Here is a 112,892-nt window from a genome sequence, read left to right on the forward strand (position 1 = left end):
TGTCGGCGGCCTCGTAGAACTTCGACCAGGTGGTAGGCGCGTCCAGGCCGGCTTTCTTGAACAGGTCCGTCCGGTACCACAGCGTGCCGTTGTTGGACGAGGTCGGGATCTGGTACAGCTTGTCGCCGCCGCCCGCGGCCTTGCTGCTTTCCAGCAGGTTCTGGCTCAGCTCGCCGTTCAGGGAGCTCTTCGCCAGGCGGCCGTCCAGCGGCTCCAGCGCGCCCTGGACGGCGACCTCGGCGAGCATCGCGGTGCCGACGCCGCCGACGTCCGGCAGGCCGCCGCCCTGGATGGCGGTGTCGTACTTGGACTGGGCGCTCGCGGCGGGGATGCCGACGTAGTTGACCTTGATGTCCGGGTTCTTCTTCTCGAAGTCGGCGATGATCTGCTTCCAGATGTCGGTCCGGACACCGCCGTTGTTGTCCCAGAAGGTGATCTCGCCCTTGCCGGAGCCCTCGTTGCCCTTGTCCCCCGCGCTGCCGCTGCCGTCGTCGCCGCAGGCGGTGGCGGTCAGGGCGAGCACGGAGCCCAGGGCGACGGCGACGGCCGCGCGCCTGCTTCTGCGGATGCTGCTCTTCATTGGTCGGCTCTCTTCTGCTGGATCCAACGGAGACACGAAGTTGCGGGGGGTCGCGGCGGGAACCGCTCAACGACCAGCCAAGTCCGGCTGGACGGTCGGGTCCGGGCGGACGCCGGGCGTCACTGACTCACTGTCTTGCGGACCAGTGCTGCCGCCTCGTTGCGGCTCAGGCGGCCGTCGGCGACGACGGTGATGATGCGCCGTACGACGGTCTCGGCGGGCGCGATCGGGAGGCGGTCGGTGTGGGCCAGGGACGAGCCCACACCCGGGTATTCGGCGGTGCGTACGAACCACGGGTCGCGGCGGGTGGTGTCCGTGGCGCCGGCGAAGACCAGGGTCCAGGTGGTGCCCGCTAGGGCCGGCCAGTCGGCGCGGGTGGCATGCACCTCAGCCTCACCCTCGCGGTCGGCGGTGAAGACGTGCGGCGTGTCGTACTCCTTGCGGGCGCGCCAGAAGAAGCCGCCGTACGCCGCGTCGGGGCGTCCGTTGGTGGCCGGGCTGCCGATCGACAGCGGCCTGTCGGTGACGTTCGTGAGCGAGAACGTGAAGTCCAACGCCCAGGCGGTGTCGGTGAGTTCGGTGGCGGCGACCGTGCGGCACTCGCGCAGCAGCTCGCCGCCTGACGCCACCCAGCGCAGTTCCTCCACGAATCCGTCGGGGTCGCGCAGCTGGAAGGCGGTGTGGCGCTGGGCGCCGTGGTTGTCCAGCTCGGTCGGGCCCCGGTCGCGTACGTAGGTCCGCCCGCCCCAGAAGTTGTGCCCCTCGACATCGGGAACGGCGACACCGACGCCGAGGTGGTGGGTGTGGTCGGCGGGGCTCAGCTCGGTGACCGCCGTGCCCGCCAGGGTGGTGACGGGGTGCAGATAGGGGCGCGGTGAGAGCCGGGCCGGCAGTTCAGGCCGGGTGACGTAGCGGCCGACCGGGCGGCCGGCGACGCGCAGGACGGGCGAGTCGATGGTCGTCATCACATGCTCACCTCTTTCGGTGGGGCCCAGGTGGCGCCGAGCTCGGAGTAGAGGGAGAGGGTGTCGGCGGCGGCTGCCACGAGTCCGTCGATGCCGGGAACGACCCTGCGGCCCTCGTCGGGGACCAGGTGCCAGGCCCCGGCCGGCAGCGGAGCCGGGTCGGGGGCCTGCCGAATCGCTTCGACGACCCTCATGAAGGCGCCGGTTGCGTCCGGGGTGACCAGGAGGTCGGCGCCGTCGGTGAGGTGGTCGACGAGGTTCTCCAGCAGGTCGGTGCGGCCGTACTCGTACTCCTCGGGGCCGTGGTCGGCGCGCTGGAGCAGGACGCGGTCCTGCTTGTACCAGTAGGTGATCCGGCCGCGGGTGCCGTGCACGACGACATACGGCTCGTCGTCCCGCTCGGCGCACAGGGTCGCGGCGACGGTGACCTTGCGGCCCGGTGCGGTGGTGATGCGGACGCAGGAGGTGTCGTCGGAATCGATGTCGTTGGCGCGCAGCAGCTCGAGCTCGATGCCGGTGACGTCCTCGGCGTGTGGGGTGCCGTTGACGGCCAGTGCGGTGGCCACGGCGTGTGCGAGGGGGTTGGTGAGCACGCCGTCGATGACGTCGACACCGTTCAGGCGCCGTTTGCCCGCCCAGGGCGCCCGCCGGTAGTAGGCCTCGGGGCGCACCCAGGCACCGGCACCGCCGACCCCGACGAGCTCGCCGACGGCGTTCTCGGCGACCATCCCGAGGATGCCGGGGACGGCGTGCGAGCCCAGCGACTGGAAGCCGATCTGGCAGACCACGCCCGCCTCGGCGACCCCGTCGGCCATCCGCCGGAACTCGGCGTACGACGGCGCGGGCGGCTTCTCCAGCAGCAGATGTACGCCCCTGCGGGCGGCCGTGAGCGCCAGGTCGGTGTGGGTGGGGATCGGGGTGCAGATCACGGCGATCCGGGCGCCGGTGGAGTCGAGGAGCGCGCCGAAGTCGGCGGACTGCTCGGGCGTGCCGAGGCCCTCCGGTATCTCGTCCGCGGTCAGCGGGGTCAGCTCGCAGATGCCTGCCAGCCGTACGATCCCCTTGTCCTGGAGCCGGCGGATGTTGTCCAGGTGCCAGCGGCCGTGGCCGCGCGCGCCCGCCAGGACGATGTCTACGGTGCTCATGAGATCCTCCCGGCGCCCGCGCCGTGCGCCACCTCTCGGTCGGCCGCCTCGGCGCTGTCGATCTTTGTGTGCAGGGTAGGCGGCCGGCTGACCTCGGCCGTGAGGTCGCGCTCGCTGCCCGAGTCGTAGACGTTGTAGATCGCCAGGAGGTCCACCGGGTGGCCGTTGAAGAGGATGCCGGCCAGGCCGGCGCGGTCGGTGGCGGTGCAGACGCGGGCGTCGTCGGCGGCCGACCCGCCGGTCGTGCCGCTGCCGTGGGCGGCCCAGCCGTCGTCGGCGGGGAGGGTGTCGCGGCTGGTGTCGCGGGCCGATTCGGCGTGTGCCGGTATGCACAGCGCGCCCAACCGGGCAGCCCCGAAGGCGAGGTGACGGGCTCTCATCCCTTCACCGCCCCCGCACTGAACCCCGTGATCAGCCACTTCTGGATGAAGGCGAAGACGATCACGACGGGTACGGCCGCGATGATGCCGCCCGCGGCGAGCGCGCCGAGGTCGACGCTGTCCGCGCTCATCAGGGTGTTGAGGCCGACGGGGATGGTCTGCTTGCTCTGGTCGCTCAGGAACATCAGGGCGAACAGGAAGTGGTTCCAGGCGTGCACGAAGGCGAAGGAGCCGACGGCGATCAACCCGGGCCGCAGCAGCGGCAGTACGACGATACGGAAGGCGGTGAACCGGTTGCAGCCGTCGACCCAGGCGGCCTCTTCGAGCGAGTACGGCACGTTCCGGATGAAGCCGCTGATCAGGATCATCGACAGCGGCAGCTGGAAGACGGTCTCGGCGATGATGACGCTCACGAGTGAGTTGATCATCCGCAGGTTGGCGAAGATCTCGAAGAGCGGAACGAGGAGCAGCGCGCCCGGCACGAACTGCGTGCAGAGCAGGGCCAGCATGAACGCCTTCTTGATCTTGAAGTTGAACCGGGCGAGGGCGTAGCCGCCGGCCAGGGCGACGAGGGTCGTCATCACCAGGGTCGCGATGCCGACGAGCACGCTGTTCTGGAAGTAGGTGCCGAAGGCCCGCTCGTTCCAGACCTTCTCGAAGTGGTCGAAGGTCATCGGCCACGGCACGAGGGAGGTCGAGCCGGCCGGGCGGAGAGCGAAGAGCAGGATCCAGTAGAAGGGGATCAGGGTGAAGAGGAGGTAGATCGACAGGGGGACGTAGATCTGCCGGCGGGGGACCTCGTCCCAGGCGCGGCGCTTCTTCCTCGGCCGGGCGGGCTGGGCGGCCACGCGCTCCGGCGCGGGTGCGATCTCGGTGATCACTTCTCCTCACCTCCGAACTTGCTCAGGCGCAGATAGACGATCGAGAAGAAGAGCAGAATCACGAACGCCACCGTGGTCAGGGCCGATGCGTAGCCGAAGTTGTGGGCGTCCACGCTGGTGTTGGCGATGTAGAGCGGGAGGGTCGTGGTCTCGCCGGCCGGTCCGCCGCCGGTGAGGGTGTAGAGCAGGTCGACGTTGTTGAACTCCCACACCGCGCGCAGCAGCGTCGACAGCACGATCGCGTCCTTCAGATGGGGCAGCGTGATGTGCCAGAACTGCTTGACGCGGCTCGCGCCGTCGACCTCGGCGGCCTCGTAGAGGTCCTTCGAGACGGACTGCAGGTCGGCGAGGATGAGGATCGCGAAGAAGGGGACACCGCGCCACAGGTCGGCGACTATCGCCGCGGGGAAGACGGTCGAGGTGTCCGAGAGCCAGCTGGTGCCGTACGAGCCGATGCCCATGTCCGCGAGGTAACGGGTGATGCCCGTCTGGGAGTTGTAGAGCAGCACCCAGATCGCCGAGGTCAGCACACCGGACACGGCCCACGGCGAGAAGACGAGCGCCCGGCCCACCGCCCGCCCCACGAAGGTCTGGTTGACGATGAGGGCGAGTGCGAGACCGAACAGCAGTTGCAGGCCCACTTCTACGACGACCCACTTGGCGCTGAAGGTCAGCGTGTCCCAGAACTGGGTGTCCTTGGTGAAGATCTGGACGAAGTTGTCGAAGCCCGCGTAGCCGTTCCGCCACGGCTTGGTGGGGTTGAAGTTCTGCAGGCTGTAGTAGAAGACGCTGATCACCGGGTAGGCGATGAAGCCCAGCATGAGCAGGGCCGCCGGGGCGATCAGCAGATACGGCAGCCTGCGCGGCGTGGCGGAGGCACGGCGCCGCCGGGGTGGCGCGGGCGGGTTCGCCACGGCTGCGGCTTGGGCCATGACAGGTCTCCGTTCTCGGTACGGCTGCCTTGCGGGGCAAGCGCTTTCTCGGTGCGCATGGGGTGCCGCTTGCGGCTGGACTGCGAGTGCGGGCTTGCGGTGGCATGTCGCGCCCGCGCGGCGGAGCCGCATATCGATACGGCCCCGCGCCCCTGACGGGGCGCTTCAGCTTGCGTAGGGGTCTGGGACCTTGCCTGGGCCGGCCAGGAACCTGAAGTCGCAGCCGGTGTCTGCCTGGGTGATCTGGTCGTTGTAGAGGGCGCCGTAGCCGCGTTCACAGCGGGTGGGCGGGGGTGTCCAGGCCGCCTTGCGCTGCTCCAGCTCCTCGTCGTCCACGTGGAGATGGAGGGTGCGTGCCTCGACGTCGAGGGTGATGAGGTCGCCGGTGCCGACGAGGGCGAGCGGGCCGCCGACGTACGACTCGGGGGCGATGTGCAGTGCGCAGGCGCCGTAACTCGTGCCGCTCATCCGGGCGTCGGAGATACGGACCATGTCCCGTACGCCCTGCTTGAGCAGGTGGTCCGGGATCGGCAGCATGCCGTACTCGGGCATGCCGGGGCCGCCCTTGGGGCCGGCGTTGCGCAGCACCAGCACGCTGTCGGCGGTGATGTTCAACTCCGGGTCGTTGATGGTGCGTTGCATGGTCTTGTAGTCGTCGAAGACGACCGCGGGGCCGGTGTGCTTGAGCAGGTGGCTCTCGGCGGCGATGTGCTTGATGACGGCGCCGTCGGGGCAGAGGTTTCCGCGCAGGACGGCGACTCCTCCCTCGGCGGCGACCGGGTTCTCGCGGGTGCGGATGACGTCGTCGTCGTGGACGACGGCGCCCTCGATCTGCTCGCCCAGAGTGCCGTTGACCGTCGGGCGGTCCAGGTGCAGCAGGTCGGTGATCCGCGAGAGGAAGGCGGGCAGGCCGCCGGCGAAGTAGAAGTCCTCCATGAGGTACGTCTGTCCGCCGGGACGGACGTTGGCCAGCACCGGCACGGTCCGCGCGATGCGGTCGAAGTCGTCCAGGGTGAGGGGCACTTGGCAGCGGCCCGCCATCGCGATCAGGTGGATGACCGCATTGGTGGAGCCGCCGAGCCCGAGCACCGTGGTGACGGCGTCCTCGAAGGCCTCGCGGGTGAGGATCCCGGACGGCTTGAGCCCGGTCCAGGCGAGGTCCACGGCGCGGCGCCCGGAGGCGGCGGCCATCCGCTCGTGCCCGGAGTCGACGGCCGGGATCGAGGAGGCGCCCGGCAGCGTCATGCCGAGGGCTTCCGCGGCCGCGGTCATCGTGGAGGCGGTCCCCATGGTCATGCAGTGACCGGGGGAACGCGCCAACCCGCCCTGCAGCTCCCGCAGTTCGCAGTCCGTGAGGTTTCCCGCGCGGTGCTCGTCCCAGTACTTCCACATGTCGGTGCCGGAGCCGAGGGTCTCACCGCGCCAGTGCCCCGGCAGCATCGGTCCGGCGGGCACGAAGATCGACGGTACGTCGGCCGAGGCCGCGCCCATGAGCAGCGCCGGGGTCGACTTGTCGCAGCCCCCGAGCAGCACCGCCGCGTCCACCGGATACGACCGCAGCAGCTCCTCCGTCTCCATCGCGAGCAGGTTGCGGTAGAGCATGGGGGTCGGCTTCTGGTAGGTCTCCGAGAGCGTGGCGACCGGGAACTCCAGCGGGAAGCCCCCCGCCTGCCACACGCCCCGCTTGACCGCCTCGGCCCGCTCACGCAGATGGACGTGGCAGGGGTTGATGTCCGACCAGGTGTTGAGCACGGCGATCACCGGGCGGCCCCGGTACTCCTCCGCCTCGTAACCCAGCTGGCGCATCCGGGCGTTGTGCGACCAGGTGCGCAGCTGGCCCTCGGTGCCGTACCACTGGTGGCTTCTGAGGTCCTCGGGACGCATTCTGTCGGTCATATCGACCATCCGGCGGCTATGGCGGCGACCTCGGCGCGCTCGTCCTCGGAAAGGGTGCTGCTCGGCGGGCGGACGTCGCGGCGGCACAGGCCGAGGGAGGCGAGGGCCTCCTTGACGACGGTGACGTTGTTGGCGGAGCCGTTCGCCGCGCGGAGTTCCTCGAAGCGGCGGATCTGCTCCCAGACCTTCATGGCGCCCGGGTAGTCGCCGGACCGAAGCGCTTCGATCATGTTCAGCGAGACGGACGGGGCGACGTTCACGAGTCCGGAGGTGAAGCCGGTGGCGCCCGCGGAGAAGTACGAGGGCGCGTAGGGCTCGGCGAGACCGGCGACCCACACGAAGCGGTCGAGCCCCGCGTCCCGTGCGAAGGCGGCGAACTTGGCGGCGTCGGGGACGGCGTACTTGACGCCGATGACGTTCGGGCAGGTGTCGGCGAGTTCGGCGAGACGGGCGCCGGCCAGCTGGGCGTTGCGGATGTAGGGGACGACACCCAGCTCGGGGACGGTCTCGGCGATGGCGCGGTGGTAGTCGACCCAGCCGCCCTGGGAGACATACGGATGGACGGGCTGATGGACCATCACCATCTGGGCGCCCTGCTCACGGGCGTGCCGGGCGGCGGCGACGGCGGTGGGCACGTCGTGGCCGACGCCGACGAGGATCGCGGCGCGGTCGCCGGTCTCCTCGATGGTCAACTCGGTGACGAGACGGCGCTCTTCGGGGGAGAGCGCGTAGAACTCGCCGGTGTTTCCGTTGGGGGTGAGGATGCCGATTCCGCCCTCGAGCAGCCGACGCAGCAGGGCCCGGTGGGCGTCCTGGTCGACGGTGCCGTCCTCGGCGAACGGAGTCACCGGGATCGCCACCACGTCGGCCAGGGCCGCCCGTTGGGTCTCGAACGTCACGCTGCTCATCCGGTACCTTCCTGGTTCGCTGCCTGGTTCGCTGCCTGGTTCGCTGCCTGGTCCGTGACCTGGTCGGTTGCCTGGGGGAAGGCTCGCTCGACGAAGGACGCGATATGGGCGTGCAGGGCGCGGGCCGCGCCGTCGGCGTCGCCCGCCAGGGCGAGCCGCAGGATCTCCCGGTGCTCGCCGGCCTCCCGCTCCCAGGAGGGCGAGGCCGCCCAGGCCACCGCGGAGACGAGGGCCGCCTGGTCGCGGACCTCGTCGAGCATGCGGCCGAGCAGCGGGTTGCCGCAGGGCAGATACAGGGCGCGGTGGAACTCCCGGTTGGCGAGGGACCGTTCGGCGGTGTCGGTGGCGTCGTCGGCACTGGTCAGCGCCGTGCGTGCGGCGTCGAGGGAGGCCCCTCGCCGCACCGCCCGCCGGAGCGCCTCGGGCTCCAGCAGCAGCCGCACGTCGTAGACCTCGCGCGCCATGTCCGCGTCCACCATGCGCACCGTCACGCCCTTGTACTGGCTCATCACGACGAGCCCGGTACCGGCGAGCGTCTTGAGCGCCTCACGCACGGGGGTCTTGGACACCCCGAACTGTGCGGCGAGCTCGGTCTCGACCAGGGCCTGGCCCGGCGTCAACTGCCCGGTGAGGATGCGGTGTTTGATCGCGTCCAGCACGTACTGCGTGCGGGACGGGATCGGCATGGGCACAGAGGTCATGCGCGCCTCTCGGAAGTCACGTATCAGATCTCGGGTATCTGATCTCGCGTATCGCGTCTCATATATGACGTACGAAGTACGACGCGTTGAAGGTAGGAGGGGGCGCATGTCTCGTCAATGCTTCTGACAAAGGAAGTTGGGGTTGCGGGGTTCGGACGTTCAGACGGTGGTGGTCTCGCCCTCGCGGGCCGTGGTGGTGTGGCCGACGAAGGCGGCAGCGGCGCGTTTCGTCGCCGACTCGCGGGTGAGAGTGGGTCCGACGTGGGTGACGAGCAGTCGGCTCGCGGCCGCCGCGCGGGCCGCTTCGCCGGCGTCCTCGGGGGTCAAGTGCACCTGTTCGCCTTCGCGATGGGTGTCGATGTCGGCCTCGCACAGGAACAGATCGGCGCGGGCGGCGAGTCGGCCGAGCGCGGCGCACGGTCCGCTGTCCCCGGAGTAGGCGAGCACGCGTCCGTCGGCTTCCGCGCGCAGCCCGTATGCCTCGACATCGTGGACGACGGCGCGGGAGGTGAGGAGCAGGTCCCCGTATCGGGCGGTGTGGCCGTCGTGCAAGGTACGGAAGTCGAGGATGCCGCTGAGGAATCCGGCGTCGGGGCGTCCGAAGAACCCGGCGAGGCGCTGGGCGCAGTCGCCGGGTGCGTGGACCGGAATGGGCGCGGGCGGGGTGAGTCCGCCGTACGCGAGTCCGTACACCGCGGACAGCAGATCGGCGATGGGGGCACCGCCCGGTCGAGCGAAGTTCGAGACTGGGGGAGGTCGGCGTGCAGGTGCGAGATCCAGATGGCGCTCAGGCGGGTCGGGTCCGTGTGCTGCTGCAATGCGGCGAAGCTGCCGGGCCCGGCATCGACCCACACTTCGGCGCCCCGCCGCGCAGGAGATACCCGGAGCAGGGGTGGCCGGGCTGCGGGTGCGGGGAGGCAGTGCCAAGGACGGTGAGGGTGAGGGGCATGCGGGGAGCGTACGGTCCGCTCGCACGCCAGAGCCCTTGTTCACGGCAGGCGCACCCGCGGCCGGCTCGCTCCCGCCCCGCCCGTCACGGCGTGGGCACCCACCCGGGGTCGCGCCCGCTGAGCCCCACCGCCCGATCGAGCAGCGGAGCATCCGGCGGTACGGGCACCACGGGCCCGAAGATGCCCCCGCCCCGGCTCGGGTCGTTGGCCGCGGCCAGCAGGAAGTCGTGGGAGGCCTGGAGTGCGGCCGGGTCGGGGATGTAGTCCTGGCCGGTGGCGCGGGCCAGGTCCCAACCGTGGATGACCAGTTCGTCCACTGCGACGGCAGCGGCGACCTCGCCGGGCAGGTCGACGCCGCCGGCCCTGGTCATGCCGGTCCACGCGGCCGGGTCGCGCCAGGCCTCGGCCAGTTCGTCGAGGACCTTGGGCAGGGCCTCGCGCCAGTCGGGGGCCAGGTCCGGGGCGGCGGCGCCGGGGTTGGTGTCGGTCGTGACGCCCAGGTCCTTGCGGGCCGCGTCGCGGAAGGCGACGGACAGTCCGAGCAGATGGCCCAGCATGTTGCGCACCGCGTAGTCCGGGCAGGGCGTCGGATCCGCCAGCTGCTCCTCGTTCACGCCCGCCGCGAGCCGCGCGATGACGCGGGTCTGGGGTCCGAGATCGAGGGTCGTGTCACTCATGCCCTGCTCCTCACAGTCGTGTCTCGTCGATGTAGACCGACCGCGCCCCCGAAACTCATCGCAGCCCGGTTAAGGCACTTGCCTCATCCCCGGCCGGGGGCCTTAGACCCACCATGGCCAGGCATGACGACATCGACATGGGCGGTCGTGCGGGTCCTGCGGGACCGCAATGCGGGCCTGTATCTCGCCGGTGTGGTGATCTCCGGCTTCGGGACGTCGGCGCTGTGGCTGGCGTCCGGCGTATGGGTCAAGGAGCTGACCGGCTCCGACGGACTGGCCGCGCTGTGCCTGCTCGCCATGTGGGCACCCACGCTCGCCGGCCCCCTGCTCGGCACCCTCGCCGACCGGCTCCGCCGCAAACCCCTGTTGATCGGCGCGAACCTGCTCCTGGCCGCGCTCCTGCTCACCCTCTTCACCGTCGACTCCCCGAGCCGGCTGTGGCTGCTGTACACGGTCCTGTTCGTGTACGGCGCCGCGGGCGTCGTCCATGGCGCCGCCGAGTCGGCTCTCGTCGCGGCCGCGGTCGACCGGTCCCTGCTGGGCGACTTCAACGGGCTGCGCATGACGGCGACCGAGGGCATGAAGCTGGTCGCCCCACTCGCGGGCGCGGCCCTCTTCGCGGCGTACGGCGGCCCGGGCGTCGCCCTGCTGGACGCCATCACGTTCGTGCTGGCCACGGGCCTGTACGCCCTGCTGCGGGTCCGCGAGGAGAACCCCCAGCCGCCGGACCGCCGGACAGGGACCGCGGAGGGCATCAGGTACCTCTGGAAGCACGCCCGACTGCGCCCCCTCGTCCTGGCGGGCGGCACCACGATGTTCTGCGCGGGCCTGTCCGGGGCACTGCTCTACGCCGTCATCGACGGCCTCGGCCACTCCCCTGCCTACGCCGGTGTCCTGTACGCCGTCCAGGGCATCGGCTCGGTGGCCGTCGGCCTGGCCTCCGGCCCGACCCTGCGCCGCCTGGGCGAACACCGCTTCGCGGCCTACGGGATCGCCCTCACGGGCATCGCGATCGCCGCCCGGGCCACCCCCTCGGACCCGGTCGCCCTGCTGTGCAGCGCGGCGATCGGAGCAGGGCTCCCCTGCGTCCTGATCGCGGCACTGACCGCCGTACAGCACGAGACACCGAACGCCCTGCGCGGCCGAACGGCCGCCACGGCCAACACACTCCTCTTCACACCGAACGTGCTAGGTCTGGCCACAGGGGCAGCCCTGGTCGAACTCACGGACTACCTCCTCCTGCTACTGGCCCTGGGCGCAACTCTGCTGCTTACGGCCACGCGACTCCTCCAACGCCCGACGAGCACCGAGCACACCGTTTCCAGGTCACGGTCCGACGCCGACCGGTGGTGACCCAGCCGCGGTTTGTCCGCCCACGCCGTGTCCGCGGCCAGGAGGCCGAGCTTGCGCCCATCCCCTGCGAGGGGTGCCAGCAGACCCCTGGCGCGGCCCTGCCGCCCGGCTGGCTCAGATGCCCGGCGAGCGCAGACCGCACCGCCTGCAGGTCACCGCCCGACGCCAACCCCGCCTCACACAGCGACAGTTCGACCGCCCCCACCTCCCCGCCTGCATCGCATCCGCGGCCAGAGGCCCCGGCGAAGGGCGCCGGCAGGCCCGTGGCGCAGCCCTGCCACCCGCCGCCCGGCCCAGCCCCCTCAGAGCCCGGCGAGCGCCGACCGTACCGCCTCCAAGTCGTCGTCCGACGCCAACCCCGCGTGATACAGCCGCAGTTCGGTCGCGCCCCGGCGCGCTGCCTGCACCGCGTCCGTGGCCAGCGTGGCCGGGGTGCCGCCCATTCCGGCGACCACGGGGAAGTTGGCGGCGATGACGGCCCCTTTTCGGCCCTGCTCGGCGAAGGGTGTCAGCAGGTCCGTGCCGCCCGCGCACGGTACGACCACGCCGTCCGCGACGGAGAGGATGTGGGCGGGGTCCACGCCGGGATTGGCTCCGACGTGGTACGTCACGGGGTCGGCGTGCAGCAGGACCTGGAAGCCGTCGGGGGCCGCCGCGCGCACCGCCCGGACCGCGGTCTCCTGGAGCGTGCGGGCGGTTTCGTCGCGCCACGCGCGCGTGGCGGACGCCTTCGCCTCGCCGAGCAGCTTCTCGGCCCCCGCCCAGCCGCCGTCGTCGGGCGCACCCCGCCACAGGGGCTCCAGTGCGTCGCGTACGGCGGCCGCCAACTCGTCGGCGTCCAGGCCCTGTTCGGCGTAGCCGGTCCGGCAGGCCGGGCAGAAGCAGAGCGCCATCAGGTACATCCCGGCGTCGCCGAGGTCCACCCCGCCGGTCTTGTCGTGCGCGTGCAGATGCTGGAGGCCGTACCAGCCGAGCGACTCCAGTTCCGTGCCGCGCGCTCCCGGTCGTACGGCCGCCTCGACGGCCAGGTCGACAAGGTACGCGCGCGTGGCGGGCTGCGCGATGCAGGGGGCCCAGGGGTAGCGGTCGCCGTAGGCGTTGACGACGGAGGTGCCCGGATGCTCGGCGCCCAGGCGGGAGTTGTGGGCGAGGACGACCCAGGTGTGCACCTCCAGGCCGGCGTCCGCGAGAGCCGCGGCCGCCTCGCCGTGGGCGTTTCCGGGCGCCCAGTCCCCGGCCGGGTAGGGGCGCAGCGCACGCCCTTCCCAGCGGCCGTCGGTGGGATACAGCACGGCCGCGTGCTCGGCGGTGACGATGCGGTGGCGCGGGTGGCGGGGCGTCAGCGCACGTGTGGAGTGGTACGCGGAGGCCAGCGTCACCTGCTGCACCCCGAGCTCGGCGATGCGGCCCGCGGCCGCCGGGTCCCCGTTGACGTCCCAGGGGTAGACGAAAGTCGACGCCTTCACTGGCTCTCCCCCTTCACTGGCTCTCCCCCTTCACTGGCTCTCCGCCTTCACTTGTTCTCTTCCAACAGCGCATACCCGCGCTCGATCAGCTCGGCGAGCTGCTTGACATGATCCTCGGCGGGCTCGTGCAGCGGCGGCCGTACCTCCCCGACGTCGAGCCCGCGCAGCCGCACGCCCGCCTTGACCAGGGCGACGGCGTAACCGCGCCCCTGTGCGCGCAGTTCGACGAACGGCCGGTAGAAGCCGTCGAGGAGCCGGTGCGCGGTGGCGGTGTCACCGGACTCCAGCGCCCGGTGGAAGGCCAGCGCGATCTCCGGGGCGAAGCAGAAGACGGCGGAGGAGTAGAGCGGGACGCCGATCGCGCGGTAGGCGAGCTGGGTCTGCTCGGCGGTCGGCAGCCCGTTGAAGTAGAGGAAGCCGCCGGGGACCTCGCCGCGGACGGCGCTGATGATGCGCTGCATGAGGTCGAGGTCGCCGAGGCCGTCCTTGAAGCCGATGATCCCGTCCGTGCGGGCCAGTTCGACGACGGACTCCGGGGTGAACACGGCGTTGTCACGCTGGTAGACGATCACGGGCAGCGCGGTCGCTGCGGCCACCTCCCGGTAGTGCCGCAGCAGCCCCTCCTGACCGGCGAGTACGAGGTACGGCGGCATGGCCAGCAGCCCGTCCGCCCCGGCGGCCTCCGCCACGCGCGCGTACCGGACGGCGAGCGCGGTGCCGTACCCCGCTCCGGCCACCACCGGCACCCGGCCGTCCGCCGCCTCCACCGCCACCCGCACGCACGCCTCGAACTCCTCGGGCGTGAGCGCATGGAACTCGCCGGTGCCGCAGCATGCGAAGACCGCGGCGGCCCCGCCCTCGACCCCGCGGCGCACATGGGCGCGGTACACGTCGAGCTCGACCGAGCCGTCGGGGCCGTAGGCGGTGACCGGGAAGAACAGCGGCCCGCTGGGGATGCCGAGTCGAGCGGCGAGAGGGACTGACGTCACGGGTACTCCCGATTTCGATACCGATTCCACGGTCATGATCCGTGTCTACATTTCTGAACGCCACCACGCTAAGGTGCCACTTTACGGCCGGTCAAGCGCGCCCACCGGCATCACATCAGCGGATTTCCCCATTTCGCAGAGCCCTTGACGGGGTACGGCGCGGCTCCTTAGCGTGTCCACGGATGTGAATAAGGTGCACGCATGCGCCCCGCCAACCGAAGGAGAAGCGAGGATGCCAGCCCCCCGCACCGTTCTGCTCACCGGCGCCGCCGGCGGGCTCGGCACCCTGATGCGGAACCTGCTGCCCGCCTTCGGCTACGAACTGCGCCTCCTCGACGTACGCCCGATCGAGGGCGACCCGGACGCCGTCACCGCGGATCTCGCCGACAGGAAGGCCCTGCGCGAGGCCGTGCGGGGCGTCGACGCGATCATCCACCTGGCCGGCATCTCCCTGGAAGCCCCCTTCGAGAAGATCCTCGCGGCGAACATCGAGGGCACGTACAACCTGTACGAAGCGGCGCGCGAGGAGGGCGTCGGCCGTATCGTCTTCGCCTCCTCCAACCACGCGGTCGGCTTCACCCCGCGCCCCCGGGGCTCCGACCCGCTGATCCCCATCGACACCCCGCGCCGCCCGGACACCTTCTACGGCCTGTCCAAGTCCTTCGGCGAGGACCTCGCGCAGCTCTACTGGGACAAGCACGGCCTGGAGACGGTCTCGGTGCGCATCGGCTCCTGCTTCCCCGAGCCCACCAGCGTGCGCATGCTGTCCATCTGGATGAGCCCGGCCGACGGCGCCCGCCTCTTCCACGCGGCCCTGACCGCACAGAACGTCGGCCACACCGTCGTCTACGGCTCCTCGGCCAACACCCGCCTGTGGTGGGACCTGTCCACGGCACGGGCGCTCGGCTACGACCCCCAGGACGACTCCGAGCCGTACGCGGAAAAGCTGATCGCCGAGCAGGGCGAACTGGAGCCCGACAACATCGCCCACGCCTACCTGGGCGGCCACTTCGTGAGCGACCCCCCGATCTGGCCGTACTGAGTCCTCCGACGCCGTCAAAAGGCGGGAAACGATCGTTCGCGGGGGCGGCCGGGCACGGAACGGGCCCGCCCGCCCCCGCATTCGGTCACCGCACCTGCCCGATCCCACGCCGCCACCCACAGCCCCGCAGGTCCGAGGCGGGCACTCCGCTCGGCAAACGGGCACACACGGGCAGCATCGGCCCTGCAACAGGCCTGGTCAGTGCCGCACGCCAGGGGTAGAACTTCCTGCGAGGGCCCCACCGGGCCCGAACGGGCAGCACGGCACGAGGGCAGGTGACGGCGATGACGGCGAACACTGCGAAGAGCGCGGAAGAGCGCCAGCGGGAGATCGTGCGGGCCGCGCGCGCCACCGGCTCGGTGGACGTCACCGCGCTCGCCGCCGCACTGGGCGTCGCCAAGGAGACCGTACGGCGGGATCTGCGCGCCCTGGAGGACCACGGCCTCATCCGCCGCACCCACGGCGGTGCCTACCCCGTGGAGAGCGCAGGCTTCGAGACGACGCTCGAGTTCCGCGCCACCAGCCACGTGCCGGAGAAGCGCCGGATCGCGGCCGCCGCGGCCGAGCTGCTCGGGGACGCCGAGACGGTCTTCGTCGACGAGGGCTTCACCCCGCAGCTCATCGCCGAGGCACTGCCCAGGGACCGGCCGCTGACCGTGGTCACCGCATCCCTGCCGGTCGCGGGCGCACTGGCCGAGGCCGACACCATCTCGGTCCTGCTGCTCGGCGGCCGGGTCCGCTCCGGCACCCTGGCCACCGTCGACCACTGGACGACGAAGATGCTGGCCGGCTTCGTCCTCGACCTCGCCTTCATCGGCGCCAACGGCATCTCCCGCGAGCACGGCCTGACCACCCCCGACCCCGCGGTCAGCGAGGTCAAGGCGCAGGCCATCCGGGCCGCGCGCCGCACGGTCTTCGCGGGCGTGCACACCAAGTTCGGGGCGGTCAGCTTCTGCCGGTTCGCGGAGATCGGCGCACTGGAGACCATCGTCACGAGCACCCTGCTCCCCTCGTCCGAGGCCCACCGCTACTCACTCCTGGGCCCACAGGTCATCCGCGTCTAGAGAGCCCGTCCGCGCCCGCACGCTGCGCGTCTGAAATTCCAACTCACCTTCCCCAGGGCACTTCCACGCCCGCAACCGCCCCTTGTCTCCCCATATGTACAGGAGCGATCCATGCGCACCCCGAGCCGACGACGGCCACCGCGAGCAACGCTCGCCATGGCCGCCGCAGGGACGCTGCTCGCCCCGCTGCTCTCCGGCTGTTGGGTCGGGGCGGGCGGGTCCGGTTCCGGCGGCAACTCCATCAACGTCCTGATGGTCAACAACCCGCAGATGGTGGAGCTGCAGAAACTCACGAAGGCGCACTTCACCAAGGAGACCGGCATCAAGGTGAACTTCACCGTGCTGCCGGAGAACGACGTCCGCGACAAGATCAGCCAGGACTTCGCCAACCAGGCGGGCCAGTACGACGTGGCGACGCTCAGCAACTACGAGATCCCGATCTACGCCAAGAACAGCTGGCTGCACGAGATGAACTCGTATGTCGCCAAGGACCCCGGCTACGACGAGCAGGACGTCCTGAAGCCGATGCGGCAGTCCCTGACCGCCGACGACGGAAAGCTCTACGGCCAGCCCTTCTACGGCGAGTCGTCCTTCCTGATGTACCGCAAGGACATCTTCGCCGAGAAGGGCCTGACGATGCCGGCCCATCCCACCTGGGACCAGGTGGCGAAGCTGGCCGCCGAGGTCGACGGGGCGAAGTCCGGGATGCGCGGCATCTGTCTGCGCGGACTGCCCGGCTGGGGCGAACTGATGGCACCGCTCACCACCGTGGTGAACACCTTCGGCGGCACCTGGTTCGACAAGAACTGGAAGGCCGAACTCGACTCCCCCGCCTTCGAGAAGGCGACGAGGTTCTACGTCGACCTGGTACGCAGGCACGGCGAGTCCGGCGCCGCCCAGTCGGGCTTCGCCGAGTGCCTCAACAACATGACCCAGGGCAAGGTCGCCATGTGGTACGACGCCACCTCCGCGGCCGGATCGCTGGAGGCCAAGGGCTCCCCCGTCAAGGGCAAGCTCGGCTACGCCCCCGCCCCCGTCGAGAAGACCGACTCCTCCGGCTGGCTCTACACCTGGGCCTGGGGCATCCAGAAGGCCTCCCACAACCCCGACAAGGCCTGGAAGTTCGTGTCCTGGGCCTCCAGCAAGCAGTACGAGCAGCTCGTCGGCGACACCAGCGGCTGGTCCGACGTCCCCGCCGGCAAGCGGGCGTCGACGTACACCAATGCCGACTACCGCAAGGAGGCCGGCGCCTTCCAGGAGATGACCAGGGAGGCCATCGAGGGCGCCAAGCCCGACAACCCGGGGGTGCAGCCGCGCCCCGCGCCCGGCATCCAGTTCGTCGGCATCCCCGAGTTCACCGATCTCGGCACCAAGGTCTCCCAGGAGATCAGCGCAGCCATCGCCGGACGGCAGTCCGTCGAATCGGCGCTCAGGAAGTCCCAGCAGCTCGCCGAGAAGATCTCGAAGGAGTACGAGGGACGATGACCGCCACGACAACGGCTCCCCTGGCCGCAACTCCCGTACGCACCACCCGCCGGCCCTCCGCCCGGCTGAAGGCCTGGTCCACCCGGGCCCCGCTGCTGCCCGCCCTGGTCTTCATGATCGTGGTGACGCAGTTGCCGTTCGTGGCCACCCTGGTGATCTCGTTCTTCGACTGGAACGCCCTGTACCCCAAGGCCCGCCACTTCACCGGGTTCGACAACTACCAGCAGGTGCTTTCCGACGCCGACCTGCGCCGATCGGTGTGGACGACGGTCCTGCTGACGGTGACGGTGGTCCTGGTCAGCCTGGTCCTCGGCCTGGTGCTCGCGCTGCTCCTGGACCGGAGGTTCCGGGGCCGGGGAGTGGTCCGCACCCTGCTGATCGCCCCCTTCCTGGTGGTCCCGGTGGCCGCGGCCCTGCTGTGGAAGCACGTCCTGTACAACCCCGAATACGGCCTGCTCAACGGCCTGTTGCACTACGTGGGCGGCCCGCAGCCGGACTGGATATCCAACACCCCGCTGCTCGCCGTCGAGGCCTCCCTCATCTGGCAGTGGACACCGTTCATGATGCTGATCCTGCTGGCGGGGCTGCAGAGCCGCGACAGCCAGCAGCTCGAGGCCGCACGCGTGGACGGCGCGAACGACTGGCAGATCTTCCGCCACCTCACGCTCCCGCACCTGCGCAGATATCTGGAGCTGGGCGCCCTGCTCGGCTCGATCTACATCGTCCAGAACTTCGACGCGGTCTTCACCATCACCTCGGGCGGCCTTGGCACCGCCAACCTCCCCTACACCGTCTACCAGAGCTTCTACCAGGCCCACGAGAACGGCCTCGCCTCGGCCGCGGGCGTCCTGGTGGTCATCGGCTCGATCATCATCGCGACCTTCGCCCTGCGCGTCGTGTCGTCCCTGTTCCGCGAGGAGGTGTCCCGCGCATGAGCACGGTCGCCGTACGAACGAGCCCCCGCCGCAAGGGAGTCGGCCTGGGCCTGGTGGCCTGGCTGCTCGGCGTCGTCTTCTTCCTGCCCATCGCCTGGATGGCGCTGACGTCCTTCCACTCGGAGTCGGACGCGGCGACCAACCCGCCGTCCTTCGGCGCCGCCCTCACCCTCGACGGCTACCGCGAGTTCTTCGGCACGGGCGGCGGCGCGAGCCCCTGGCCGGCGCTGGTCAACTCCGCGGTTGCGTCGGTGGGTTCGACGGTCCTGGTCCTGCTGCTGGCCCTCCCGGCCGCGTACGCCCTGTCGATCCGGCCGGTGAAGAAGTGGACAAACGTCCTGTTCTTCTTCCTGTCCACGAAGATGCTGCCGATCGTGGCGGGCCTGCTCCCGATCTATCTGTTCGCCAAGAACACCGGGATGCTGGACAACATCTGGCTGCTGGTCATCCTCTACACCTCCATGAACCTGCCGATCGCGGTGTGGATGATGCAGTCCTTCCTCGCCGAGGTGCCGGTGGCGGTGATCGAGGCAGCGCAGATCGACGGCGCCCGGCTGCCGACGGTCCTCGCGCGCGTGGTGGCCCCGATCGCCCTGCCCGGCATCGCCGCAACGGCCCTGATCTGCTTCATCTTCAGCTGGAACGAGCTGCTGTTCGCCCGAGTCCTGACCGGCGTGGTGGCCGAGACGGCCCCCGTCTTCCTGACCGGCTTCATCACCAGCCAGGGCCTGTTCCTGGCGAAGGTGTGCGCCGCGTCGCTCGTCATCTCCCTGCCGGTGCTCGCCGCGGGGTTCGCCGCCCAGGACAAGCTGGTCCAGGGCCTGTCACTGGGAGCCGTCAAATGAAGGCCGCCGTCATCGAGTCCGTGGGCCGCGCCGTCGTCACCGAGGTCCCCGACCCGACGCCAGGGCCGCGCGAGGTCGTCGTCGAGGTCGCCGCCTGCGGCCTGTGCGGCACGGACCTGCACATCCTCCAGGGCGAATTCGCACCCAAGCTGCCGATCGTGCCCGGACACGAGTTCGCGGGCCGGGTCGTCGGGGTCGGCACCCAGGTCACGGAGGTCGCGGTCGGCGACCGGGTGGCCGTCGACCCGTCCCTCTACTGCTACGAGTGCCGCTACTGCCGTACGGGCCACAACAACCTCTGCGAACGGTGGGCCGCGATCGGCGTCACGACGGCCGGTGGCGCGGCGCAGTTCGCGGTGGCACCGGTGGCGAACTGCGTGAAGCTGCCCGAGCACGTACGCACGGAGGACGCGGCCCTGGTGGAGCCTCTTTCCTGCGCCGTCCGAGGCTACGACGTCCTCCAGTCACGCCTGGGCGCACACGTCCTGATCTACGGCTCGGGGACCATGGGCCTGATGATGCTGGAGCTCGCCAAGCGCACGGGGGCGGCGAGCGTGGACGTGGTGGACCTGAACCCGGCGCGGCTGGAGACGGCGGTACGGCTGGGGGTGTCGGGGTCGGCGGCGAACGCGGACGAGTTGGACCGGCCGCAGGGCTGGGACGTCGTGGTCGACGCGACCGGGAACGCGGCCGCGATCCAGGACGGGCTGGGGCGGGTCGCGAAGGCGGGCACGTTCCTACAGTTCGGGGTGGCGGACTATGCGACGCGGGTGACGATCGATCCGTACCGCATCTATAACAGCGAGATCACGATCACCGGCTCTATGGCCGTACTCCACAGCTTCGAACGCGCGGCGGAGTTGTTCGCTAACGGGGTCCTGGACCCCGAGATTTTCATCAGTGATCGCCTGCCTCTGGACCAGTACCCCCAGGCCCTCGACCAGTTCGCATCCGGCATCGGCAGGAAGATCGTGGTGGTCCCGTAGAGCACGACGTGCATCCGGCCCGGGCGTTTCAAAGTCCGGCGTGACTTTCCTACCGGTGGCGCGTTGTTCTCGGCGAGCGGATGGGACTTCTGTTCGCGTTCAGGGCTGATGTTCACCGGAGGAGGGCGCGTGGAGTTGCGGTACATCCTGACGCCGATCAGGCCGCAGCCCCGGACGCGACCGGCGATCTGGGCATCGACCTGGGACTGACACACTTCGCTGTCCTCTCCGACGGCTCACGTGTGACCTCACCGCGCTTTCTGCGGCGGGCAGAGAAGAAACTGAAGAAGCGACGGCGAGAGCTCGATCGCAAGCAGAAAGGGAGCAAGAACCGGGAGAAGGCCCGTGCGAAGTTGGCACGGGCGCACGCGGCAGTGGCCGACGCGCGTAAGGACTTTCACCACCAGCTGTCCACGAAGCTGATCCGAGAGAACCAATCAGTCAGTGTGGAAACGCTCAGTGTGAATGGCCTGGCGCGCGGCATACTCGCCAAGAGCGTGCACGATGCGGGGTGGGGCCAGTTCTTGGCCATGCTGGAGTACAAGGCGAGACGCTACGGGCGCAAGCTCACTCCCGTGGCCCGTCCCTTTCCCCCGAGTCGACTCTGCTCATCCTGTGGCCACTTGGATGGCCCCAAGCCCTTGTCGATCCGAATCTGGATCTGTCCCACTTGCGGAACAGCGCAGGACCGGGACTGGAACGGTGCGAAGAACATCCGAGACGAGGGCCGCCGTATCCGGGCGGCCCAGCCCGAAACACCACCCACCCCCGGGCCGGGGGCCCTCACAGCAGCGTGAGGTAAACGCCTGTGGAGCGCATGTAAGCCCCTGGTCGGCAATCAGGGCCAAGCGCGACGAAGCAGGAACCCGTCTCAAGCCGGGCCGCCACCAAGCGGCCGGGCAGGGAGGAATCTCCCGCTCGCGGGCGGGAGAGGAGGCCAAAACCAGGAGATTACGATGGCTGGCTGGGCTGGGCGGCGGGCGCCGCCAGATCGGCCTCCGGTAAGGGAACGGCAAAGCGCCCCCGCTCGTTCACCCGGCATGACAGCTATGACCCCCGGCTCGAACATCCCTCTCCCCACCGCCCGCGTGACGGTGGACGTCGCCGCCCCCGTGCGGCTCGACGTATCGGGCCTGCTGCTCACCGCCGACGGCAAAGTGCGCTCCGACGACGACTTCATCTTCTACAACCAGCCCCAGGGCCCGGGCGTGACCTACCGGTCGGGCGGGGGCACGGCGCCCGACGCGATCATCGTCGACACCGCCGCCGTCCCGCCCGGCATCGAGAAGATCGTCGTCACCGCGAGCCCGGACGCCCAGGGCCAGACCTTCCAGGGCATCGAACCGACGGCCACGATCCGCAGCGCGGACGACAACACCGTCCTGGCCACGTTCACACCCCCGCAGCTCGGCACCGAGACGGCGCTGGTGGTCGTCGAGATCTATCTGCGGGGCGGCCAGTGGAAGGCCCGCGCGGTCGGCCAGGGCTATGCCAACGGCCTGGCGGGTATCGCCACCGACTTCGGCGTCACGGTGGAGGAGCCGGCCGCGACCGCCCCGCCCCAGCCGGTCGCTCCGCCGACGCCCACGATGCAGCCCCCGGTGACCCCGCCGGCCCCGCCGCTGTCCACCACGCCGCCGCCTCCCCCGGCCCCGCCCGCCGCCGCGGCCCCCGGCACCGGGAAGATCAACCTCGACAAGGGCCGGGTCAACCTCCAGAAGAACCAGACGGTCTCCCTGGTCAAGGGTGGCCGCCCGCTGCTCTCCCAGGTCAAGATGGGCCTCGGCTGGGAGCCCGCCTACGGCGGCAAGGACATCGACCTGGACGCGTCGGTCATCGCGTACGGCCCGCAGCGCAACCACATCGACAGCTGCTACTTCGGCAAGCTGTCCATCCTGAACGGGGCGATCAAGCACTCCGGCGACAACCTCACGGGCGAGGGCGGAGGCGACGACGAGGTCATCGTGGTCGACCTCGGCCGCATCCCCCAGGACGCCACCGGCCTGGTCTTCACGGTCAACTCCTTCTCCGGACAGAAGTTCACCGAGGTCGCCAAGGCCTACTGCCGCCTCCTGGACGCGGCAACCGGCGAGGAACTCGTCCGCTTCGACCTGACCAACGCCGAACCGCAGACGGGCGTGATGATGGCCAAGCTGATCCGCCAGTTCTCCGGCGAGTGGGAGATGACAGCGATCGGCGAGTTCGTGAAGGCGCGCACGGTCCGGAACATGGTGAAGCCGGCCGCGCAGGCGCTGTAGCCCGTCATACGACGACCATGGGCGCCCCCGGCCAGGGGGCGCCCGGCGTTCACGCCTCGGTTGCGGGACGCAGACCGTCCGTCAGCAGCGACAGATAGCGGCGGATGTACTTGCCCTCGCCGTTCGCCAGCTCGGACGCCGTGGCCACACCGTGCGCCAGCCGCAGGATCTCGATCGCCTCGACGTCCTCCCGCAGCGTCCCCTCCCGCTTCGCCGCCCCGACCAGCCGTTCCGCCGCGCCCTTCACCGAATTGCCGCAGGCCGTAACCACGGCATTGCTGCCGTCCGTGACGGCCGAGCCGAGCAGGGACTTGAGACCCCTGACCTGGATCATCCCGGCGCTGAGTTCGTTCAGCCACTCCACCAGCGCCTCGCCCGGCGGCAGTTCCCGCGCGAAGTCGTCGGCGCGTGCCGCGAGCGCCTCGATGGCATCGACGTACACCGCCTCCAGCAGCGCCTGCCGCGTCGGGAAATGCCGGTACAGCGTGCCCGATCCGACCCCCGCCCGCTTGGCGATGTCGTCGAGCGACGCGCCCTCCCCATGCTCGGCGAAGGACTGCGCCGCGGCCTTCAGCAGCCGTTCGTAATTGCGCCGAGCGTCCGCACGCATGGGCCTGACCTGCGCCATCCAGATACTCCTTGCGAACCGGGGACTCTCTCCGTATCTTAGCGAGCATTAAACGGAGACAGTCCCCGCTTATCTGTGCGGGCAGTCCGCGCTGCCCGCGCACACCTTCGTCCGGGGACGCCAGACCGGGAGAAACTCCATGTCCACCCCGTCGTCCGCACCGTCCACAACGACTGACGCGCTCTCCACAGCACACCGACCCGCCAGGCTCGGCACCGTCCTCTTCGTCATCGTCACCGCCTACCTGATGGTCGGCGTCGACTCCACTGTCGTCAACGTAGCGCTGCCGGACATCCAGCAGGACCTCGACTTCAGCCGCACCGGCCTGTCCTGGGTCCTCAACGCCTACACGCTCGCGTTCGGCGGTCTGCTCCTGCTCGGCGGACGGGTCGGCGACATCGTCGGCCGCCGCCGCACCCTGGCCACCGGCGTCCTGATCTTCGCCGGCTCCTCCCTGCTCGGCGGGCTCGCCACCGACAGCGCCTGGCTGCTCGCGGCCCGCGCGCTCCAGGGTGCGGGCGCCGCGCTCACCGCCCCCAGCACCCTCGCCCTGATCACCACCAACTTCCCGGAGGGCCCGCGCCGGCACCACGCCCTCGGCATCTACTCCTCCATGGCGGGCATCGGCGCCTCCATCGGCCTGGTCCTCGGCGGCATGCTCACCTCCTGGGCGTCCTGGCGCTGGGCCCTCCTGATCAACGTCCCGATAGGGATCGGGGTGGCGCTCGCCCTGCCCCGCTTCGTCGACGAAACCCCGCGCCACGCGGGCCGGTTCGATGCGCTCGGCGCGCTGACCGGCACGGCAGGCATGACCTCACTCGTGTACGCGTTCATCCGGGTCTCCGAGGCGGGCTGGAGCAACACCCAGGCGCTGCTCGGATTCAGTACGGCCGCTGCCCTCCTCGCCGGATTCACGATCGTCGAGTCCCGGGCCGCCCAGCCGATCATGCCGCTGGGGCTCTTCTCGGACCGCAACCGCGCGGGCGGCTACGCGGGCGTGCTGTTGCTGCCGGCCGGCATGTTCGGTGCGTTCTACTTCCTGACTCTGATCAGCCAACAGGTCCTGGTGTACAGCCCGTTGCGCGCAGGATTCGCCTTCCTCCCGATGACCCTGGCGATGTTCACCACTGTCCGCTTCGTGCCGCGACTGCTGGCCCGGTTCGGTGCCAAGCCGGTTCTGCTCACCGGCACGGGCCTGCTCGTCGCCGCGGCCGCCTGGCTGTGGCGGCTCGAACCCGGTGAGGGCTACCCGGCCGGTCTGCTCGGCCCGTTGCTGCTGATGGGCATCGGTGTGGGCCTGAGCTTCATGCCGCTCAACGCGACGATTCTCGCCCGTATCGAGCCGCGCGAGGCGGGTGCCGCCTCCGGTCTCCTGCAGACCCTGCAGTGGCTCGGCGGCACCCTCGGACTGTCCGTCCTGGTCACGGTGTTCGGCACGGCGACCCGGCACGCCTCCGGTACCCCGGCCGAGGTCCTCACCGAGGGGTCGGCGCGCGCGTTCGGCGTCGGCGCGCTGATCGCGCTCGCCGCCCTGGTGGTGTCGGCGTTCGTGATCACCGGGCAGAAGCGGGAAGTCGCCCGGCGTGAAGCCGCTTAGAACAGGGCGCTGTACGCGTTGAGCGCGGGCTGGCCGCCCAGGTGTGCGTAGAGCACGGTCGAGTCCCGGCCGATCTCCCCCCGCTCGACCAGGTCCACCATTCCGGCCATCGACTTCCCCTCGTACACGGGGTCGGTGACCATTCCCTCGGTGCGGGCCGCGAGGCGCATGGCGGCCAGGGTGGTCTCGTCGGGGATGCCGTAGATGCCCGCGTGGTACCGCTCGTCCAGCTCGACGTCCGCCTCGGTCAACTCCCGCTTGGCGCCGATGAGTTGGCCGGTGTTCCGGGCGATCCGGGCGATCTGCTCCCGGGTGGTGGCGGGCTTGGCCGAGGCGTCGATGCCGAGCACGCGTCGGGGCCGTCCGCCTGCCTCCTCCAGGGCGGCGAACCCGGCGACCATGCCGGCCTGGGTCGACCCGGTGACGGAGCACACCACCACCGTGTCGAAGAAGACCCCCAACTCTCGCTCCTGCTCAGCGACTTCGTACGCCCATCCGGCGAAGCCGAGGCCGCCGAGCGGGTGGTCGGAGGCCCCGGCCGGGATGGCGTACGGCTTGCCGCCCGACTCCTCGACCTCCCTGAGCGCCTGCTCCCAGCTCTCCTTGAACCCGATCCCGAATCCGGCCCGCACCAGCCGTACGTCGGCCCCGGCGAGCCGGCTGATCAGGATGTTGCCGACCTTGTCGTACACGGAGTCCGGCCACTCCACCCAGCTCTCCTGCACCAGAACGCACTTGAGCCCGGCGCGGGCGGCGCAGGCGGCGACCTGGCGGGTGTGGTTGGACTGGACGCCACCGATGGACACGAGCGTGTCGCAGCCCTTGGCGAGCGCGTCGGCTACCAGGTACTCCAGCTTGCGGGTCTTGTTGCCGCCGTAGGCGACACCGGAGTTGCAGTCCTCGCGCTTGGCCCAGAGGGAGGCGCCGCCGAGGTGGGCGGTCAGGCGCTCCAGCGGGTGCACCGGCGAAGGGCCGAAGAGGAGCGGGTAACGCTCGTACGAGGAAAGGGACATGGGTCCTCCCGTGGTCGGGATCAGTCGCCGTCGGCGAGGTCGTCGGCGAGGGTGCGCCAGATCTCCGCGGTGACGCGGACCGCCTCAGCCACGCTGCCGTCCGCGCAGGCGTCGATCAGCTGCTCGTGCAGGCCGGCCGACCGGCAGGTGCTCTCGCCGAAGCGGCGGCGCTCCAGGCGGCGGATGAGGGGGGTGTAGCGGGCGATGGTGGCGGCGGCCGCGTGGTTGCCTGCGACGCGGACGAGCACGTCGTGGAGTTCGTCGTCGGCGCGCAGGGCAGCGTCGACGTCGCCCGAGCCGACGGCCGCGGCGAACCCTTCGTTGGCCTCGCGCATCGCCTGGACGTCCGCGGCGAACAGTCGGGGCACGGCGATGCGCGTGGCCAGTTCGTGCATGGCGCCGACCACGGCGGCGGCGTCCCGCACCTCGGCGGTGACGACCGGGGTGACCCGCGTGTAGCTCTGCGGCTTGCTCTCCAGCAGTCCCTCGTCCACCAGCCGGGAGAAGGCCTGTCGTACCGGCGCCCGGGACAGCCCGAGCCGCTCGGCGAGCTCGGCGTCCCGCACCACGGCGCCGGGCTCGAGCTGCCCGGCCACGATGGCGTCCCGGATGGATTCGTAGGCGCGGTCCCTGAGAAGGGTGCGCGCGACGGGTCGAATGGCCTCCACGAACTGAAATGTTAGATATCAATAATCCCGCGGACAAGAGTGCGGGCAGGGGTGTGGCCCGCACCCCGTAGAAGTGCGGGCCACACCTCCGTGCTCAGGCAGCCCAAGGCCAGTCGGCATCCCGAGCGCTCTCGAGCAGGGGCACCATCCGGAAAGCCGCGTCCGAGAGCCCCCCGAACGTGTGCCGGTTCGCCTTGCCCGACGGGCCGTGGCCCACCCGGTAGGCGGCGAGGTTCCAGGTGTACACCGGCACATGCGCCGGGACCTGCTCGGTCGGGTCGCCGTGGCGGCTGTACGTGTACTGCTCGTCGGTGACGATCAGCACCCGGTCCTGACCGCGGTAGTGCGCGCGGATCGCCGAGGTGGTGTCGGTGCCGCCGAGGTCGCCGAAGCGGCCGAGGATCTTCAGCACCGACTCGCCCTCGTCGAACGACAGCCGCCGGCTGGTGGTGCCGAACTCGACGAGGTCGGCGTCCTGCGCCCGCAGCGCGAGCGCCGTGCCGAAGATCGCCGCCGCGTCGGCCCGGTTGAGCTCCGAGCGGTCCGACAGCGGCGCCCACATCGAGCCGGAACGGTCGACGAGCACCAGCGTCCGGCCCGGCAGCGCGGGCACATTGGCCAGCGAGTGGCCGAGCGCCTGCTCCAGCGGGTACGACCAGCGCAGCGAGGGCGCGTGCTGGTACGCGGCGAGGTACCGGAAGGGGAACTGCCGCGAGCGCGCCACCTCCGCCGGGTCGCTGATGCGCGCGGCCACCTGGGCGGCCACCTTGTCACAGACGCCGGCCTGGTCGAAGTTCCGCAGGTTTCTCACGAGCGCCATGACCCCCATGGACGGGATCACGGCCTCCCAGGCCGCCTTGTCCATCGGACCCTGCAGCCACCCGGCCAGCGCCTCCCAGGTCATCCCGGCCGCGGCGAGCCGCTCAGCTCCGCCGCGCGAGGTCACGACCGCGCGTCGCTCGGCCACCGGCAGCGCCATCAGCTCACGGTGCGCGGTCAGCACACGGTTCGAGGCGGGCGGCACCGCGCTGTCCGGGTTGTGCCGGCGGTCGAGGGCGTACTGGAACAGCTCGCCCTGCCACGGCTTGTCCGGATCGGGCGCGGCGTGCACCAGGTTGAGGATGTCGCCGAAGCGGTAGCCCCTGGACGCGGTGTCGTACTTCAGCAGCGACTTGCCGCTGTAGAGGCGGCGCACGGCGTCGGCGATCCCGCGCTTGACGGGCTTGGGGACGCTGCGGCCGTACGTCGCGGTCCAGTACGCGAGCAGTTCGCCGGGCTCGTCGGGGCGCTGCAGTACGGAGGCGATGACCTGGCGGTTCGAGGGGCCGTCGGTGGCACCCGCGTCGAGGCGTGCCTTCACGTACTCGGCTGCGCCGACCAGCGAGGCCGTACGGATGTTGCCCTCCCCGCGCAGCCAGCCCAGCAGACCGGCGGTCCAGTTCGGGTCCTCGACGGCGAGCCGCCGTACGAGACGAGCGAAGCGGTCGTCGCGGTCGGCGCCGCTCTCGTAAAACGTCTGCTGCGACACGAAGTTGGCGATCGCGAGCAGAAAAAGCTCGGAGCGCTCGTCCCGCTCACGGCCGCGACCGCCCTCGTACGAACGGAGCACGCGCCCCGTCGAGGTGACACGCGAAGTGGGCTGCGCCCGCGCCGCCTTGGTGTTGAAACGTGCCATGGTGAATTCCCCCGAATTCGTTTCCGTTTCGGAGGGAGGCACAGCAAAAGGAAGGTGTCCGAGGTCGAAGTCGACTGCGGTGCTTATCAACTGGCGCGTCTTCCGTTCCGCCACACCGGCCGTGAGCCGATGACGGGATTCGAACCCGCAAGAGGGTTTCCCCCCACCAGTCCCCTGAAGTATCCGCTGCCTGCGCACCGGGCACCCACCTTGAGCTGCGCCTCCCCGAGATCAAAAGGTTCGCACCGGGAGGTGCATGAAGTTGTGGTGTCCAGAGTTCAAGGTCGGCGGAACCGACGTAGGTGCTCTAACCCCTGAGCTACACCGGCTCGTTGTACCGGTGGCGGGACTCGAACCCGCGGCCGCCCCATTATGAGTGGAAGTAGGTCCTGCCTTCGCACCTGGACGTTCATCACTCTAAGAGGCGTACCGCGGGACGAGCGACCGAATTAATCACCCGCGCTTCTGGCGCTTCCAGGGCCCCGTGATCGCCAGCATGATCCCCGGCTCCTGAATGTTGGCGAACAGCGTGCTGCCGTCGGGCGAGAAGGTGACACCCGTGAACTCGCTGTATTCGGGCTCCTCTTCGGTGCCGATGTTGAGTTCGTTGCGGGCGATCGGGTACGTGCGGCCGCTGTCCGTCGCGCCGAACAGGTGCTGGAGGCCCTCGCCGTCCTCGGCGATGACCAGGCCGCCGTACGGGGAGACGGTGATGTTGTCCGGGCCGTCGAAGTCGCCCTCGGCGGAGGGGTCGGGGTTGACGCCGAGCAGGACCTTCAGGGTGAGGGTGCGGCGCTTGGGGTCGTAGAACCAGACGGCGCCGTCGTGCTGCACGGGGCTCTCGTCACGGGCGTAGGAGGAGACGACGTAGGCGCCGCCGTCGCCCCACCACATGCCTTCGAGCTTGCGGGCGCGGGTGATCTGGCCGGTGGTGAACTGCTTGCGGACGGGGGTCGTCCGCGCGTCGCGGTCGGGGACGTCGACCCAGTCGACGCCGTACACGGTGCCGATCTTCGTGGCGCGGGAGAGGTCGTCGACGAACTTGCCGCCGGAGTCGAAGCACTTGAAGGCCTGGAGGACACCGGCGTCGTCGGCGAGGGTGCGCAGCTTGCCGCGTCCGTGGCAGAAGCCCTCCGGCGGGGTCCAGCGGTAGAGGAGGCCGTTGGGGGTCGACGCGTCCTCGGTGAGGTAGAGGTGGCCGCGCTTGGGGTCGACGACGACCGCCTCGTGGGCGTAGCGGCCCAGCGCCTTGATGGGCTTGGGGTCGCGGTTGGCGCGGCGGTCGGAGGGGTCGACCTCGAAGACGTAGCCGTGGTCCTTGGTCATGCCGTTCTGGCCGGCCTTGTCCTCGGTCTCCTCGCAGGTGAGCCAGGTGCCCCAAGGGGTGTTGCCGCCCGCGCAGTTGGTGGAGGTGCCGGCGATGCCGACCCACTCGGCGACATGGTCGCGGCGCACCTCGACGACCGTGCAGCCGCCGGATGCGGCGGGGTCGTAGACGAGGCCCTCGGTGAGCGGGACGGGGTGCGGCCAGTTGGCCCGCGGGCCCTTCAGCTCGTGGTTGTTGACGAGGAGGGTGGCGCCGCGGGGGCCTGCGAAGGTGGAGGTGCCGTCGTGGTTGGAGGGGGTGAACTCGCCCGACTCCAGCTTGGTCCTGCCGCTGTAGGTGATGATCCGGTACTTGAAGCCGGCGGGGAGGGCGAGGATGCCGTCCGGGTCGGGGATCAGCGGTCCGTAGCCGACGCCGCCGTGTGCGCCGGCCGACTCCTCGCCCGCTTCCTCTGTGTCCGTGGACGCAAGGGCGCCCGGGGCGGTGGCGAGGGCGCCGACGCTGCCCGCCAGTGCGACACCGGCACCGGTGATCGCGGATTTTCTGGCGAAGTCCCTGCGGGTGAGCGACATGGTGTCTCCTGTGACGGTGGGTGTGCCGTGGAGGGTGGCGGACCTCGGGTCGGCGCCACCGTTTCGCCCGTGCCTGAACGGGAGTTGAACACCGGCCGACGCCTAGAGGTCCTCTTCCATGAATCCGCATGCCGCAGACCACGGAACTCAAAAGAACCTTGTCAACGGGTAATCCTCACCCGTTCACGTCCGGCGGCCGGATCGCGGGCACCGCTGCCAGGCCGGAACGGCCGCGGCCCGCACCGGTGGTGCGGGCCGCGGCCGTTCAACCCTCTTCCTGTTCAACCTCCGTGCTGCGACCGCGCCTTGAACGCCGCCTTCCGCGCTTCCTTCGCGATCCGCTTGTCGGGGTGCAGCCGCCCCATGGCCTCCAGTACGTCCGCCGTGGCGGGGTGCTCGACCCGCCAGGCCGCTGCGAAGAAGCTGCCGTGCTGGGCGGCCAACCCCTGTACCAGCGCCCGGAGTTCCTCGGAGTTGCCCTCGGCGGCCAACTGGGCGGCGATGGTGTCGATGGTGAGCCAGAAGATCATCTTCTCGGACGGGGCCGGCACGTCCGGTGCGCCGTGCTCGGTCAGCCAGACGCGGGCGAGTCCGCCCAGCTCCGGGTCGTCGAGGACTTCGCGCAGTGCGGGTTCGGCGTCGGTGCCGACGAGGGACAGCGCCTGCTGGCAGCGCAGCCGGCGCAGGGGCGCCCCGGTGTCCGCCCCGCGCGCCGCCGCCAGCAACTCCCGTGCGGCGGTGAGGGGTTCACGGCGGGCCAGCCACTGTTCGGTCTCGGCCTGTGCCGCGGCCTGGGGGAAGGTGGCCGTGCCGTCGAGCAGCGCGTCGGCGCCCTTGTCCACGAGGTCGCCGACCGCGGGCGCCGTAAGTCCGGCCTCCAGCAGCCGCGCCCGCAGCCCGTACAGGCCGAGCGGGGTCAGCCGGACCATGCCGTAGCGCGAGACGTCGGTGTCGTCGGCCCGGGCGGCGGGTTCCGCGGCAGCGTCCTCGGGCTCCGCCATCAGCGCCTCGTCGACCGGCTGGTACTCGACGAGTCCCACCGGCTCCAGCAGCCGGAACTGGTCGTCGAGCCGCATCATCGCGTCGGAGACCTGCTCCAGGACGTCGTTGGTGGGCTCCCCCATGTCGTTGGGCACGATCATGGACGCGGCGAGGGCGGGCAGCGGAACGGGTCCGTCGCCGGGGCCGTCCTCGCTGACGGTGAGCAGGTACAGGTTGCCGAGGACGCCGTCGAGGAACTCGGCCTCCGCCTCCGGGTCCCACTCCAGCCGGGAGAAGTCGATCTCGCCGGTCTCGTCGAGGGCGCCTTCCAGGTCGTCCAGGTCGGGGACGCTGGCGTCGGCGAGCACCGTCTCCAGTGCCTCCTGCCACACGCCCAGCACCTCGTGCGGCGAGCCCTGGGTGAGCAGTGCCAGATCCTGCCCGGCGGCGACGGTGCCCTCGTCGTCATCTTCGGAGTCCACGATCTCGACGAGCCCGGTGTCCACGGCGACCCGCCAGGCCTCGCTCGCGAGGGCCGCGGCGTCGTCCCCGCTCAGCCCGAGCAGCTCGGCGGCGGCCGGCAGCTGTTCCTCGACGAGCCCGCCCCCGGCGTCGATCCGGGTGTCCGGCCCCGCCCAGCGGGCGAGCCGGGCGGCCCGGGAGAGCAGCGGTGTGGCCAACGCGGCCCGCGCCAGCTCCGCTTCGGGATGCAGCCGCACCGGCGGCAGGGGGGAGCTGTCTGACATCGGCTGGTTCTCCTCGGGCGTGTCGTACCACTCAACCGCTCAGCCTAGACGGATTTCCACCCATGCCGCCCGGTTCATCTCCCGGCCCCCGTCCGTACATGGCCGAAACCTTGACAACTGGCGTGCGTACGCAGGAGATTGACGCGCGTAGAAACGAAGCGGACACATGTTCACTGTATTTTCTACGCGCGTCGCCACCGCCCCACCGGTCGCGGCCTCGGACCGTCCCACGCACCACCCTCGTCCCGGCGCCCACGCACGTCCCCGGAGGGATCTACGTTGCCGAGCAAGTCTTCCGCGCGTCTCGCCGCGCTCACCGTCGCCGCCGTCTGTTCCGCGGCGTCCGCCGTAGTCCTGACTTCTCCCGCGCACGCCGACTCCGTGCGCATCCATGACATCCAGGGCACTACGCGCATTTCTCCGTACGCCGGCCAGAAGGTCACCGACGTGGCCGGAATTGTCACCGGCGTGCGCACCTACGGCTCCTCCAGAGGCTTCTGGATCCAGGATCCGAACCCGGATGACAACCCGGCCACCAGTGAGGGCATATTCGTCTTCACCAGCTCCACCCCGAAGGCCGCCGTCGGTGACTCCGTCACGGTCACCGGCACGGTCTCCGAGTACGTCCCGGGTGGCGCCTCGTCCGGCAACCAGTCGGTCACCGAGATCACCAAGCCGACCGTCACCACCGTCTCCACCGGCAACGCGGTGCCGGCCCCGACGGTGATCGACGCGAAGTCGGTGCCCGCGCTGTACACCCCGGCGGGCGACACCGCCGCGAACGGCTCGATCAACGGCCTGGCGCTGCAGCCGTCGACGTACGCCCTGGACTACTACGAGTCCCTGGAGGGCATGAACGTCCAGGTCGCCGACGCGCGCGTGGTCACGGCCACCGACCCGTACTCCGAGCTGTGGGTCACGGTGAAGCCGCATGAGCACCGGACCCCCAGCGGCGGCACGCTCTACGGCTCCTACGAGTCGCAGAACACCGGCCGGCTGCAGATCCAGTCGCTGGGTTCGACGGCCGACTTCCCGAAGGCGAACGTCGGCGACTCGCTGACCGGCACCACGACAGGACCGCTGGACTTCAACCAGTTCGGCGGCTACACCCTGGTCGCAGGTCAGCTGGGGACGCTGAAGAGCGGCGGTCTGCAGCGGGAGACGACGCAGAAGCAGTCGCGCGGCGAGCTGGCGGTCGCGACGTACAACGTCGAGAACCTCGACCCGTCCGACAAGACCTTCGACGCGCACGCCGCCGCGATCGTGAACAACCTGCAGTCGCCCGACATCGTGTCCCTGGAGGAGATCCAGGACAACAACGGCGCGACGGACGACGGCACGGTCGACGCGAGCCAGACGGTGAACAAGCTGATCGACGCGATCGTAGCGGCGGGCGGCCCGAAGTACGACTGGCGCTCGATCAACCCGGTCAACGACCAGGACGGCGGCGAGCCCGGCGGCAACATCCGCCAGGTGTTCCTCTTCAACCCGGAGCGGGTCTCCTTCACGGACCGCGCGGGCGGCGACTCCACCACCGCGGTCGGCGTCACCAAGGTGCACGGCAAGGCGCAGCTGACGGCCTCCCCCGGCCGCATCGACCCGGCGAACGACGCCTGGAAGTCCAGCCGCAAGCCGCTCGCCGGCGAGTTCGTCTTCCATGGCCGCACGGTCTTCGTGATCGCCAACCACCTGAACTCGAAGGGCGGCGACCAGGGGCTGACCTCGCAGTACCAGCCCCCGACGCGCAGCTCGGAGACCCAGCGCCACGCCCAGGCGACGCTGGTCAACGCGTTCGTCAAGAGCATCCTGGACGTCCAGAAGAACGCGGACGTGATCGCGCTCGGCGACATGAACGACTTCGAGTTCTCCGACACCGCGAAGATCCTGGAGGGTGACGGCGAGCTCTGGTCGGCGATCAAGTCGCTGCCGAAGAACGAGCGTTACACCTACGACTACCAGGGCAACCAGCAGGTCCTGGACCAGATCCTGATCAGCCCGTCGATCCGGCGGTCCTGCAAGTTCGAGTACGACAGCGTGCACGTCAACTCGGAGTTCAACGACCAGATCAGCGACCACGACCCGCAGGTGCTGCGCTTCCGCCCGTAAGGGGCGAGCCCTGCTCAGGACTGGCTGAACACGCCGTTCAGCCAGTCCTGCCAGGCGGCCTCGCACTCCTTGATGTCGGCGTCCGGGGTGAAGTCGTGCAGAGAGATGCCGACCCGGTGCCCCCAGTGGTTGCGCCCGAAGAAGCGGGTGAGGCCGCGGTCCGTGCGCAGCCCGATGAAATACGGGTTGCGGAAGTCGACCACGGCGTCGAACTCGTCGGGCCCCCGGACCGTCACCCGGGTGCCGGCGGTCACGTCCTCGCCGACACCGAGCGCCCGCCCGACGACGGCGAGGGCGTCGGCGGCCTCCGAGGCCTCGGGCCCGTCGAAGGTGGCGAAGGCGGCCGGCCGGGGCGCGAAGTGGACCAGGTACTCGCGCAGGGTGTGCAGATAGAAGTCGGTGTGCTTGGCGGCACCGTCGTACTGGTTGTCCCAGTCGTCGACGAAGATGCCGCTGTGCACGTACCGCACCCAGGCCCGGCGCCCCTCGTCCCGCGGCTCGATCGTGTAGTCGAGCTGGTTGAGGGTCTGCTCGGCGATGCCCTCGACGTCCCCGACGCGGTTGGTGTAGCGGTGCGGCGGGTCCCAGGCGATGACCTCGGACCCGAAGGGTCCCTTGCCGCCGACGCGGGGCTCGGGCGGCTCCATCGGCCACAGGTACCCGCCGGTCCCGGTGGTGATCGCCTCCCACACCTCCTCGGGAGTGGCGTCGACCTCGAACTCGCGGGCGATCTCGAATTCCTTGGACATGGTGGGCTCCTGCCTAGTCCTGCTCGGTTGCCTTGGGGGTGGGATGGACGGCCACGACGATCCGGTGGTCACGCCCACCCTCGGCGTCGGGCGCGTCGTACTTGCGGATCAGCGCGCTGATGCCGGCCGTCAACTCCTGGACGAACGCGGCCCGTTCGGCGGCCGAGGCGAAGCGCACCTCGCCGTCGAGGGCATACGTGGCCAGCCGCTTGCGGGCCTTCGCGGCACCGGTGATCAGCGAGCCGACGTCCCGCACCAGCCGGGCGCCGAGCGCCAGCAGCCACCGCGCGGACAGCTGGTCCCGGAACCGGTCCGGGTCCGGCTGTACGGCGGCGAGCGCGAGCGGCGAGATGACGTACGAGGCCGCGGTGGCCTGCATCAGCCGCTCGGTGACATTGCCCTTGCGGCGCTCCCCGGCCAGCTCGACCAGGCCGTGCCGCTCCAGCGCCTTGAGGTGGTAGTTCACCTTCTGCCGCGGCAGGCCGACCCGGCCGGCCAGCATCGCCGCCGACGCGGGTCCGGCCGCCAGCTCGGCGAGCAGCCTGGCCCTGACGGGGTCCAGGGAGACGGCGGCGGCCTCGGGGTCCTCGATGACGGTGACGTCCAGCATGCGTCCACCGTCCCACCGAAAACTTTTTTTGTCCAGGAGACTGAGGTTTTCGGTGGGACGGTGTCAGAGTCAGAGGCAGGAGCGATCTGCTACCGCTTGGGGTACCTCCAGCCCACCACCACGACGAAGGCCAGCGCCGCCCCGATGGCCAGCGCGGGCCCCGGATGCCGTACCGCCGCCCTGACGACGGGGCCGGCGGGCCAGGGGACGTCGTGCTCCGCCCTGTGCTGCAGCGTGTGCCCCGTCCGGGTGGCCCTGTCCTGGGCGGCGTGGCCCGCCGTCAGGGCTCGGTCCTGCACCTGGTGACCGGCCCTCGTCGCCCTGTCCTGCACCTGGTGGCCCGCCTGCGTGGCCCGGTCGTGCACCTTGTGGCCGGTCTGCGTGGCCCGGTCCTGGACCGCATGGCCGGCGTGCGCGGCCGTGCTGCGCAGTTGCACGGTCATGGCGCTCGCCTTGTCCTTGAGGTCGGCCGCCCGGGCCCTGGCACGTCCCTTCACATCCATCTTCTCCGCCAACTCCTCCACTGTTTCGCCCAGTTGACTGCGCGTCTGCTCGATCTGCCGCCTCAGCTCATCGGGTCCCTTGGCGCCGGTCGGCCCTGCCTTGTCCGTCATCGGTGCGCCCTTTCCCTGATCTCCTCGACATCGGCACGGACGCTCACGAGGGTCTCCTCGGGCGTCGGCGGTGCGGCGCGGCGCAGCTGGGCGCGGCCGGTCAGGGCCAGCAGGCCCGCGATCACGAACAGCACGGCGGTCACGATGAGCGCCGCAGCCCAGACCGACAGCACCAGCGAGAGGGCGGCTACGCCCGTGCCGGCCAGGGCGAGCAGACCGGCGTAGGCGAACGCGCCCGCGGCGCCGAGCAGTCCGCCGCCTCGCCCGGCGCGCCTGCCTTTCGCGGACAGCTCCTCCTTGGCGAGGGCCACTTCCTGTCGTACGAGCCGGGATAGCTGTTCGGTGGCCTGTCCGACGAGCTCGCCCACCGAGCGGTGCCCGTCGCGCACCGGATGGGGGTGCATGGTCCCGGTCACGGGGTCGCCTCCTCTCGCGTTCCTCTCGGCTTCCTCCGTTCGGAACACTCCGGGTACCCCTGCCGACCTTCGCTACCCCTGCCGGCCACCGCCCGGCCCGCGCTCGCCGAGCCGGCCGAGCTGGGTCTGGAACCAGTCGAGGCGGGCCTGCAACAGGGCTGCCTCGGCGACGAGTTCGGGCACCCCGAGCCCCTCGGGCACCGCGAGGTCCGCCGCCGCCGGCGCGGCGCCGCTGCCCGCCACCACCCGCAGCCCCTCCCCGGCCAGCCGCGCGAAGGAGGCGAGCGAGACGGACGTACGGCCGCGGACGCAGCCCGCGCAGGAGGGGGCCTGCCCGAGCCAGCCTGGCCGGCCCCAGCCCGCGTCGGCCAGGGCGGTGGCGACCGCGCCGCACGCGCAGGGGCCGACCGTAGCGGTCCGCACCCGCTGGCGGGCGTAGCGGAAGCCCCGCTCGAAGCGGATGTAGCGGCCGAGGACCAGGACCTCCAGCAGGACGGCCGCCCGGTGCTCGGCCGTGCACCGCAGCGCCTCGGCCGCCGTGCGGTCTTGCACGCAGTGGAAGCCGCAGTCACAGCGGCGGTGCGGTGCCCGGTGGCGCAGACCGTAGACACAGGACGCGTCGGCCAGGACTCCGTACGGCAGCGCGCCGCCCAGCGACACACCGGTGAACCCGGCCCGGGTGCCGTCCTGGGACAGCACCGGGTGGGCGATCTTGTATCCGGTCGGCGGCTCCGTCGGGCGTTCCTCCGGAAGCCGCAGTCTCATCGGGCCGCCGGAACCTCTTCGCGCGCGGACGCCTCGACGTCCTGGGTCTCCTCGGGCAGTTCGAGCTCTTCCTCATGGGTCTGCGGCTGTTCCTCCGCGACTCCGGTGGCCAGTGCCTTACCGAGCTTCATGACGCCTCCATGGGCCGATGCCGATGACCGTCACGACCATGCTGACCCATGGCGGGCGAAATGGACATAGGGCCTGGATGACGTGGGGCCTGGCCGGTCGCACCACAGCAACGCTTATCAATATCTCGTAGAAGAATTAAGTGGAGCTTCACTGTCGATCGGCCGAGACTGAGAGCATGACGACTACCGCCCCCTTCGGCCGGGCCCTCTGCGCGATGATCACCCCCTTCACCGAGGAGGGCGCGCTCGATCTCGACGGGGCGCAGCGGCTCGCCGACCACCTGGTCTCGCGGGGGTGCGACGGTCTGGTGCTCTCCGGTACGACGGGCGAGTCGCCGACCACCACGGACGCCGAGAAGGCGGCACTGGTCGAGGCGGTGCGGGAGGCGGTGGGCGGCCGGGCGTCGGTCGTGGCGGGCGTCGGCACCTTCGACACCCGGCACACCGTGGAACTCGCGCGGGAGGCCGAAAAGGCGGGCGCGGACGGCGTGCTGGTGGTCAGCCCGTACTACAGCCGGCCCCCGCAGGACGCGCTGGAGGAGCACTTCCGGACCGTCGCGGACGCCTCCGGGCTGCCGGTCGTGCTGTACGACATCCCGGGCCGCACCGGCACCCGCATCGAGTCCGACACGATGATCCGGCTCGCCGAGCACCCCCGGATCGTGGCGGTCAAGGACTGCTCCTACGACTTCCTCGCCGCCCAGAAGGTGCTCTCCCGCACGGAGTTGGCGTACTACGCGGGCTGCGACGAACACAACCTGGCGCTGTACGCGGTGGGCGGCGCCGGATACATCAGCACCGTCGCGAACGTCGTACCGTCCGAACTCCGTGCCGTGCTGGACGCGTTCGAGGCGGGCGACACACCCGGGTCCGCCCGCCTCCAGCAACGCGCCACGCCGCTCATCGAGTTGATGATGTCGGCCGGTCTGCCCGGGACCGTCACCACGAAGGCGCTCCTCAACGAGCTCGGCCTGCCGGCGGGAACCGTCCGTGCCCCGCTGCGGCCCGCAGGCCGCGAGACGGTCGACGGGCTGCTGGCGGCCTACGAGGAGCTCACGGCCGGGTGACCGGTCAGGGCTGGGCGAGGATCGGCTGCCAGCGCCCGGCAGGGCTTTCGACAAGGAGGCTTTCCGGCAGCCGTACAGCCCTTGTGCCGTACGTTGTTGCTGTGAGCCGCCCCCTGCTGTTCCTCGACGTCGACGGCCCGCTCAACCCTTGGGCCGCAAAGCCCGAACGCCGCCCGGAGGGCTATACGACGATCCGGGTGGCCCTGCACCCCGGCCGGGCCCTGCGGGTGTGGCTGAACCCGTCCCACGGCCCGGCACTGCTCTCCCTCGACTACGACCTCTGCTGGGCCACAACCTGGATGGACGCCGCCAACCGCTGGATCGCCCCGGTCGTCGGCCTGCCCGAGCTGCCGTACGTGGACTTCGGCGCGGGCCTGTTCGCGCTCCGGCCCGACGGGGTGCACTGGAAGACGGAGGCGATCGTGGCGTACGCCGAGGGCCGCCCCTTCGCCTGGGTCGACGACGAACAGAGCCAGGCGGACGAGGAGTACGTGCGAGCCCACCACCCGGGCCCCGCGTTCCTGCACCACGTCGACCCGCGGCTCGGCCTGCGGGAGGACGACTTCGCGGCGCTGGCTGAGTTCGCGGCGCGGCCCGGACCATGAGCGAGCGCCCTCCCGCGCTGGGCGGAAGAGCGCTCACCGGGACGCCGGGCGGCGTCAGTTGTGGCTGTGCAGGATCTCGTTCAGACCGCCCCAGACCGCATTGTTCGGGCGGGCCTCGACCGTGCCGGTGACCGAGTTGCGGCGGAAGAGGATGTTGGAGGCACCGGAGAGCTCGCGGGCCTTAACGATCTGCCCGTCGGGCATGGTGACGCGGGTGCCCGCGGTGACGTACAGCCCGGCCTCGACGACGCACTCGTCGCCGAGCGCGATGCCGACGCCCGCCTCGGCGCCGATCAGGCAGCGCTCGCCGATGGTGATGCGGACGTTGCCGCCGCCCGAGAGCGTCCCCATGGTGGAGGCGCCGCCGCCGATGTCGGAGCCGTCGCCGATCACGACACCCGCGGAGATGCGGCCCTCGACCATCGACGTGCCGAGCGTGCCGGCGTTGAAGTTGACGAAGCCCTCGTGCATGACGGTGGTGCCCGCGGCGAGGTGCGCACCGAGCCGCACCCGGTCGGCGTCGGCGATGCGGACGCCCTTGGGGGCTACGTAGTCCGTCATGCGCGGGAACTTGTCGACGGAGGTCACCTGGAGGTGCAGGCCCTCGGCGCGGGCGTTGAGCCGTACCTTCTCGATCTCGTCGACGGCGACCGGGCCGAGCGAGGTCCAGGCGACGTTGGGCAGCAGGCCGAAGATGCCGTCGAGGCTCTGCCCGTGCGGCTGGACCAGGCGGTGCGAGAGCAGGTGCAGCCGCAGGTAGGCGTCGTGCGTGTCGATCGGCTTCTCGCCGAGCGAGGAGATGACCGTGCGCACCGCGACGACCTCGACACCGCGGCGGGCGTCCGTCCCGATCGCCTTCGCCGCACCGTCCCCGAGCAGCTCCACGGCCTTCTCGGCGGACAGCCGCTCGGTCCCGGCCGGACCGGCCTCCTCGCTCAGCGCGGGCGCGGGGAACCAGGTGTCGAGAACAGTGCCGTCAGCGGCGATCGTGGCGAGCCCGGCGGCCACGGCGCCGGTGGTACGAGGAGCAGTCGTGTCGGTCATGAGGGCAACCTAACCGCCCACCCCCTGCCCAGGCCAACCGATGGCACCCCCGTCTCAGCCAACGGGCGGCCGCTCCCTCCAGCCCCTCTCGAACGACAGGCCCCCGCCCCGCCTCCGCCGACGCGCGGCGCCCAATCCAACCAATCCAGCCCGTCCGGCGTTTGAGGACGAGACCGTTCAGGCCGAAGGGGGTCTGGGGGCGGCCCCAGTGGGGTCGAAGCCGGTCCGCTGGAGTCGGCCGCCGTCGGCGGCTGCCGCGGCGTCGAATTCGACGCCACCCTCCGCAGGGGTACCACGGGACACCGGCTTCGGCGCCGGCACCCCGACGAACACGTTCATGAACCGGGCCGGGGGATCATCCGCGCCAGCACCTCGCGCGCGTACTCCTCGTCGTAGGGCACCCCCGTCAGCAGTACCTGCAGACAGATGCCGTCCATCAGCGCGACCAGCGCCCGGGCCGTCACCGGGTCGGTGTGCCGGGCGATCTGCCGGGCGACGTCCTCGGCCCATTCGGCGGCCACCGGGCGCAGGGCGGGGCGGCGCAGGGCGGCGAGATAGAGCTCGTACTCCAGCTCCACGCCGGTACGGTCGCCCGCGAGCCACTCGCCCAGGCAGCCCGCCAGTTCGGCGGCGAGGTCCGGCCGCGGATCCTCCAGGCCGCCGCGCGAGGTGACCACCTTGGCGAAGCCCTCGCTCGCCTGCCTCAGGGCAGCGACCATCAGCTCGTCGAGGGTCTTGAAGTGGTACGTCGTCGAGCCGAGCGGCACGTCGGCCTCGGCGGCGGCGGAGCGGTGGCTCAACCCGGTCAGGCCTTTCTCGCCCACCACCCGGATCGCCGCGTCGATGATCCGCTGCCGCCGGTCGGGGTCGTAGCGGCGGGCCATCAGTGCGCGCCTCCCAGGTTGAGCACGACGACCCCCACGATGATCAGACCGATCCCCACGGCCTTCGGGACGGTCATCCCCTCGCCGAGACAGAGGATGCCGATGGCCACGATGGCCGCGGTGCCGAGGCCGGCCCAGATCGCGTAGGCCGTGCCGACCGACATCGTCTTCAGCGTCTGGGCGAGCAGCCAGAAGGAGACGCCGTATCCGGCGAGCGTCAGCACGGAGGGCCACAGCCGGCTGAAGCCGTGGCTGAACTTCATGGCGGTGGTACCGCCCACCTCGGCGGCGATGGCCGCGAGGAGCATCAGGAATGCCATGTGTACGAGCGTACACAATGATGCGTACGTCCGTACACAACGGCACGCCGACGCCGAGGGATGCGTAGTGCCGCATTCCGGATGAGGAGGTTCAACCTTCATGGAAATCGCTCGCTTAAACGACTCCCCGCGGTCTCTTCACTCCACTAGGGTTTCACCGCTCACTCACCTCACCCTCACCTCATCCCCGGCCGCCGCCTCGGGCGCCGCTGGAGGAACAGCGCATGCCAGAAACCACCCCCGAGCCGCCCCGGAACCAGCCCTGGGAGAACGGCTGGGCCCCCGACACCTCCCGCGCCCCGGGAACCCGAAGACTCTGGCTGGCCGGCGCGCTGGCCCTGTCGACGATCGTCGCGTGCGCCACGGCGATAGCCGTGATGGACAGGGACTCCGACCGCCCGTCACGGGCGTCCGGGATCCCGTCGTCGGCCGTCGCCGAAACGCCCCCCGGACTGATCTCCTTCGCCACCCCGTCCACAAACGGGATCACGACGCCCGCCGGAAAGAGCGGCCCGTCGTCCGCGCAGACCAGTACGTCCCCCTCGCCCAGTCCGCACGATTCGGCGGCCGGTAGCAGCGAGCCGTCCAAATCGCCCGATACCCATGCGAGTTCGCCGACCCACTCGAAGCCGTCGGCCCTCTACGGATCCATGCAGTCGGTGAACTATCCCGACCGCTACTGGCATGTGAGCGGCGACTACGTGAAGCTCGACCCGCCGGCCGGCTCGGAGTCCCGCCAGGACTCCACCTTCAAGGTGGTCAAGGGCCTGGCGGACAGCTCCTGCTATTCCTTCGCCACACACGACGGCAAGTACCTGCGCCACCGCAACTTCCTGCTCCGCGACGAACCGGACGACGGCTCCTACGTCTTCAAGCAGGACGCCACCTTCTGCCCCCGGGCGTCGGCGTACTCGGGAGCGGTGATGCTGGAGTCGGTGAACTATCCGGGCCGGTTCCTGCGGCACCAGAACTTCCAGCTGAAGCTGGATCCGTTCCAGAACAGCTCGTTGTATCTGGCAGACTCGGCGTTCCGGTTCGTGGCCGGGCTGGCCTGACCCGAGGACACGACAACGGCGACGCCCTCAGGGCGTCGCCGTTGTCGTTCAAGCAGCGGGTGGACCTCAGACGTTGAAGCCGAGCGCCCGCAGCTGCTCGCGTCCGTCGTCCGTGATCTTGTCGGGGCCCCACGGCGGCATCCACACCCAGTTGATGCGCAGCTCGCTGACGAGGCCGTCCGTGGCGGACTTGGCCTGGTCCTCGATGACATCCGTCAGCGGACAGGCCGCCGAGGTCAGGGTCATGTCGAGGGTCGCGATGTTCGCGTCGTCGATGTGGATGCCGTAGATCAGGCCGAGGTTGACGACGTCGATGCCCAGCTCGGGGTCGACGACGTCGTACAGCGCCTCACGGACCTCTTCCTCCGAGGCCGGCTTCATCTCAACGGTCTCGCTCATGCCGTCTTCCTTTCGGCGTCGGCTCCGCCCAGGGCCTGGGCCGTCGCGTCCTTCCACGCCATCCAGCTGAGGAGGGCGCACTTGACCCGGGCCGGGTACTTGGAGACACCGGCGAACGCGACCGCGTCCTCCAGCACCTCCTCCATCGCGTCGTCCGGCTCGATCCGGCCCTTGGACTGCATCAGCTCCAGGAAGGTCTCCTGGATCTTCTGGGCGTCCGCCAGGTCCTTGCCGACCAGCAGTTCGTTCAGGACGGAGGCCGAGGCCTGGCTGATCGAGCAGCCCTGACCCTCGTAGGAGACGTCCTCGATCTTCGTGCCGTCGTACTTCACGCGCAGGGTGATCTCGTCGCCGCACGTCGGGTTCACGTGGTGCACCTCGGCGTCGCCATCCCGAAGACCACGCCCGTGCGGGTTCTTGTAGTGGTCCAGGATGACTTCCTGGTACATCGAGTCCAGCTTCACTGTCTCAGCTCACGTCCCTCAGCCGAAGAAGTTCCGTACGTGCTCCAGCCCCTCGACCAGTGCGTCGATCTCGGCCGGCGTGGAGTACAGATAGAACGACGCTCGCGTGGTCGCAGGAATTCCGTAGCGCAGGCACACAGGGCGTGCGCAGTGGTGGCCGACGCGGACCGCGATGCCCTGCTCGTCGAGGACCTGGCCCACGTCGTGCGGGTGGATGTCGCCGAGCGTGAAGGAGATCGCCGCGCCGCGGTCCTCGGCCGTGGTCGGGCCGATGATCCGCAGGTCCGGGACCTCGCCCAGCCGCTTCACCGCGTACTCGGTGAGGGCGTGCTCATGGGCCAGGATCTTGTCCATGCCGATCGACTGCAGATAGTCGATCGCCGCTCCGAGACCCACCGCCTGCGCGATCGGCGGGGTGCCCGCCTCGAACTTGTGCGGGGCGGGAGCGTACGTCGACGAGTGCATCGACACGGTCTCGATCATCTCGCCGCCGCCGAGGAACGGCGGCAGGTCCTCAAGGAGTTCCTGCCGGCCCCACAGGACACCGATGCCGGTCGGGCCGCACATCTTGTGGCCGGTGAAGGCCACGAAGTCGGCCTGCAGCGACTGGACGTCCAGCGGCATGTGCGGGGCGGCCTGCGAGGCGTCGATGCAGACCAGCGCACCGACCTCCTGGGCGCGGCGGACTATCGCCTCGACCGGGTTGACCGTGCCGAGGATGTTCGACACCAGCACGAAGGAGACGATCTTCGTCTTCTCGGTGATGATCTCGTCGATGTTGGAGAGGTCGAGGCGGCCGTCGTCGGTCAGGCCGAACCACTTCAGCTTCGCGCCCGTGCGCTGCGCGAGCAGCTGCCACGGCACGATGTTGGAGTGGTGCTCCATCTCCGTGATGACGATCTCGGTCTCGTGGTCCACGCGGTAGGGCTCGTCGGCCCAGCCCAGCATGTTCGCCACGAGGTTGAGCGACTCCGAGGCGTTCTTGGTGAAGATCACCTCGTCGCGGCTGGGCGCGTTGATGAACGACGCGACCTTGTCCCGCGCGCCCTCGTACAGCGCCGTGGCCTCCTCGGCGAGCACATGCACACCGCGGTGGACGTTGGCGTTGTAGCGCTCGTAGTACTCGTTCAGGGCGTCCAGCACCTGGCGCGGCTTCTGCGAGGTCGCCGCGTTGTCCAGGTACACGAGCTTCTGCCCGTCGTGGACCTGGCGGTCCAGGATGGGGAAGTCCTTGCGGATCGCCTCAGTGTCGAGGAGGCCCGGCAGCTGGGTCACTCGGATGCGCCACCCTTCGTGTATGCCTCGTAGCCCTCGTTCTCCAGCTTGTCGGCGAGCTCGGCACCGCCGGACTCGACGATCTTGCCGCCGGCGAACACGTGGACGTGGTCGGGCTTGATGTAGCGCAGGATGCGCGTGTAGTGCGTGATCAGCAGGGTGCCGACCTCGCCGGTCTCGCGGACGCGGTTGACGCCCTCGGAGACGACCCGGAGCGCGTCGACGTCGAGGCCGGAGTCGGTCTCGTCGAGGATCGCGATCTTCGGCTTGAGCAGTTCGAGCTGGAGGATCTCGTGGCGCTTCTTCTCACCGCCGGAGAAGCCCTCGTTGACATTGCGCTCGGCGAAGGACGGGTCCATGGAGAGGCGCTCCATGGTCTCCTTGACCTCCTTCACCCAGGTACGCAGCTTGGGGGCCTCGCCGCGGATGGCCGTGGCGGACGTACGGAGGAAGTTCGACACGGAGACGCCGGGAACCTCGACCGGGTACTGCATCGCGAGGAACAGGCCCGCACGCGCGCGCTCGTCGACGGACATCTCCAGGACGTCCTCGCCGTCGAGGGTGACGGTGCCGCCGGTGATCGTGTACTTGGGGTGGCCCGCGAGGGAGTAGGCGAGGGTCGACTTGCCGGAGCCGTTGGGGCCCATGATGGCGTGCGTCTCGCCCTGCTTCACGGTCAGGTCGACGCCCTTGAGGATCTCCTTCGTGGCGTTGTCGGCCTCGACGGTGACGTGCAGGTCGCGGATTTCAAGCGTTGCCATGGATTGCCTCAGGACTCCTGGTTGAGGGAGACGAGCACGTCGTCCCCTTCGATCTTTACGGGGTATACGGGGACGGGGCGCGTCGCGGGCAGGCCGGACGGCTTGCCGGTGCGCAGGTCGAAGCTGGAGCCGTGCAGCCAGCACTCGATCTGGCAGTCCTCCACCTCGCCCTCGGAGAGCGAGACGTTCGCGTGCGAGCAGATGTCGTGGATCGCGAACACCTCGCCCTCGGTCTGCACGACCGAGATGGGCGTGCCGTCGAGTTCCACCCGCTTCGGGGTGTCCTCCTCCAGCTCGCTCACCGCACAGGCGCGTACGAAGGTCATCGGCCCGATCCAGACACAGTCTCCAGCTCCTCGTCGATCTTCTCGAGCAGCCGGGCCTGGATGTCGTCGACGCCGATCTGCTGGACCAGCTCGGCGAAGAAGCCGCGGACCACCAGGCGGCGGGCCTCGTCGGCGGGGATGCCGCGGGCCATCAGGTAGAAGAGCTGCTCGTCGTCGAAGCGGCCGGTGGCGGAGGCGTGGCCGGCCCCGACGATCTCGCCGGTCTCGATCTCGAGGTTGGGCACGGAGTCGACCCGGGCGCCGTCCGTGAGGACGAGGTTGCGGTTCATCTCGTACGTGTCCGTGCCCTCGGCCTTGGCCTCGATGAGGACGTCGCCGATCCACACCGCGTGGGCGCCCTCGCCCTGCAGCGCGCCCTTGTAGACGACGTTGGACTTGCAGTGCGGGACGTTGTGGTCGACCAGGAGGCGGTGCTCCTGGTGCTGGTCGGCGTCCGTGAAGTACAGCCCGAACAGCTCGGCCTCGCCGCCGGTGCCGGCGTAGGAGACGCGCGGGTGCAGCCGTACGACGTCGCCGCCGAAGGTGACCACGACCGACTTGAAGCTGGCGTCGCGCCCGATGAGGGCGTTGTGCTGGGCCACGTGCACGGCCTTGTCGTCCCAGTCCTGGACGGAGACGACGGTCAGCTTGGCGCCGTCGCCCAGGATGTAGTCGACGTTGGCCGCGAGGACCGCGTCACCGGTGTGGTCGATGACGACGACGGCCTCGGCGAAGGCTCCGAGCTCCACGACCTGGTGGCCGAAGCGGACCCCGCCCTCGCCGTGCACGGCGATGCGGATCGGCTCGGTGAGCACCGTCTCCTTGGGGACGGTGACCACGCCGGCCTTCTCGAACGCCGAGTACGCCTGGGCGGCGATGCGGTCCACCGGGGTGCCGGCCTTGCCGATCCGGGCGTCGCCGCGGTCGACGGTCTCGACGATGACGCCCTCGGGGGCCTCGACCGCGACCTTCACCTCGCCGGTCGCGACGGCGGTGCCGTCGTGCAGCCCGCGCAGGCGCTCCAGCGGGGTGAACCGCCACTCCTCCTCGCGGCCGTGCGGGACCGGGAAGTCCGCGACGTCGAAGGACGGCGGCGCGCTCATGCGCGTGGCGACGGTCGACTCGGCGGCCACCGCGATCTGGCCCGCGGTGGTGGACCCCACGGGGATGTTCTGAGCCTCAGCCATGGCTGTCGGTCTGCTCGCTTTCTTACGTGAGTGGCTTGATGGGGACGGCAGTTGGCGTCAGCCGACCGCGCCTTCCATCTGGAGCTCGATCAGCCGGTTGAGTTCCAGCGCGTATTCCATGGGCAGCTCCTTCGCGATGGGCTCGACGAAGCCGCGCACGATCATCGCCATCGCCTCGAACTCGCTCAGACCACGGCTCATCAGGTAGAAGAGCTGGTCCTCGGAGACCTTGGAGACGGTGGCCTCGTGGCCCATGGACACGTCGTCCTCACGCACGTCCACGTAGGGGTACGTGTCGGAGCGGGAGATGGTGTCGACGAGCAGCGCGTCGCACAGCACGTTCGACTTGGATCCGGCGGCGCCCTCACCGATCTCGACCAGACCGCGGTAGGAGGTACGGCCACCGCCACGCGCCACGGACTTCGAGACGATGTTGGAGGAGGTGTTCGGCGCCATGTGGACCATCTTGGAGCCGGCGTCCTGGTGCTGGCCCTCGCCGGCGAAGGCGATGGAGAGGGTCTCGCCCTTGGCGTGCTCGCCCATCAGGTAGACGGCCGGGTACTTCATCGTCACCTTGGAGCCGATGTTGCCGTCGATCCACTCCATGGTCGCGCCCTCGTACGCCACGGCGCGCTTGGTGACCAGGTTGTAGACGTTGTTCGACCAGTTCTGGATGGTCGTGTAGCGGCAGCGGGCGCCCTTCTTCACGATGATCTCGACGACCGCGGAGTGCAGCGAGTCCGACTTGTAGATCGGAGCCGTACAGCCCTCGACGTAGTGGACGTAGGCGTCCTCGTCGACGATGATCAGCGTCCGCTCGAACTGGCCCATGTTCTCCGTGTTGATGCGGAAGTAGGCCTGGAGCGGGATCTCCACGTGCACGCCCTTCGGCACGTAGATGAAGGAGCCGCCGGACCACACGGCGGTGTTCAGCGACGCGAACTTGTTGTCGCCGACCGGGATGACCGTCCCGAAGTACTCCTTGAAGAGCTCGGGGTGCTCCTTCAGGGCGGTGTCGGTGTCCAGGAAGATGACGCCCTGCTCCTCCAGGTCCTCGCGGATCTGGTGGTAGACGACCTCGGACTCGTACTGGGCCGCGACACCGGCGACGAGGCGCTGCTTCTCCGCCTCGGGGATGCCGAGCTTGTCGTACGTGTTCTTGATGTCCTCGGGCAGGTCCTCCCAGGACTCCGCCTGCTTCTCCGTGGAGCGCACGAAGTACTTGATGTTGTCGAAGTCGATGCCGGAGAGGTCGGAGCCCCAGTTCGGCATGGGCTTCTTCTCGAACAGGCGCAGCCCCTTGAGACGGAGCTTGGTCATCCACTCCGGCTCGTTCTTCTTCGCGGAGATGTCCCGGACGACGTCCTCGTTGATGCCTCGCTTGGCAGAGGCACCGGCCACGTCGGAGTCGGCCCAGCCGTATTCGTAGTTGCCCAGACCATCGAGCTCAGGGTGGGCAGTCTCCGTGGGGAGAGTCATGCGGGGTTCCTCCCGGCCGTGCTTGCGGTTGCGTTATGAGTAGCTTTGGAAATCTTTGGGATGAACGTCGTGCAGACGCCGTCGCCGTGCGCGATGGTCGCCAGCCGCTGGACGTGCGTACCGAGCAGCTGGGAGAAGATCTCGGTCTCCGCCTCGCACAGCTGCGGGAACTTCTCCGCGACATGGGCCACCGGGCAGTGGTGCTGGCAGAGCTGCTCACCTTTTTGCGGGAGGGGGGCGCTGCGCGCCGTAGCAGCGTACCCGTCCGCGCTCAGGGCCTTGGCCAGGGCTTCGGTGCGCTGCTCGGGGGCGGCGGCCTCGATCGCCTTGCGGTAGGCGGCGGCCTGCTCGGCGATCCTCGCGCGCGCGAAGGCCACCACCGCCTCGTCCCCGCCGAAGCGCTCCTGGATCCAGCGCAGGGCGTCCGCGGCGAGCTTGTCGTAGGACTGGTCGAAGGCGTCACGGCCGCAGTCGGTCAGCGCGAACACCTTGGCGGGCCGGCCGCGCGTACGCGCGCCGTACACCCGCTGCTCCCGCGCCTGGACGACGTCGTCCGCGACCAGCGCGTCCAGATGCCGTCGTACCGCCGCGGGGGTGAGCCCGAGGCGCCCGGCCAGCTCGGTGACGGTCGACGGCCCGTGGTCCAGGATCGACCGCGCGACGCGGTTGCGCGTGGAGCGCTCACCGGTCGCGTGCTCTTCCTGGTGCGACCCCGTGGGGGTCTCCAGAGCCTCGCCGACGTTTTTCACAACGCCATTGTTGCGTAATTCCTCAGGACCGGGCAAGCCGCGTCCCGGCAGCTGGACGGTGCCCTGCGTCACTTAGGCACCCCTAACCTGACCTGCGGAAACGATCTTTGATCGATCAGAGCCGGGCCAATTCGGTGGCGCCCCCGGGCCCCTTCGGGAACACTCCCCAACCATGCCGACACCCCCTCCGACCGGCCCTCTTGTCACCCGCGACACCATGGCCACAGAGCTGCGCCTACTGGGCGTCAAGACCGGCGAAACCCTCCTCGTGCACTCCTCCCTCAGCAGCCTCGGGTGGGTGTGCGGAGGCGCCGTCGCGGTCGTGCAAGGTCTTCTCGACGCGGTCGGTACGGAGGGCACGATCGTCGTCCCGACCCAGACCGGCGACCTCTCGGACCCGGCGCTGTGGGCGAACCCGCCGGTGCCCGAGGAGTGGTGGGAGCCGATCCGGGCCACCATGCCCGTCTACGACCCGCTGGTCACACCCTCGCGCGGGGTCGGCGTGATCCCGGAGACCGTGCGCACCTGGCCGGGCGCCCGGCGCAGCGCGCACCCGCAGACGTCCTTCGCGGCCCTCGGCCCGCGCACGGCGGAGATCGTCGACGGCCATGCGCCCGACTGCCGGCTCGGCGAGCGCAGCCCGCTGGCACGGCTGGAGGCCTTGGGCGCCCGGGTGCTCCTGCTGGGCGCCGGCTACGACAGCTGCACCGCCTTCCATCTCGCCGAGTACCGGATACCGTCGCCGCTCGTCGCCGTGGGGCGTCCCGCGCCCGGGGGCGGCTGGGAGACGGTGACGGAGGTGTCGATCACCTCCGAGCGGTTCGACGAGCTGGGGTACGACTTCGAGCGGGACCGTGGCGTCGTCCGCGGGAAGGTGGGCGCCGCCGACGTCCGGCTGTTCCCCGTGGCGGACGCGGTGGCGTACGCGGAGCGGTGGCTGGCGGTGCACCGGTCCCGTGAGGACGAGATCCCCGCACCCCCTGGGAGTGGAGATCCTGCACCCGCCCGTCCGGGCCGTGGAAGGCGTACCTAGACTCGGGCCCATGCGAAGTGAGCCCGTGGTCCAGGTTCAGGCCCTGGTGAAGCGGTACGGCAGCAAAACCGCTGTGGACGGCCTCGACCTGGTGGCCCAGGCGGGCGTGACCGCCGTACTCGGCCCGAACGGCGCGGGCAAGACCACGACCGTGGAGACCTGCGAGGGATACCGCAGACCGGACTCGGGCACCGTGCGCGTCCTGGGGCTCGACCCCGTGGGACAAGCGCGCCAACTGCATCCGCGCATCGGCGTGATGCTGCAGTCCGGAGGCGTCTACTCGGGCGCCCGGCCGGACGAGATGCTGCGGCACGTGGCGAAACTGCACGCCGACCCGCTGGACGTGGACGCCCTCATAGAGCGGCTCGGCCTCGGCTCCTGCGGCCGTACGACGTACCGCCGTCTCTCGGGCGGCCAGCAGCAGCGCCTCGCACTCGCGATGGCGGTCGTGGGCCGCCCTGAGCTGGTGTTCCTGGACGAGCCGACCGCGGGCCTGGACCCGCAGGCCCGGCACGCCACCTGGGACCTGGTCCGCGACCTGCGCGCCGACGGCGTCTCGGTGATCCTCACCACGCACTACATGGACGAGGCCGAGCAGCTCGCCGACGACGTCGCGATCATCGACGCCGGCCGGGTCATCGCCCAGGGCTCCCCGGAGGAGCTGTGCCGCGGCGGCGCCGAGAACACCCTCCGCTTCACCGGCCGCCCCGGCCTGGACGTGGGCTCCCTCCTCAAGGCGCTCCCCGCCGACTGCTCGGCCGCGGAGCTGACCCCGGGCTCCTACCGGGTCGTCGGCAAGGTCGACCCGCAGCTGCTGGCGACGGTGGCGTCCTGGTGCGCGCAGCACGGGGTGATGCCGGACAGGATCTCGGTCGAACGGCACACCCTCGAAGACGTGTTTTTGGAGCTCACCGGCAAGGAGCTGCGCTCGTGACCACGGCCACCGGTACGTATGCGCCGAAGCCCGGCGCGGCCCCTCTCCCCCGCATGATCGCCGCGCAGGCGGCGCTCGAGACGAAGATGCTGCTGCGCAACGGCGAACAGCTCCTGCTGACGGTCGTGATCCCGACCCTCCTGCTGGTCCTGTTCAGCTCGGTCGACATCGTGGACACGGGCAAGGGCAAGTCCGTCGACTTCCTCGCCCCCGGCATCCTGGCGCTCGCGGTCATGTCCACGTCATTCACGGGCCAGGCGATCGCCACGGGCTTCGAGCGCCGCTACGGCGTCCTGAAGCGTCTTGCCTCCTCGCCGCTCCCCCGCTGGGGGCTGATGACCGCGAAGACGGCGTCGGTGCTGGTCACGGAGATCCTGCAGGTGATCCTCCTGACGGTGATCGCCTTCGTGCTGGGCTGGTCGCCGCACGGCAACCCGGCAGCCGTCCTGCTCCTGCTGATCCTGGGCACGGCGGCCTTCTCCGGCCTCGGTCTGCTGATGGCGGGCACGCTCAAGGCCGAGGCGACCCTGGCCGCCGCCAACCTGGTCTTCCTGCTGCTGCTCGTGGGCGGCGGCGTGATCGTGCCGATGGACAAGTTCCCGCAGGGAGCGCAGGACGTACTGGGGCTGCTGCCCATCTCGGCGCTGTCGGACGGGTTGCGAGACGTGCTGCAGCACGGAGCCGGAATGCCCTGGGGTGACCTGGGGATCCTGGGCGTGTGGGCAGTCGTCGGGCTGGCAGCGGCCGGGAAGTTCTTCCGCTGGGAGTAGCTGGGCGTAGCTGAGGCCAGCTGGGAGCCGTTCGGGAGACGGGCGCGTCATGGACCCTCGTGAAAGCGTGCACAAGCGGCCCCCTACGATGGAACACGTGCCAAACGTGACCCGCGCCGACGCCGTGGCGGCCTTGCGCAACCCGCTCTCCTTCATCGCCGCACGCTGGACCCCCGAGCCCCGGACGGTCCAGCGGTCGGCTCTTTCCGCGCTCGTCATGTCGGTGGTCATCGTGGTCACCGGCGGCGCGGTGCGGCTGACCGGCTCCGGGCTCGGCTGCCCGACCTGGCCCAAGTGCACCGCGGACTCGCTCGCACCGACGGGCGAGATGAACTTCCACAGCGCCATCGAGTTCGGCAACCGCATGCTGACGTATGTGCTGTGCGCCGCCATCGGCTGGGCGATCATCGCCGCACGCTCCGAGAAGCCGTACCGGCGCAGCCTGACCCGACTCGGCTGGGCCCAGTTCTGGCTGGTCATGGGCAATGCGGTGCTCGGCGGCATCGTGGTCCTGGTCGGCCTCAACCCCTACACGGTCGCCGCCCACTTCCTGCTCGCCTCCGCGCTGATCGCGGTCGCCGTCGTGATGTGGCAGCGCACCCGCGAGGGCGACGGGGCACCCCGCCCGCTGGTCGGCAAGCCGGTGCAGCAGATGGTGTGGTTCCTGGTCCTCGCCACCGTGCTGCTGATCGCGGTGGGCACGGTGGTCACCGGCGCGGGACCGCACGCGGGTGACTCCAGCAAGGTCGAGCGGATCCCGATCGACTGGGAGACGGTCGCCAAGCTGCACGCGGTGCTCGCGTGGATCGTGGTGACGCTCACCTTCGCCCTGTGGTTCGTCCTGAAGGCGGTCGACGCCCCCAAGGACCCGCTGGCCCGCACCCGCGAGCTGTTCCTGGTGCTGCTCGCGCAGGGCGTCATCGGCTACGTCCAGTACTTCACGCACCTGCCCGAGGTCCTCGTCGGGCTGCACATGTTCGGCTCCTGCCTGATCTGGATCTGGGCGCTGCGGGTGCTGCTGGCCCTGCGGGAGCGGCCGGAGGTGGTTGCCGACCTGCCCGGCCCGGCGACCGAGGTGACGGTGGGCACGCGCGCGTAAGCGCTCCGCTGGGAGAAGCGTCGGGACATGCGGTCGATCGTCCGCGGCGCCGTCGTGGCTGGTCGCGCAGTTCCCCGCGCCCCTTCGGGGCGCGGCTCACTCCAGTCCGTACACCCTGCGGGCGTTCCCGGACGCCACCATCCCCGCCACCCGCTGCGCGTCCCCCAGCGACCACGCCCCCTCGGCGACCCAGCCGCCCAGTACCCGCCCCAGGGCCTCCCGGAACAGTCGCGCCCCCACGACGTGCAGCTCGGGCAGGCCATGGGCGCCGCTGGAGAAGAGGATCTTGCCGAACGGGGCCAGTTCCAGGATCTCGGCGAGGACGGTCGCGGCGCGGGCGCCGGTGCGGACCAGGGCGGCTCCCGAGTCGGCGTAGACGTGCGGGAAGACGCCGGCCAGGTGGGCGGCGTGGCGGTGGTAGGGGTAGCCGTGCAGCAGGACCAGGTCGGTGCCCAGGCCTGCCGTCGCGCGGACGAAGTCCGTGAGCAGCACCGGGTCGGTGCGGTCGATGCGCTGGCCCGGTTCGCCGAGACCGGCGTGGAGTTGGAGCGGCAGGCCGGAGGCGACCGCGATCCACAGCAGATGCCGCAGGAGGACGGCGTCGGTCAGCTCGCCGCCGACCCTGCGCCCGGCCAGCCACCGGCCGGCGGCGCCCCGCACCTCACCCGGCCCCGGCGGCTCGGGCGCGAGTGCCAGACCGTGCCGTACGCCCGCGACCGAGGTGAAGGCCACGGCGTTCGCGGCCGCGGCGTGCACCGACTCGGCGAGGTTGGCGAGGAAGGACTCCACGGTGCCGGAGGTGTCGGCGACCTGTTCGGCCAGTAACTCCAGACGGACGATCTCGCGGGCCTCGGCGGCCCCGGCGGACGCCAGCTCGGAGGGGCCGGTCAGATCGCCGGGCAGGCCCGTGTCGACCAGATACGTCGTGATGCCGCTGCCGCGCAGCAGCCTGCGGCCCGTTTCCAGTACGCCCAGTTCACGACGGCGGGCGAGATAGCGGGCGGGCGGACAGTGCGGTTCCAGGCCGAGCAGCGGAGGGCACCAGCGTCGTACGGCGAAACCGGTCTGCGTGTCGAAGAGGGTGGTGCCGGGCGCGGGCGGGCCCTCGGTGCGGGCCAGCTGGGCCTCGAAGGTGCCGAGACCCAGCTCCGTCCTCAGTACGCCGTGGCAGTACTGGTCCACGAGGGACGGCGTTTCGATCATCCGGACTCCCCGTGTGCTGGCCCCTGCTGTCGCAGGGCCTAACGGGTGAACCCGGCACTAGGTGTTGCTAGGACCGCCCACCTGGATCCCCGCCATGCGCGTCCACTCGTACCGGCCCGTCTTCACCTTGGCCGCGAACTCGCCGTCGAAGTCCTCGTGGACGGTGATGCCGGCCTTCTCCACCGCCTTCTCGGCCAGCTCGTACGAGGGCGCCACCAGGTCGCCCCAGCCGCCGTCCTCGCCGACGAGGACGATGCGCGCGCCGCGCTCGCCGATGTAGGCCACCTGGCCCTCGGCCCCGCCGTGCGCCTTGGAGAAGGCGCTGATCTGCTTGGCGAGCCGCGCCACCTTGCGCTCGGCCTTCGGGTCAACCTGCTGAGTCTCTGCCATGGCCAGGATGCTACCGACGGGTAGATCAAACGGCGACGGGCGGGGTGCGTGGCCTTGACCACGCACCCCGCCCGCCTGAGTCACTAACGCAGGAAGGGGTCCACCGCGACGGCGACGAACAGGATCGACACGTAGGTGATGGACCAGTGGAACAGGCGCATCTCCTTCAGCTTGGCGCCCGTCACCTCGGCCTTGGCCCGGTTCTGCAGGCCGTGCGCCTCCCACAGCCAGAAGCCGCCGGCCAGCAGCGCCACCAGGGTGTAGAACCAGCCCGTGTAGCCGAGCGGGGTGAGCAGGAGCGACACCGCGACCATCACCCAGCTGTAGATCACGATCTGCTTGGCGACCACCTTGTTGGAGGCGACGACCGGCAGCATCGGCACGCCCACGCGCGCGTAGTCCTCCTTGACCTTCATGGACAGCGGCCAGTAGTGCGGCGGCGTCCAGAAGAACATGACGAGGAAGAGGATGATCGGCGCCCACGACATGGAGTCGGTGACGGACGACCAGCCGATGAGCACCGGGAGGCAGCCGGCGATGCCGCCCCACACGATGTTCTGCGAGGTACGGCGCTTGAGGATCATCGTGTAGACGACGACGTAGAAGAGGAGTGCGCCGAGGGAGAGCCAGGCGCTCAGCCAGTTGACGGTGAGGCCGAACAGGAGCGTCGAGACGACCGCGAGGGTGATGCCGAAGGCGAGGCACTCGCGGGGGCTGACCATGCCGGTGACCAGTGGTCGCTGCGAGGTGCGGTCCATGAGGGCGTCGATGTCGCGGTCGATGTACATGTTCAGCGCGTTGGCACCGCCCGCCGAGAGGTAGCCGCCGACGCAGGTGAGCAGCACCAGCGTCAGGTCAGGCACGCCCTGCTGGGCGAGGAACATCACCGGAACGGTGGTGATGAGCAGCAGCTCGATGATCCGCGGCTTGGTGAGCGCCACGAACGCCTTGACACGGGCCCCGAACGGCCGGTGACTCGAGCTCCTGCTCTCCCCCAGCACCCCGGCTGGACGGGATTCGACGGCCGTCACGCACACCCCTACAGAGACATCCCAGCAAGCCCCATCCCTGTGAAGTCCCGGTAAAGGCTCGCGCGTACCACGCCACTGTAGACGTTGCCCATACCCCGGCCTTCGCGGGGGTGGGGTCGTGTTGGGAGGGGCCGTACAGAAGCTCGATCGACAGCTCGATTGAGCACTCGGATGAGCCGCTCCGTATTCAGTTGCCGAATGCGATCCGCCCAGTCGGGAGGCGGATCCCCCGTAGGCCCGGCAGTCTGGGATGACTCGAAAAATTGCACGTACTTACGGGGGTAGGCTCGACAGCGGCCGGTGGGCGTCCAGTGCGCCGGCATTCGACATGCGTGACATGTGGAGAGGAGCCCTGACTCAGGGTGAGCACCAAGCCGACCACCACAGACCTCGAGTGGACCGAGTTGGACCAGCGGGCCGTGGACACCGCCCGCGTCCTGGCCGCCGACGCCGTACAGAAGGTCGGCAACGGCCATCCGGGTACGGCGATGAGCCTGGCGCCCGCCGCCTACACCCTCTTCCAGAAGGTGATGCGGCACGACCCGGCCGACCCCGACTGGGTTGCCCGCGACCGCTTCGTGCTGTCCGCCGGTCACTCGTCCCTGACCCTCTACACGCAGCTCTACCTGGCCGGCTTCGGCCTGGAGCTGGACGACCTGAAGGCCTTCCGTACCTGGGGCTCGAAGACCCCGGGCCACCCGGAGTACGGCCACACCAAGGGCGTCGAGACGACGACCGGCCCGCTCGGCCAGGGTGTCGCCAACGCCGTGGGCATGGCGATGGCCGCCCGCTACGAGCGCGGCCTGTTCGACCCGGAGGCCCCGCAGGGCGAGTCCCCCTTCGACCACTTCGTCTTCGCGATCGCCGGTGACGGCTGCCTCCAGGAGGGCATCTCCGCCGAGGCGTCCTCGCTGGCCGGCCACCAGAAGCTCGGCAACCTGATCCTGCTGTGGGACGACAACCACATCTCGATCGAGGGCGACACCGAGACGGCCGTCTCCGAGGACACCGTCAAGCGGTACGAGGCCTACGGCTGGCATGTCCAGCGCATCGCCCCGAAGCCCGACGGCGACCTCGACCCGCACGCCATCTACAACGCGATCGAGGCCGCGAAGCAGGTGACGGACAAGCCGTCCTTCATCGCGATGCGCTCGATCATCGCCTGGCCCGCCCCGAACGCGCAGAACACCGAGGCCGCGCACGGCTCCGCGCTCGGCGACGACGAGGTGGCCGCCACCAAGCGTGTCCTCGGCTTCGACCCGGAGCAGTCCTTCGAGGTCTCCGACGACGTCATCAAGCACACCCGCCAGGCGCTGGAGCGGGGCCGCGAGGCGAAGGCCGAGTGGGAGAAGTCCTTCCAGCTGTGGCGGCAGAACAACCCCGAGCGCGCCGCCGAGTTCGACCGCATCAACGCGGGTGAACTGCCCGCCGGCTGGGAGGACAAGCTCCCCGTCTTCGAGCCGGGCAAGGGTGTCGCGACGCGTGCCGCCTCCGGCAAGGTGCTGCAGGCGCTGGGTGCGGTCATCCCCGAGCTGTGGGGCGGCTCCGCCGACCTCGCCGGGTCGAACAACACGACCATCGACAAGAACTCCTCGTTCCTGCCGGCGGACAACCCCCTGCCGGAGGCGAGCCCGTACGGCCGCACGATCCACTTCGGCATCCGCGAGCACTCCATGGCCGCGGAGATGAACGGCATCGCGCTGCACGGCCACACCCGTATCTACGGCGGTACGTTCCTCGTCTTCTCCGACTACATGCGCAACGCGGTGCGTCTGTCGGCGCTGATGCACCTGCCGGTGACGTACGTGTGGACGCACGACTCCATCGGCCTGGGCGAGGACGGCCCGACGCACCAGCCCATCGAGCACCTCGCGTCCCTGCGCGCCATCCCCGGCCTGAACGTGGTCCGCCCGGCCGACGCCAACGAGACCGCGATCGCCTGGCGCGAGATCCTCAAGCGGTACACCAAGGAGTTCGGCAAGGGCGCCCCGCACGGTCTGGCGCTGACCCGTCAGGGCGTGCCGACGTACGAGCCCAACGAGGACGCGGCCAAGGGCGGTTACGTCCTGTTCGAGGCCGAGGGCGGCGACGCGCAGGTCATCCTGATCGCCACCGGTTCCGAGGTGCATGTCGCCGTCGAGGCGCGTGCGCAGCTGCAGGCCGACGGGGTGCCGACGCGGGTCGTGTCCATGCCGTCCGTGGAGTGGTTCGAGGAGCAGGACCAGGGGTACCGGGACAGCGTTCTGCCGCCGCAGGTGAAGGCGCGGGTCGCGGTCGAGGCCGGCATCGGTCTCACCTGGCACAAGTACGTGGGGGACGCCGGCCGCATCGTTTCCCTGGAGCACTTCGGTGCGTCCGCGGACGGCAAGGTGCTCTTCCGCGAGTTCGGGTTCACTGCGGAGAACGTGGCCGCCAAGGCCCGGGAATCCATCGCCGCCGCCCAGCGCTGACGCTCATATACGACACGTAGGAGATGTAATTCCATGACAGACGCACTCAAGCGCCTCTCCGAAGAAGGCGTCGCGATCTGGCTGGACGACCTGTCGCGCAAGCGGATCACGTCCGGCAACCTCGCCGAGCTGATCGACCAGCAGCACGTCGTGGGCGTCACCACCAACCCGACGATCTTCCAGAAGGCGATCTCCTCGGGCGACGGCTACGAGCAGCAGCTCACCGACCTCGCCGCCCGCAAGGTCACCGTCGAAGAGGCCGTCCGCATGATCACGACGGCGGACGTCCGGGACGCCGCCGACATCCTGCGCCCGGTCTTCGACGCCACCGACGGCCAGGACGGCCGCGTGTCGATCGAGGTCGACCCGCGTCTGGCGCACAACACCAAGGCGACGGTCGCCGAGGCCAAGCAGCTGGCCTGGCTGGTCGACCGCCCCAACACGCTCATCAAGATCCCGGCCACCAAGGCGGGTCTGCCGGCGATCACCGAGGTCATCGGCCTCGGCATCAGCGTCAACGTGACGCTGATCTTCTCGCTGGAGCGCTACCGCGAGGTCATGGACGCCTACCTCTCGGGCCTGGAGAAGGCCAAGGAGCGCGGCCTGGACCTCTCGCTGATCCGCTCGGTCGCGTCCTTCTTCGTGTCCCGCGTGGACACCGAGATCGACAAGCGGCTCGACGGCCTGGGCACCGACGAGGCCAAGGCGCTGCGCGGCAAGGCCGCCGTCGCCAACGCGCGCCTGGCCTACCAGGCGTACGAGGAGGTCTTCGCCTCCGACCGCTGGAGCAAGCTGGAGAACGCGGGCGCCCGCAAGCAGCGTCCGCTGTGGGCCTCCACCGGCGTGAAGGACCCGGCGTACAAGCCGACCCTCTACGTCGACGACCTGGTGGCGCCGAACACGGTGAACACCATGCCGGAGGCCACCCTGCACGCCACCGAGGAGAGCGGCTCGATCACCGGCAACACCGTCGCCGGTACGTACGAGCAGGCCCGCGCCGACATCGACGCCGTCGAGAAGCTCGGGATCTCGTACGACGACGTGGTGCAGCTCCTCGAGGACGAGGGCGTCGAGAAGTTCGAGGCGTCCTGGAACGACCTGCTCAAGTCGACCGAGGCGGAGCTGGAGCGCCTCGCCCCCTCGGAGGGCTGAACCCTTGGCTCCTCTTTCCGGTTCCGGAGCGAACCCGCTTCGTGACCCCGCCGACCGACGGCTCCCGCGTATCGCGGGGCCGTCGGGCCTGGTCATCTTCGGCGTCACGGGCGATCTGTCACGGAAGAAGCTCATGCCCGCCGTGTACGACCTCGCCAACAGGGGTCTGCTGCCGCCGGGCTTCTCCCTCGTCGGGTTCGCGCGCCGCGAGTGGCAGCACGAGGACTTCGCGGCCGAGGTGCACGACGCGGTCAAGGAGCACGCCCGTACGCCGTTCCGCGAGGAGGTCTGGCAGCAGCTCATCCAGGGGATGCGCTTCGTGCAGGGCACCTTCGACGACGACGACGCCTTCGAGCGGCTGCGCGGCACCATCGAGGAGCTCGACAAGGCACAGGGCACGGGCGGCAACTTCGCCTTCTATCTGTCGGTGCCGCCGCGCTCCTTCCCCGTGGTCATCCAGCAGCTGAAGAAGCACGGCCTCGCCGACCAGACCGGCGGTTCCTGGCGCCGCGCGGTCATCGAGAAGCCCTTCGGCCACGACCTGAAGTCCGCCGAGGAGCTCAACAAGGTCGTCCACGAGGTCTTCGCCCCGGACCAGGTCTTCCGCATCGACCACTACCTGGGCAAGGAGACCGTCCAGAACATCCTGGCGCTGCGCTTCGCCAACACGATGTTCGAGCCGATCTGGAACCGGTCCTTCGTGGACCATGTGCAGATCACGATGGCCGAGGACATCGGCATCGGCGGCCGGGCCGGCTACTACGACGGCATCGGCGCCGCCCGTGACGTCATCCAGAACCACCTCCTCCAGCTGATGGCTCTCACGGCCATGGAGGAGCCCGCCTCCTTCGACGCGGACGCGCTGGCCGCCGAGAAGACCAAGGTGCTCGGTGCGGTACGGCTGCCGAAGGACCTGGGCCGGGACACCGTGCGCGGCCAGTACGCGCAGGGCTGGCAGGGCGGCGAGAAGGCGGTCGGGTACCTCCAGGAGGAGGGCATCGACGCCAAGTCGAAGACGGACACGTACGCCGCCATCAAGCTGGAGGTGGACAACCGCCGTTGGGCGGGCGTGCCGTTCTACCTGCGCACCGGCAAGCGTCTGGGCCGCCGGGTCACCGAGATCGCGGTCGTCTTCCAGCGGGCCCCGCACTCCCCCTTCGACCACACGGCGACGGAGGAGCTCGGCAAGAACGCGATCGTCATCCGCGTCCAGCCGGACGAGGGAGTGACGGTCCGCTTCGGCTCCAAGGTGCCGGGCACCTCGATGGAGATCCGGGACGTGTCGATGGACTTCGCCTACGGCGAGTCCTTCACCGAGTCCTCCCCGGAGGCGTACGAGCGTCTGATCCTGGACGTCCTGCTCGGCGACTCGAACCTCTTCCCGCGCACCGAGGAGGTCGAGCTGTCCTGGAAGATCCTCGACCCGATCGAGCAGTACTGGGACCAGAACGGCAGGCCCGCCCAGTACCCGTCCGGCACCTGGGGGCCCGTGGAGGCGGACGAAATGCTCGAGCGAGACGGACGGAGCTGGCGCCGGCCATGAAGATAGACCTCACGGACACCACGGCCAGCAAGATCAACAAGGCGCTGGTGCAGGGCCGCCGTGCCATCGGCACGCCGGCCGTCGGCATGGTGCTCACGCTGGTCATCGTGACGGACGAGGAGAACGCGTACGACGCCCTCAAGGCCGCGAACGACGCCTCGCACGAGCACCCCTCGCGCACCCTCGTGGTCATCAAGCGCGTCTCGCGCTCGCCCCGCGACCGTACGCAGTCCCGGCTGGACGCCGAGGTGCGGGTGGGCGCGGACGCGGGGACGGGTGAGACGGTCGTGCTCCGCCTGTACGGCGAGGTCGCGGACCACGCCCAGTCCGTCGTCCTGCCCCTGCTGCTGCCGGATGCCCCGGTGGTGGTCTGGTGGCCGGTGAACGCGCCCCTCGACCCGGCGAACGACCCGCTGGGCGCGCTGGCCCAGCGCCGGGTGACGGACACGTACGCCGCGGAGCAGCCGGTACGGGAGCTGACGGCGCGCGCCGACACGTACACCCCCGGCGACACCGACCTGTCCTGGACCCGCATCACGCCCTGGCGTTCGATGCTGGCCGCCGCCCTCGACCAGGTCACCTGCGAGGTGGAGGCCGTCGAGGTGGAGGGCGAGGAGTTCAACCCCAGCTGCGAACTGCTGGCGATGTGGCTCGCGGACCGGCTGGACGTGCCGGTGAAGCGGTCGCTGTCGAGCGGGCCGGGTCTGACGGCGGTCCGCATGGCGACCGACACCGGCCGGATAGTCCTGGACCGGGCGGACGGCGCCCTGGCAACCCTGTCCATCCAGGGCCAGCCGGACCGTGCGGTCGCGCTGAAGCGACGTGAGACGGCGGAGCTGATCGCGGAGGAGCTGCGGCGGCTGGATCCGGACGACACGTATGCCTCGGCGCTGCGGTTCGGGGTGGACCGGCTGAACCCTTCGCTGCCCACACCCGACCTCTCGGAGGCCGTGGCCCCCAAAGGAGAAGAGGCCGCCGTCGAAGCCGCTGAGGAAGCTTCCGCACCGGAGGCGGAGGCAGAGTCGCAGGCAAAGGCGCCGGTGAACGACGCGGCCGAGAACAAGGCGACGAAGGCGGCGGCGAAGTGAGTACTCCGCAGCTGGTCGTGCACCACGACAAGGAACTGATGGCGCAGGCCGCCGCGGCCCGCCTCATCACGAAGATCGTGGACGCGCAGGCCTCCCGGGGCTGTGCGTCCGTGGTCCTCACGGGCGGCCGCAACGGCAACGGCCTGCTGGCCGCCCTTGCTGCCGCTCCGGCCCGGGACGCGATCGACTGGGGCCGGCTCGACCTGTGGTGGGGGGACGAGCGCTTCCTGCCGGAGGGCGACCCGGACCGCAATGTCACGCAGGCCCGCGAGGCGCTGCTGGACTCCGTCCCGCTGGATCCGAAGCGGGTGCATGCCATGCCGGCGTCGGACGGGCCGTACGGGGCCGATGTCGAGGCGGCGGCGGAGGGGTATGCGCAGGAGCTGGCCCTGGCGGCCGGTCCGGAGAACCACGGTTCCGTGCCGACCTTCGACGTCCTGATGCTGGGCGTGGGCCCTGACACGCATGTGGCGTCGCTGTTCCCGGAGCTGCCGGCGGTGCGGGAGACGGAGCGGACGGTGGTGGGCGTCCACGGCGCGCCGAAGCCTCCGCCGACGCGGGTGACCCTGACGCTCCCGGCCATCCGTGCGGCGCGTGAGGTGTGGCTGCTGGCGGCCGGGGAGGACAAGGCCGAGGCGGCGGCGATCGCGCTGTCCGGCGCGGGTGAGATCCAGGCCCCGGCGGCGGGCGCCCGCGGGCGCTCCCGCACGCTGTGGCTGCTGGACGCGGCGGCGGCCTCTCAGCTGCCCCGGTCGCTGTATCCACCGGCCTCTCCCTGAGGCGTTTTTCGCCCCCGCCGCCCCTTCCCGTCCCGACCCGGGGGCCAGCCCCCGGACCCCCGCTCCTCAAACGCCGGAGGGGCTGGATTTGGCTCAGCCAATTCAGCCCCTCCGGCGTTTGAAGCCGCCCCTCACTTCACGGACCCAGCCATAACCCCCTGCACAAAGTGCTTCTGGAACGCGAAGAACACCACCACCGGCACCACCAGCGACACAAACGCCCCCGGCGCCAGCACATCGATGTTGCTCCCGAACTGCCGTATCTGCGACTGAAGCTGCACGGTCAACGGCTGCGAGGAACTGTCCGCGAACAACAGTGCCACCAGCATGTCGTTCCACACCCACAGAAACTGGAAGATCGCCAGCGAGGCGATCGCCGGCCGTCCCACGGGCAGCACCAGCCGCGTGAAGATCCGCCACTCGCTCCCGCCGTCCATACGAGCAGCCTCCAGCATCTCCTTCGGCATCTCGGCGAAGTAGTTCCTCAGCAGGAACACCGCGAACGGCAGCCCGTACGCCACATGGAACAGCACGACTCCCGGAATCGTCCCGAACAGCCCCAGCTGGCCGAAGAGTTTGGCCACCGGCAGCAAGCCGATCTGCACCGGCACCACCAACAGGGCCACCACGACCAGGAAGACGGCCTCCCGCCCGGGGAAGTCCAGCCAGGCGAAGGCATATCCGGCCAGCGCCGCCAGCACCACGACCAGCACGGTCGCCGGCACGGAGATCAGCACCGTGTTCCAGAAGGCCTGGGTCATCCCGGAGTTCTTCAGAAGCGCCGAGTAGTTGTCGAAGGACAGCTGCCCCGGGCTGCTGAGCACCGTCCACCAGCCGCTGCTCGCCGAGTCCTGCGAGGACCGCAGCGACGACAGGAACAGCCCTGCGAGCGGCGTCAGCCACACCAGGCCGATCACCACCAGAAAGGCCTGCACAAGCCCATTGCCCAGGCCACGCCTGACCGCTTTCATCGCTGACTCCTCCGGAAACGACGGACGTTGAAGACCATGGCGGGGACCACGAGCAGCAGGAGCAGCACGCCCAGCGCGCTGCCGAGCCCCTGGTTGTTGCCGCCTCCGAAGGACACCAGCCACATCTGGGTGGCGAGCACGGTCGCGTCCTCCTGCACCGGCCCGGGCGCGATGATGTAGACGAGGTCGAAGACCTTCATCACATTGATCACCAGGGTCACGAAGACGACCGTGAGCACCGGCGCCAGCAGCGGCACCGTGATCCGCCTGAAGATCTGCCACTCGTTCGCGCCGTCCATCCGCGCGGCCTCCAGCGCATCGCGCGGCAGCGTCGCGAGCCCGGCGCCGATCAGGACCATCGCGAATCCGGTCCAGATCCACAGATACGCCCCGATGATCGCCGGTGTGACGAGCATGGGCCCGAGCCACGAGATGCCCTGGTACGGCTGCGCGAAGTTCGAGGCGGGCAGCTCCACCGTGTACGAGCCGGACTTCAGCCCCGCGAAGTGGAAGGAGCCGTCAGCGGCAGTCGTCGTACTCCCGGCCGTCTTTCCGTCGTCCGCCACCGCCTCGACCTTCATCTGTGGCAGCCCGCTCTCCCGCCGGTCGACCTGGCCCTGCTTCCCGCCCCCGCCGGGGGTGAAGTCCAGGTAGACGACCCCGCGCAGCTCGTCGGGAGCGGCCTTGCGGTGCGCGGCGCCGTACGCGGGCTCGGCACCGCCCGGCAGGTCCTTCGGCGCGACGCCGACGAGCCCGAGCGCCACCGACTGCCCCGGCGTCACGCTCCCGCTCGTCCGGTACGAGCCGTCCGGCCCCGCCTTCAGCCCCTGGCCCACGCGGGCCCGCGCGGTCGGATACTCCGAGGTGCCCTTGAAGGCGTCGTGCACCGAGACCACGGCCGCGTTGAGCACGCCCTTGTTCGGGTCCTCGTCGTAGGCGAGCCGGAAGATGATGCCCGCCGCCAGGAAGGACACCGCCATCGGCATGAACAGCAGGAGCTTGAAGGCCGTCGCCCAGCGGACCTTCTCCACCAGTACGGCGAGGATCAGGCCGAGCCCGGTCAGCAGCGCGGGCGCCACGACGACCCAGATGGCCGTGTTCCGTACGGCTTTGAGGGTCGCCGGGTCCCGGAACATCTCGGTGTAGTTCTCGCCGCCCACGAAGCGCGTACCGGACGCGTCGAAGAAGCTGCGGCCGACCGAGAACAGCACGGGGTACACGACGAGCGCACCCAGCAGGAGCAGTGCCGGGAAGACGAAGAGCAGGGCGATGAGCCGCGCCCGGCGGCGGGAGCGCCGGGCTCGCTCGACGCCCGCGACCGGGGGCGGACTTGTCTCTTTCACCAAAGTCGCGGTCATGGCGCGTCAGCCCTTGTACGCCTTGGCCGCCGCGGCCTCCAGCTGCGCCGCGGTGCCCTTCGGGTTCGAGGGGTCGCTCAGGAAGTCCTGGAGCAGCTTCCACTCGCCCGCGCCCTTCGTGCCGCCGAACGCCGCCGGCGCCTGGTCGGACATGTCGAAGCGGACCGAATCCCCGGCCGACACAAGGGACTTGGCGGTGGCGCGGGTGACGTCGTCGCCGTAGGAGTCGAGGGACAGCTTCTTGTTCGGGGACAGGAAGCCGCCGGCCTTCGCCCATACGGCGGCGGCCTCCGGGGTCGCCAGGTACTCCAGGAGCTTCATGCCGGCCGTGGCGTTCTTGCCGTCCTTGAGGACGACGGCCGCGTCACCGCCGCTGACCACCGGGGCCTTTCCGCCGTCGACCGCGGGGAAGGGGAAGAAGTTCGCGTCCGTGCCGATGGTCTTGCCGAACTGGTCGTGGGCGACCCCGGCGACGAAGTCGCCCTCGTAGACCATGCCGGCCTCGGGCTTGGGCCCGAAGACCTTCTCCACCGAGCCCGGGAAGTCGGTGTTGAGGGCCTCCTTCTGGCCGCCCGCTATCAGCTGCTTGTCCTTGAACAGCTTGCCGAGGGTGCCGAGCGCCTTGACCACCGAGGCGTCGGTCCACTTCAGCCTGTGGGCGGCCAGGGCGTCGTACTTCTCGGGGCCCGCCTGCGAGAGGTAGATGTTCTCGAACCAGTCGGTGAGGGTCCAGCCGTCCTGCCCGGCGACCGAGAAGGCGGCGAGGCCCGAGTCTGAGACGGTGTGTCCGGCCTTCAGCATCTCGTCGTACGTCTTCGGCGGCTTGACGCCCGCCTGGGTGAGGGCGGCGGGGCTGTACCAGACCGTCGACTTGTGGGCGGCCTTGAAGTAGAGGCCGTACAGGGTGCCGTCGACGCTGCCGTACTTCTTCCACACCGGGGCGTACCCCGTGTCCACGGCCTTCTCGGTGGTGGCGGACAGCGGCTTGAGCCAGCCCTTCTTGGCGAACTGCTGCAACACCCCGACCTGCGGGACCATCACCACATCGGGCGCATTGCCGCCTTCGATCTTGCTGCCGACGACGGTGGAGACGTTGTCGCCGGTGGAGATGAACTGGGTCTTGGCGCCGGTCTTCGCGCTGAAGGCGTCCAGTACCTTCTGGAAGTTCTTCTGCTCGCTGCCGGTCCAGACGCCGGCCACGGTGACCGTCTGCCCGTTGAGCGCCTTGTCGCCGCCGCCCGCGGAGACCGGTCCGCCGCCTCCGCAGGCGGTCGCGCCGAGGGAGAGGGCGAGGGCGGTGCAGCTCGCGAGCCAGGTCGTGCGTCGTCGCATCATCGTTGATGTCCCTTCAAGGGGTGGGAAACTGACGAACAATCAGGGGATAGGGGCGGTCGGTGGTGGTCAGAGGTCGTTGATCCACCAGGCCGCCGTCGAACCGGGCAGCACCCCGGCCGTGCAGGGACCGCTGGAGAGCAGCGGGGTACCGGAGACCGGTGCGGGCATGGGCGCCGTACCGAAGTTGACGGCGCAGACGAGGCCGTCGCCGCGGGTGAAGGCGAGGACGCCCGGCGGGGTCTCCAGCCAGTCGAGCGTTCCCTCGCCCAACTGGGGCAGCGCGGCCCGTAGTTGGAGGCCGTCGCGGTACAGGTGCCAGAAGGAGCGGGTGTCGGCGAGGGCGCGGTCGGTGGCGTACTCGGCGAAGTACGACGGCTGCGGGAGCCACGGCCGCGCGCTTTCGGCGCCGGAGGTGAAGCCGAAGGGTGAGGCCTGCCCGGACCACGGCAGCGGCACCCGGCAGCCGTCGCGGATGCGAGCGCGGCTTCCGGTGCGGCGGAAGATCGGGTCGGTGAGCACGTCGTCGGGCAGGTCGACGACCTCGGGCAGGCCCAGTTCCTCGCCCTGGTAGATGTACGCGGCTCCGGGCAGCGCCAGCATCAGCAGCGCGGCGGCGCGGGCGCGGGCGGTGCCCAGGCCGCTGCCCTCCGGGGCGGGTTCGCCGTAGCGGGTGACGGTGCGGACCTGGTCGTGGTTGTTGAGGACCCAGGTGACCGTGGAGCCCGTGCCGGCGATGTCCTGCATGGCCTCGGTGATGACCTTGCGAAAGGCGTCGGCGTTCCAGGGGGCGCTGAGCAGGTCGAAGAAGAAGGCCTGGTGGAGCTCGTCGGAGCGGACGTACTGCGCGTGTTCGCGTGCGGTCGGCACCGACACCTCGCCGACCAGCAGCCGCTCGCGGCCGTCGCGTGCCGTGTACTCCTCGCACACCGCCCGCCAGTGCCGCCACACGTCGTGCACCTCGGGCTGGTTCCAGGCCAGCGGGTTGACGGAGTCGCGGGTGCGGGCGTCGGCCTCGGGGTCGTCGGAGTCGGGCAGCTCGGGGTGCTTGTAGAGGCCGGCGGCGACGTCGATGCGGAAGCCGTCGATGCCCCGGTCGAGCCAGAAGCGCAGGATCCGGTCGAACTCGGCGCCGGTCTCGGGGTTGCGCCAGTTCCAGTCGGGCTGCTCGGGCGCGAACATGTGCAGGTACCACTGGCCGGGGCGGCCGTCCTGCTCGGTCACCCGGGTCCAGGCGGGGCCGCCGAACATGGAGTGCCAGTTGTTGGGCGGCTGCGAGCCGTCAAGGCCTCGGCCGTCGGCGAAGTGGAAGCGGGCGCGGGCCGCGCTGCCGGGGGCCGAGGCGAGCGCCTCCTGGAACCACGGGTGCTCGCTGGAGCAGTGGTTGGGCACGACGTCCAGCAGCACCTTGACGCCCAGCTTCCGGGCGGCCGCCATCAGCAGGTCGAACTCGGCGAGGTCGCCGAAGAGCGGGTCGACATCGCAGTAGTCGGCCACGTCGTAGCCGTGATCGTGCTGCGGGGACGGATAGAAGGGGCTCAGCCAGATCCCGTCGACGCCCAGCTTCTTCAGATACGGCAGTCCGGCGCGGACCCCGGCCAGATCGCCGATGCCGTCTCCGGTGCTGTCCAGGAAACTGCGGACATACACCTGGTAGATCACCGCGTCACGCCACCAGCGGTACTTACTCAACATGCATGCATGTTAGGTAGGCGTGTCGTGAGGGTGTCAATGAAAGAAACAGAAGCTACTGCTGAGTTGGCATGGCAAAAGCGGACTTACAGGGGCATTCTGAGGCCAGATGAGACTTCCGCGTTACCTAACAGGTAACTAGCGACTGGAGACGGCCGCCAGCTCCCGCGCCAGCCTCTGCACCGCCGCCGCGGGTGTCTCGTGCCCGGTCATCGCGTCGTGCACGACCGCCTGCACCACCAGGCTGACCTGGTCGTAGCGCGGACTCTTGGGGCGCGGCGCGGCATGCAGGACGCTGGTGCGCAGGGTCGGCAGATACGGGAACCGCCGGATCAGCCCGGGGTCCTGGTACAGCGCGGCCCGTACGGGCGGCAGCGCGCCGCGGGTGAGGACCTGGCGCTGGACGGGCTCGCTGGTGAGATACGCGAGCAGGCGCGCGGCGGAGTCGGGGTGCTGCGTGTGCGTGTTGACGGCCAGGTTGGAGCCGCCGAGGACGCTCCTCCCGGGCCCGTCCGGGCCGGGCAGCGGTACGGCGCCGATCTTGCCGGCGACCGGGGAGCCCTTGGCCGAGGCGCCGACGTAGGCGTAGGGCCAGTTGCGCAGGAAGAGCAGACGGCCGTCCTGGAAGGCCTGTTTGGACTCTTCTTCCTTGTAGGTGAGCGCCTTCTTCGGGATCCAGCCCTCGCGCACGCCCCGGGCGAGGAAGCCGATGCCCTCGCGGGCGGCGGCCGAGTCGACGGTGACGCGTGCGCCCTCGTCGCCGAGGATGCTGCCGCCCGCGGAGTAGACGGCCTCGGCGGCGTTGACGGTGAGGCCCTCGTACGGGAGGAACTGCCCCGCGTAGCCGTCGAGTCCGTACTTCGGCGCGATGGTCTTCGCGTCGTACTCCAGCTCGGCCCAGGTGCGCGGCGGCGGGACGCCCTCCTTGGCGAGGATGTCCTTGCGGTAGAGGAGCAGTCCGGCGTTGGTGACGTACGGGACGGCGTACAGATGCCCGTCATAGGTGGCCGTGTCGACGACCGGCTTCAGGAAGCCCTTCATGGGGAAGCGGTCGGGGGGCAGCGGCCGTATCCAGCCCGCCGCCGCGAACTCCGAGGTCCAGCTGACGTCGATGTTGAGCACGTCGAACCGGCTGCGGTCCCCGCCGCGCAGGTCGGTGACCATCTGCGCATGGGTCTCGTCGGCGGAGTCCGGAAGCTCGACGAGGGTGACCTTCTCACCGGGGTGGGTGCGGTTCCAGCCCTGGAGGAGGGGGTCGAGGTAGTTGGTCAGGTCTCCGGCGGTGGCGAGCGTCAACGGCCCACGGCCGCTCGCGGCGCCCTCCTCGGCGTGTGCGCCCGAGGCGATGTATCCGGTCATGACCACGACGAGAACAAGGAGGCCCCTACCCGCGGCATGGATCCACCGCATAGGTTCCTCCCTGTACACCGGCGCCGGGCATCTTCGCCCGGAGTCAGAGGCCATGTATACCTGTTAGGTATGCGCGATACTAGGGCCTGGAGCACATTCCGAGGACAGGAGGACAGCACGAGTGCGCCTGCCCCTCCTGGCACTCCTGGCACGCGGTCCGGCCCATGGCTACGAGCTCAAGCAGGACCTTGAGCAACTGCTGGGCTCCGCGTACCCTCAGCCGAACGTCGGCCAGATCTACGTAACCCTCGGCCGCCTCGAGAAGCAAGGTCTGATCGAGGGCGAGGACGTCGAGCAGTCGAGCCGGCCCAACAAAAAGGTCTACCACCTCACGGACACCGGGCGGGAGGCGCTGCGCGCCTGGTTCGAGGAGCCCGAGGACGAGCCGCGGGTGCGGGACGAGTTCTTCATGAAGCTGGCGCTCGCTCCGCAGACCGGTCTCGCCGAGCAGATCGCCCTGATCAACAAGCAGCGGCGCCAGTACCTCAACACCATGCGCGACCTGTCGAAACTGGCCGCCGCCGAAGACCGCGACAACCGCATCGCCCATCTGCTGATCGAGGGCGCGATGCTGCACCTGCAGGCCGACCTCGACTGGCTGGAACGGTGCCAGGAAGAGCTGGAGGAGCTGGAGTGAGCGACAGTCCCGCTCCCGTGCTGCATGCGGAAGGCCTGGTCAAGACGCACTACGGCGAGGGCGCGCCGGCGCATGCCGTGCGCGGGGTGGACCTGTGCGTCCGGCAGGGCGAGTTCGTCGCCGTCACCGGTCCGTCCGGAGCCGGCAAGTCGACCCTGCTGCATCTGCTGGGCGGGCTGCAGCGGCCGGACGGCGGCAGCATCCGGCTGGACGGCGAGCGCACGGACGCGTGGAGCGAGGCGCGCTGGGCGGTGGAGCGCAGGAAGCGGATCGGGATCGTCTTCCAGTTCTTCAACCTGGTCTCCAATCTGTCGGTCGCCGACAACGTGGAGTTGCCGGCACTGCTCGCGGGGGTCACGCCGAAGCAGGCGCGGGCCGAGCGGGAGCAGCTGCTCGGCGAACTGGGGCTGGGCGGCAAGGAGCGGAGCATGCCGGGCGAGCTGTCCGGCGGCGAGCAGCAGCGGGTCGCGCTGGCCCGCGCCCTGGTCAACCACCCGCCCCTCCTGCTGGCCGACGAGCCCGCGGGCAGCCTGGACAGCAAGGGCACCCGTGAGGTGATGCGGCTGCTGTCCCGCTTCCACCAGCGCGGCCAGACGATCGTGCTGGTCACCCATGACGCCCGGCTGGCGAGCGCCGCGGACCGTGTGATCAGCTTCTTCGACGGCCGGATCGCCGACGACGCGCAGCTGGACGGCACCGGGACGTCCCGCAAGAGCGGGATATCCGGGGTGCTGGAGCTCAGGGACTGACATGCGGGTGTACGACGATCCCCGGAAGGCCTGAGGCGAATGCGAGCAACACTGCGCTGGGCGCACTCCGATCTGCGCACGCACCGCGGCGAGGCGCTGTTCCTTGTCCTCGCCACCGCCGGCATCGTCGTCTCTCTGCTGCTGGCCACGGCCCTGTTCGGATACGCCACCAACCCCTGGCAGCGGATCTTCACCCAGGAGCGCGGCGCGCACGTCTGGATCCACACCGACAAGTCCGCCCAGGTGGGGAAGCTGGCCGGACTGGACGGCGTGGAGTCCGTCGCCGGCCCCTACCCCACCGCCGTCGCCACCCTCGCCGCACGCGGCACCCGCGCCTCGGTCGAACTACGCGCGACCGCCGAGCGCCCCCATGTCGGCCGCCCGCTGCTCACCGCCGGCCACTGGCTGACGGCCGCCACCCCAGACGGCGTGGTCCTGGAGAGCCGCCTCGCCCGCGCCCTCCTCGCCGAACCGGGCGACACACTCACCCTGCCGGGCGCGGCGCGGACGGTGACCGTCGTGGGCGTGGCCGACAGCGCGGAGCCCCGCTACCGCGCGAACGAACAGCCGGGCCTGGTCTGGGCCCTCCCCTCCGCGGTCCCCCACCCCACGGGCCAGGTCATCGGACTGCGCCTGACCGATCCCGAGGACACGGACTACGCCGTCCAGCGCGCCGTGACCGTCCTCGGCGCGGGCGCCATCGGCGAGGTCTCCACCTGGCAGCAGGCCCGCGCCGAGGCACAGGGCGACAACCGGCTGCTTGGGCAGGTCCTGGGCCTGTTCGGCCTCGGCGCACTGGTCGCCGCGGGCCTCGCCGTCCACGGCGCGATCGCCACCCGCATCCGCGGCCACCTCCGCGACATCTCGGTCCTGAAGGCGATCGGATTCACCCCGGCCCAGGTCGTCCGCGTGTTCCTGTTCCAGCACATCGCCTACGCCGTCCTCGGCGCCGCAGCCGCGGCAACGCTCACCGAGACCCTGGGCAGCCACTTCCCCGGCCGCCTCGGAGACGCCCTCGGCGTATGGCAGGGCCTACCGGGCCACACCCCGACCCTCTTCGCCATTCCGGCAGGCGCCGTCCTCTTCATCGGGGCGACAACGGCCCTGGCAGCCTGGCGAGCGGGCCGCGTACCACCGGTCCCGGTGGCGCGGCCTGCGGGGGCGGGGGGCCGGGGGCTGGGTCTGGCCCGTCGAGCACTGGGCCTGGAGGCCCATACTCCCCCAGCCGACCGGCTGTCCGATCGAGCGCCACAATCACCCGCCCCCCACCCCGAAGCCCCATCCGACGACCGCCCCACCGACCCACCGGTCCACTCCCCCGGCTGGCACCTCACGGCCCCCCGGCCTGCGCCTCCAGCAGCCCCCTGCCCCCCGCAGCCCGCCGGCCCCCAGCCTGCGGCCGCGGGAGGCAGGGGGCTGCTGGAGGCGCTTCGGCGGGGGCTGGGGCTGCGGGCGGGCTCCACAGCCGGGGCAGAGCGCCCGTTGTCAGGTCCGGCGGAGGCGGCGTTCAGCGCTCGGCCCGCCGTGTCCGGGCGCCCCGCCCACCGCAGCCTGCGCCCCGCCGCCCCCTCCGGCGGGCACCTCTCCGGCATGGCCCGGTGGGCGCTGGGCGTCGGTGTGCCGCCCGCGCTGGTGCTGGGCTGGCACACTGCCTCGGTGCGTCGGCTGCGGTCCCTGGCCACCGTGGCGCGGCTGGCCCTGCCCCTGCTGCTGATCGTCGTGGCGATGAGTGCCTGGACCACCATCGACCGTTTCCACAGCAGGCCCGAGCAGATAGGGCTGCCGACCGCGCTCACCGTCCACGCCGACGCGGGTCTGAGCGACCGGGCCGCCCGCGCCCTGCTCCAGCGCGACCCGCAGGTCGCCGACGTCTACCCGGGTGTCGAGGTCGCCGCCCTGGTGCCGGGCCAGACGGCCACGATCGCCCTGCGCGGCCTCGGCACCAGCCATGACCCCTACCCGTACACCCTGGCCGAAGGCCGTCCCGCGCGCGGCAGCGACGAGGCGGTGGCCGGGCAGGGTCTCCTGGACCTGCTGGACGTCCGCGTCGGCGACTGGGTGCGGATGACGGTCGGCGACCAGCCGCAGATCCTGCACATCGTGGGCCGCAGCATCGAACCGGAGAACGCCGGCCGGGTCATCTCCACCTCCCTCGACACCCTCCGCGAGAACGACCCGCGCCTCACCCCCACCCTCTACCAGCTCCGCCTGCGCCCCGCAGCCGACCCGCACGCGGTCGCCGGCCGACTGGCCACCGCCGGGCACGGCCGGCTCGACGTGCACGCCGTGACCAACCCGGCCGACGGGCTCTCCCCCCTGCGCTCGGTCGTCGTCGGCCTGATCGCCGTCCTGGCCCTCATCGGGCTCGTCGAACTGCTCACCGCGATCGGCGGCACCGTCCGCGAGGGCGAACGCGATCTGCTCGCCCTCAAGGCCATCGGTCTGTCCCCGCGCCAGATCACCGCGATCACCGTCACGGCCACGGGCTGCACCGCCCTGGCCGCCGTCCTCGCCGGTACGGCCCTTGGCACTCCGCTCGCGCACTGGCTCATCAACTCGCAGGGCAGATCCAGCGGCATCGGCGCCGGGATCGCCCAGAGCCCGTCGCCGGTGCTGCTCGTGCTCTTCGGCGCCGCCGCCGTGCTCGGCGCGGCCGCACTCGCCGCCCTCCCGGCGGCACGCGCGGCAAGACGACGGCTCGCGGACACCCTCAGCGCGGTGGCCTGACCGGGGCCCGCCCGGACCCTCAACTGCCGTAGAAATCCCGCGGATTGCACGGCGGGAAGCGGACGGTCACGCACCGCTCGCTTCCCCCAGGCCTCCCCGGCGGTGTTACGCCCGGCCCCGCAGCTCCCGGTACTTGGCGACCAGTGCCGTGCTGGACTCGTCCAGGCCCGCCACCGCAGCCCCCTCGGTCAGTGCGGGCTCGACCCGCTTGGCCAGCACCTTGCCGAGCTCGACGCCCCACTGGTCGAAGGAGTCGATGTTCCACACCGCACCCTGCACGAACACCTTGTGCTCGTACAGCGCGACCAACTGGCCCAGCACGGACGGCGTCAGCTCGCGCGCCAGGATCGTCGTCGTCGGGTGATTGCCCTTGAACGTCTTGTGCGCCACCAGCTCCTCCGGCACACCCTCGGCCCGCACCTCGTCCGGTGTCTTGCCGAAGGCGAGGGCCTGCGTCTGTGCGAAGAAGTTCGCCATCAGCAGGTCGTGCTGCGCCTTGAGCCCCTCGCTCAGCTCGGCCACCGGCTCGGCGAACCCGATGAAGTCCGCCGGGATCAGCTTCGTGCCCTGATGGATGAGCTGGTAGTAGGCGTGCTGCCCGTTGGTGCCCGGTGTACCCCACACCACCGGCCCCGTCTGCCAGTCCACCTCCCGCCCGTCCCGGCCCACGTACTTGCCGTTGGACTCCATGTCCAGCTGCTGCAGATAGGCGGTGAACTTGGAGAGGTAGTGGCTGTACGGCAGCACCGCATGCGACTGGGCGTCGTGGAAGTTGCCGTACCAGATGCCCAACAGGCCCAGCAGCAAGGGCACGTTGGACTCCGCGGGTGCCGACCTGAAGTGCTCGTCCACCAGCCGGAACCCGTCGAGCATCTCCCGGAAACGATCCGGCCCGATGGCGATCATCAGCGCCAGCCCGATCGCCGAGTCGTACGAGTACCGGCCGCCGACCCAGTCCCAGAACTCGAACATGTTCGCCGTGTCGATGCCGAACTCCGACACCTTCCCGGCGTTCGTCGACAGCGCCACGAAGTGCCGGGCGACGGCCTCCTGACCGGCTTTCAGCTCGCCGAGCAGCCACTCCCGCGCCGAGGTCGCGTTCGTGATCGTCTCGATGGTGGTGAAGGTCTTGGAGGCGATGACGAACAGCGTCTGAGCCGCATCCAGGTCGCGGATGGCCTCGTGCAGGTCGGCGCCGTCGACGTTCGACACGAAGCGGACCGTGAGGTCCCGGTCGGTGTAGCTGCGCAGCACCTCGTACGCCATCGCCGGGCCCAGGTCGGAGCCACCGATACCGATGTTGACGACGTTCTTGATGCGCTTGCCGGTGTGGCCCGTCCAGGCGCCGGAGCGCACCCGCTCGGCGAACTCGGCCATCCTGTCGAGCACCGCGTGCACACCCGGGACGACGTTCTCCCCGTCGACCTCGATCACCGCGTCCCGCGGGGCGCGCAGCGCGGTGTGCAGGACGGCGCGGTCCTCGGTCGTGTTGATCTTCTCGCCGCGGAACATGGCGTCCCGCAGGCCGAAGACATCGGTGGCGGCGGCCAGCTCGCGCAGCAGCCGCAGGGTCTCGTCAGTGATGAGGTGCTTGGAGTAGTCGATGTACAGATCGCCGACCTGGAGCGTGTACCCCGCGCCGCGTCCCGGGTCGGCGGCGAACAGGTCCCGCAGCCGCACTTCGCCGAGCTCCTCACGGTGCTTGGCCAGCGCGGTCCACTCGGGCGTCTGGTTGAGCCTGTTACGGACGTCTGCGTTCATTTCGGACTTCAGCCTTCTTTCCTGCCTTGCCCCGCTGCCGGTCCCAACCTAGTTGATCAGCGCGTGACATGAGCCGTCGTGGTGTCGCCGTGCGGCGCAACCACAGGTACGTCCGGCTTGCGGACAGGTATCAGGGCGAGGACCGACAGGACGAAGAAGGCGGCGGCGAGCAGGGGCTGCATGTTCAGGCCCCAGGCGGTGGCGACCGCACCGCCGAGCAGTCCGAAGACGACCCAGGACAGATAGCCGCAGGCGGTCACGGACGCGATGAGCAGAGGGCGGTCGGTCAGCGAAGCGGCGAGCGGGGGCAGCGCCGCACCGCGCAGCGCGTCTCCGAACCGGGACACCACCGCGGCCGTCCACAGCCGCCCGAACCCTCCACGCCACGCGGGCGCAAGACTGCCCACTGCCTCGACCGTCGCCACAACTCCCCCTCACGATCTGCCGATGCACAAACCGTAGAGGGCGCCACTGACAATCGGTCCTCGGGCGGCCGGGGGCCGGGTACGAAACAGCTCCGGCCAGGCACCCCTCGGTGCCCGGCCGGCTCTCAACTCCTAGATCTCGCCCCGCAGTTTGGCGAGCGCCTCGGCGAGGATCGCCTCGCCGTCCGCGTCGCTGCGCCGCTCCCTGACGTACGCGAGGTGCGTCTTGTAGGGCTCGGTGCGCGGCGGGTCCGGCGGGTTGTCCCGGTCCTGTCCGGCGGGGAAGCCGCAGCGCGGGCAGTCCCAGGTCTCGGGAACCTGCGCGTCGCTGGCGAAGCTGGGCTGCGTCTCGTGCCCGTTCGAGCACCAGAAGGAGATGCGCAGACGCGGCGCGGACTCGCCGCGCTCGGCCTCGCCCATCGGCCCCGCCCCGACCCGACTTCCTCGGATCGCGTTGCCACTTGCCACGGTCGTAACTCCCTGCGTGATGGTGCCGCGAAGCGAGTCGGCGTTTCCGCTTCGTTGCGAGCGCCTCAGTCTACGTAAGGCCCAACGCGCGTCCAGTGATTGGAGTTACACCCCCCACACCTAGACGCAAGCCCCATGATAGGCCGCGCTCAGCTGCGCGTACCGAACATGGGGCCTTACGTGCGGAATGTACGTGCTGTGTGCGTCGCTGCTCAGCTGCTCGACTTCATGATGATGCCGAGTACGACAATGCACGCGAACCAGAGCAGACCGATCACCACGGTGATCCGGTCGAGGTTGCGCTCGGCGACCGAGGAGCCGCCGACGGACGACTGCATGCCGCCACCGAACATGTCGGAGAGGCCGCCGCCCTTCCCCTTGTGCATCAGCACCAGCAGCATCAGCAGCAGGCTGAAGACGATCAGGGCGATCGAGAACCCCAAAACCACGGCTGGACCAACTTCCTCGGATTCGGATGGACGACGGGGGCACAGCAACCAGGCTGTGCCCCCGCAAGGGTACGACGTATCGCCGCTACCGCATACTCCCAGCTCGTGTCACTGGTCGCGGAAGCGCACGATCTTGACGAACTCGTCCGCGTCCAGCGAGGCACCGCCGACCAGGGCGCCGTCGATGTCGGCCTGCGCCATGATCTCGGCGACGTTGCCGGCCTTGACGGAGCCGCCGTACTGGATGCGGACCTGGTCGGCCAGCTCCTGGGTGTACAGCTCGGCGATCTTGCCGCGGATGGCGGCGCAGACCTCCTGGGCGTCCTCGGCGCCGCAGACCTTGCCGGTGCCGATGGCCCAGACGGGCTCGTAGGCGATCACGATGGTCTCGGCCTGCTCGGCCGGGAGGTCCTTCAGACCGCCCTCGACCTGGGCGAGCGTGTGCGTGACGTGGTTGCCCGCCTCGCGGACGTCCAGCTCCTCGCCGACGCACAGGATCGGGGTCAGGCCGTGCTTGTAGGCGGCCTTGACCTTGGCGTTGACCTGCTCGTCGGTCTCGTTGTGGTACTGGCGGCGCTCGGAGTGGCCGATGGCCACGTACGTGCACTTCAGCTTGGCCAGCATGGCGCCGGAGATCTCGCCGGTGTAGGCGCCGGAGTCGTGCGCCGAGAGGTCCTGGGCGCCGTACTTGATCTTGAGCTTGTCGCCGTCGACCAGGGTCTGCACGGAGCGCAGGTCGGTGAAGGGCGGCAGGACGGCGACCTCCACGGCCTCGTGGTCCTTGTCCGCGAGGGCGAAGGCGAGCTTCTGGACGTGGGCGATGGCCTCGAGGTGGTTGAGGTTCATCTTCCAGTTGCCCGCCATCAGCGGCGTGCGCGTGCTCATAAAGGGTCAGTCCTCCAGTGCGGCGAGGCCGGGGAGCGTCTTGCCCTCGAGGTATTCGAGGGAGGCGCCGCCGCCGGTCGAGATGTGGCCGAATGCGTTCTCGTCGAAGCCCAGGAGGCGCACGGCCGCGGCGGAGTCGCCGCCGCCGACGACCGTGAAGGCCGGGGAGTCGAGGAGGGCCTGGGCGACCGCCTTGGTGCCCTCGGCGAAATCGGGGTGCTCGAAGACGCCCATCGGGCCGTTCCAGAAGACGGTGGCGGCGTCGGTGATCTTCGAGGCGTACAGCTTGCGGGTCTCCGGACCGATGTCCAGGCCCTCCTGGTCGGCCGGGATGGCGTCCGCGGCGACGGTGGTGGGGTTGGCCGGGGCCTTGGTCTTCAGGTCCGGGAAGTCCGTGGAGACCAGGGTGTCGACGGGCAGCACCAGCTCGACGCCGGTCTTCTCGGCGCGCTCGATGTACTCCAGGACGGCCGGGATCTGGTCCTCCTGCAGCAGGGACTTGCCGATCTCGTAGCCCTTGGCCTTGAGGAAGGTGTACGCCATGCCGCCGCCGATGAGCAGGCGGTCGGCCTTGCCGAGCAGCTGGTCGATGACGGCGAGCTTGTCGGAGACCTTGGCGCCGCCCAGGGCGACGACGTACGGCCGCTGCACGTCTTCGGTGAGCTTCTTCAGTACGGCGACCTCGTTCGCGATGAGGTAGCCGGCGGCGTGCGGCAGACGCGCCGGAAGGTCGAAGACCGAGGCGTGCTTGCGGTGCACCGCGCCGAAGCCGTCGCCGACGTAGACGTCCGCGAGGGCGGCCAGCTGATCCGCGAACTCGCCGCGCTCGGCGTCGTCCTTGGCGGTTTCGCCCGCGTTGAAGCGCAGGTTCTCGATGACCGCGACCTGGCCCGGCTCGAGGCCGTCGACGGCCGCGTGCGCGGCGGGGCCGACGGTGTCCTGGGCGAAGGCCACGGGGGCGCCCAGCAGTTCACCGAGCCGCTCGGCGGCCGGAAGCAGGGAGAAGGCCGGGTCCGGCGCGCCCTTGGGGCGGCCGAGGTGCGAGGCCACGACCACCTTGGCGCCCGCGTCCGCGAGGGCCTTGACGGTGGGCAGGACGGCGCGGATGCGGCCGTCGTCGGTGATGAGGCCGTCGGCGAGCGGCACGTTGAGGTCGGCGCGGACGAAGACCCGCTTGCCGTCCACGCCGTCGGCGAGAAGTTCGTCGATCGTCTTCATGTGAGGACTCCTGGTGAGGGCTGCTCTGATCGTACGAGGGCTGATCCGTACGTGAGTCAGGGCCCGGGCGGCGCGTCCCTGCGCTGCCCGAGCCCTGCGTTCACATCGAGGTGCCTGCTCTGTGGATCAGATCAGAGCTGGTTGCCGACGAAGACCGTCAGGTCGACGAGGCGGTTGGAGTAGCCCCACTCGTTGTCGTACCAGCCGAGGATCTTCACCGAGTTGCCCTCCTGGACCATGGTCAGGGAGGAGTCGAAGGTGCAGGAGGCCGGGTCGCTGACGATGTCCGAGGAGACGATCGGGTCCTCGGTGTACGACAGGTAGCCCTTGAGGTCGCCGTCCTCGGAGGCCTTCTTGAACGCGGCGTTGACCTCGTCCTTGGTGACCTCGCGCTGCAGCGTCACGACCAGGTCGGTGGCCGAGCCGGTGGGGACCGGGACGCGCATGGCGATGCCGTCCAGCTTGCCCTTGAGCTGCGGCAGGACCAGGGCGGTGGCCTTGGCGGCACCGGTGGTGGTCGGGATGATGTTCTCGGCGGCGGCGCGGGCGCGGCGCAGGTCCGAGTGCGGGAAGTCCAGGATGCGCTGGTCGTTGGTGTACGCGTGGACCGTCGTCATCAGGCCCTTGACGATGCCGAAGTTCTCGTCGAGGACCTTCGCCATCGGCGCCACACAGTTGGTGGTGCAGGAGGCGTTGGAGATGACGTGGTGGTTGGCCGCGTCGTACTTGTCCTGGTTGACACCCATCACGATGGTGATGTCCTCGTCCTTGGCCGGAGCCGAGATGAGGACCTTCTTGGCGCCGCCGGCGATGTGCTTCTCGGCGTCGGCCTTCTTCGTGAAGATGCCGGTCGACTCGACCACGATGTCGACGCCGAGCTCGCCCCACGGGATGTCGGCGGGGTTGCGCTCGGAAAGGACCTTGATGGTGTGCCCGTCGACGGTGATCGTGTCGGCGGTGTGCGACACCTCGGCCTTGAGGCGGCCCAGGATGGTGTCGTACTTCAGCAGGTGGGCGGTGGTCGCGGTGTCACCCAGGTCGTTGACAGCCACGATCTCGATGTCTGCACCCTGCTCCAGCAGCGCGCGGAAGTAGTTGCGACCGATACGACCGAAGCCGTTGATGCCTACGCGGATCGTCACGAACCGATCTCCTCGTTGGTACGCCGGCCATGCGGTGCCGGCGAGCTCTGTTTGGGATGTCCCCGACCACCCCCGACCCTACCTCCCTGAGAGCGCCGTAGTGACATCGAGACGCCCCATACATGGGCAGGCGGTCCGTACCCGCCAGTAGGGGTACGGACCGCCCGGGACAAAAGATCGTGTCACTCTTTTTGACTACGGAGAGCTAGTCATCGTTGACCAGGGTGTTCAACCTTCCAGTGCCGCGAGGGCCTTCTTGATGAGGCTGTTGCGGTCGGCCGCCGCGCTGACATGCTCCAGCCCGAAGCCCAGCAGCACGGTCCGGTCGGTGGTGATCGCTCCGTATGTCCTGAACAGGGCTCCGGTGCGCGTCCAGTCCTGGAGGACGGCCGGGCTGCCCGCGGGCGGTCCGGACGCGCTCCAGGCGCCGAGCGACGTCTCGAAGCCCTCGGTCTGGGTCGGCGTGCCGCCGATGACGAGCGAGGCGTCGTCGGCGAGGACGCCGTGGCCGCCGGTACCCGGGTCGGTGACGTAGCTGAAGGAGACCTCGACGGACTTGCCGGCGTAGGCGCTCAGGTCGAAGTTGACCTGCTGCCAGCCGTTGGAGGCGCCGGTGAGGCTGTTCCAGGAACCGCTCGTGCCGGTCGCGGTGCAGTCGTTGTCGGCGATGGTCAGGTAGTGCTTGAGCCACGGGTGCTCGTTCACCAGGAAGCCCGCCCCGCACTCGCTCGGTACGGTCTGGTGGGTCGCGCCGCCCTTCTCCGGGAGGGTCGTCCAGTCGTCGGCGCCGGTGGTGTGGGCCTCGACGATGACGTGGTCGTAGCCGGGCTCGGTGTCCCAGAGCAACTGGCTGCGCAGGGTCGGCTGCTGGGCCGCTGCGACACCGGTGAGGTCGATGGTGCGGGTGAGGCGCTTGTAGGCGTCGTCGGTGTGGACGGCGGCCGCCATGAAGGAGCCGGCGTACGGCCCGTACGGGTTGACGGTCCCGGCGAACTGGCCCGCGCCCGCGCTGGCGAACTGCGGGTACTTGTCGGCGGGCAGCGAGTCGGAGGTGACGCTGTAGGTGCCCGCCTTGTCGAGCGGGTTGCCGGTGGCGGCACCGAGCGCCCCGCTGAAGCCGTCGAGCTTGCCGGAGCCGGTGAAGCCGGTGGCCCCGGGGGTCGACGTACGGGAGTAGGCGCCCAGGTAGTACTGGCTGAAGTCGTTCGACAGGGTGCCCCCGCCGAGGTCGACGTCGCCGCCGGCCTGCTCGCCCGCCTCGATCAGCTTGCCGCCCTCGTTGAGGTAGGCGCGCAGCTGGAGCTGGGTGGCGTTGCCGGGAACGCTCGCACCGGTGTAGTGGACGACCGTCTTGAAGTGCTTCAGCACGCCGAGCGCGTCGGGTGCGCCCTGGGTGGCGACATCCCAGACGATCGCCTTGCGGCCGTTGGCCTTCAGCGCGTCCACGTACGTCTGCGCCTGTGTGGCGGCCGCGCCCTCCTCGGCGACGACGAGGGTGTCGGCCTTGGGCCGCTGGGCGACGGTGTAGGTGAAGTGCTCGCTGGAGACCTTCTTGCCGCCCCTGGCCCTGCCGGTGAACCACACCTCGACCTTGTCGCCCGGGGCGCCGTCCCTGACCTTGGCCCGGTACTCGTCGAAGTGCAGGTTGTCGTCCCCGCCGTAGGTCTCGCCGCCCTTCCAGGCCTTGAGCCGCGCATCCTGCGTACGGCCGCCGTTGACGCGGTACTTGAGCTCCTTGTCGCGCACGGCCTTGCGTACGACGACGGAGACCTCCTGGTCGGCACCGCGCGAGTACGACGTGGTGAACGTGGCCGGGGTGAAGTCGGCTGCGGTAAGGCCGAGCGAGGAGGACGGTGTGTCGGGATGCGGGGCGGTCTCGGCGACCGACAGCGCGAACGGGATGTTCTTCTCGAACTCCTGCTGGATCAGCTTCTCGTCGTCCGGGAAGTTGAAGACGGACTGGCAGTCGGCCGCCTTCCACTGGTCGTTGGGGTCGATGTTCGACGCGGTCTGGCACGTCGACATCTCGGGGGTGAACATCGACATGCCGTTGACGTTCGCCGCGTGTCCGTCCGCCTCGCCGTTGGTGGTGTAGAGCTCGGAGGAGACCTGCGGGCGATAGCCGGGTATCGCGGAGTGGTCGGGCGAACCGGCGAGGGCCTTGTAGACCACGTCGTCGGGCGTGGGGGTGGCCACCTGCCAGCCGACGCCGTAGAGCAGGAGTTCGGCGGCGGAGTGGTAGTTGATGCCGTAGGTGAACCCGATGCGCTTCTCGAAGGCGTCCAGCGCCCTGGTCTCGGGCTCGGAGGCGGGGCTCGCGCCGCGATAGGTCTCACTGGTGGGGTTGGGGGACGAACCCTCGTCGTCGTAGCCCCACTTGTAGGGGAAGTTGCGGTTGAGGTCGACGCCGTCACCCGTGGAGATGACACCGTCGCCGTTGACGTCACGCAGGTTCTTGCGCCAAAGGCGGGTCTGGGAGTTCTTGAACGTGTAGTCGTAGCCGTCGGGGTTGGCCGAGATCACGAACCACAGCTCGGTGGAGTCCACGATCTTCTTGATGCGCTGGTCCGTCTTGTAGTGGTCCAGGTAGTAGTGCATCAGCCGGCGGGTCATCTCCGGCGTGATCCACTCGCGCGCGTGCTGGTTGGACAGGTAGAGGACGGAGGGCTTCGAGCCGTCCTTGGACTTCTTCGCGTCCTTGGTCAGTTTGAGCGCGAGGATGTCCTGTCCGCCCACGGTCTTGCCGATGGAGACGACCTTGGTGAGGCCGGGGTTCTCCTGTCCGGTCCGGACGATCTCCTCCTTGAGACCGCCGCTTCCGCTGTACGGGCGGAAGACCCCCTGGGCGGCGGCCTCCACGCGCTTGACGGTCCTGGCCGAAAGCGTGTGCTCGGTCAGGGCGACGCCCTGCTTCTCGAGCTTGTGGGCCTGTTGGCCGGTGAGGTACAGCTCGACCGAGGCGGTGCCCTTCTCCGGGACCTGCTCGCCGAGTTCCTGGCCGTCCTGTCCGGCTGCCAGCAGCAGGGGTACCTGCTTGGCGGTGACGTCGGCGCGGTAGACCTTGACCTCGGTGGGGTCGGATCCCTGCGAACTTCCGTTCTGCGCCTGGGCGATGGGTGCGAGGCTCGCTCCGCCGAGCAGGAGCGCGCCGACAGCGAGGATCGATCTCGCTCTGTGTCTCATGAACCCCCCTAGCAATGGTCCGCCACAGCAGCGAACTGTTGCCAGGCTCATGACACTTCATGATCGAGTCAAGAGCGCCTCATGGACAGACAAATGCCGGTGCCGGCACCCAAGTGGGCGCCGGCACCGGCAGGTTGAGTGATCTTCAGGTGTACGTCTGCGGGTCAGCCGACCAGGTTGTCGGCCATCTCCTCGGTGATGCTGGACTCCGTGCCCGGAATGCCGAGGTCGGAGGCGCGCTTGTCGGCCATCGCAAGGAGTCGGCGGATACGGCCGGCGACGGCGTCCTTGGTCAGCGGCGGGTCGGCGAGCGCGCCCAGCTCCTCCAGCGAGGCCTGCTTGTGCTCCATGCGCAGCCGCCCGGCGGCCGCGAGGTGCTCGGGAACCTCGTCGCCGAGGATCTCCAGGGCGCGCTGCACGCGGGCGCCGGCGGCGACGGCCGCGCGTGCGGAGCGGCGCAGGTTGGCGTCGTCGAAGTTGGCGAGACGGTTCGCCGTGGCCCGCACCTCGCGGCGCATCCGGCGCTCCTCCCAGGCCAGCACCGACTCGTGCGCGCCGAGGCGGGTGAGCAGGGCGCCGATCGCGTCGCCGTCACGGACGACCACGCGGTCCACACCGCGCACCTCGCGCGCCTTCGCGGCGATCGACAGCCGGCGGGCGGCGCCGACGAGGGCGAGCGCGGCCTCCGGGCCGGGGCAGGTCACCTCCAGGGAGGAGGAGCGGCCGGGCTCGGTCAGCGAGCCGTGCGCCAGGAACGCGCCGCGCCAGGCGGCCTCCGCATCGCAGGTGGCCCCCGAGACCACCTGCGGGGGGAGACCGCGGATCGGGCGGCCCCGGCCGTCGACCAGGCCGGTCTGCCGGGCCAGCTGGTCACCGCCGGCGACGACCCGGATGACATAGCGCGAACCGCGGCGCAGTCCGCCCGGCGCCATCACGATCAGTTCGGAGCTGTGGCCGAAGATCTCCAGAATGTCCCGCTTCAGGCGCCGCGCCGCCATCGCGGTGTCCAGCTCCGCTTCGATCACGATGCGCCCGCTGACCAGGTGGAGGCCGCCGGCGAACCGCAGAATGGCGGAGACCTCCGCCTTTCTGCAGCAGGTCCGGGTGACGGGGAGCCGGGAGATCTCATCCTTCACCGCTGCCGTCATCGCCATGGGCCGATCCTTCCATGCATCCGAAAAATACGGTCGTACGCGGCGGCCAGCAGCTCCGGGTCGTGCCGCGGAGTTCCGTCCCTCCGGGCCACCGGCGCCAGCTCGACCGCGGCACCGAACCGCTTGGCGGCTTCGGTGAGCACGTCGCGGTCGGGCACGGCGGCCTCGTCGGCCAGCACCACGTCCAGGGCGAGTTTAGGGGCGTGTCGTCCCAAAACCTCCAAATGACGCTGCGGGGAGAAGCCTTCGGTTTCTCCGGGCTGCGGGGCGAGGTTCAGCGAGAGTACCCGGCGTGCCTTCGTCTCGGTGAGGGCGTCCAGGAGTTCGGGAACGAGCAGGTGCGGGATGACTGAGGAGAACCAGGACCCGGGGCCGAGAACGACCCAGTCGGCGTCCAGGACCGCCTCGACGGCCTCGGGTACGGCGGGCGGGTCGTGCGGCACCAGGTGCACGGACTGCACCTCGCCCGGCGTGAGCGCCACGGTCGCCTGTCCCCGCACGGTGTCGACGTCCTCGGGGCGCTCCGGGTCGTGCCCCTTGACCAGGGCCTGCAGCTCCAGGGGTACGGCGGACATGGGCAGCACGCGCCCGTGCGCACCGAGCAGCTTGCCGACCAGGTCGAGGGCCTGGACATGGTCGCCCAGCTGCTCCCACAGCGCGACGATCAGGAGGTTGCCGACCGCGTGTTCGTGCAGGTCGCCCTTGGACTGGAAGCGGTGCTGGATGACGCGGGCCCAGGTCTGGCCCCAGTCGTCGTCGCCGCACAGCGCGGCCAGCGCCTTGCGCAGGTCGCCGGGCGGCAGCACGCCCAGTTCGTCGCGCAGGCGCCCGCTGGAGCCGCCGTCGTCGGCCACGGTGACGACGGCGGTGAGGTCGCCGGTGATCCGGCGCAGCGCGGCGAGCGAGGCGGACAGGCCCATGCCACCGCCGAGGGCGACGACCTTGGGCTGGGCGCCGCGGCGGCGCGGCCGGGCGCCGCGGGCTTCGACGGGCCGGCCCGCGCGGGACTCGGGCACGACCCGGCGCAGCCTGCTCAGCCGCGGAGAACGCTCCGTCATTCGCGTCCCATGTCCCGGTGCACGACCACCGTCTCCACGCCCTCGGCCGCAAGACGTGCGGCGAGCTTCTCCGACATGGCCACCGAGCGGTGCTTGCCGCCCGTGCAGCCGATGGCGATGGTCACGTACCGCTTGCCTTCGCGGCGGTAGCCGGCCGCGATGAGGCGGAGCAGCTCGGCGTAGCGGTCGAGGAACTCCTTGGCGCCGGGCTGGTTGAAGACGTAGGCGGCGACCTCTTCGTTCAGGCCGGTGAAGGGGCGCAGCTCCGGGACCCAGTGCGGGTTGGGCAGAAAGCGCATGTCCGCGACCAGGTCGGCGTCGACCGGGAGGCCGTACTTGAAGCCGAAGGACATGACGGTGGCCCGCAGCTCGGGCTCCTCCTCGCCGGCGAACTGGGCGTCCATCTTGGCGCGCAGCTCGTGCACGTTCAGGCTGGAGGTGTCGATCACCAGGTCGGCGTCACCGCGCAGCTCGCGCAGCAGTTCGCGCTCGGCGGCGATGCCGTCGACGATGCGGCCGTCGCCCTGAAGGGGGTGGGGGCGGCGGACCGACTCGAAGCGGCGCACCAGGGCGTCGTCGGAGGACTCAAGGAACACGATCCGCCGGGTGACGTGCTTGGCCTCCAGGTCGGCGAGGGACTCGCGGAGGTTGTCGAAGAAGCGACGCCCGCGGACGTCGACGACGACCGCGATCCTGGCGACGTTGCCCTGCGAGCGGGCGCCGAGCTCCACCATGGTGGGGATCAGCGCGGGCGGAAGGTTGTCGACGACGAACCAGCCGAGGTCCTCCAGACACTTGGCGGCTGTCGACCTGCCCGCACCCGACATGCCCGAGATGATCACCAGCTCCGGGATGGCCGCCTCGGGGACCGCCCCGGGCGTGTCGCTGCCCGTACTCACCTGTGCTCCGTCTCCGGCCTGGTTCTCTTGCCCGTCGTGCTCGTTCACATTCATGTCTCCTGCCCCCGTCGTTCGTCCGGGGCGCCCATGGCTACGGGCTGCCCGCTGGAACCCGTGGTTCCGGGTTCCTCCTCCATGATCTCTCCAGTCGCCGTGTTCACGGCGGGCGCGGCCGGGGCCGCCTGGGCGAGGGCGACGGCGATCGTCTCGGCCGTCTTGCGGCCTATGCCGGGGACCTCGCAGATCTGGTCGATGGTGGCGGATCTTAGTTTCTTCAACGAGCCGAAATGTTTCAGAAGTGCCTGCTTGCGTGTGTCCCCGAGTCCCGGCACGTCGTCCAGGGGGCTCGACCTGAAGCGCTTGGCCCGCTTGGTGCGCTGGTAGGTGATCGCGAAGCGGTGCGCCTCGTCGCGGACGCGCTGCAGCAGATACAGGCCCTCGCTGGTGCGGGGCAGGACGACCGGGTCGTCGTCGCCCGGCAGCCAGACCTCCTCCAGACGCTTGGCGAGGCCGCACACGGCGACGTCGTCGATGCCGAGCTCGTCCAGGGCCTTCTTGGCCGCGGCGACCTGGGGCTGTCCGCCGTCGACGACGACGAGCTGGGGCGGGTAGGCGAACTTCTTGGGACGGCCGTCCTCCTCGGTGAGGGTGTTCTCGCCGTCGGCCCACTCCCCCGTCTTCTCCTTCTCCGCGAGGTAACGCCGGAAGCGGCGGTTGATCACCTCGTGCATGGAGCGGACGTCGTCCTGTCCCTCGAAGCCCTTGATCTGGAAGCGGCGGTACTCGCTCTTGCGCTGCAGGCCGTCCTCGAAGACGACCATGGAGGCCACCACGTCGTCGCCCTGGAGGTGCGAGATGTCGTAGCACTCGATGCGGAGGGGGGCGCTGTCCAGGTCGAGGGCCTCGGCGATCTCCTCCAGGGCACGCGAGCGCGTGGTCAGGTCGGAGGCGCGCTTGGTCTTGTGCAGCACGAGCGCCTGCTGGGCGTTGCGCTCGACCGTCTCCATCAGGGCCTTCTTGTCGCCGCGCTGCGGGATGCGCAGCGAGACCGCGGAGCCCCGGCGCTCGGTGAGCCACTCCTGGACGGGCTCGACCGGGTCGGGCAGGGCCGGGACGAGGACCTCCTTGGGGACGGAGTCGCCCTTCTCCTCGCCGTACAACTGCTGCAGGGCGTGTTCGACGAGGGCGCCGGTGGTGATCTCCTCGACCTTGTCGGTGACCCAGCCGCGCTGGCCGCGCACCCGTCCGCCGCGAACGTGGAAGATCTGGACGGCCGCCTCCAGCTCGTCCTCGGCGACCGCGATCAGGTCGGCGTCGGTCGCGTCGGCGAGCACGACCGCGTTCTTCTCCATGGCCTTCTTCAGGGCCTCGATGTCGTCGCGCAGGCGGGCCGCCCGCTCGTACTCCATCTCCTCGGCCGCCTGGGCCATCTGCTTCTCGAGGCGGCGCAGGTACGTCCCCGTACGGCCGGCCATGAAGTCGCAGAACTCCTCGGCCAGTTCGCGGTGTTCCTCGGCGGAGACGCGCTCGACGCAGGGGGCGGAGCACTTGCCGATGTAGCCGAGCAGACAGGGACGGCCGGTGCGGGCGGCGTTCTTGAAGACACCCGCCGAGCAGGTGCGCACCGGGAAGACCCGCAGCAGGAGGTCCACGGTGTCGCGGATCGCCCACGCGTGCCCGTACGGCCCGAAGTAGCGCACGCCCTTGCGCTTGTGGCCGCGCATCACCTGGACGCGCGGGAACTCCTCGTTCATCGTCACCGCGAGGTACGGGTAGCTCTTGTCGTCGCGGTACTTGACGTTGAACCGGGGGTCGAACTCCTTGATCCAGGAGTACTCCAGCTGCAGGGCCTCGACCTCCGTGGACACCACGGTCCACTCCACGGACGCGGCCGTGGTGACCATGGAGCGGGTGCGGGGGTGGAGTCCGGCCAGGTCCTGGAAGTAGTTCGCCAGGCGCTGGCGCAGGCTCTTCGCCTTTCCGACGTAGATCACCCGGCGGTGCTCGTCACGGAACCTGTACACCCCTGGCGAGTCCGGGATCTGTCCCGGCTTGGGGCGGTAGCTGGAGGGATCGGCCATGTCTCACACCCTACTGGCGAGCGCTGACAGTGCGGCGGGCCTGTGGACGACGCCGCCGTCCGGGCTCGCGGGACTCGGGGAGCGTCACCCTCGGTGACCCGCACCACCGCGCCGGGTTGAGACACCGATCGCGTCTCGGCCAGGAGTGCACCGCCGTTGGGTCTCAGGTGTTGTCGGGACTAGGTCAACACGCTTCAATGCGGGGGAACTCGGGACCGGGAACGACGGCGTACGGATGTGAAGACTCCCCGGCGCCGACGGGGTGGCCCCGGATTACGCACAGACCCGGCCCGACCAGCCGTAGCGAGCATTCACAGAAAGGCCCCTGCATGCCGCACGCCACACAGCACGCGGACGTCGCCGCCGTCGTGACCGCGGAACTGGACTCGGCCCTTCGGGGCGGCCCCTTCCACGTCGCACTGCGTGCCGCGATCGCCGCCCGCGGACTGCCCCTGCAGCGCGTGCAGCACCATCTGTCGCGCTACGGGGTCAAGGTCGGTGTGACGAGCCTGAGTTACTGGCAGCAGGGTGCCCGACGCCCGCAGCGCCCCGAGTCCCTGCGGGCCGTACGCGCGCTGGAGGAGATCCTCCAGCTGCCGGAGGAGTCCCTGATCCGGCTGCTCGCGGAGACCGACGAACCCACGTGCGCGGGGCGGCCCGCGGGCCGCTCCTACCGCGCCCTGGTGGAGGCGTCGGGCGTCCTGGAGCGGCTGCTGGCCGAGCTGGGCTCGCCTCTGGACGGCGGTCTGCACACCTTGGGCCACCACGAGCGGGTACGCATCGGCGCCCGCCGCGAACTGGCGGGCCGCGAGTCCCACCACATAGTGCGCGCCCACAAGGACGGAGTGGACCGCTTCGTGGCCGTCCACCACGGCGACCCGGGCTGCGCACCGGAACGCATGCGGGTGCACGCACTGGAGAACTGCCGCACGGGACGCGTGCGCGTGCACCACGACACCGGTGTGCTCGTGGCCGAGTTCCTCTTCGACACCCGCCTGCGGGCCGGGGACACCTTCCTCTTCCGCTACGGCATCGAGGACGGCACCGCCGGCGTGTCCCGCGAGTACATCCGTGGGTTCGGTCCGGCCGGCGGGCAGTACGCGCTCCAGGTGCGCTTCGACGAGCAGGCCCTGCCCTCCCGCTGCCACCGCTTCGCCCAGCACTCGCCCGCGGCCCCGCGCAGCGGCCGCCAGGAGCTGCCCCTGAGCGGCCGCCACCGTTCGGTCCACCTCGTCGAGCCCCGGGTGCGGACGGGGCTCGTGGGCATCGGGTGGGACTGGGAGTGAGCCCTGCCCGACGGGCCGGCCAGATCGGCGCACTTCTCCGCCGTCACGGGACGTAAACGTTTGCGCAAGCGTTTACGCGGGACCGCGGATGGGATACCGTCCCGGCCGGAAGGCACGCCGTGCCGTCGAAGGGGGCGGGGCCCAGGAAGGGGGACGCGATGGCGACCATGGCCGATGTCGCTCGAAGCGCCGGGGTCTCCGTGGCGACCGTCTCGCACGTCCTGAACGACACCCGGCCCGTCCTCCCCCACACCCGCCAGGCCGTCCTGGACGCAGTCGACCGGCTCGGCTACACCCCGAACACCCTCGCCCGCTCCCTGGTGACCGCGCGCACCCGCTCCATCGGACTCGCGGTGTCGGCGATCAGCAACCCGTACTTCACGGAGATCCTCCAGGGCGTGGAGGCCGGCGCCCTGGAACACGGCTACAGCCTGCTCATCGCCGACCCGCACGACGACCCGGAGCACGAGCGCAAGGTCGTCCAGCTGCTGCACGAACGCCGGGTCGACGGCATGATCGTCGCCCCTTCGGCGAACCCGGGCGACCTCCTCGCCTACCTCGGCCGCCACGGCGTGCCGGCCGTCTTCCTCGACCGGCTCGTCACCACCCCGGCCGACGGCACACCCGCGTACGACCAGGTCTTCGCCGAGAGCGTCGAACCGACCGCCCGGCTGGTCACCCATCTCGCCGAGCTCGGCCACCGCCGGATCGCCCTGGTCGCAGGCCGGCCCGGGCTCAGCACGACCCGCGAACGCGTCGCCGGATACCGCCACGGCCTCGCCGCCTCCGGGCTCCCCCACGACGAACGCCTCCTGGTGCACGGCAACTCCGAGTCCGCCGACGCCGAGCGCGCCACCACGGCTCTTCTCTCCCTTGCCGCCCCGCCCACCGCACTGGTCACCGCCAACAACGCGATGACCATCGGTGCGCTGCGCGCCCTGCGCGAGCGGGGTCTGTCCGTGCCCGAGGACATGGCCCTGTGCTGCTTCGACGACTTCGCCTGGGCGGACCTGTTCTCGCCGCGGCTGACCGCCGTCGCCCAGCCCAGCCGGGAGATCGGCGCCCAGGCGGTCCAGGTACTCCTGGACCGCCTCGCCTCCCCGGACCGCCCAGCCCGCACCCTGCGGCTTCCCTGCACCTTCGTCCACCGGACCTCGTGCGGCTGCCCGGAAGGGACGGCGCGGTCCGCACAACCCGAACAGCCCGAGAAATTCGAGAAGCCCGAGAAGTTCGGCAAGGGCGAGAAAGGAACCGCCTCGTGATCGTCGTCGCCGGTGAGGCTCTGATCGACCTGGTACCGCAGGGCACAGGGGCTCTCGCGGGCCTGAAGCCGGCGCTCGGCGGCGGCCCGTACAACACGGCCGTGGCCCTCGGGCGTCTCGGCTCCCCCACGGCGTTCTGCTCCCGCACCTCATGCGACGCCTTCGGCGAGGCGCTGCTCGACGGGCTCCGGGCAGCGGGCGTGGACGTCTCGGCCGTGCAGCGCGGTGCGGAGCCGACCACCCTCGCGGTCGCCACGATCGACGGGGACGGATCCGCCGCCTACTCCTTCTACGTCGAGGGCACCGCCGACCGGCTGTTCGTGGCGCCCGAGGCGCTGCCCGCCGAGACGCGGGCCGTGTCCTTCGGCACCTGCTCGCTCGTCCTTGAGCCCGGGGCGACGGCGTACGAGACCCTGCTGCGGACCGCCGCCGCGCAGGGCGTGTTCACCGCGCTGGACCCCAACATCCGGGCGGGCCTGATTCCCGACGCGGACGCCTACCGGGCACGTTTCCGGAGCTGGCTGCCCTACGTGTCGCTGCTCAAGCTCTCCGAGGAGGACGCCCTGTGGCTGGGCGGCACCCCGCGGGAGTGGCTGGCCGCCGGACCCGCGGCCGTCGTGATCACCCATGGCGGCGACGGGCTCAGCGCCTTCACCCGGGACGGGGCCGTGCACCCCGTGCCGGGCGAGAAGGTCGACGTCGTCGACACCATCGGCGCCGGCGACACGGTGAACGCGGCCCTCCTGCACGGTCTGGCCGCCCAAAACGCCCTGTCCGCCGAGGCACTCCTGGGACTGGGCGCCGACGGCTGGACCAGGCTGCTGCGCTACGCAGCCCGGGCCGCCGCGATCACCTGCTCCCGGGCGGGCGCGGAGCCGCCGTACGCCTCCGAACTGGGCGAGGTACAGGGCCCGTAACCCTCCTGCGCGGGCCCGACGGCCCGGCTTGCAACGGGCGGCGCCCCGCGGGAAGTTCTCCCGCGGGGCGCCGCACCGTTCTGGATATGTTCAGGCCTTCCGTGTCCGCGTCGTCTTCTTCGCGGGCGTGGCCTTCTTCGCGGCGCCGGCCGCCTTCTTCGCGGCGGTGTTGTCGGCGGTCCTGGCCGTCGCCGTCTTCTTCGCCGCCGCCCCGGCCGCGACCGTCTTCCTGGCCGCGGTCTTGCGCGGGGCCGGTACCGAACTGGCGTCGCTGATCCGGTCGGCTCCGAGGATCTCCCGCAGGAACTTGCCGGTGTGGCTGGCCGGGATCCCGGCGACCTCCTCGGGCGTGCCCTCGGCGACGACGAGTCCGCCGCCGGCGCCGCCCTCGGGGCCCATGTCGACGATCCAGTCGGCGGTCTTGATCACGTCGAGGTTGTGCTCGATGACGATGACCGTGTTGCCCTTGTCGACCAGGCCGGCAAGTACCGTCAGCAGCTTGCTGATGTCCTCGAAGTGCAGACCGGTGGTCGGCTCGTCCAGGACGTAGACCGTGCGGCCGGTGGAGCGCTTCTGGAGCTCGCTGGCGAGCTTCACGCGCTGCGCCTCACCGCCGGACAGGGTGGTGGCGGACTGGCCGAGCCGGACATAGCCGAGACCGACGTCGTTCAGCGTCTTGAGGTGGCGGTTGATCGCCGGAACCGCCTCGAAGAAGTTCATGGCTTCCTCGATGGGCATGTTCAGGACCTCGGCGATGGACTTGCCCTTGTAGTGGACCTCCAGGGTCTCCCGGTTGTAGCGGGCGCCGTGGCAGACCTCACAGGGGACGTACACGTCCGGCAGGAAGTTCATCTCGATCTTGATGGTGCCGTCGCCCGCGCAGTTCTCGCAGCGGCCGCCCTTGACGTTGAAGGAGAAGCGGCCGGGCAGATAGCCGCGGACCTTCGCCTCGGTGGTCTCGGCGAACAGCTTGCGGATGTGGTCGAAGACGCCGGTGTACGTCGCCGGATTGGAGCGCGGGGTGCGGCCGATGGGCGACTGGTCGACGTGCACGACCTTGTCGACGAGGTCGTCGCCGTCCACGCGCGTATGCCGCCCGGGAACGCTGCGCGCGCCGTTCAGCTCGCGGGCCAGGTGCGTGTACAGGATGTCGTTGACCAGCGTCGACTTGCCGGAGCCGGACACGCCGGTGACGGCCGTGAACACTCCCAGCGGGAAGGAGACGTCGATGTCCTGGAGGTTGTTCTCGCGGGCGCCGTGCACCGTGAGCCTGCGGGAGGGGTCCTGCGGGCGGCGGATGTCGGGCAGCGGGATCGACCTCTTGCCGGCCAGGTACTGGCCGGTCATGGACTCGGCGTTGGTGAGCAGCTCCTTCAGGGAGCCGCTGTGCACGACCTTGCCGCCGTGCTCGCCCGCGCCGGGGCCGATGTCGACGACCCAGTCGGCGACCTTGATGGTGTCCTCGTCGTGCTCGACGACGATGAGCGTGTTGCCCATGTCGCGCAGTCTGACCAAGGTCTCGATCAGCCGGTGGTTGTCGCGCTGGTGCAGGCCGATGGACGGCTCGTCCAGGACGTACAGGACGCCGACGAGGCCGGAGCCGATCTGGGTGGCCAGGCGGATGCGCTGGGCCTCACCGCCGGACAGGGTGCCGGCCGCGCGGTTCAGCGAGAGGTAGTCCAGGCCGACGTCGACCAGGAACCGCAGCCGCTCGTTGACCTCCTTCAGCACCCGCTCGGCGATCTTCTTGTCGCGGGCGTTGAGCTTCAGCTCGCCCAGGAAGTCGGCGCAGTCGCTGATGGACATGCCGGAGACCTCGGCGATCGACTTCCCCATGATCGTGACCGCGAGGACGATCGGCTTCAGGCGGGTGCCCTCACAGGTGGGGCAGGGCACCTCGCGCATATAGCCCTCGAAGCGCTCGCGGCTGGCGTCGCTCTCGGACTCGCTGTGCCGGCGCTTGACGAAGGGCACGGCGCCTTCGAAGGGCGTGGTGTAGACGCGCTCGCGCCCGTACCGGTTGCGGTAGCGGACCTCGATCTGTGTCTTGTGGCCCTGGAGCAGAGCCTTCTTGGCGCGCTGCGGCAGGCCCGCGAAGGGGATGTCGGTGCGGAAACCCAGAGCGTCCGCCAGGGCGCCGATCAGCCGGCCGAAGTAGTCCTTGGTGTGGCCGTGCGACCAGGGGTGGATGGCGCCCTCGTCGAGGGACTTGTCCTCGTCCGGGACGATCAGCTCGGGGTCGACCTCCATGCGCGTACCGATGCCGGTGCAGTCGGGGCAGGCGCCGAAGGGCGAGTTGAAGGAGAAGGAGCGCGGCTCCAGCTCCTCGAAGGACAGGTCGTCGTACGCGCAGTACAGGTGCTCCGAGTACATGCGCTCGCGCTCGGGGTCGTCCTCGGGGAGGTCGACGAAGTCGAGCACGACCATGCCGCCGGACAGGCCGAGGGCGGTCTCGATGGAGTCGGTGAGGCGGCGCTTGGCGGAGTCCTTGACCGTGAGGCGGTCGACGACCACCTCGATGGTGTGCTTCTCCTGCTTCTTCAGCGTGGGCGGGCTGGAGAGCTGGATCGTCTCGCCGTCCACACGCGCGCGGGAGTAGCCCTTGGTCTGGAGATCGGCGAAGAGATCGACGAACTCTCCCTTGCGCTCGCGCACCAGTGGCGACAGCACCTGGAAGCGGCTCCCCTCCGGCAGCTCCAGGACCTTGTCGACGATGGCCTGCGGCGACTGGCGCGAGATCGGGCGGCCGCACTCGGGACAGTGCGGCTTGCCGATGCGGGCGAAGAGCAGACGCAGGTAGTCGTAGACCTCGGTGATGGTGCCGACCGTCGAGCGCGGGTTGCGCGAGGTCGACTTCTGGTCGATGGAGACGGCCGGGGACAGACCCTCGATGAAGTCGACGTCCGGCTTGTCCATCTGGCCGAGGAACTGGCGGGCGTACGAGGAGAGCGACTCCACGTAGCGCCGCTGCCCCTCGGCGAAGATGGTGTCGAAGGCCAGCGAGGACTTGCCCGACCCCGACAGGCCCGTGAAGACGATGAGCGAGTCGCGCGGCAGGTCGAGCGAGACATTCTTGAGGTTGTGCTCGCGCGCGCCACGGACGATGAGACGGTCGGCCACGCCGGTCCGCACCTTTCTTGGCTTGAGAGGAGTGACAGGGGCGAGGCCCCCGTGCTTTCTCAGACTAGGGGGAGCCACTGACAACGCCGGTCGGATTCCCGGGTTGCATAACAATCCCCGGCTCTCCAGCATGCCCGACGCCACGCCCGACCATATAGCACGCGCATTCGATTTACGGCACGGCTTCACCACCTTCACCCAAAGGTGTGGCGGGGCTAGGGTCAGCAGCATGATTGATCACGGTCATGACCTGGCGTCTGTACGCGACGCGACGGACCGGCTGCTCACCGCAGCCGCCGAACTGGACAACGCATCGGTGGCCGAGCCGTCACGGCTGCCCGGCTGGAGCCGCGGCCACGTCCTCGCTCACCTGGCCCGCAACGCGGACGCGCTTGTGAACGTCCTCGAGGGCCGTCCCATGTATCCGTCCGGGGAGGCCCGCGACGCCGACATCGAGCGGGACGCCCAGCGCCCCCTCGACGTCCAGCTCTCCGATCTGCGCGACAGCGCGGCCCGCTTCCAGGAGAGCGGTGCGGTGCCGGCGGACTGGTCGCGCACGGTGGAGTTGCGCAACCGGGTCACCGACTCGGCTTCCAGGGTGCCGTTCCGCCGGTGGGCCGAGGTGGAGCTGCATCACGTGGACCTCGGCATCGGGTACGAGCTGGAGGATCTGCCGGCCGAGTTCTCACAGCGGGAGATCGATTTCCTGGCCGCTCGCTTCTCCGGGCACCCCGACGTGCCCCCCACCCGGCTGACGGACGGTACGCGCGCGTGGCGGACGGGCCGGGAGGCGACGGAGCCGGAGGTCACCGTCTCGGGCCCGGCGCCGGAGCTGCTCGGCTGGCTGGCGGGGCGCCGCGACGGCTCCGGGCTGACCGTGCAGGGCGGCCCGCTGCCGGCGCTTCCGCCGTTGTGACCGCGCGGCCATGGCGGGACTCCGGGCACGCTCCCCCGCTATAGGCTGCCGCCATGACGTACAGCGGACAGGTGACGGTCGGCGGCCCGGCGGATGTGCACGAGCTGAAGGACCTGATGATCACCAAGATCGCGGTCGGCCCGATGGACAACAACGCCTATCTGCTGCGCTGCCGGGCCACCGATGAGCAGTTGCTGATCGACGCGGCCAACGACGCGGACACGCTGCTCGGCATGATCGGTGACGACGGCATCGCCTCCGTCGTCACCACCCATCAGCACGGCGACCACTGGCAGGCGCTCGCCCAGGTCGTCACGGCCACCGGCGCCCGCACATACGCGGGCCGGGAGGACGCCGTCGGCATCCCGGTGCCGACCGACGTCCTCGTCGACGACGGCGACACCATCCGGGTGGGGCGCGTGGAGCTCACCGCGCGCCATCTGGTCGGGCACACGCCGGGCTCGATCGCCCTCGTCTACGACGACCCGCACGGGCATCCCCATGTCTTCACGGGGGACTGCCTCTTCCCCGGGGGCGTCGGCAACACCCGTAAGGATCCCAAGGCGTTCGCCAGTCTGATCCACGACGTCAAGACGAAGATCTTCGACGTGCTTCCGGACGAGACCTGGGTCTACCCCGGGCACGGCAACGACACGACCCTGGGCGCGGAGCGGCCGCATCTGCCGGAGTGGCACGCGCGCGGGTGGTGAGAGCGCCGAACGGCACACAGGGGCGGTCAGGTGCTACGACCTGACCGCCCCTGTACGCCTCGGCCCGCTTGCCGCCTCGAGAGGACGGGCCCTGACCCATGGGAGTCATGCCCTACAGCGTGCAGGGCCGCAGATGCGTCACATCCGGGGGCGCACACGCCAGGATGCGCACAGCGCGCCCCGCGTCCTCGGCCCTGGCCCCGGCGCGAACTCCCCGTACGCCCGCGCCTGCTTGACGCACGCGCCCCGTGTGAACCATTCACACGAGCCGAAGTGCTGCGCGCGCTCCCCGGGCACCTTGTTGCGCAGTCAACTGGAAGCAGCCCCGCACAGGATGACGGCTCCTGCGCGGTATGGGCCGCCGGTCTTTCAATCCCCGCCCTCGACCGGCGGCCCCGGCGTTCTCTCAGGAAGTGTTCACAAGGCCGCAACACGCGTTCCCACTATGCGGACAATTCCCGACGTGACCTCGACAAACGGGACGCTGGACTGCCACTCTCCCGCCATGCACCTCGCCCCTCGCGCTCTGCGCCGCGCCGTCGCCGCGGCAACCATAGGCCTGCTCGCCACCGCTGTCGGCTGCGCTCCGCAGCCGGAGGACAAGGCGGCAGCCACACCGTCCGGTTCGGCCTCGAAGACCTGCGCCAAGGGCAAGTTGGACACCAAGGCATCCGGCAAACTGACCGTCGCCACGGACGAGCCCGCCTACGAGCCGTGGTTCAAGGACGACAAGCCCGCCAACGGCAAGGGCTTCGAGTCGGCCGTCGCCTACGCGGTGGCGCAGCAGCTCGGCTACGACAAGAGTGCCGTCGTGTGGCAGCAGGTGCCCTTCAACAAGGCCTTCGCGCCCGGCGTGAAGACCTTCGACTTCGACATCAACCAGGTGTCCATCAGCGACGAGCGCAAGAAGGCCGTGGACTTCTCCTCCGGCTACTACGACGTGCGCCAGGCCGTCATCGCGCTGAAGGGGTCTAAGGCCGCCAAGGCGACCGGCATCGCGGATCTCAAGGGCCTCAAGCTGGGCGCCCAGGTGGGCACAACGAGCCTCAACTACATCGGCGACGTGGTGAAGCCCTCCCAGGAGGCGGCCGCGTACTCCAAGAACGACCAGGCCATCTCCGCGCTGAAGAACGGTCAGGTGGACGCGATCGTCACCGACCTGCCCACCGCCTTCTACGTCACCGCCGCCCAGGTGACCGACGCCAAGATCGTCGGACAGTTCGAGAACCAGGGCGGTACGCCAGAGCAGTTCGGGCTGGTCCTCGACAAGGGCAGTGCCCTCACCTCGTGCGTGTCGTCGGCCGTGGATGCCCTCCGCAAGGACGGGACGCTGGCGAAGCTGGAGAAGCAGTGGCTGTCCGACGCCGTCGGCGCTCCGGTGCTCAAGTGACGGTCACGAAGGAGGAGTCCGGCAAGGACGCGGGCAAGAGTGACATGCCCGAGGGGTACACCCCGTCCGAGCGGCGGCTGGCGCGCGAGCGCTACAAGCGCGCGCGTGCCCGTCGCGCGACGGCCATCGCCGCCGTCTCGACCCTCGTCACCGCCGTCGTCCTCTACCTGGTCGTCGTCAGCGCTCCCGGCTGGGAGCGTACCAAGGAGACCTTCTTCGACGCGGGCTACGCACGCGAGGCGTTCCCCAAGGTCCTGGAAGGGCTCTGGCTCAACATCCGGCTGCTGCTGATCTGCGGTGTTCTGGTGCTCGTCCTGGGCATGCTGATCGCCGTCGCACGGACCCTGCCGGGGCCGGTGTTCTTCCCCCTGCGGGCGCTCGCGGCCGCGTACACGGACTTCTTCCGCGGTCTGCCGCTGATCATCAACCTGATGATCGTCGTCTTCGGCGTGCCCGCACTGCGTCTCCAGGGTGTGACCGTTGATCCCGTGTGGCTGGGCGGTACGGCGCTGACCCTGACGTACTCGGCGTACGTCGCCGAGGTGTTCCGCGCCGGCATCGAGTCGGTGCATCCTTCGCAGCGCGCCGCAGCCCGCTCGCTGGGCCTGACCAACCGGCAGGCGCTGCGGCACGTGGTGCTGCCCCAGGCGGTACGCCGTCAGGTGCCGCCCCTGCTGAACGATCTGGTGTCGCTCCAGAAGGACACCGGACTGGTGTCGATCGGCGGTGCGATCGACGCCGTCCGGGCGTCCGACATCATCGCCCAGCGCAGCCTCAACTACACGCCGTACATCGTCGCGGGCCTGGTCTTCGTGGCGCTGACCATCCCGATGACCCGCTTCACGGACTGGGTGACGGCACGGATGGACCGCCGACGGGCCCAGGGAGGATCGATATGAGCGACGCTCCCGTGCTGCGCATGGAGTCCGTGCGCAAGACCTTCGGCGACACAGTCGTCCTGCGGGATGTCGACCTGGAGGTCGCCCCGCACACGGTGACCGCGCTGATCGGCGCCTCTGGGTCGGGCAAGTCGACGCTGCTGCGATGCGCGAACCTCCTGGAGGAGATCGACGACGGGGCGATCTGGCTGGACGGCGAGGAGATCACCGATCCGCGCGCCGACCAGGACGCCGTACGCCGCCGCATCGGCGTGGTCTTCCAGGCCTACAACCTGTTCCCGCACATGACGGTCCTGGACAACATCACCCTCGCCCCGCGGCGGGTGCACGGCGTCTCCCGTGCGGAGGCCGAGGAACGTGCCCGGGAGCTGCTGGAGCGGCTCGGGCTCGGCGGCAAGGCGGGTGAGTACCCGGACCGGCTGAGCGGCGGCCAGCAGCAGCGTGTGGCGATCGTGCGCGCTCTCGCCGTACGGCCGCGGCTGCTGCTGCTCGACGAGATCACCGCTGCCCTGGACCCCGAGCTCGTCGGCGAGGTCCTCACCGTCGTGCGGGACCTGAAGGACGACGGCATGACCATGGTGCTGGCCACGCACGAGATGGGCTTCGCCCGGGACGTCGCCGACCAGGTTTGTTTTCTGGACTCAGGGGTGGTCCTGGAGCGCGGAACCGCCGAGCAGATCTTCGGCGACCCGCAGCAGGAACGCACGCAACGGTTCCTGCGGCGGATCGTGGAGGCGGGCCGGCTGTAAGAGCCGCGCGCCTGGTGACCGGGGCTTACGCGTCGGCCTGGGCGGCCCCCACCAGCGCCGCGACGCGCTCCACGCCGAACACGTATCCCTGCACTCCGCACCCGGCGATGACGCCGTCGGCGCGCAGGGAGACGTACGAGTGGTGCCGGAACGATTCACGCCGGTGGATGTTGGAGATGTGCACCTCCAGCACGGGCAGTCCGTCGCAGGTGTTGAGTGCGTCCAGAATCGCGACTGACGTGTGTGAGTAGGCCCCGGGGTTGATGACGATCCCGCAGTGGTTCAGCCGTGCCTCGTGGATCCAGTCGACCAGCTCGCCCTCGTGGTTGGACTGCCGGAAGTCCACCGTGCCGCCGTGCGCGGCGGCCGCCTTGGCGCACAGGGCCTCGACGTCGGCGAGGGTGTCCTTGCCGTAGATCTCCGGCTGGCGCTGGCCGAGCAGGTTCAGGTTGGGCCCGTTGAGGATCATGATCGGGGCGTTGGCCAGGGTGCGGGGCACGGTTCCTCCGGTCCGGTGGTGTGCGGCGATCCGTCGAGGACCGCTGTTCGCACCCGGTTTATCACGGTGCCTTCGCGGCGGGACGTCCCGCACTCCCGACGGCCCGCCCGGCGCATCACCGCCACGTTCCGGCGAGGCCCGATCACGCCCGTGCGCCCCCGTAACCCGCTGTCACGGTGGGTAGTTGACGCGGCATGCACGACGTACGCACCGTAATGAGACCCTCCATGCTGCGGCTCGCAGCCGCCTCGCTCGCCGGGACGGCCATCGAGTTCTACGACTTCTTCGTCTACGGGACCGCCGCGGCACTGGTCCTGGGGCCGCTGTTCTTCCCGGCGTTCTCACCGGGGGCGGGGACGCTCGCCGCCTTCGTCACCTTCGGTGTGGGGTTCGTGGCGCGTCCGCTGGGCTCGGTGCTGTTCGGGCACATCGGGGACCGGCGCGGACGCCGGCCGGTCATGGTCTGCTCGCTGCTGCTGACCGGCGCCGCCACGGTGGCGGTCGGCTGTGTGCCGACGTACGGGTCGATCGGTGTGGCCGCCCCCGCGCTGCTCCTGGTGCTGCGTTTTCTGCAGGGGCTGGGGCTCGGCGGGGAGTGGGGCGGGGCCGTGCTGCTCACCGCCGAGCACGCGCCTCCCGAACGGCGTGCCCTGTGGTCGAGCTTCCCCCAGGTCGGGCCCGCCCTGGGGTTCGTGCTGGCCAATGGTGTGGTGCTGGTGCTGTCGGCGACGCTGTCCGACGCGCAGTTCGCCGCGTGGGGATGGCGGGTGCCGTTCTGGGCGGCGGGTGTGCTGGCCGCGGTGGGGCTGTGGCTGCGGTCGTCGCTGGCCGAGAGCCCGAGCTTCCTCGAGATCGACGACCATGCGCGCGTGCCGCTCGCGGAGGTCGTACGCGACCACTGGCGGCTCGTCCTGCTGACGGCCGGGGCGCTCTCGGTCGGGTACGCCATCTTCTACGCCGTGACGACGTGGTCCCTCGCGTACGCGACGGAGCGGCTCGGAGTCGGCCGTATCGTCATGTTGACCTGCATCATGGCCGCGGTGGTGGTGCAGGGCGCGCTCACCCCGCTGGCCGCGCTGCTCGGGGACCGCTACGGGCGGCGGCCGATGTGCCTGGTGGGGTGTGCCGCCGCCGCTGCGTGGATGTTTCCGACGGTGTACCTCCTCGCGACCGGTGAGCCGCTGCTGATGTTCGCCGGCTTCCTGGGAGCACTGCTCGCGTTCGTCACGATGTCGGGAGTGGTCGCCGCGTATCTGCCCGAGCTGTACGAGCCGCGGGTGCGCTGCACGGGAGCGGCCGTCGGCTACAACCTCGGCGGGGTGCTCGGGGGCGCGCTCACACCGATCGCGGCGACGGCGCTGGCCGGGCACGGAGGCCGGGTGCCGTGGGGCGTGGGCGCCTATCTGACGGGGATCGCGCTGCTGAGCCTGGGATGCTTCGCGCTGCTGCCGGAGACACGGCCGGCGACGATGGCCCTCGCGGAGCCGGTCATGGATTGACCGCGAGCTCCAAGTACGCCGCGAACAGCACCAGGTGGACCCCGCCCTGCAGCGGCGTGGCCCGGCCCGGCACCACCGTCAGCGAGCTCACCACCACGGTCAGGGCGAGCAGCACCATGTGCGTGGAGCCGAGGCCGAGGACGAGCGGGCCGGAGAGCCAGACGGACGCCAGGGCGACCGCGGGGATGGTCAGGCCGATGCTGGCCATGGCGGAGCCGAGGGCGAGGTTCAGGCTGGTCTGCACCCGGTCGCGGCGGGCGGAGCGCAGGGCCGCGATGGTCTCCGGGAGCAGCACCAGCAGGGCGATGATCACGCCGACGACCGCATGGTGCAGTCCGGCGGTCTCCACTGCGGACTCGATCGTGGGTGACACGCCCTTGGCCAGCCCGACGACGCCGATCAGCGCGAGACCGAGCAGGCCCAGACTGATCCACGCGGTGCGGACGGTCGGGGTGTCCGCGTGGTCGTCCGCGGTGATCACCCCGCCCTGGCGGCTGATGGGCAGGAAGTAGTCGCGGTGCCGCACGGTCTGGGTCGCGACGAAGAGACCGTAGAGGATCAGCGAGGAGATCGCGGCGAAGGTGAGCTGTACCCCCGAGAACTCCGGGCCCGGCTTGCTGGTGGTGAAGGTCGGCAGTACCAGGCTGAGCGTGGCCAGGGTGGCGACGGTGGCGAGCGCGGCGCCGGTGCCTTCGGGGTTGAAGACGGCGGTGCCGTGGCGCACGGAGGCGACCAGCAGACAGAGGCCGACGATGCCGTTGCAGGTGATCATCACCGCCGCGAAGACCGTGTCCCTGGCCAGGGTCGAGCTCTTGCCGCCGCCGTCTGCCATCAGGGTGACGATCAGGGCGACCTCGATGACCGTGACGGCGACGGCGAGCACGAGCGAACCGAAGGGTTCGCCGACCCGGTGGGCGACCATCTCCGCATGGTGCACGGCGGCGAGAACGGCGCCTGCGAGTACGAGGGTGTCCAAAGCGACCACCGCGGCGGGCAGATCACGCCCCCAGGTGAAGGCCAGCAGCACGATCGCGAGCACCGGCACGACGGACGTCCACTGCGTCGTGAGCGACCCGAGCCGAGCGATCATGCAGCGATCGTTGCAGAGGCCCAAGGGCCCCGCACCCCGGCGGTACGGGGCCCCTTCGGGGGTGCGCGGCTATTTGAGCTCGCTCATCTCCAGCAGGTCGCAGTTGGTGAACGTGCGCTCGCCCATGCTCAGTGCGGCCATCTGCTCCGCCATCTTGGTCGTCTCGGGGTCGTTGCTGTTCCGCATCGCGTCCTCGTACGACTCGAATTCGATCAGTGCGAGATAGCGGCGGGGGTTGTCCCGGTCTTTCAGGAGCATGCTGTGCGTGGGGCCGCCCGCCCGGCCGACGTTGCGCTCCCTCGCCCCCTGGACCAGCTGCTGCATCTCCTCCAGACGCTCGGTCTCAAAGGTGATGATCTGCACGAACTTCATGGGTACCTCCACCTGGCCAGGCGCTCCCAGGCTGGGGAACGCGCTCAGGAAACAAGCAAGCACCGGGAGGGGTGGTCGGCAATTCGCCGCGCACCGCTCCCGGTGCTGGTTGTTTCTACGTCCGTCGCAGTCAGGCCTGGATGCTGTCCTTCGCAGCGCCTTCGCTCTCGCCTTGCGCCGCCTGGGCCGCCGCCTGCTTCTTCGACGCGCGCAGGCTGGTGAGAGTGGTGACGACGAGGACCGAGCAGATCACGCCGAGGGAGACCGGGATGGAGATCTCCGGGACGTGGACGCCGGACTCGTGCAGCGCGTGCAGCACCAGCTTGACGCCGATGAAGCCGAGGATGATCGACAGGCCGTAGCTGAGGTGGACCAGCTTCTTCAGCAGTCCGCCGATCAGGAAGTAGAGCTGCCTCAGGCCCATCAGTGCGAAGGCGTTGGCGGTGAAGACGATGTACGGGTCCTGGGTCAGGCCGAAGATCGCGGGTATCGAGTCGAGCGCGAACAGGACATCGGTGGTGCCGATCGCGAGCATCACGACCAGCATCGGCGTCATGACCCGCTTGCCGTTCTGCTGGATCCACAGCTTGGTGCCGTGGTAGCGGTCGGCGACACCGAAGCGGCGCTCGGCAGCCTTGAGCAGCTTGTTCTCCTCGAACTCCTCGTCCTCCTCGTCGGCCCGGGCCTCCTGGATGAGCTTCCAGGCGGTCCAGATGAGGAAGGCGCCGAAGAGGTAGAAGACCCACGCGAAGCTGGCGAGGATCGCCGCACCGGCGGCGATGAAGATCGCCCGCAGGACCAGGGCTATGAGGACGCCGACGAGCAGCACCCGCTGCTGGTACTGGGAGGGCACCGCGAACTTCGCCATGATCAGCACGAAGACGAAGAGGTTGTCGACGCTCAGGGACTTCTCGGTGATGAAGCCCGCGAAGAACTCGCCGCCGGCCTGGCCGCCGCCGAAGAGGAGCAGACCGAGCCCGAAGAGCCCGGCCAGTGCGATCCAGACGACCGTCCAGATCCCGGCTTCCTTGATCGAGACGTCGTGCGGCTTGCGGCCGATGAAGAAGTCGACCGCGATCAGGGCGGCAAGGCCCACGATGGTCAGGACCCACAGGGTGGGGGAAACATCCACTGTTCCTCCGGCAATACGTAACGGCAGATGACCAGCGTCGTCGCGCTGCCGGAGGTCTCTTCCACCCAGGGTGGGCCGACGCCCCGGGATCAGTTCTGATCCGTATTGACGGGTACGCCGCAGTCGACAGGGAGTACTCCCCTCCGTGAGAACTACAGTACCCCAATCACCAAGGAAAGGTAAAGCAATTAGCAAAGGAGCGGTCAAAAAGGCTGTTCAGAGCGCCTTTACCGGTGCTTGGTGCGGGCCGCAGCCACCTGAGTGAGCACCTGCTGGAGCACCTGGCTGCCAGGGGGCACGAGGGCGGGTTCGTAGGTCCAGGCATGGCCGACCCACGGATCGGCGAGATGGTCGTCGGGCAGCGGGGTGAGGCGCAGCAGCGAACGCCACAGGGGGTCGAGCAGAGGTCCGTAGCCGGCGGCCTCCTCGCGGTCCGCGACCATCATCAGATGGACGCCCACGGCCGGGCCCTCGTCCGCGAGGTAGCGCAGCTGGGTCACCGCCCGGTCATCGAAGCCGTGCGGGAAGTCGTTGACGATCAGGAGCTGCTCGGCGGTGTCCAGGCCGGGCGGGAGCGAGTCGGCCGCACCGCCGCGCACCGCCATCTGCACCAGGTCGACGCGCTGGGTCAGCCGGGTCAGAACGTCCGCCACGCCCGCCGCACCGAGGGCGGGCGGGGTCGCGAGCACGCCGCTGTGCACCAGCGGTGCGAGCGCCTGAGCTGCGGAGCCGGCCGGGTCGATGACATGCACGGCGAACTCGCCCACCGGGTAGACCGCGAGCAGTCGTGCCGCGAGCGCCACCGCCGTGTCCATCGCGAGGCGCCCCAGCTCATCGGCGCCGGCAGACGGGTCGTCGAGCGATGCGGGACGTCCGCTGTCGATCCACAGGCCGCGTTCGAGCGGTAGGCGCACCAGCATCGGGATGCGCAGCAGCTCGCTCTCGGGCAGCGAGAGGTCGCCCAGGCGCAGGGCCATGGGGATCTCCATCGGCACCCGGTAGCCGTGCCAGACCGGGTTGTCCCAGCGCGCGTACGCGGGTGGCAGCGCGGGCTCGACGACCTCGGCCTCGGCGGCGAGCTGGGCGAGGTCCCGGTCGAGCGCCGCCCTGGCCTGGTCGACGAGTTGCGCGTGCTTGGCGCGGGCCGCCTCGCGCGCGGCCTCGCCCTGGCCGCCGATTCTGCTGCGCGGGTCGGACAGGGCCTGGTCGAGCTCCTTCTCCATGCGCGAGTCGGCGAAGTCGACGGCGCTGCGGTAGGCGGCCGTGGTGCGGGCCAGGTCCTCGAACATGCCCCAGACCTGGTTGTACAACCGCTCGTCCATGGACCAGCCGGTCGCGTCACCCGCGACCGGCGGCGCGGGCTGTCCGGGCGGGGCCGGAGGCACCGTCGGCGGGGGCGGTGGCGGAGCGGCGGCCTGCCGGCCCGGGTGGCTGTAGTCGACCGGGCCACCGGCGTTGGGCGAGGACGGCTGCGTGACCGCGGAAGGACCCGCCGGGTATCCGGGCTGGGTGCCCTGTGGCCCATACGGAGATGTGGGCTGCGGTGGTACGGGGCCGGAAGCGCCCTGCGGTGCCGCGCGGCCGCCCTCGTCGGGTCCGTGCGCCGGCGCGGCGGCCTGGCGTGTCCGGTCCCCCTCCGCGGTGCGCTGCGGGGGTGCCGGCACCGAGCGGGCCAGGCCCTGGGCCACCGCCTCGTTGATGGTGCCCGCCAAGAGGTGGGCCTCGGTCAGGCCCTGGTCGGCGAAGAGCTCGGCGAGGCCGCCCGCGTACCCCTGGCCGACGGCACGCACCTTCCAGGCGCCCTGCCGGCGGTAGAGCTCCAGGGCGACGACGGCGCACTCGGCGTCCAGACCGGTGATCGTGTAGCTGGCGACCTCGGTGCCGTCCAGGCCGGTGACGGCCACGAAGGGGGCGGCGGCCGTACCGAAGCGGACCGGGCCCTGCCCGCCGGTCGTGGGCAGGGCGAGCAGCACATTGACCCGGTGCACGGCCTCCGGCATGGCGTCCAGGTCCACCGCGAGACGGTGGTCCGCGGCCGCCTGCTTGGAGACTTCGAGGCCGGGCAGGGTGGGCGCGCCGGGGTGGGCCACCCATTCGACGCCGCGTGCCTTGCCGTTCTCGTCGCTGAGCGTGGCCGAGGCCACGACCGGCGTGCCGGCCGCAACCCGGATCTCCAGACGGGACTGGGAGAGCGGGTGGTTCTGCCCCCGCACCAGCTCGGCCGTCATCGCCCTCGTCCCCCTGTGTCGCTGGTGTGTCGTGTTGTGTGCCGCCAGGGCCCGTCTCCGCGGCGGGCCCTGGCGGGGTGGGCTCTACAGGTGCGGCAGGATCGCCGGCATCAGGTCCTGGAAGGTACGGCCGTTGGCCGGGGTGCCGAGGGCCGTCATCGTCCAGCCCGGGCCCGAACGGTGCACCTTCGCCATGATCTGGGCCGTGTAGGCGCCGCCACCCGCCAGCGTGTAGCGGGCGAGCTCCTGGCCGTTGGTCTCGTCGACCAGGCGGCAGAACGCGTTCTGCACCTCCTGGAAGGTCTGGCCGGTGAAGGAGTTCACGGTGAAGACGATCTGGTCGATGTGGACCGGGATGCGCGCCAGGTCCACGAGGATCGCCTCGTCGTCGCCGCCCTGGCCCACGCCGCCGACCAGATTGTCACCGGTGTGACGCACGGAGCCGTCGTCGCTCACCAGGTGGCGGAAGAAGACGACGTCGACCGGCTGCTTGTCGGCGAACAGGACGGCGGAGGCGTCCAGGTCGATCTCCCGGGTGCGCGAGCCGAACAGGCCGCGCCGGGGAGCCGCCTGCCAGCCGAGACCCATGCGGACCGCGGTCAGGCTGCCTCCGTCGTTCTTCTGCAGACTGATGGCCTGACCCTTGGTCATGTTGACGGTCACGCGCTGTTCCCCTCTCGAACTGTCCCCTGTTGCCGCAAAGTCCGCGGTTGCCCAAAACCCTACGCAGGGCCACCGAGGCTGCCGCACCCCGACCCGTACTTTGTGTCGGTCTTGCAACACAGAGCGCATGGGCCGAGGTCCGGCAGCGGCAGCGGGTGCTCAGGCCAGGCCCGCCTCCCTCATCTGACGCAGTTCCTTCTTCATCTCGGAGACCTCGTCGCGCAGCCGGGCCGCGATCTCGAACTGGAGGTCGGCGGCGGCGGCGCGCATTCGCGCCGTCATCTCCTCGATCTGCTCGGCGAGTTCGGCGGCGGGACGGTCGGTCGGGACCGTCTCCGTGGCCTTGCCCTTGGCGGACTTGGCACCGCCGGCCGCCTTGGAGCCGAGGGCGGGCACGGGTGCCTTGGCGGCCTTGCCGTCCTTCAGCTTGCGGTAGCCCGAGCCGAGCAGCTGCTCCGTGTCGACGTCCTCGCGGGCGATCTGGGCGACGATGTCGTTGATCTTCTTGCGGAGCGGCTGGGGGTCGATGCCGTGGGCCGTGTTGTACGCGACCTGCTTCTCCCGGCGGCGGTTGGTCTCCTCGATGGCTTTCTCCATCGCCGGGGTGATCTTGTCGGCGTACATGTGGACCTGGCCGGAGACATTGCGCGCGGCGCGGCCGATGGTCTGGATCAGCGACGTACCGGAACGCAGGAAGCCTTCCTTGTCGGCGTCGAGGATGGCCACCAGGGACACCTCCGGCAGGTCGAGTCCCTCGCGCAGCAGGTTGATGCCGACCAGGACGTCGAACTCGCCGGAGCGCAGTTCGCGCAGCAGCTCGATGCGGCGCAGGGTGTCGACGTCGCTGTGCAGATAGCGGACCTGGATGCCGAGCTCCAGGAAGTAGTCCGTGAGGTCCTCGGCCATCTTCTTGGTGAGGGTGGTGACCAGGACGCGCTCGTCCTTCTCGGTGCGGGTGCGGATCTCGTGCACCAGGTCGTCGATCTGGCCTTCGGTGGGCTTGACCACGACCTCCGGGTCGACCAGGCCGGTGGGACGGATGATCTGCTCCACGGCGCCGTCCGCGCGCGAGAGCTCGTACTTGCCCGGGGTCGCCGACAGATAGACCGTCTGCCCGATGCGCTCCTGGAACTCCTCCCACTTCAGCGGCCGGTTGTCGAGGGCGGAGGGCAGGCGGAAGCCGTGGTCGACGAGGGTGCGCTTACGGGAGGCGTCACCCTCGTACATCGCGCCGATCTGCGGGACGGTGACGTGGGACTCGTCGATGACGAGGAGGAAGTCGTCCGGGAAGTAGTCGAGCAGGGTGTTCGGCGGGGAGCCGGGCGAACGGCCGTCGAAGTGCATCGAGTAGTTCTCGACGCCGGAGCAGGAGCCGATCTGGCGGAGCATCTCGAGGTCGTACGTGGTGCGCATCCGCAGGCGCTGGGCCTCCAGGAGCTTGCCCTGCTTCTCCAGCTCGGCCAGCCGCTCGCCGAGTTCCTTCTCGATGTCGTTGACGGCCCGCTCCAGGCGTTCCGGTCCCGCCACGTAGTGGGTGGCCGGGAAGATGTACAGCTGCTGGTCGTCGCTGATGATCTCGCCGGTGATCGGGTGGAGCGTGGAGAGCGCCTCGATCTCGTCGCCGAACATCTCGATGCGGACGGCGAGTTCCTCGTAGACCGGGAAGATCTCGATGGTGTCGCCGCGGACGCGGAAGGTGCCCCGGGTGAAAGCCAGGTCGTTGCGCGTGTACTGGATGTCGACGAAGCGGCGCAGCAGCTGGTCGCGGTCGATCTCGTCGCCGACCCTGAGGGGGACCATGCGGTCCACGTACTCCTGTGGCGTGCCGAGGCCGTAGATGCAGGAGACCGAGGCGACCACGACGACGTCCCGGCGGGTGAGCAGCGAGTTCGTGGCGGAGTGGCGCAGGCGCTCGACCTCCTCGTTGATCGAGGAGTCCTTCTCGATGTAGGTGTCCGACTGCGGGACGTAGGCCTCGGGCTGGTAGTAGTCGTAGTACGAGACGAAGTACTCGACCGCGTTGTTCGGCAGCAGCTCGCGGAATTCGTTCGCCAGCTGGGCGGCCAGGGTCTTGTTCGGCGCCATCACCAGGGTGGGGCGCTGAAGCTTCTCGATCATCCACGCGGTGGTGGCGGACTTGCCGGTGCCGGTCGCGCCGAGCAGGACGACGTCCTTCTCGCCTGCCTCGATGCGCCGGGCGAGCTCGGCGATGGCCTGCGGCTGGTCGCCGCTGGGCTGGTAGGGGCTGACGACCTCGAAGGGCGCCACCGTGCGTTCGATGTTGGAAACGGGCCGCATGGAATCAACCGTACGACCCGGCACTGACAACGCGGGCCGATCAGCGGTTTTGCGGGGTGCGGGAGCTGCGTCGGCCCGGCTGCCGCGCTGGGCGGAGCGGGGGGCGGTGGGCCTGGTGGTGGACTGCCGGATGGGCCGGGACGCCCGGCTTGTTCTCGACAGGGCTCAGGGCGGGCTTGCCCATGACCATCAGCGGGTCGAACATCACGACCACGGCGGCGAGCAGGAGGAAGGCGAGCGGGCCCACCAGCATGGGCCACAGCAGTGCGGCCGGCGAGTCCCCGGCGGCCGTGGCCGCCGTGTCGTGGACGTGGACGCTGAGGGCCGCCATGCCCGTGTAGTGCATGCCGCTGACGGCGAGGCCCATGACGAGGCTCGCGCCCACGCTCCACAGGAAGCCCCTGACCTGTCCGGCCGCCCACAGGGCGGCTGTCGCGGCCACCATCGCGATGACGACGGAGGCGGCGACGGTCACCGTGTTGTATTCCAGCCGCCCGTTCAGGCGCATTCCGGCCATGCCCAGATAATGCATCGAGGCGATTCCCAGGCCGGTGATCGTGCCACCGGTGAACAGGGCCGTTCCCTTCGTGCCCTTGTAACCGACGATGAAGATCCCGATACCCACCATGACAATGGCGACACCGAGGCTGGCGAACGTGATCGGCTTGTCGTAGTGGATCGGGGCCTGTTTGACCGTGAACCCCATCATCGCGACGAAGTGCATGGTCCATATGCCGGAGCCGATGGCCGCCGACCCGAGGGCCAGCCAGCCGGGCCGCCAGGAGTGGGCGACGAGCATGGATCTGGTCGTGCAGCGCAGCCCCAGGGCGCCACCGAGGGAGGCCATGAGATAGGCCACCACCGGTGTGACGAGTCCGTAGCTGAATCCGTCGACCGTGCCTTGCATGCGCGGCTGCCCTTCCCGCCCTCTTACGTCCCGGAATTCCCTGAAATGCGCCCCCTCCCAGGACCGCCCGAGCGGTCAGGGTTGAGGCAGAGAGTATGACCCCCACCAGAATGGTCGAACGATTTTCCGGCAAAGAAACACGTCGTTGCCCCAGTTGTGCGGCCGCGGTGAGCGGACTTGGGCGACTCCGTTCAATGTGTGGTCGTTCTGTACGCCACCGTCGTTGACGCTCTGCTGTCACAGTTGAGCTGTCCGTGTTCACACGACGCGAGGAGTACGCATGCACGCGCGCGCAGTCGCCGCCTTCACCACCGCGCTCCTGGGGACCGCCGCCCTCCTGCTGCCCGGCTCCGCCGCGCGGGCCGGCGACGTCGACGTACGACCGCTGGTCATCGGGCACCGGGGGGCGTCCGCCTACGCGCCCGAGAACACCCTGGCCTCCATCGACAAGGCAGCCCGGCTGGGCATCCCCTGGGTGGAGAACGACGTCCAGCGCACCAAGGACGGCGAGCTCGTCGTCATCCACGACGACAGCCTGCAGCGCACGACCGACGTCGAGGAGGTCTTCCCCTGCCGGACGTCCTGGGAGGTGAAGGACTTCACCGCGGCCGAGATCGCGCGCCTCGACGCGGGGAGCTGGTTCGGCCGCCGCTATGCGGGCGCACGCGTGCCGACGCTCGACGAGTACATGCGCCGGGTCGAGCACAACCACCAGAAGCTGCTGCTGGAGATCAAGAACCCCGAGCTGTATCCGGGCATCGAACAGCAGACCCTGAAGGTGCTCGGCAACGACGGCTGGCTCGACCCGCAGCACCTGGCCGACCGGCTTGTCGTGCAGAGCTTCAGCGCGGACAGCCTGCGGATCGTCCATGACCTGAAGCCCGCCGTCAGGACGAGCTTCCTCGGTACACCGCAGTTCTCGGACCTGCCCGCCTACGCGCGCTTCATCGACGGGATCAATCCCTCCGTCGGCTCCATCTCGATGGCTTACGTCGCCGCCGTGCACGCGTTCACGGGACCGCACGGCAGGCCGCTCAACGTCTTCACATGGACCGTGAACGACGCGGACACCGCCCGGCAGGTCACCCGGTACGGCGTGGACGGCATCATCACCAACGAGCCCGACGTGATCCGAGCCGCGCTGCAGGAGCCCTGAGCTCCGGCGTCTGGGCGTTGGAGCCATGAGAACCAGCTCCGGCGATCGGGCAGAACAACGCGGCGACAGCCCAGCAGGGCGTCAGTCAGTGGCAGAGCCACGACCGCCGGAACCGCTACGAGTATCAATGTCAGTGGCGGGTCGTACGGTGGGCGCATGGACAGCGATGGGCAGTACGAACAGCAGGTCGCGTGGGCGGTGGTCGGTACCGGGATCGGTCCGCTGCTGCTGGCCGCGACCGGCGAGGGCCTGGTCAACGTCGTGTTCCACGCCACGGACGCGGTGCGTGACAGGGCGCTCGAGCGGCTGGCGTCCCGGCTGGGCCGCGAGCCCGTCGAGGCACCCGGCTCGCCGCTGCTGGCCGAGGCGATACGGCAGGTCGAGGCGTACTTCGCGGGCGAGCGGCGGGACTTCCAGCTGCCGCTGGACTGGTCGCTGATCTCGGGCTTCAACCGGCAGGTGCTGCGCGAACTGGCCTCGGGGGTGCCCTACGGCGCGGTCGTGGGCTACGGCGAGCTGGCCGGGCGGGTGGGTCAGCCGGGCGCGGCCCAGGCGGTGGGGACGGCGATGGGCTCCAATCCGCTGCCGGTCGTCGTGCCCTGTCACCGGGTGGTGGAGAGCGACGGGGGCATCGGCGGGTTCGGGGGCGGGCTGGAGACCAAGCGCAAGCTGCTCGCGTTGGAGGGGGTACTGCCCGAGCCGCTGTTCTGAGAGGCAGGCTCCGGGGGCGCGAAGGGCGGCGGGACACGGAGGCGGTAGCAGACTCCCCCCACGCGGACGGGGCGCTCACGCGCGTGGGCACCCCGCTGGTCCGCCTTGGCACCTCGCTAGTCGTAGTGGCGGGCCTCGAAGACGTTTCCGTCCGGGTCGCGGAAGTAGAAGCTGCGCCTGGCCTTTCCGCGAGCGCCGTAGGAGTCGTAGGAGAACTCGGAGACGGGTACGGCGCGTTCCTCGAGGCGGCTGTGCAGGGCTTCGAAGTCGTCGCCGGGCAGGGCCAGGCAGACGTGGTTGACGGGGTGCCCCGCGCTGTCGGCGGCGCCGGGGAGCATCTTCATGTGCTCCGCCACGGAGTGGGGCATGAGGTCGAGGATGGTCTCGTCGTTCAGCCGTACCGAGGGGAACGACACCTGCCCCGCGGAGAACTCGGTGATCCTCAGGGGGCGCAGCCCGACTGCCTTCTCGTAGAAGCCTGCCGAGGCGACCGGGTCGTGCACCCACAGGACGACATGGTCGAGACGTGTCGTGTTGTCCGTCATGTTCTTCAGGCTGGTACTGCCTCCCCCGGGCCGCAAGGGTGGGCCCGGAGTTCCCGGTCGCGAGGCTACGCCTTGCTCCCCCATGCCGAGATCATCGGGGCCGTGGCCAGGTCCATGCCTCCGGCCTCGATGTTCGCCAGGTGACGGTCGATGTCCTCGTTCGTGGCGAGGTTCGCGGTGACGAGGGTGTCGCGGATCTGTCGGATCGTGGCCGACTCGAGGGCGGCGCAGGCCGGGGAGGTGAGCGGGAAGTACGCATCGGCCTCGACGCCGAGCAGGCCGGCCTCGCGGAGCAGGCGTGGCAGGCGGCGGCCGTAGGAGAGGTCGGCACCACGGTCGGCGAGCAGCCGGCGGAAGCCGTGCCGCAGACGGTTGGCGAGTCGTTGCTCGGGGCCGTGTTCGTCGGGGCAGACCAGGGGCTGCAGGGCGGGGTCGGCATCCTCGATCAGGATGCGGCCGCCCGGCCGCAGGGCCTTGATCATCGACTGCAACGCCCGTTCGCGGTCCGGCACATGGACGAGGACCAGCCGGGCGTGCACCAGGTCGAAGCCCTCGCCCGGCGGTTCCTCGGCGCCCACGTCGTGGACGCGCACGTCCACCGGCGGCCGGGCCACGGAGGCGAGCAGCGAGGTGTCGATGTCGGTGGCGACGACCTGCCCGGTCGGGCCGACCTTCTCGGCCAGCCAGGACACCACCGAGGTGCCGCCCGCGCCGACCTCCCAGCAGCGCCAGCCGGAGTCGATGCCGAGCCCTTCGAGGTGCCGGAAGGTGGTGGGGTCGAAGAGGGAGGCGAAGGCGTCGAAGCGCTCTGCCGCCTCGGT

Annotated in this window: 102 protein-coding genes and 2 pseudogenes (2 of these 104 running past the window's edge); 37 read left to right on the top strand and 67 right to left on the bottom strand. The window is 70.1% G+C overall.

All coding sequences use genetic code 11. The annotated features are described in order from the left end of the window. The 11 genes and pseudogenes from ACWCRD_RS21875 to ACWCRD_RS21925 form a co-directional block, all read right to left on the bottom strand. A protein-coding gene (locus ACWCRD_RS21875) for an ABC transporter substrate-binding protein (protein WP_450967472.1) crosses the window boundary here: on the bottom strand, positions 1-580 show its 5' portion. The gene continues 758 nt to the left of window position 1, outside the view; only the first 580 of its 1,338 coding nucleotides appear in the window; it begins with the start codon at positions 578-580; its stop codon lies beyond the left edge, outside the window. A 119-nt stretch (positions 581-699) separates the two neighbouring features. Continuing rightward, positions 700-1,545: a DUF6807 domain-containing protein gene (locus ACWCRD_RS21880; protein WP_450967473.1), complete on the bottom strand. Its 846-nt coding sequence runs from the start codon at positions 1,543-1,545 to the stop codon at positions 700-702. Next, positions 1,545-2,690 (bottom strand): Gfo/Idh/MocA family protein, encoded by a 1,146-nt coding sequence (locus ACWCRD_RS21885; protein WP_450967474.1) that lies wholly within the window; start codon positions 2,688-2,690, stop codon positions 1,545-1,547. Before ACWCRD_RS21885 ends, ACWCRD_RS21880 begins: the two co-directional genes overlap by 1 nt. Continuing rightward, the gene (locus ACWCRD_RS21890; protein ID WP_450967475.1) at positions 2,687-3,070 is read right to left on the bottom strand and encodes a hypothetical protein; all 384 of its coding nucleotides are present in this window, start codon (positions 3,068-3,070) and stop codon (positions 2,687-2,689) included. Before ACWCRD_RS21890 ends, ACWCRD_RS21885 begins: the two co-directional genes overlap by 4 nt. After that, entirely contained in the window at positions 3,067-3,951 is an 885-nt protein-coding gene (locus tag ACWCRD_RS21895) for a carbohydrate ABC transporter permease (protein WP_450967476.1), read from the bottom strand. Before ACWCRD_RS21895 ends, ACWCRD_RS21890 begins: the two co-directional genes overlap by 4 nt. After that, positions 3,948-4,883 (bottom strand): carbohydrate ABC transporter permease, encoded by a 936-nt coding sequence (locus ACWCRD_RS21900; protein WP_450967477.1) that lies wholly within the window; start codon positions 4,881-4,883, stop codon positions 3,948-3,950. The genes ACWCRD_RS21895 and ACWCRD_RS21900 overlap by 4 nt, the downstream gene beginning before the upstream one ends. A 165-nt stretch (positions 4,884-5,048) precedes the next feature. Further along, a complete protein-coding gene (gene araD / locus ACWCRD_RS21905; protein ID WP_450967478.1) occupies positions 5,049-6,779 on the bottom strand; it encodes an L-arabinonate dehydratase in 1,731 nt (576 codons plus the stop codon). Beyond that, positions 6,776-7,687 (bottom strand): dihydrodipicolinate synthase family protein, encoded by a 912-nt coding sequence (locus ACWCRD_RS21910; RefSeq protein WP_450967479.1) that lies wholly within the window; start codon positions 7,685-7,687, stop codon positions 6,776-6,778. The genes araD and ACWCRD_RS21910 overlap by 4 nt, the downstream gene beginning before the upstream one ends. Further along, on the bottom strand, positions 7,684-8,388 hold the full coding sequence (locus ACWCRD_RS21915; RefSeq protein ID WP_450967480.1) for a GntR family transcriptional regulator: 705 nt from the start codon (positions 8,386-8,388) through the stop codon (positions 7,684-7,686). The genes ACWCRD_RS21910 and ACWCRD_RS21915 overlap by 4 nt, the downstream gene beginning before the upstream one ends. 159 nt (positions 8,389-8,547) lie before the next feature. Beyond that, positions 8,548-9,337 (bottom strand): annotated as a pseudogene (locus tag ACWCRD_RS21920) (MBL fold metallo-hydrolase). 84 nt (positions 9,338-9,421) lie between these two features. Beyond that, on the bottom strand, positions 9,422-10,015 hold the full coding sequence (locus ACWCRD_RS21925) for a TIGR03086 family metal-binding protein (protein WP_450967481.1): 594 nt from the start codon (positions 10,013-10,015) through the stop codon (positions 9,422-9,424). A gap of 123 nt (positions 10,016-10,138) precedes the next feature. Here ACWCRD_RS21925 and ACWCRD_RS21930 point away from each other — a divergent pair, with 123 nt between their 5' ends. Then, positions 10,139-11,368 carry an MFS transporter gene (locus ACWCRD_RS21930; protein WP_450967482.1) on the top strand — a complete coding sequence of 410 codons (1,230 nt, stop codon included), beginning with the start codon at positions 10,139-10,141 and terminating at the stop codon, positions 11,366-11,368. A 302-nt stretch (positions 11,369-11,670) separates the two neighbouring features. On the opposite strand, the gene ACWCRD_RS21935 is transcribed toward ACWCRD_RS21930, so the two are convergent. Both ACWCRD_RS21935 and ACWCRD_RS21940 read right to left on the bottom strand, forming a co-directional pair. After that, the gene (locus ACWCRD_RS21935) at positions 11,671-12,834 is read right to left on the bottom strand and encodes a hypothetical protein (RefSeq protein ID WP_450967483.1); all 1,164 of its coding nucleotides are present in this window, start codon (positions 12,832-12,834) and stop codon (positions 11,671-11,673) included. Between the two features lie 47 nt (positions 12,835-12,881). Then, a complete protein-coding gene (locus ACWCRD_RS21940; RefSeq protein WP_450967484.1) occupies positions 12,882-13,823 on the bottom strand; it encodes a 5-dehydro-4-deoxyglucarate dehydratase in 942 nt (313 codons plus the stop codon). Positions 13,824-14,055: 232 nt separating this feature from the next. Between ACWCRD_RS21940 and ACWCRD_RS21945 the strand changes: the two genes are divergently transcribed. The 8 genes from ACWCRD_RS21945 (at position 14,056) to ACWCRD_RS21980 (ending at position 22,438) form a co-directional block, all read left to right on the top strand. Then, entirely contained in the window at positions 14,056-14,865 is an 810-nt protein-coding gene (locus ACWCRD_RS21945) for an NAD-dependent epimerase/dehydratase family protein (protein ID WP_450967485.1), read from the top strand. 284 nt (positions 14,866-15,149) lie between these two features. Then, positions 15,150-15,929 (top strand): DeoR/GlpR family DNA-binding transcription regulator, encoded by a 780-nt coding sequence (locus tag ACWCRD_RS21950; RefSeq protein ID WP_450967486.1) that lies wholly within the window; start codon positions 15,150-15,152, stop codon positions 15,927-15,929. A gap of 111 nt (positions 15,930-16,040) precedes the next feature. After that, the gene (locus ACWCRD_RS21955; protein ID WP_450967487.1) at positions 16,041-17,414 is read left to right on the top strand and encodes an ABC transporter substrate-binding protein; all 1,374 of its coding nucleotides are present in this window, start codon (positions 16,041-16,043) and stop codon (positions 17,412-17,414) included. Then, entirely contained in the window at positions 17,411-18,349 is a 939-nt protein-coding gene (locus ACWCRD_RS21960) for a carbohydrate ABC transporter permease (protein WP_450967488.1), read from the top strand. Before ACWCRD_RS21955 ends, ACWCRD_RS21960 begins: the two co-directional genes overlap by 4 nt. Next, the gene (locus ACWCRD_RS21965) at positions 18,346-19,194 is read left to right on the top strand and encodes a carbohydrate ABC transporter permease (protein ID WP_450967489.1); all 849 of its coding nucleotides are present in this window, start codon (positions 18,346-18,348) and stop codon (positions 19,192-19,194) included. Before ACWCRD_RS21960 ends, ACWCRD_RS21965 begins: the two co-directional genes overlap by 4 nt. Beyond that, entirely contained in the window at positions 19,191-20,180 is a 990-nt protein-coding gene (locus ACWCRD_RS21970) for a zinc-dependent alcohol dehydrogenase family protein (RefSeq protein WP_450967490.1), read from the top strand. The genes ACWCRD_RS21965 and ACWCRD_RS21970 overlap by 4 nt, the downstream gene beginning before the upstream one ends. A gap of 80 nt (positions 20,181-20,260) precedes the next feature. Then, complete coding sequence (locus ACWCRD_RS21975) at positions 20,261-20,977, top strand: RNA-guided endonuclease TnpB family protein (protein ID WP_450967491.1); 717 nt, start codon at positions 20,261-20,263, stop codon at positions 20,975-20,977. Between the two features lie 252 nt (positions 20,978-21,229). Then, positions 21,230-22,438, top strand: a complete 1,209-nt coding sequence (locus ACWCRD_RS21980) for a TerD family protein (RefSeq protein WP_450967690.1) — start codon at positions 21,230-21,232, stop codon at positions 22,436-22,438. 49 nt (positions 22,439-22,487) lie between these two features. On the opposite strand, the gene ACWCRD_RS21985 is transcribed toward ACWCRD_RS21980, so the two are convergent. Next, the gene (locus ACWCRD_RS21985; RefSeq protein WP_450967492.1) at positions 22,488-23,066 is read right to left on the bottom strand and encodes a TetR/AcrR family transcriptional regulator; all 579 of its coding nucleotides are present in this window, start codon (positions 23,064-23,066) and stop codon (positions 22,488-22,490) included. Between the two features lie 139 nt (positions 23,067-23,205). Between ACWCRD_RS21985 and ACWCRD_RS21990 the strand changes: the two genes are divergently transcribed. Continuing rightward, complete coding sequence (locus tag ACWCRD_RS21990; protein ID WP_450967493.1) at positions 23,206-24,663, top strand: MFS transporter; 1,458 nt, start codon at positions 23,206-23,208, stop codon at positions 24,661-24,663. On the opposite strand, the gene ACWCRD_RS21995 is transcribed toward ACWCRD_RS21990, so the two are convergent. The 5 genes from ACWCRD_RS21995 to ACWCRD_RS22015 all read right to left on the bottom strand — a co-directional run bounded on the left by ACWCRD_RS21995 (position 24,660) and on the right by ACWCRD_RS22015 (position 31,645). Beyond that, positions 24,660-25,676: a 1-aminocyclopropane-1-carboxylate deaminase gene (locus tag ACWCRD_RS21995; protein ID WP_450967494.1), complete on the bottom strand. Its 1,017-nt coding sequence runs from the start codon at positions 25,674-25,676 to the stop codon at positions 24,660-24,662. The two genes, ACWCRD_RS21990 and ACWCRD_RS21995, sit on opposite strands and share 4 nt — an antisense overlap. A gap of 20 nt (positions 25,677-25,696) precedes the next feature. Next, positions 25,697-26,344, bottom strand: a complete 648-nt coding sequence (locus ACWCRD_RS22000) for a GntR family transcriptional regulator (RefSeq protein WP_450967495.1) — start codon at positions 26,342-26,344, stop codon at positions 25,697-25,699. A gap of 94 nt (positions 26,345-26,438) precedes the next feature. Further along, positions 26,439-28,019 (bottom strand): TROVE domain-containing protein, encoded by a 1,581-nt coding sequence (locus ACWCRD_RS22005; RefSeq protein WP_450967496.1) that lies wholly within the window; start codon positions 28,017-28,019, stop codon positions 26,439-26,441. Positions 28,020-28,472: 453 nt separating this feature from the next. Further along, the gene (locus ACWCRD_RS22010) at positions 28,473-29,918 is read right to left on the bottom strand and encodes an alkaline phosphatase PhoX (RefSeq protein ID WP_450967497.1); all 1,446 of its coding nucleotides are present in this window, start codon (positions 29,916-29,918) and stop codon (positions 28,473-28,475) included. Positions 29,919-30,199: 281 nt separating this feature from the next. Next, positions 30,200-31,645, bottom strand: coding sequence for a hypothetical protein (locus ACWCRD_RS22015; RefSeq protein ID WP_450967498.1), 1,446 nt, complete (start codon positions 31,643-31,645; stop codon positions 30,200-30,202). Between the two features lie 279 nt (positions 31,646-31,924). Between ACWCRD_RS22015 and ACWCRD_RS22020 the strand changes: the two genes are divergently transcribed. Then, on the top strand, positions 31,925-33,751 hold the full coding sequence (locus ACWCRD_RS22020; protein ID WP_450967499.1) for an endonuclease/exonuclease/phosphatase family protein: 1,827 nt from the start codon (positions 31,925-31,927) through the stop codon (positions 33,749-33,751). A gap of 14 nt (positions 33,752-33,765) precedes the next feature. Here ACWCRD_RS22020 and ACWCRD_RS22025 read toward each other — a convergent pair whose 3' ends face one another. The 6 genes from ACWCRD_RS22025 to ACWCRD_RS22050 form a co-directional block, all read right to left on the bottom strand. After that, entirely contained in the window at positions 33,766-34,500 is a 735-nt protein-coding gene (locus ACWCRD_RS22025; RefSeq protein WP_450967500.1) for an SRPBCC domain-containing protein, read from the bottom strand. Positions 34,501-34,513: 13 nt separating this feature from the next. Beyond that, the gene (locus ACWCRD_RS22030; protein WP_450967501.1) at positions 34,514-35,110 is read right to left on the bottom strand and encodes an ArsR/SmtB family transcription factor; all 597 of its coding nucleotides are present in this window, start codon (positions 35,108-35,110) and stop codon (positions 34,514-34,516) included. Between the two features lie 89 nt (positions 35,111-35,199). Then, positions 35,200-35,724, bottom strand: coding sequence for a DUF3618 domain-containing protein (locus ACWCRD_RS22035; protein WP_450967502.1), 525 nt, complete (start codon positions 35,722-35,724; stop codon positions 35,200-35,202). Beyond that, positions 35,721-36,140, bottom strand: coding sequence for a phage holin family protein (locus ACWCRD_RS22040; protein ID WP_450967503.1), 420 nt, complete (start codon positions 36,138-36,140; stop codon positions 35,721-35,723). The genes ACWCRD_RS22035 and ACWCRD_RS22040 overlap by 4 nt, the downstream gene beginning before the upstream one ends. Before the next feature lie 72 nt (positions 36,141-36,212). Continuing rightward, positions 36,213-36,905, bottom strand: a complete 693-nt coding sequence (locus tag ACWCRD_RS22045; RefSeq protein ID WP_450967504.1) for a hypothetical protein — start codon at positions 36,903-36,905, stop codon at positions 36,213-36,215. Further along, the gene (locus tag ACWCRD_RS22050; protein WP_351469211.1) at positions 36,902-37,036 is read right to left on the bottom strand and encodes a hypothetical protein; all 135 of its coding nucleotides are present in this window, start codon (positions 37,034-37,036) and stop codon (positions 36,902-36,904) included. Before ACWCRD_RS22050 ends, ACWCRD_RS22045 begins: the two co-directional genes overlap by 4 nt. A gap of 176 nt (positions 37,037-37,212) precedes the next feature. On the opposite strand from ACWCRD_RS22050, the gene dapA reads away from it, so the two are divergent. Beyond that, positions 37,213-38,103, top strand: coding sequence for a 4-hydroxy-tetrahydrodipicolinate synthase (gene dapA, locus ACWCRD_RS22055; RefSeq protein WP_450967505.1), 891 nt, complete (start codon positions 37,213-37,215; stop codon positions 38,101-38,103). A 101-nt stretch (positions 38,104-38,204) separates the two neighbouring features. Continuing rightward, positions 38,205-38,708, top strand: a complete 504-nt coding sequence (locus tag ACWCRD_RS22060; RefSeq protein WP_450967506.1) for a hypothetical protein — start codon at positions 38,205-38,207, stop codon at positions 38,706-38,708. A gap of 54 nt (positions 38,709-38,762) precedes the next feature. Here ACWCRD_RS22060 and dapD read toward each other — a convergent pair whose 3' ends face one another. The 3 genes from dapD to ACWCRD_RS22075 form a co-directional block, all read right to left on the bottom strand. Further along, on the bottom strand, positions 38,763-39,752 hold the full coding sequence (gene dapD / locus ACWCRD_RS22065; RefSeq protein WP_450967507.1) for a 2,3,4,5-tetrahydropyridine-2,6-dicarboxylate N-succinyltransferase: 990 nt from the start codon (positions 39,750-39,752) through the stop codon (positions 38,763-38,765). Between the two features lie 335 nt (positions 39,753-40,087). Then, on the bottom strand, positions 40,088-40,636 hold the full coding sequence (locus tag ACWCRD_RS22070; RefSeq protein ID WP_450967508.1) for a TetR/AcrR family transcriptional regulator: 549 nt from the start codon (positions 40,634-40,636) through the stop codon (positions 40,088-40,090). After that, a complete protein-coding gene (locus ACWCRD_RS22075) occupies positions 40,636-40,956 on the bottom strand; it encodes a DMT family transporter (RefSeq protein ID WP_450967509.1) in 321 nt (106 codons plus the stop codon). Before ACWCRD_RS22075 ends, ACWCRD_RS22070 begins: the two co-directional genes overlap by 1 nt. Before the next feature lie 224 nt (positions 40,957-41,180). On the opposite strand from ACWCRD_RS22075, the gene ACWCRD_RS22080 reads away from it, so the two are divergent. After that, positions 41,181-42,011 (top strand): AbfB domain-containing protein, encoded by an 831-nt coding sequence (locus ACWCRD_RS22080; RefSeq protein WP_450967510.1) that lies wholly within the window; start codon positions 41,181-41,183, stop codon positions 42,009-42,011. A gap of 66 nt (positions 42,012-42,077) precedes the next feature. On the opposite strand, the gene ACWCRD_RS22085 is transcribed toward ACWCRD_RS22080, so the two are convergent. The 8 genes from ACWCRD_RS22085 to ACWCRD_RS22120 are packed head-to-tail and all read right to left on the bottom strand — an operon-like array spanning position 42,078 to position 48,651. Continuing rightward, entirely contained in the window at positions 42,078-42,410 is a 333-nt protein-coding gene (locus ACWCRD_RS22085; RefSeq protein ID WP_028809645.1) for a metal-sulfur cluster assembly factor, read from the bottom strand. Further along, a complete protein-coding gene (gene sufU / locus ACWCRD_RS22090; RefSeq protein ID WP_030933411.1) occupies positions 42,407-42,874 on the bottom strand; it encodes a Fe-S cluster assembly sulfur transfer protein SufU in 468 nt (155 codons plus the stop codon). Before sufU ends, ACWCRD_RS22085 begins: the two co-directional genes overlap by 4 nt. A gap of 18 nt (positions 42,875-42,892) precedes the next feature. Then, on the bottom strand, positions 42,893-44,149 hold the full coding sequence (locus ACWCRD_RS22095; RefSeq protein WP_450967511.1) for a cysteine desulfurase: 1,257 nt from the start codon (positions 44,147-44,149) through the stop codon (positions 42,893-42,895). Further along, positions 44,146-44,910, bottom strand: a complete 765-nt coding sequence (gene sufC, locus ACWCRD_RS22100; RefSeq protein WP_450761385.1) for a Fe-S cluster assembly ATPase SufC — start codon at positions 44,908-44,910, stop codon at positions 44,146-44,148. Before sufC ends, ACWCRD_RS22095 begins: the two co-directional genes overlap by 4 nt. A gap of 8 nt (positions 44,911-44,918) precedes the next feature. After that, a complete protein-coding gene (locus ACWCRD_RS22105; protein WP_344403866.1) occupies positions 44,919-45,236 on the bottom strand; it encodes a bifunctional 3-phenylpropionate/cinnamic acid dioxygenase ferredoxin subunit in 318 nt (105 codons plus the stop codon). Continuing rightward, positions 45,233-46,423, bottom strand: a complete 1,191-nt coding sequence (gene sufD / locus ACWCRD_RS22110) for a Fe-S cluster assembly protein SufD (RefSeq protein WP_450967512.1) — start codon at positions 46,421-46,423, stop codon at positions 45,233-45,235. The genes ACWCRD_RS22105 and sufD overlap by 4 nt, the downstream gene beginning before the upstream one ends. 57 nt (positions 46,424-46,480) lie before the next feature. After that, positions 46,481-47,902, bottom strand: a complete 1,422-nt coding sequence (gene sufB, locus ACWCRD_RS22115; protein ID WP_450967513.1) for a Fe-S cluster assembly protein SufB — start codon at positions 47,900-47,902, stop codon at positions 46,481-46,483. Further along, positions 47,899-48,651, bottom strand: coding sequence for a helix-turn-helix transcriptional regulator (locus tag ACWCRD_RS22120; RefSeq protein WP_450967514.1), 753 nt, complete (start codon positions 48,649-48,651; stop codon positions 47,899-47,901). The genes sufB and ACWCRD_RS22120 overlap by 4 nt, the downstream gene beginning before the upstream one ends. Positions 48,652-48,823: 172 nt before the next feature. On the opposite strand from ACWCRD_RS22120, the gene ACWCRD_RS22125 reads away from it, so the two are divergent. The 4 genes from ACWCRD_RS22125 to ACWCRD_RS22140 all read left to right on the top strand — a co-directional run bounded on the left by ACWCRD_RS22125 (position 48,824) and on the right by ACWCRD_RS22140 (position 52,487). Further along, positions 48,824-49,684, top strand: a complete 861-nt coding sequence (locus ACWCRD_RS22125) for an aminoglycoside N(3)-acetyltransferase (protein ID WP_450967515.1) — start codon at positions 48,824-48,826, stop codon at positions 49,682-49,684. A gap of 10 nt (positions 49,685-49,694) precedes the next feature. Next, positions 49,695-50,618 (top strand): ABC transporter ATP-binding protein, encoded by a 924-nt coding sequence (locus tag ACWCRD_RS22130; protein ID WP_450967516.1) that lies wholly within the window; start codon positions 49,695-49,697, stop codon positions 50,616-50,618. Positions 50,619-50,671: 53 nt separating this feature from the next. Continuing rightward, positions 50,672-51,388: an ABC transporter permease gene (locus tag ACWCRD_RS22135; RefSeq protein WP_450967691.1), complete on the top strand. Its 717-nt coding sequence runs from the start codon at positions 50,672-50,674 to the stop codon at positions 51,386-51,388. Between the two features lie 88 nt (positions 51,389-51,476). Continuing rightward, the gene (locus tag ACWCRD_RS22140; protein ID WP_450967517.1) at positions 51,477-52,487 is read left to right on the top strand and encodes a COX15/CtaA family protein; all 1,011 of its coding nucleotides are present in this window, start codon (positions 51,477-51,479) and stop codon (positions 52,485-52,487) included. Between the two features lie 96 nt (positions 52,488-52,583). Here ACWCRD_RS22140 and ACWCRD_RS22145 read toward each other — a convergent pair whose 3' ends face one another. The 3 genes from ACWCRD_RS22145 to ACWCRD_RS22155 form a co-directional block, all read right to left on the bottom strand. Next, complete coding sequence (locus ACWCRD_RS22145; RefSeq protein ID WP_450967518.1) at positions 52,584-53,690, bottom strand: amidohydrolase family protein; 1,107 nt, start codon at positions 53,688-53,690, stop codon at positions 52,584-52,586. 57 nt (positions 53,691-53,747) lie between these two features. Continuing rightward, entirely contained in the window at positions 53,748-54,080 is a 333-nt protein-coding gene (locus tag ACWCRD_RS22150) for a hypothetical protein (RefSeq protein WP_181922503.1), read from the bottom strand. Between the two features lie 83 nt (positions 54,081-54,163). Then, positions 54,164-55,117, bottom strand: a complete 954-nt coding sequence (locus ACWCRD_RS22155) for a heme o synthase (RefSeq protein WP_450967519.1) — start codon at positions 55,115-55,117, stop codon at positions 54,164-54,166. A 356-nt stretch (positions 55,118-55,473) separates the two neighbouring features. Between ACWCRD_RS22155 and tkt the strand changes: the two genes are divergently transcribed. From tkt to pgl, 5 genes are read left to right on the top strand one after another with little or no spacing between them, the layout of a single operon-like run. After that, positions 55,474-57,561 carry a transketolase gene (gene tkt / locus ACWCRD_RS22160; protein WP_450967520.1) on the top strand — a complete coding sequence of 696 codons (2,088 nt, stop codon included), beginning with the start codon at positions 55,474-55,476 and terminating at the stop codon, positions 57,559-57,561. A gap of 33 nt (positions 57,562-57,594) precedes the next feature. Beyond that, positions 57,595-58,713, top strand: coding sequence for a transaldolase (gene tal / locus ACWCRD_RS22165; RefSeq protein WP_450967521.1), 1,119 nt, complete (start codon positions 57,595-57,597; stop codon positions 58,711-58,713). Positions 58,714-58,717: 4 nt separating this feature from the next. Continuing rightward, the gene (zwf, locus tag ACWCRD_RS22170; RefSeq protein WP_450967522.1) at positions 58,718-60,256 is read left to right on the top strand and encodes a glucose-6-phosphate dehydrogenase; all 1,539 of its coding nucleotides are present in this window, start codon (positions 58,718-58,720) and stop codon (positions 60,254-60,256) included. Next, positions 60,253-61,344, top strand: coding sequence for a glucose-6-phosphate dehydrogenase assembly protein OpcA (gene opcA, locus ACWCRD_RS22175; RefSeq protein WP_450967523.1), 1,092 nt, complete (start codon positions 60,253-60,255; stop codon positions 61,342-61,344). The genes zwf and opcA overlap by 4 nt, the downstream gene beginning before the upstream one ends. Continuing rightward, positions 61,341-62,123 (top strand): 6-phosphogluconolactonase, encoded by a 783-nt coding sequence (gene pgl / locus ACWCRD_RS22180; protein WP_450967524.1) that lies wholly within the window; start codon positions 61,341-61,343, stop codon positions 62,121-62,123. The genes opcA and pgl overlap by 4 nt, the downstream gene beginning before the upstream one ends. A 131-nt stretch (positions 62,124-62,254) precedes the next feature. Here the strand turns inward: pgl and ACWCRD_RS22185 are convergent, their stop codons facing one another. The 5 genes from ACWCRD_RS22185 to ACWCRD_RS22205 form a co-directional block, all read right to left on the bottom strand. Next, positions 62,255-63,094, bottom strand: coding sequence for a carbohydrate ABC transporter permease (locus ACWCRD_RS22185; protein ID WP_450967525.1), 840 nt, complete (start codon positions 63,092-63,094; stop codon positions 62,255-62,257). After that, positions 63,091-64,452: an ABC transporter permease subunit gene (locus ACWCRD_RS22190; protein ID WP_450967526.1), complete on the bottom strand. Its 1,362-nt coding sequence runs from the start codon at positions 64,450-64,452 to the stop codon at positions 63,091-63,093. Before ACWCRD_RS22190 ends, ACWCRD_RS22185 begins: the two co-directional genes overlap by 4 nt. A gap of 6 nt (positions 64,453-64,458) precedes the next feature. Next, positions 64,459-65,787 (bottom strand): ABC transporter substrate-binding protein, encoded by a 1,329-nt coding sequence (locus tag ACWCRD_RS22195; protein ID WP_450967527.1) that lies wholly within the window; start codon positions 65,785-65,787, stop codon positions 64,459-64,461. Positions 65,788-65,853: 66 nt separating this feature from the next. Continuing rightward, on the bottom strand, positions 65,854-67,479 hold the full coding sequence (locus tag ACWCRD_RS22200) for a glycoside hydrolase family 13 protein (protein ID WP_450967528.1): 1,626 nt from the start codon (positions 67,477-67,479) through the stop codon (positions 65,854-65,856). 135 nt (positions 67,480-67,614) lie between these two features. After that, on the bottom strand, positions 67,615-68,886 hold the full coding sequence (locus tag ACWCRD_RS22205) for an ABC transporter substrate-binding protein (protein WP_450967529.1): 1,272 nt from the start codon (positions 68,884-68,886) through the stop codon (positions 67,615-67,617). Positions 68,887-69,007: 121 nt separating this feature from the next. Here ACWCRD_RS22205 and ACWCRD_RS22210 point away from each other — a divergent pair, with 121 nt between their 5' ends. The 3 genes from ACWCRD_RS22210 to ACWCRD_RS22220 are packed head-to-tail and all read left to right on the top strand — an operon-like array spanning position 69,008 to position 72,999. Beyond that, complete coding sequence (locus ACWCRD_RS22210; RefSeq protein ID WP_030933343.1) at positions 69,008-69,523, top strand: PadR family transcriptional regulator; 516 nt, start codon at positions 69,008-69,010, stop codon at positions 69,521-69,523. Continuing rightward, positions 69,520-70,272 carry an ABC transporter ATP-binding protein gene (locus ACWCRD_RS22215; protein WP_450967530.1) on the top strand — a complete coding sequence of 251 codons (753 nt, stop codon included), beginning with the start codon at positions 69,520-69,522 and terminating at the stop codon, positions 70,270-70,272. The genes ACWCRD_RS22210 and ACWCRD_RS22215 overlap by 4 nt, the downstream gene beginning before the upstream one ends. A 39-nt stretch (positions 70,273-70,311) precedes the next feature. Continuing rightward, positions 70,312-72,999 (top strand): ABC transporter permease, encoded by a 2,688-nt coding sequence (locus ACWCRD_RS22220; RefSeq protein ID WP_450967531.1) that lies wholly within the window; start codon positions 70,312-70,314, stop codon positions 72,997-72,999. Positions 73,000-73,104: 105 nt separating this feature from the next. Here ACWCRD_RS22220 and pgi read toward each other — a convergent pair whose 3' ends face one another. The 12 genes and pseudogenes from pgi to uvrC form a co-directional block, all read right to left on the bottom strand. Continuing rightward, a complete protein-coding gene (pgi, locus tag ACWCRD_RS22225; protein ID WP_450967532.1) occupies positions 73,105-74,760 on the bottom strand; it encodes a glucose-6-phosphate isomerase in 1,656 nt (551 codons plus the stop codon). 140 nt (positions 74,761-74,900) lie between these two features. Further along, positions 74,901-75,185: pseudogene (locus ACWCRD_RS22230) on the bottom strand (MFS transporter); the annotation flags it as partial. 132 nt (positions 75,186-75,317) lie between these two features. After that, entirely contained in the window at positions 75,318-75,653 is a 336-nt protein-coding gene (locus ACWCRD_RS22235) for an RNA polymerase-binding protein RbpA (RefSeq protein WP_003976875.1), read from the bottom strand. Positions 75,654-75,865: 212 nt separating this feature from the next. Next, positions 75,866-76,102 (bottom strand): preprotein translocase subunit SecG, encoded by a 237-nt coding sequence (gene secG, locus ACWCRD_RS22240; protein WP_450967533.1) that lies wholly within the window; start codon positions 76,100-76,102, stop codon positions 75,866-75,868. A 108-nt stretch (positions 76,103-76,210) separates the two neighbouring features. Continuing rightward, on the bottom strand, positions 76,211-76,987 hold the full coding sequence (gene tpiA, locus ACWCRD_RS22245; RefSeq protein WP_450967534.1) for a triose-phosphate isomerase: 777 nt from the start codon (positions 76,985-76,987) through the stop codon (positions 76,211-76,213). A 6-nt stretch (positions 76,988-76,993) separates the two neighbouring features. After that, a complete protein-coding gene (locus ACWCRD_RS22250; RefSeq protein WP_450967535.1) occupies positions 76,994-78,205 on the bottom strand; it encodes a phosphoglycerate kinase in 1,212 nt (403 codons plus the stop codon). 131 nt (positions 78,206-78,336) lie between these two features. Next, positions 78,337-79,347: a type I glyceraldehyde-3-phosphate dehydrogenase gene (gap, locus tag ACWCRD_RS22255; RefSeq protein WP_057618359.1), complete on the bottom strand. Its 1,011-nt coding sequence runs from the start codon at positions 79,345-79,347 to the stop codon at positions 78,337-78,339. A 228-nt stretch (positions 79,348-79,575) separates the two neighbouring features. Then, positions 79,576-82,530 carry a M14 family zinc carboxypeptidase gene (locus ACWCRD_RS22260; RefSeq protein WP_450967536.1) on the bottom strand — a complete coding sequence of 985 codons (2,955 nt, stop codon included), beginning with the start codon at positions 82,528-82,530 and terminating at the stop codon, positions 79,576-79,578. A 164-nt stretch (positions 82,531-82,694) separates the two neighbouring features. After that, the gene (gene whiA / locus ACWCRD_RS22265) at positions 82,695-83,684 is read right to left on the bottom strand and encodes a DNA-binding protein WhiA (RefSeq protein ID WP_450967537.1); all 990 of its coding nucleotides are present in this window, start codon (positions 83,682-83,684) and stop codon (positions 82,695-82,697) included. Beyond that, positions 83,675-84,742: a gluconeogenesis factor YvcK family protein gene (locus ACWCRD_RS22270; protein WP_344403893.1), complete on the bottom strand. Its 1,068-nt coding sequence runs from the start codon at positions 84,740-84,742 to the stop codon at positions 83,675-83,677. Before ACWCRD_RS22270 ends, whiA begins: the two co-directional genes overlap by 10 nt. Beyond that, complete coding sequence (gene rapZ / locus ACWCRD_RS22275) at positions 84,739-85,695, bottom strand: RNase adapter RapZ (RefSeq protein WP_450967538.1); 957 nt, start codon at positions 85,693-85,695, stop codon at positions 84,739-84,741. The genes ACWCRD_RS22270 and rapZ overlap by 4 nt, the downstream gene beginning before the upstream one ends. After that, a complete protein-coding gene (uvrC, locus tag ACWCRD_RS22280) occupies positions 85,692-87,722 on the bottom strand; it encodes an excinuclease ABC subunit UvrC (RefSeq protein ID WP_450967539.1) in 2,031 nt (676 codons plus the stop codon). Before uvrC ends, rapZ begins: the two co-directional genes overlap by 4 nt. 329 nt (positions 87,723-88,051) lie before the next feature. Between uvrC and ACWCRD_RS22285 the strand changes: the two genes are divergently transcribed. The 3 genes from ACWCRD_RS22285 (at position 88,052) to ACWCRD_RS22295 (ending at position 91,187) form a co-directional block, all read left to right on the top strand. Further along, the gene (locus ACWCRD_RS22285; protein WP_450967540.1) at positions 88,052-89,008 is read left to right on the top strand and encodes a hypothetical protein; all 957 of its coding nucleotides are present in this window, start codon (positions 88,052-88,054) and stop codon (positions 89,006-89,008) included. Between the two features lie 158 nt (positions 89,009-89,166). Further along, positions 89,167-90,270, top strand: coding sequence for a LacI family DNA-binding transcriptional regulator (locus ACWCRD_RS22290; protein ID WP_450967541.1), 1,104 nt, complete (start codon positions 89,167-89,169; stop codon positions 90,268-90,270). Then, the gene (locus ACWCRD_RS22295) at positions 90,267-91,187 is read left to right on the top strand and encodes a carbohydrate kinase family protein (protein ID WP_450967542.1); all 921 of its coding nucleotides are present in this window, start codon (positions 90,267-90,269) and stop codon (positions 91,185-91,187) included. Before ACWCRD_RS22290 ends, ACWCRD_RS22295 begins: the two co-directional genes overlap by 4 nt. Before the next feature lie 90 nt (positions 91,188-91,277). Here the strand turns inward: ACWCRD_RS22295 and uvrA are convergent, their stop codons facing one another. Continuing rightward, on the bottom strand, positions 91,278-94,307 hold the full coding sequence (gene uvrA / locus ACWCRD_RS22300; RefSeq protein ID WP_450967543.1) for an excinuclease ABC subunit UvrA: 3,030 nt from the start codon (positions 94,305-94,307) through the stop codon (positions 91,278-91,280). Between the two features lie 229 nt (positions 94,308-94,536). On the opposite strand from uvrA, the gene ACWCRD_RS22305 reads away from it, so the two are divergent. The 5 genes from ACWCRD_RS22305 (at position 94,537) to ACWCRD_RS22325 (ending at position 98,971) form a co-directional block, all read left to right on the top strand. Further along, the gene (locus ACWCRD_RS22305) at positions 94,537-95,223 is read left to right on the top strand and encodes a maleylpyruvate isomerase family mycothiol-dependent enzyme (protein WP_450967544.1); all 687 of its coding nucleotides are present in this window, start codon (positions 94,537-94,539) and stop codon (positions 95,221-95,223) included. Positions 95,224-95,276: 53 nt separating this feature from the next. Then, on the top strand, positions 95,277-95,933 hold the full coding sequence (locus ACWCRD_RS22310) for an MBL fold metallo-hydrolase (protein ID WP_450967545.1): 657 nt from the start codon (positions 95,277-95,279) through the stop codon (positions 95,931-95,933). Between the two features lie 505 nt (positions 95,934-96,438). Next, a complete protein-coding gene (locus ACWCRD_RS22315; protein WP_450967692.1) occupies positions 96,439-97,323 on the top strand; it encodes an ABC transporter substrate-binding protein in 885 nt (294 codons plus the stop codon). Beyond that, a complete protein-coding gene (locus tag ACWCRD_RS22320) occupies positions 97,320-98,222 on the top strand; it encodes an amino acid ABC transporter permease (RefSeq protein WP_450967546.1) in 903 nt (300 codons plus the stop codon). Before ACWCRD_RS22315 ends, ACWCRD_RS22320 begins: the two co-directional genes overlap by 4 nt. Beyond that, positions 98,219-98,971, top strand: coding sequence for an amino acid ABC transporter ATP-binding protein (locus ACWCRD_RS22325; RefSeq protein WP_450967547.1), 753 nt, complete (start codon positions 98,219-98,221; stop codon positions 98,969-98,971). Before ACWCRD_RS22320 ends, ACWCRD_RS22325 begins: the two co-directional genes overlap by 4 nt. A gap of 25 nt (positions 98,972-98,996) precedes the next feature. Here ACWCRD_RS22325 and aroQ read toward each other — a convergent pair whose 3' ends face one another. Continuing rightward, entirely contained in the window at positions 98,997-99,470 is a 474-nt protein-coding gene (aroQ, locus tag ACWCRD_RS22330) for a type II 3-dehydroquinate dehydratase (protein WP_115908816.1), read from the bottom strand. A 227-nt stretch (positions 99,471-99,697) separates the two neighbouring features. Here aroQ and ACWCRD_RS22335 point away from each other — a divergent pair, with 227 nt between their 5' ends. Beyond that, entirely contained in the window at positions 99,698-100,969 is a 1,272-nt protein-coding gene (locus ACWCRD_RS22335; protein WP_450967548.1) for an MFS transporter, read from the top strand. On the opposite strand, the gene ACWCRD_RS22340 is transcribed toward ACWCRD_RS22335, so the two are convergent. The 7 genes from ACWCRD_RS22340 to ACWCRD_RS22370 form a co-directional block, all read right to left on the bottom strand. Next, entirely contained in the window at positions 100,959-102,059 is a 1,101-nt protein-coding gene (locus tag ACWCRD_RS22340) for a calcium:proton antiporter (protein ID WP_450967549.1), read from the bottom strand. The two genes, ACWCRD_RS22335 and ACWCRD_RS22340, sit on opposite strands and share 11 nt — an antisense overlap. Before the next feature lie 69 nt (positions 102,060-102,128). Next, positions 102,129-102,431 carry a hypothetical protein gene (locus ACWCRD_RS22345; protein ID WP_450967550.1) on the bottom strand — a complete coding sequence of 101 codons (303 nt, stop codon included), beginning with the start codon at positions 102,429-102,431 and terminating at the stop codon, positions 102,129-102,131. Positions 102,432-102,561: 130 nt separating this feature from the next. Next, the gene (locus tag ACWCRD_RS22350; protein ID WP_450967551.1) at positions 102,562-103,563 is read right to left on the bottom strand and encodes a TerC/Alx family metal homeostasis membrane protein; all 1,002 of its coding nucleotides are present in this window, start codon (positions 103,561-103,563) and stop codon (positions 102,562-102,564) included. Between the two features lie 227 nt (positions 103,564-103,790). Continuing rightward, positions 103,791-105,791 (bottom strand): TerD family protein, encoded by a 2,001-nt coding sequence (locus ACWCRD_RS22355; protein WP_450967552.1) that lies wholly within the window; start codon positions 105,789-105,791, stop codon positions 103,791-103,793. 84 nt (positions 105,792-105,875) lie between these two features. Beyond that, positions 105,876-106,454, bottom strand: a complete 579-nt coding sequence (locus ACWCRD_RS22360; protein ID WP_030933261.1) for a TerD family protein — start codon at positions 106,452-106,454, stop codon at positions 105,876-105,878. A 159-nt stretch (positions 106,455-106,613) separates the two neighbouring features. Beyond that, on the bottom strand, positions 106,614-108,752 hold the full coding sequence (gene uvrB, locus ACWCRD_RS22365) for an excinuclease ABC subunit UvrB (protein ID WP_450967553.1): 2,139 nt from the start codon (positions 108,750-108,752) through the stop codon (positions 106,614-106,616). A 40-nt stretch (positions 108,753-108,792) separates the two neighbouring features. After that, a complete protein-coding gene (locus ACWCRD_RS22370) occupies positions 108,793-109,659 on the bottom strand; it encodes an MHYT domain-containing protein (protein WP_450967554.1) in 867 nt (288 codons plus the stop codon). Positions 109,660-109,939: 280 nt separating this feature from the next. Here ACWCRD_RS22370 and ACWCRD_RS22375 point away from each other — a divergent pair, with 280 nt between their 5' ends. Continuing rightward, complete coding sequence (locus tag ACWCRD_RS22375) at positions 109,940-110,815, top strand: glycerophosphodiester phosphodiesterase (protein WP_450967555.1); 876 nt, start codon at positions 109,940-109,942, stop codon at positions 110,813-110,815. A gap of 156 nt (positions 110,816-110,971) precedes the next feature. Further along, entirely contained in the window at positions 110,972-111,526 is a 555-nt protein-coding gene (locus tag ACWCRD_RS22380) for a methylated-DNA--[protein]-cysteine S-methyltransferase (protein ID WP_450967556.1), read from the top strand. Positions 111,527-111,642: 116 nt separating this feature from the next. On the opposite strand, the gene ACWCRD_RS22385 is transcribed toward ACWCRD_RS22380, so the two are convergent. Together ACWCRD_RS22385 and ACWCRD_RS22390 are read right to left on the bottom strand one after the other, a co-directional pair. Beyond that, entirely contained in the window at positions 111,643-112,071 is a 429-nt protein-coding gene (locus ACWCRD_RS22385; protein ID WP_450967557.1) for a VOC family protein, read from the bottom strand. 65 nt (positions 112,072-112,136) lie between these two features. Next, on the bottom strand, positions 112,137-112,892 hold the 3' portion of the coding sequence (locus ACWCRD_RS22390) for a methyltransferase (RefSeq protein WP_450967558.1). 39 nt of this gene lie beyond the right edge of the window; the window shows 756 of its 795 coding nt (coding positions 40-795); the start codon falls outside the window, past its right edge; its stop codon occupies positions 112,137-112,139.

The sequence above is a fragment of the Streptomyces sp. NPDC002092 genome, from assembly GCF_053593775.1.

What these genes read in the sequence shown, in the direction of transcription:
- ACWCRD_RS21880 (WP_450967473.1), bottom strand. Translation starts at nt 1,545, where the DNA reads ATGACGACCATCGACTCGCCCGTCCTGCGCGTCGCCGGCCGCCCGGTC.
- ACWCRD_RS21885 (WP_450967474.1), bottom strand. Translation starts at nt 2,690, where the DNA reads ATGAGCACCGTAGACATCGTCCTGGCGGGCGCGCGCGGCCACGGCCGC.
- ACWCRD_RS21890 (WP_450967475.1), bottom strand. Translation starts at nt 3,070, where the DNA reads ATGAGAGCCCGTCACCTCGCCTTCGGGGCTGCCCGGTTGGGCGCGCTG.
- ACWCRD_RS21900 (WP_450967477.1), bottom strand. Translation starts at nt 4,883, where the DNA reads ATGGCCCAAGCCGCAGCCGTGGCGAACCCGCCCGCGCCACCCCGGCGG.
- araD (WP_450967478.1), bottom strand. Translation starts at nt 6,779, where the DNA reads ATGACCGACAGAATGCGTCCCGAGGACCTCAGAAGCCACCAGTGGTAC.
- ACWCRD_RS21910 (WP_450967479.1), bottom strand. Translation starts at nt 7,687, where the DNA reads ATGAGCAGCGTGACGTTCGAGACCCAACGGGCGGCCCTGGCCGACGTG.
- ACWCRD_RS21915 (WP_450967480.1), bottom strand. Translation starts at nt 8,388, where the DNA reads ATGACCTCTGTGCCCATGCCGATCCCGTCCCGCACGCAGTACGTGCTG.
- ACWCRD_RS21925 (WP_450967481.1), bottom strand. Translation starts at nt 10,015, where the DNA reads ATGAGTGACACGACCCTCGATCTCGGACCCCAGACCCGCGTCATCGCG.
- ACWCRD_RS21930 (WP_450967482.1), top strand. Translation starts at nt 10,139, where the DNA reads ATGACGACATCGACATGGGCGGTCGTGCGGGTCCTGCGGGACCGCAAT.
- ACWCRD_RS21945 (WP_450967485.1), top strand. Translation starts at nt 14,056, where the DNA reads ATGCCAGCCCCCCGCACCGTTCTGCTCACCGGCGCCGCCGGCGGGCTC.
- ACWCRD_RS21950 (WP_450967486.1), top strand. Translation starts at nt 15,150, where the DNA reads ATGACGGCGAACACTGCGAAGAGCGCGGAAGAGCGCCAGCGGGAGATC.
- ACWCRD_RS21955 (WP_450967487.1), top strand. Translation starts at nt 16,041, where the DNA reads ATGCGCACCCCGAGCCGACGACGGCCACCGCGAGCAACGCTCGCCATG.
- ACWCRD_RS21960 (WP_450967488.1), top strand. Translation starts at nt 17,411, where the DNA reads ATGACCGCCACGACAACGGCTCCCCTGGCCGCAACTCCCGTACGCACC.
- ACWCRD_RS21965 (WP_450967489.1), top strand. Translation starts at nt 18,346, where the DNA reads ATGAGCACGGTCGCCGTACGAACGAGCCCCCGCCGCAAGGGAGTCGGC.
- ACWCRD_RS21970 (WP_450967490.1), top strand. Translation starts at nt 19,191, where the DNA reads ATGAAGGCCGCCGTCATCGAGTCCGTGGGCCGCGCCGTCGTCACCGAG.
- ACWCRD_RS21975 (WP_450967491.1), top strand. Translation starts at nt 20,261, where the DNA reads ATGGGACTTCTGTTCGCGTTCAGGGCTGATGTTCACCGGAGGAGGGCG.
- ACWCRD_RS21980 (WP_450967690.1), top strand. Translation starts at nt 21,230, where the DNA reads ATGACCCCCGGCTCGAACATCCCTCTCCCCACCGCCCGCGTGACGGTG.
- ACWCRD_RS21985 (WP_450967492.1), bottom strand. Translation starts at nt 23,066, where the DNA reads ATGGCGCAGGTCAGGCCCATGCGTGCGGACGCTCGGCGCAATTACGAA.
- ACWCRD_RS21990 (WP_450967493.1), top strand. Translation starts at nt 23,206, where the DNA reads ATGTCCACCCCGTCGTCCGCACCGTCCACAACGACTGACGCGCTCTCC.
- ACWCRD_RS21995 (WP_450967494.1), bottom strand. Translation starts at nt 25,676, where the DNA reads ATGTCCCTTTCCTCGTACGAGCGTTACCCGCTCCTCTTCGGCCCTTCG.
- ACWCRD_RS22005 (WP_450967496.1), bottom strand. Translation starts at nt 28,019, where the DNA reads ATGGCACGTTTCAACACCAAGGCGGCGCGGGCGCAGCCCACTTCGCGT.
- ACWCRD_RS22010 (WP_450967497.1), bottom strand. Translation starts at nt 29,918, where the DNA reads ATGTCGCTCACCCGCAGGGACTTCGCCAGAAAATCCGCGATCACCGGT.
- ACWCRD_RS22015 (WP_450967498.1), bottom strand. Translation starts at nt 31,645, where the DNA reads ATGTCAGACAGCTCCCCCCTGCCGCCGGTGCGGCTGCATCCCGAAGCG.
- ACWCRD_RS22025 (WP_450967500.1), bottom strand. Translation starts at nt 34,500, where the DNA reads ATGTCCAAGGAATTCGAGATCGCCCGCGAGTTCGAGGTCGACGCCACT.
- ACWCRD_RS22030 (WP_450967501.1), bottom strand. Translation starts at nt 35,110, where the DNA reads ATGCTGGACGTCACCGTCATCGAGGACCCCGAGGCCGCCGCCGTCTCC.
- ACWCRD_RS22035 (WP_450967502.1), bottom strand. Translation starts at nt 35,724, where the DNA reads ATGACGGACAAGGCAGGGCCGACCGGCGCCAAGGGACCCGATGAGCTG.
- ACWCRD_RS22045 (WP_450967504.1), bottom strand. Translation starts at nt 36,905, where the DNA reads ATGAGACTGCGGCTTCCGGAGGAACGCCCGACGGAGCCGCCGACCGGA.
- ACWCRD_RS22050 (WP_351469211.1), bottom strand. Translation starts at nt 37,036, where the DNA reads ATGAAGCTCGGTAAGGCACTGGCCACCGGAGTCGCGGAGGAACAGCCG.
- dapA (WP_450967505.1), top strand. Translation starts at nt 37,213, where the DNA reads ATGACGACTACCGCCCCCTTCGGCCGGGCCCTCTGCGCGATGATCACC.
- dapD (WP_450967507.1), bottom strand. Translation starts at nt 39,752, where the DNA reads ATGACCGACACGACTGCTCCTCGTACCACCGGCGCCGTGGCCGCCGGG.
- ACWCRD_RS22070 (WP_450967508.1), bottom strand. Translation starts at nt 40,636, where the DNA reads ATGGCCCGCCGCTACGACCCCGACCGGCGGCAGCGGATCATCGACGCG.
- ACWCRD_RS22075 (WP_450967509.1), bottom strand. Translation starts at nt 40,956, where the DNA reads ATGGCATTCCTGATGCTCCTCGCGGCCATCGCCGCCGAGGTGGGCGGT.
- ACWCRD_RS22080 (WP_450967510.1), top strand. Translation starts at nt 41,181, where the DNA reads ATGCCAGAAACCACCCCCGAGCCGCCCCGGAACCAGCCCTGGGAGAAC.
- ACWCRD_RS22085 (WP_028809645.1), bottom strand. Translation starts at nt 42,410, where the DNA reads ATGAGCGAGACCGTTGAGATGAAGCCGGCCTCGGAGGAAGAGGTCCGT.
- sufC (WP_450761385.1), bottom strand. Translation starts at nt 44,910, where the DNA reads ATGGCAACGCTTGAAATCCGCGACCTGCACGTCACCGTCGAGGCCGAC.
- ACWCRD_RS22105 (WP_344403866.1), bottom strand. Translation starts at nt 45,236, where the DNA reads ATGACCTTCGTACGCGCCTGTGCGGTGAGCGAGCTGGAGGAGGACACC.
- sufD (WP_450967512.1), bottom strand. Translation starts at nt 46,423, where the DNA reads ATGGCTGAGGCTCAGAACATCCCCGTGGGGTCCACCACCGCGGGCCAG.
- sufB (WP_450967513.1), bottom strand. Translation starts at nt 47,902, where the DNA reads ATGACTCTCCCCACGGAGACTGCCCACCCTGAGCTCGATGGTCTGGGC.
- ACWCRD_RS22125 (WP_450967515.1), top strand. Translation starts at nt 48,824, where the DNA reads ATGCCGACACCCCCTCCGACCGGCCCTCTTGTCACCCGCGACACCATG.
- ACWCRD_RS22130 (WP_450967516.1), top strand. Translation starts at nt 49,695, where the DNA reads ATGCGAAGTGAGCCCGTGGTCCAGGTTCAGGCCCTGGTGAAGCGGTAC.
- ACWCRD_RS22135 (WP_450967691.1), top strand. Translation starts at nt 50,672, where the DNA reads ATGATCGCCGCGCAGGCGGCGCTCGAGACGAAGATGCTGCTGCGCAAC.
- ACWCRD_RS22140 (WP_450967517.1), top strand. Translation starts at nt 51,477, where the DNA reads ATGGAACACGTGCCAAACGTGACCCGCGCCGACGCCGTGGCGGCCTTG.
- ACWCRD_RS22145 (WP_450967518.1), bottom strand. Translation starts at nt 53,690, where the DNA reads ATGATCGAAACGCCGTCCCTCGTGGACCAGTACTGCCACGGCGTACTG.
- ACWCRD_RS22150 (WP_181922503.1), bottom strand. Translation starts at nt 54,080, where the DNA reads ATGGCAGAGACTCAGCAGGTTGACCCGAAGGCCGAGCGCAAGGTGGCG.
- tal (WP_450967521.1), top strand. Translation starts at nt 57,595, where the DNA reads ATGACAGACGCACTCAAGCGCCTCTCCGAAGAAGGCGTCGCGATCTGG.
- opcA (WP_450967523.1), top strand. Translation starts at nt 60,253, where the DNA reads ATGAAGATAGACCTCACGGACACCACGGCCAGCAAGATCAACAAGGCG.
- ACWCRD_RS22185 (WP_450967525.1), bottom strand. Translation starts at nt 63,094, where the DNA reads ATGAAAGCGGTCAGGCGTGGCCTGGGCAATGGGCTTGTGCAGGCCTTT.
- ACWCRD_RS22190 (WP_450967526.1), bottom strand. Translation starts at nt 64,452, where the DNA reads ATGACCGCGACTTTGGTGAAAGAGACAAGTCCGCCCCCGGTCGCGGGC.
- ACWCRD_RS22195 (WP_450967527.1), bottom strand. Translation starts at nt 65,787, where the DNA reads ATGATGCGACGACGCACGACCTGGCTCGCGAGCTGCACCGCCCTCGCC.
- ACWCRD_RS22200 (WP_450967528.1), bottom strand. Translation starts at nt 67,479, where the DNA reads ATGTTGAGTAAGTACCGCTGGTGGCGTGACGCGGTGATCTACCAGGTG.
- ACWCRD_RS22205 (WP_450967529.1), bottom strand. Translation starts at nt 68,886, where the DNA reads ATGCGGTGGATCCATGCCGCGGGTAGGGGCCTCCTTGTTCTCGTCGTG.
- ACWCRD_RS22220 (WP_450967531.1), top strand. Translation starts at nt 70,312, where the DNA reads ATGCGAGCAACACTGCGCTGGGCGCACTCCGATCTGCGCACGCACCGC.
- pgi (WP_450967532.1), bottom strand. Translation starts at nt 74,760, where the DNA reads ATGAACGCAGACGTCCGTAACAGGCTCAACCAGACGCCCGAGTGGACC.
- tpiA (WP_450967534.1), bottom strand. Translation starts at nt 76,987, where the DNA reads ATGAGCACGCGCACGCCGCTGATGGCGGGCAACTGGAAGATGAACCTC.
- ACWCRD_RS22250 (WP_450967535.1), bottom strand. Translation starts at nt 78,205, where the DNA reads ATGAAGACGATCGACGAACTTCTCGCCGACGGCGTGGACGGCAAGCGG.
- ACWCRD_RS22260 (WP_450967536.1), bottom strand. Translation starts at nt 82,530, where the DNA reads ATGAGACACAGAGCGAGATCGATCCTCGCTGTCGGCGCGCTCCTGCTC.
- whiA (WP_450967537.1), bottom strand. Translation starts at nt 83,684, where the DNA reads ATGGCGATGACGGCAGCGGTGAAGGATGAGATCTCCCGGCTCCCCGTC.
- ACWCRD_RS22270 (WP_344403893.1), bottom strand. Translation starts at nt 84,742, where the DNA reads ATGACGGAGCGTTCTCCGCGGCTGAGCAGGCTGCGCCGGGTCGTGCCC.
- rapZ (WP_450967538.1), bottom strand. Translation starts at nt 85,695, where the DNA reads ATGAATGTGAACGAGCACGACGGGCAAGAGAACCAGGCCGGAGACGGA.
- uvrC (WP_450967539.1), bottom strand. Translation starts at nt 87,722, where the DNA reads ATGGCCGATCCCTCCAGCTACCGCCCCAAGCCGGGACAGATCCCGGAC.
- ACWCRD_RS22285 (WP_450967540.1), top strand. Translation starts at nt 88,052, where the DNA reads ATGCCGCACGCCACACAGCACGCGGACGTCGCCGCCGTCGTGACCGCG.
- ACWCRD_RS22290 (WP_450967541.1), top strand. Translation starts at nt 89,167, where the DNA reads ATGGCGACCATGGCCGATGTCGCTCGAAGCGCCGGGGTCTCCGTGGCG.
- ACWCRD_RS22305 (WP_450967544.1), top strand. Translation starts at nt 94,537, where the DNA reads ATGATTGATCACGGTCATGACCTGGCGTCTGTACGCGACGCGACGGAC.
- ACWCRD_RS22310 (WP_450967545.1), top strand. Translation starts at nt 95,277, where the DNA reads ATGACGTACAGCGGACAGGTGACGGTCGGCGGCCCGGCGGATGTGCAC.
- ACWCRD_RS22315 (WP_450967692.1), top strand. Translation starts at nt 96,439, where the DNA reads ATGCACCTCGCCCCTCGCGCTCTGCGCCGCGCCGTCGCCGCGGCAACC.
- ACWCRD_RS22325 (WP_450967547.1), top strand. Translation starts at nt 98,219, where the DNA reads ATGAGCGACGCTCCCGTGCTGCGCATGGAGTCCGTGCGCAAGACCTTC.
- ACWCRD_RS22335 (WP_450967548.1), top strand. Translation starts at nt 99,698, where the DNA reads ATGCTGCGGCTCGCAGCCGCCTCGCTCGCCGGGACGGCCATCGAGTTC.
- ACWCRD_RS22340 (WP_450967549.1), bottom strand. Translation starts at nt 102,059, where the DNA reads ATGATCGCTCGGCTCGGGTCGCTCACGACGCAGTGGACGTCCGTCGTG.
- ACWCRD_RS22345 (WP_450967550.1), bottom strand. Translation starts at nt 102,431, where the DNA reads ATGAAGTTCGTGCAGATCATCACCTTTGAGACCGAGCGTCTGGAGGAG.
- ACWCRD_RS22355 (WP_450967552.1), bottom strand. Translation starts at nt 105,791, where the DNA reads ATGACGGCCGAGCTGGTGCGGGGGCAGAACCACCCGCTCTCCCAGTCC.
- uvrB (WP_450967553.1), bottom strand. Translation starts at nt 108,752, where the DNA reads ATGCGGCCCGTTTCCAACATCGAACGCACGGTGGCGCCCTTCGAGGTC.
- ACWCRD_RS22370 (WP_450967554.1), bottom strand. Translation starts at nt 109,659, where the DNA reads ATGCAAGGCACGGTCGACGGATTCAGCTACGGACTCGTCACACCGGTG.
- ACWCRD_RS22375 (WP_450967555.1), top strand. Translation starts at nt 109,940, where the DNA reads ATGCACGCGCGCGCAGTCGCCGCCTTCACCACCGCGCTCCTGGGGACC.
- ACWCRD_RS22380 (WP_450967556.1), top strand. Translation starts at nt 110,972, where the DNA reads ATGGACAGCGATGGGCAGTACGAACAGCAGGTCGCGTGGGCGGTGGTC.
- ACWCRD_RS22385 (WP_450967557.1), bottom strand. Translation starts at nt 112,071, where the DNA reads ATGACGGACAACACGACACGTCTCGACCATGTCGTCCTGTGGGTGCAC.